Genomic DNA, 115,343 nt, shown 5'->3' on the forward strand with positions numbered 1-115,343 from the left:
TTTTTTAAAAAAACCGGGGGTATCCCAAGGTCATCTTTTGATGACTTTTGGGACACCCCCTTTTGTATACGGCGATAGGGTGGAGGCGCGACAAGAAGGCATGATCCGCCTCGGATCATGCCTTTTATCTGCTGGTTCTCATATTGTGAAATTCGCAATTGGCTTCTTCAGCTGCTCGGCATTCGCCTGCATATCGCCGCCAGAGTATAGCACGTTGTTCGAGCTTTGCAACGCCTCAATCGTGGCGACTTTATCGCGAGGTAGGTTGCGAGACGCCAGAGACGGCGAGTTCCGCCTCGTCCTTGGAATGCTCGTCAAGCGCCAAATCCGCCATCGAGACGATGCCGACCAGCTTATCGTTCTCCAGGACCGGCAGGCGGCGAATTTGCTCGTCCGCCATCAGCTTGGCCGCTTCCTTGATGCTTGTATCCGGCTTGACGCTGATGATCCGTTTGCTGAGCACGTCCTCGACGGTAAACGATTGTTTGTGTTTGTTCTCGGCGATGCCGCGGACGACGATATCCCGGTCGGTCACGAGACCAACGCACCGGTCGCCTTCCACGACGGGGATAACGCCGACGTCGCTGTCGCGCATGAGAGCCGCTACGGTACGAATATCTTCCTTCAGGCCGACCGTCTTCACGTCCGACGTCATGATTTCGCGAATGTTGTGTGCCATTTTGGAAATCTCCTCCTTAGGGTGTTCTCATGTCCTATATACCCACGAGGGAGGACGGGCAATCGGATCTCCTAGGCAAGTACCGGATGGGATGGTCCAGACGTTGGCAGAATAAAGGCATTCGGCGCGAGAAGCCATCAATCGTGGAGGGAGGCGCATGCATGAGGGAGCTCGTACTTGGCCTGCTGGCTGGCGTCATCGTCGGCATCGTATTCAAGCTCATCCGGCTGCCGATTCCGGCGCCGCCCGTCTTATCCGGGGTAATCGGAATTGTCGGCGTATATCTTGGGGGGCTGGCTGGTCAGTGGATCATTCAGCATTGGCGTTGAAGCAAGCCAAGGTGTGTATGGGTGGTACAAAGCGACAAAAAGGCGGTTGCTCTCGTACCGAGAACTTCCGCCTTTTTCACTAATGGGTGGTCTTGACGCCGCACACTGACAATGGCCGGGTGCGAACGCGGCTTATGAAGCCGCGCGTTTCATCCCGGAAGAAGCCGGTTCTTCGACCGCTTGCGGGACGCGTTTGATGAAGAACGACAGGGCCAGGCCGAGCACGGCGATGCCGACGATGACGAGGTAGGAATCGTTGATGCCCATAATCGAAGCCTCGGTAACCATCTGCGCCTGCGTAGCGCCTTCTGTGCCTCCAGACGCCATCATGTCCTTCATGTGCGTCGTCGTCCGGTTGGTCATGACCGTGACGAGCAGCGAGGTGCCGACCGCGCCGGCTACTTGGCGGATTGTGTTGGAGATCGCCGTCCCATGCGCGTTCAAACGGTTCGGCAGCTGGTTCAAGCCGGCGGTCTGAATCGGCATCAGCAGCAGCGCCATCCCGATGCGTCGCGCGGTCGACATGAGCAGCAGGTAAGTGTAGCTTGTCGAATCCGTCAGGTTGATGAAACCGAGCGTCGTGACAATCGTCACGATCATGCCGATGACGGACAGCCATTTGGCGCCGAAGCGGTCGAACAGCTTGCCGGCGACCGGCATCATGAAGCCCATTACTAGCGCGCCCGGAAGCATAAGCAGACCGGATTCCAGCGCCGTGTAACCGCGCGCGTTCTGCAGGTAGAGCGGCAGCAGCATCATGTCCGCGTACATGACCATCGTGACCGCAATGTTGATGATGGTTGTCAAGGAGAACATACTGTACTTGAATGCCCGCAGATCAAGGAGCGGTTCGCGGGTGCTCAGCTGACGCCACGTGAACAGCGCCAGCGACACGATGCCCGCTGCGATTGTCAGCAGCACCTCCGCGCTCGACCAGCCCAGGCTGCCCGCCCGGCTGAAGCCGAACAGCAGGGAGCCGAATCCGATCGTGGACAAAATGACGCTTAACACATCAAGATGCGTGTGGACGCGTTCCGATACATTTCGCAAATAGATGAAACCGCAAGCAATAACGATGAGTGCAAGCGGAATCATGCCGTAGAACATCGTCTCCCACGCGTAATTCTCCAGAATGTAACCGGCCAGCGTAGGTCCGATCGCCGGGGCGAAAATGATCGCAAGTCCCATCATCCCCATCGCGGCGCCGCGTTTCTCGGGCGGGAACAGCACAAGGATAACATTGGTCAGCAGCGGCATGATAATCCCGGCGCCGGCAGCTTGAATCATTCGTCCGGTTAGCAGGACGGGGAAGTCCGATGCCAAGGCGGATACGACGGTGCCGACCAGGAAGATCATCATCGAAGCCTGGAAGAGCTGCCTCGTGCTGAAACGCTGCATGAAATACGCCGTAATCGGGATCAGCACCCCATTGACCAGCAGGTAGCCCGTCGTCAGCCATTGGGCGGTTGCGGCGGTAATATCCAAGTCTTTCATAAGCTCAGGGGTCGCCACGCTCATGATCGTCTGGTTCAGCGTCGCGAGAAAGGCGCCGATGATCATGACGAACAAGATCGGCCCTCGCTTTATTGAGCCCTGGTTTGCTTCCGTACTTTTACTCACTTTCTCCATCCTCTCCGCATTCTCTATGGACTTAATTTACAATGTGTTAGATAATTAACACGTTATAAATTAGATTATAAGCAGAAAGCCGCATCTTACAAGCGACGCAATGGGGCAGAACTGTAAAGTAATCATCGTTCCCCTTCAATGTTGTTGCTTAGTAGGCATTTATAAGACAGAGTACGATGAAAGTGTAAATTAGATTGCGGAAAGGAACTTCGCCTAATGAATCATGACAAGCCTCGCACAGATCCAAGGATTGTTCGAACCCGCCAATTGTTGAAAGACGCCTTCGTCGACTTGCTGCAGGAGATGGATATCGAGAAGATATCGGTGAACAAGATCGCCGAGCGCGCGACGATTAACCGGGTTACCTTCTATCTACATTATCGCGATATTCCCGATATGCTGGAGAAGATGGCCGATGAGATGATCGAGGACATTCAGCAGGCGGTTAACCGCAGGCCCGTTCATCCGAATTCGGCAGTTGACGAGGACGAACTAGCAATGCTCAGTCTGCTCGAGCATATTGCCGAGCATGCGAAATTTTTCAAAGTTGTCTTGGCCTCGAGAAGAACGCCAATCTTTACGGAACGATTGCTTCGCATGCTATCCGAGACCGTTCGGCAACGACTCGAGAGTGGACGTCCTTCCTTCGTCAATACGGCCGGCGTTCAGAAGGATATCGCGATCTGGTACAGTTCCGCCGCCTTGATCGGCACGATCGTCTCCTGGGTGCGCAACGACATGCCGTATACGCCGCATTTTCTGGCGCAGCAGTTCTCGCTGCTGCGTACTCATCATCAGTAGGCGGCGGAACAGCAGGGCAGTCGCCTGCTAGCGGACGGCTGCTCTTTCCTTCATCTGCTCGGGTCAACGGGCGAAGAAGATTGCGGACTGGAGAGGGTTGACAGATCATCGTGCGAACGGTATGCTTTTCATATTCGTAATAATTACAAATTAATATTCCGCTCATCCTGGTTCGCCTGGACGCGATTATTCATAGCCATCAGGGTAGCGTGCGTTTGCTTGCGGAGTCGCTCGAGGAATATCGGCCGCATGCCAAACTGGAGGAATGGAAGGGCGAAAGGCAGCTGCATGTTATAATATCGTAATAATTACGACTATGAAAGAGGTGGTGCGTTAAGAAATCCACATTTGTTCGCTATATAGAGGGATTCCCCCGCATGTCGTCATGTTGTCAATTCGTAATAATTACATATCGCATCATCGGGAAACTTACCTGCAATTGAAGGTCCAATGGGCATGTCAATCAAACGCGTAAAGGGTAGTGGCGATGAAACAAGAAATCGAATTTATCAAGTTCAGTCCGACGCAGAACATGACGGTTCTCGTGAAGACGGATCATCCGGCCGCGCAATGGCCGCGAATCGCCTCGCAGGTGATGTCCTATGACAGCGTCTATGCGGAACAGGTCGGGTTCATCGGGCGGGCCGCCCGAACCGGTGCCGACGCGCGGTTGACGATGGCTGGCGGCGAGTTTTGCGGTAATGCATGCATGTCGCTCGCCGTCTACCATGCGGCGGAACGAGGGCTGGCGGCGGATGATATCGCGCATGTCCAACTGGAAGCCTCGGGCACGGAGCAGCTTGTCTCCTGCCATGTGACAAGGGGTTCGGATGCCTATATATGCCGGATCGATATGCCTTCGCCAAGACAGATCGAACAGCGGACGATATCATTCGATGGCTCCGAACTCGACATCGCGATCGTGCGCTATCCGGGATTTATCCATCTTGTCGTTGAACGTGAACGGTTCGATGATGAAGCGCGAGAGAAGGTGCAGGCACTGGCCAAGCTGCTCGGTGTCGCGACCGGGGCTCCGCTGATCGGCGTCATGCTGTACAACCCTGCGATCAGCGAGATGGCCCCGCTGATCTATGTGCCTTACCTCGAGAGCTTAGTCTGGGAACGGGGCTGCGGCTCCGGTACAGCTTCGGTCGGGGCTTACTTAGCTTGGCAGCATAAGCGCGACATTGCCCAGGATATCCGTCAGCCCGGCGGGATCATCCGCGTCTTCGCCGTTCATCATCCCGAATCGCCAGGCAGCGTCGCGATCGAGGGGGCTGTTCATATCGTCGCGCACGGCAAGGCATATATCGATATCTAGGACGATTGTCTATTCATTCGGGGAGGGGAAGGAATGAAGACCATACATAAGCTTCATGCGGATCTCGGTGACTTTGCTCATCAGTTCGCCGATTTATCATGCGATTATAACCGGGCACTTCACCACAGTAATGAGCTGGAGCGGTTGATCGACTGGTATTCCGCATGGATTACGGACGCCGATAATCAATCGGCTTGGGAGCGCCTTACGGAACAGGAACCGGGCGAGCTTGACCGATTAGCGACGGCGGTTCGGCGTGATTCGGCTCGCTGCGTGGCGATGCTGGAGAAGGTGAGGGCGGTCAGACTGCTGCAAGGCGAGACGACGGCTGCTGCCTACTTCTCGGACATCGAGGCGCGGATCGAGGAGGAGTTCGGCCGCTTCCGGGTGACCTCGGCGTCCAAGGTGCTGCTGGTCGGCTCGGGCGCGTTCCCGATGACCCCGCTCTACATTGCCAGGCAGACCGGTGCGCAGGTGGTCGGAATCGACATCGATGAGGAGGCGATCGAGCTGGGACGAAGCGTGATCGCGAAGCTGGGGGCAGCACTGCCAATTCTGCTGGAACGCGCATCCCTAGAAGAACTGGACTTCACGGCCGAGGCGACCCACGTGATCTTCAGTTCCACCGTAGGGCTGAAATACGAGCTGCTCGATCGTCTCCACGCGCTGACGAAAGACGCAGTCGTCGTGGCGATGCGTTACGGCGATGGGTTCAAGTCGTTGTTTAACTACCCGATGGAGAACGTCGATACCGGGAGATGGAGACTTGCCGAGTGTCTGAAGCGCCCGGATCGCGTGTTCGATATTGCATTATATTTGAAAGCTTCGGCTTATGGGCGGGAGGACAAGGAGACATGAGCGAGTTCGACCGGATTTTGCTGCTAGGCACAGGGCCGGCTTCCATCCAGCTTGCCGTCGCGTGCCGACGGATGTGGCAATCTCGCGTAGCCATCGCCGGACGCGAGTCCGTGCGGTCGGCGGCTTTCTTCGAGGCGATGCATGCGGGCCATTCGCTTGCCTCCGCGAGCGTGCAGAATGACCAGCACTACGCCATGGCGGGCGAATGTGTCTTCGATGGCGTATTCCGAGGCTACGAGACGGTCCAGGGACAATGGGATACGCTCATTCTCGCCGTCACGGCGGATGCTTATCTCGAGGTGCTGAAGCGGCTGCCGCCGGGCGTGCTTCGCGAGGCCAAGTGTCTCGTGCTCGTCTCGCCGACCTTCGGCTCGAACCGGCTGGTCCACAGCTATATGCGGAGCATCAGGCCGGATGCCGAAGTCATTAGCTGCTCGACCTACTTCGGCGATACGCGGTGGCTGAACGGCGATCCGACCAATCGGGTAATCACGGCCGCGGTGAAGCGCAAAATCAACCTTGGGTCGACGGAAGCGCGATCGGTGAATGTCCGCCGCCTGCAAGCGGGCTTCGCGCGGCTGGGCATCGCCGCGGACATACTGAATTCGCCGCTTGCGGCCGAGACGCGCAATATTTCGCTGTACGTCCATCCGCCGCTGTTCATGAATACGTTCGCCCTGCAGGCGATATTCGAGCCGGGAGACATCCCGAAATACGTATACAAAATGTTCCCGGAAGGGCCGATCACGCCATCGCTCATCGGCGACATGCTGGCGCAGTGGAACGAGATGATGGGCATCGTGGACCGCCTGCGCATCCCGCGCCTGAATTTGCTGCAATTCATGACAGACGACAATTATCCGGTACGGCCGGAGAGCTTGCCTCGCGCGGAGATCGAGCGGTTCGAGCAGCTGGAGCCGATCCACCAGGCGTATCTGCTGTACGTCCGGTATGCGTCGCTTCTAATTGATCCATTCTCGGAGCCTGACAAGGAGGGGCGTTATTACGATTTCTCCGCGGTCCCGATCCGGCCGGTCTTCGTGAACAAGGAGGGCTGCCTGGACATCCCGCGCATGCCGAAGGAAGACTATTACCGCATCAAAATCATCCAGGGCATCGCCCGTCACCTTGGCGCGGAATGCCCGACGATCGATCGATTTATCGATAAGTATGAAGAGACGATTCGTCGAGCAGCGGCTGCGAGCTATGTCGTGCCGTTATCGGAGGCGTTCGCCGTGCAGACATTCGAGGAAGACGTGAAGAGGATTTGCGACAATTGGGAGGTATAGACGTGAAAGTTAGACATCGTGCCGCCATCATCGGCATCGTGGCGTCTGTCATGATTTTGCTGGCAGGCTGCAGTGCGGGCGAGAAGGCGACGACGGCCGCGGATACGGCGCCCGCGAACGTGCCGTCGGAACTAATTTACGCGACGGCGAAAGATATCCAAGATATGAATCCGCACATATACTCCGGCTCGATGCCGGCGCAAGGCATGGTGTACGAATCGCTCGTCGAGAACGCGAAGGAGGGCATTCAGCCTATGTTGGCTGAATCTTGGGAAATCTCGGTTGACGGCAAGATGTATACGTTTCATCTGCGCAAGGATGTGAAATTCCACGACGGCGAACCGTTCAATGCGGAAGCCGTCAAGCTCAATTTCGAAGCGGTATTGCAAAACGCGGAGAAGCATTCGTGGATCAAACTGACGACCAAGTTGACAGACATCCGCGTCGTAGATGAGTTCACGGTCGAGTTGACGCTATCCGAGCCGTATTATCCGGCATTGATGGAGCTATCCATGACGAGGCCGTTCGTGTTCTTGTCCCCGAAGGATTTCAAGAATGGCGGCACCAAGGATGGCGTGAATGGCTTCCACGGCACGGGGCCGTATGTGCTCGCCGAGCACCGAATCGACCAGTATGCCGTCTTTGAGGCGAACGACTCGTACTGGGGCGGCGCGCCGGCCATCAAGAAGGTGACGGCCAAGGTGCTGCCTGCCGGGGAGACGACCTATCTGGCTCTGCTGAAGGGCGAGGTGAACTTCGTCTTCACGGACGACCGCGGTGCGGATAGCATCGACGTCGAAGCAATGAAGCAGTTGGAGAAGACCGGAGACTATCAGGTCGTACGCAGCGAAGCCATGAATACGAAGATGATCGTGGCCAATACCAGCCAAACGGCAAGCCCCGTCAGCGAGACGGTTGTTCGCGAAGCGATCTGGCATGCGATCGACCGGGAGACGATCAGCCGCGACATCTTCGGCGGCGTGGAGACGCCGGCGAAGAAGCTGTTCTCGGATAACGTACCGTACGCCAATCCCGACTTGAAGCCGCGCGGCTATGATTTGAACGCGGCGTCCGGGCTGTTGGAGAAGGCGGGCTGGTCCCTGACGGAGGGGGAGCAGATTCGCGTCAAGAACGGCAAGCCGCTTGCGGCGAGCTTGTATTACGACAGCAATTCCGCTTCCCAGAAGACGCAGGCAGAATTCATACAGAGCGAGCTAAAATCGATCGGGATGGAGCTTACGGTCATCGGCGAAGAATCCTCATCGATCGCCAGCCGTCGTTCGAGCGGCGACTATGACCTGCTGTTCAATCAGACGTGGGGATTGGCTTATGACCCGCAGAGCACGATCGCCGCCTTCACATCAGCCTCTTCCTATCTGCATGCGACGAGCGGAATCGCCGAGGCAGATGAGCTCTACCGGAAGATCGAGGACGTCATGGTATCCACGGACGAGACGGCGCGAACGTCGCTGTATGCCGACATTATGGCCATCGTTCATGACGAGGCGGTCTTCATCCCGATCACGAGCGGCGGCGTGACCGTCGTGGCGCCGAGCCAATTGCAGGGGATCGCGTTCAAGCAAACCCAGTTCGAGCTGCCGTTCGAACATATGCATTTTGAATAGCGAGGCGGGGGCCGAATGGGCGCGTATTTGATCAGAAGGTTATTGGTCGCCATCCCGATGCTCGTCGTCGTGTCGTTCCTGACGTTCCTCCTGATTCATCTGTCCCCGATGGATCCGGCCGAAGTCGTCTTGCACGCGCAGGGCGTGCCAGTGCCGACAGATTCCTTGATCGCCCAGACCCGGGTGGAGCTGGGCCTGAACGATCCGCTATGGGTCCGGTATGCAAAGTGGGCGGCGGACTGCCTGCGCCTGGACTTCGGCCGTTCTTATGTGACGGGAGAGGCGGTCTGGACGCTGGTTGGACCGGCGTTCCTTCATACGCTGCAGCTGACGCTGGCTTCATCGGCCGCCATCATCGCGGCGTCGATCCTGCTCGGCGTCGCGTGTGCGGTGCAGGCGGGGAAGCTGCTCGATCGATCGTCGAGAGGCATCGCCTTCGTCTTGACCGCGATGCCCTCGTATTGGCTCGCGTCTCTGCTTATCTGGCTGGTGGCCGTGAAGCTGGATCTGCTGCCGACGAGCGGCATGGATTCCTGGGCGAGCTTTATTTTGCCGGTGTTGGTCATGACGCTTGGCTATGCGGGTATCTACTTCCGCACTGTCCGCAGCTCGATGCTCAGTCAGCTTCATGAGGGCTACGCGCTGTACGGCAGGGCAAGCGGGCTGAGTGAAGCCGTAGTGACGAGGCATATCGCGCGGAACTCGCTGCAGGTGGCGATCGCGGTGTTCGGCATGGCGGTCCCGACAATCTTGGGCAGCACGGTCGTCATCGAGAATGTATTTGCATGGCCGGGACTTGGGAGGCTGGGCGTCAAAGCGATATTAAGCCGGGATTTGCCGATTATTCAAGCCTATGTATTCATCGTCGCCGTGTCGTTCGTGATGTTCAATGCCATGGCAGACCTGCTGCAAGCCGCCTTGAACCCCCGGCTTAGGAAGGAACTCTGATGCGCGTATTACGAAACCTATGGAACGATAAACTCGGCATGACGGCGCTGCTCGTCGCCGCCGCTACGCAATTGGCCGGGATTTGCGCACCCTGGCTGGCGCCGCATGATCCGCTGGCCGTCAATATGAAGCTTCGCTATGCGTCGCCGTCCTGGTCGCATTGGCTCGGTAACGATCAGCTGGGCAGATGCCTGTTGTCCCGGCTGCTCTATGGCATCCGTCCGAGCGTACTGTGGGTAATGCTTGCCTTGATCGTATCGGTCGCGATTGGCGCGCTCGTCGGCTTCGCGGCCGGCTTCTTCAGAGGGTGGGTAGATGCGGCTCTGATGCGGATTTGCGATGTAATGCTCGCTTTCCCCGGCTACGTGATGACGCTTGCGATTGTCGGGATGCTCGGCCCGGGGCTGGACAATATTCTGATCGCGTTCGCCGCGATGAAGTGGCCGTGGTTCGCTCGCGTCATCCGTACGTCCGTCCTGCAATACTCGGATTCGGACTACATCAAGTTCGCCCGCTTATCCGGCAGCGGACCGCTGCGCATTATCCGCAAGCATCTGTTTCCGGTCGCGTTCGCGGATGTGGCCGTTCTCTCCAGCAGCTCGCTCGGCTCGATGATTCTGCAAGTGTCCGGATTGTCTTTCCTTGGGCTTGGCATTCAAGCGCCTCATGCGGAGTGGGGCATGATGCTGAGCGAAGCGAGCGAAGTCATGTTCACGCGGCCCGAGCCGATGCTCGCTCCAGGCCTCGCCGTCATCGTCGTCGTGTCGGCGTTCAATTTTCTGGCCGATACGCTGCAGACGGCGCTTGATCCGAAGCTGATCTCCTCCGGGAAGAAGCAGCGCCAGCGGGAGGTGGAGGCGGTCGCCTATGAATATACTCGAGGTTAATCAGCTGAATATCCGGGATTCGAAAGGAGACCGCGTCCTCGTACAAGACAGCTCCTTCCACGTTAGAGAGGGGAGCTGTCTGGCGATTGTCGGCGAGAGCGGGAGCGGGAAGTCGCTCATGTGCAGGGCGATCATGCGGCTGCTTCCGTCCGGGATTCGCCAAACCGGAGAGATCGCGTTCCGAGGCGAGCGTCTGGACGGGCTATCCGAACGCGAGATGAGCGCCCTGCGGGGGCGGAGGATTTGTCTCATTCCGCAGAACGGCATGCGCGCATTCGATCCGTCCTATCCGGTCGGCGTTCATGCACGGGAGACGCTTCGCCGGCATTACGGCTGGGGTAGAGGCGTCGCCGATGCGAAGATGACGGCAGCCATGGAGAGCATCATGCTTTCGGATGCGGCCGAACTGCTTGGCAAGTATCCGCATGAGTTGTCGGGCGGCATGCTGCAGCGAATCATGATCGCGCTGTCGATCGTGCTGGAACCGGATCTTATTATTGCGGACGAACCGACGACGGCGCTCGATATGATCACTCAATTCGAGGTTGTGCAGCAGCTGATCGCGGTACGCGAGCGGATCGGGAGCGGGAGTTCGATGCTGCTCGTCTCTCATGATCTCGGCGTCGTGGAGCAGCTTGCGGACGAAGTCGCGGTGATAAAAGACGGTAGTATCATCGAGCGCGGAGCAGCGCGCGTGATTCTCTCGGACGCCCGGCACGCCTATAGCCGGCAGCTTGCTACGGCCAGGCAAGCGCTTCGGGGCACATTCCGGAGCATGATGGGGGAGGAGATTTGATGCTGGTCGTAGATAGCGTGGACAAAAGCTACCGCAGACAAGGATGGCTTATGAAAGAGCGTCATCAAGTGCTGCGCGGCATCTCCTTTGAATGCAAAGAGGGGAGCTGTCTAGGCATCATCGGAGAGAGCGGCAGCGGCAAATCTACGCTTGGCCGACTGCTATTGGGCTTGGAGAAGGCCGACCGAGGTATGGTCTTACTGGACGGGGTTCCCACTGCGGATCGCCGTTCAAGAGGGAGCATCAGCGCCGTCTTTCAAGATTACGCCTCTTCGATCAATCCTTTCTTTACGGTGGAGGATGCGATCCTCGAACCGCTATGGATGACGAAGGTGCCGCGACACGAGCTGCGCCGCAAGGTCGACGAACTCCTGCTGCAAGTCGGCTTGCCGAATTCCTATCGGGCCAAGTTCCCGCATGAGCTGTCTGGCGGGGAAGCCCAGCGGGTATGCATCGCCAGAGCGATCGCGACGGAACCGAGATGGATCGTCTTCGACGAAGCGGTCAACGCGCTGGACGCTTCCGTTCAGCTCCAGGTGCTGGAGCTCTTGAAGGTGCTGCGAAACGAGCATGGGACGGGATATATCTTCATCACGCATGACATCCAGGCGGCGACGTATTTGTGCGATGACGTGATGATTGTCAGGGCAGGCCGAATCGAGGAGCGGCTTCCGGTTAGCCGGCTTGCGCACGCGCAATCGGAATATGCGAAGAAGCTGCTCCGGATGGTGATCTGAACCTGCCCGCGCCGCAGACGGCAATAATAGAAATGTTAAATCTCTTGGATCGTGTAGGAGGAAACGGTGGTGAGCGGAGCTTTAACATGGCCTTTCGTGCGGCTGTATCTATTGGCGCTATTGTTCTTCAGCGCGAACGCGATATTGAATGTCATTATTCCGCTGCGAGGCGGCCAATTGGGGGCCAGCAACGCTGCGATCGGCGTCATCATGGGCGCCTATATGCTGACTGCCATGGTCTTGCGGCCGTGGGCGGGTCAAATCATCCAGAAGCACGGTCCTCTGAAGGTACTGCGCCTCATTCTAACTATTAACGGATGCGCGCTGCTCCTCTATACGTTTACCGGCTTGGGCGGCTATTTCGTCGCCCGCGTGATGCAAGGCGCGTCGACGGCGTTCTTCTCGATGGCGCTGCAGATCGGTATTCTCGACGCGCTGCCGGAGAAGGAACGCTCGCAGGGCATTTCGCTCTATTCGTTGTTTACGTACATGCCGGGCATCGTCGGGCCGATCATTGCATTGAGCTTGTGGCAGACAGGCGGTATGGCCGATTTGACGTGGATGCTGATCGGAATCGCTGTCTTCACGGGGCTCTTCGGATTCCGGGCGACGCGCGGAGACGGGAAGCTGCGGTCGGCAGCCGATCCGGATAAAGAGGGCGTCCGCGTTGCCCAATCATGGGGACAGCTCATTCGCAATCCGGTCTTGTTCAAATGCAGTCTGTTGATGTGCGGCGCTTCCGTCGTGTTCGGGGCCGTCACGGCATTCATGCCGTTGTACGCGGAAGAGCTTGCCAGCGGCAGCGCCGGCATCTATCTGATGATTCAGGCGGCGACGGTGGTGCTTGCGCGGTTCGCGCTGCGCCGCCATATTCCATCGGACGGCAAGTGGCATTCCGCGTTCATGATGGGCACGATGCTTCTCGTGACAATCGCTGCGATGTGCGTCAGCCTTGCGGCGAACGGCGGCGCGCTGCTGCTGTATGGCGGCGCGCTTCTCATGGGTATCGCGCAGGCGCTCCTGTATCCGACGCTGACTACGTATCTTTCGTTCGCGCTGCCGCAGGCGAGCCGTAACGTGCTCATCGGGTTGTTCATTGCGACCGCGGACCTGGGCGTCTCGCTGGGCGGCGTGGCGATGGGGCCGGTCGCGGATGCGACCTCGTATTCGACGATGTATGCGATATGTGCCGTGCTGGGCGCGGTTCAAGCGATCTTCGCCTTCGGTAGGCGGCAGCGCCGGGTGGACGAGAGGCGGGATCTGGAAGGCGAAGGCAGGCAAGCGGGCAACTAACGCATCGAACGAAAACAACCGGATCTTCCCGTGAGGGAAGGCCGTTTGTTTCCGTTCCCGGGATGGAACGCGCGTCGCCTGCGCAAGACCGCCTAGAAATCATAGTTCGGATATACGTACGGATCGTCGGCTGGCGCGATTTTCTCGGTATTGGTCGCTTCCAGCAGCATAGTAACTCATTGCGCGTTTTAGCAGCCGCTTCCCAGGGCGTCCGAGTCGTGTCATTTTGATGAAGTGGATGGGTCGAATCGTCGGGCAATTGGCTCGTTTCATCGCGAACCAAACCGATTACAATAGAATCAAGATGAATAATGAAGCGATAAGGTGGGGATTGTACATGACATATATTGTGCTTTTAAGCGTGATCATGGTGGTAGGCGTTGCGCTTGTGTACTTAGGCGGCTCGGGCTTGATCCGCGATGACGACAAGCTGTTCGATCAAGGACACTAATCGTTTCATCGCCATTCTCATATGCAGGAGGTGCCGTTACGATGGGCATCGGTTATATTTTGGTTTTGGCGGTCATCGTGATCGCGCTGGTCGCAACGTTGGCTGTCGGATTCTCGAAGGAGAACAAAGCGGAAGATCCTGATTACGACCGCAAGCACGGGAGCAAGTGGAAGCGACTGTCGATGCTCTATGCTGTTGTGACCGTGTTGAGTTTGATTGGGCTTATCCTATATATCACTTAAAATTAAGATATAAGAAGCGCGCTTGAACAAGAAGGTCCCTTTCGAATCCGATTCGAAAGGGGCCTTCTTATGTTATGTAGCCGATGTTCTGCAGAGCGCCTGCGCTAATTTGTCGATCCCCATCTCGATTTCCTCTAACGGCAGTCGGGCGTATGAGAGACGGATGAATCCGGCTTCCGCGCCGAAGACGCTGCCCGGCATGAACACGACGCCGTTCTTGATTCCACTCTCCAAGAGGGAGGAATCGTTCACGTCCCCGTTGATTCTGCACCACAGATTCAACCCTCCTCGAGGCAATTCGAAGGATATCTCGCCCGGCAGCTTGCGATGCAAGGCCGCCGCCATGCTGTCGCGGCGAGTGCGAAGGGCCGCTCTTAATCGCGCCAGATGCGGCGCGAACGATGAGGATTCCAGCAGCCTGGACGCAATCCACTGCGGGAAGATGCTCAAGCCGAAATCCATCTGCTGCCGCGCGTCCGCCAGCCGGCGAATGACGGTGTGGGGCGCGACCATCCAGCCAATCCGTAGACCGGAGGCCGCCACCTTGGACAAGGAGCCGATGTAGAGCACGGTTCCGTTCCGGTCGAGCGATTTGAGCGACGGTGGGGGGGCATCTTCCATAGCGGTCAGGCTGAATGGATCGTCCTCGACAATTGGAATGCCGAGCTCCTCGCAGCAGGCGAGCACTTCGATTCTGCGTTCGGCGCCCATGACCGTTCCGGTTGGGTTCTGATAATTCGGATTCAAGAAGACCATGCGAATACGGTGCTGCTTGTGCAGCGCGCGGATTCCGTCGGGATGAACGCCGTCTTCGTCCACAGGGAGTCCGAACAGGCGAATGCCCGCGGATTGAAACATCTGAAGCGAATAGCCATATGAAGGCTGCTCGATCGCGACGGCATCACCGGGATTCAGGAGGCATTGCGTGATCAGGTACAACGATTGCTGCGAACCCGAGGTGACCAGAATGGATTCGTCGGTCGCTTGAATATGGCGCTGCTCCAAGAGGAAGGAGGTCAGCGCGACGCGCAGCGGGACGAACCCTTGCGGGTCCCCGTAGCTAAGTGTTTCGCGGAATGGATGCTCCCTCATGATGTCCGCGATGGCGTCGCTTGGCGCAAGCTCCGGCGCCAGTTCCCCGCCTGCGAAATTAACAAGCGGCACGCCGCTTTGGAGCGCCTCTCGAATACGTCGCAATAAGGGCAGGTTCGGCAGGAACGTGCCGCTCTCTACGTAGCGGTTCCAGTTAGGCGTCTGCTTGGGCGCTACCCCCGATTCGCCCCGGCAGACGCGGGTGCCGCTGCCCGTCAAGCTCTCGATCATCCCCGCCGCGCGAAGATTCTCGTAGGCTTGCATGACGGTGCTCCGATTGACGCCCAGCTGCTGCGCAAGCTTGCGCTCGGAAGGAAGGGAACTGCCGGGCGGCATCTCGCCGAATGAGATGCGCTGTTCGATATATGAAGCGATTTGCTGGTATAAAGGACGATTACTCGTTCGATCCGGTTTCCACATCTTGCTGCACCTCTTCTTGTAGACTACCCATCTAGATGCTCTTCATGCTCTTCGCTACGCTCGCGAACCCCGACAGCCATACCGTTCGCATGGAGGAACTGCTTGCGAAATTGAAGCGGCGGAAGTCCGGTCTGCTGCTTGAAGCAGACGGAGAAATAAGGCGTCTGGTTGAAGCCGACGGCTTCCGCGACCGCCGAGACGGGCAGCTCGGTCTTGAGCAGCAGCAGCTTCGCGCGTTCGATGCGATAATAGAGCAAATAGTCCATCGGCGTGCAGCGATAGGTCTCCTTCATGCAGCGCACGATGTATCCGGGATGAAAATGCAGCGCTTCGCCCAGTCGGGCATTCGAGATCGGCTCGCGATAATGCTGCTTGATATAGGCTTCCGTTCGCTCCGCGACATGCAGCGCCGGGGACGCGGATGATTGTTTCTGGCTTTCGTCGTACATGCGCAGCAGCTGCTGGAAGAGCGTCTGCTGCTCCCAGAACGACTCCGATCGTCGCGCTTGATGGAGACGCAGCAGCCTCTCGAGCTGCAAATACGTCTGCTTGGGCGAGACGAGCGCGGCGAATTTCGGCATGTCGATCGTATAGGGGCTGGAGGGCGAATATGCCGCTTCTTGAGCGGACGCAGCCGAATCGGGCCATGCAGGCGGAGGAGGCGCGATCCCATCCGTCTCCCGCCATGCGCCGGCAGCATGGAAGTGAAGCCAGAAGAAGGACGTGTGCGCCTCGCACGGCTGTACCGCATAATGATAGCGGTCCGGCAGCAAGAGCAGCGACTGGCCGGCCGCAACCGACCACTTCCTGTCCTCTTCGCCGATATGCAGCGTGCCCGTCTCGACGATAAGCAGATCGAACATGCCAAGATTACGCCGGTTCGGATGCTGCTCGCCAGGCGTATAGAAGGACTTGCCGCATTCCGAGTAATAAGGCATGGCCGGCATGCCAAAGGATACGATTCGCTCTGCAGATGGATGCATATGCAGCCGGAGCTCCTTTACGCTTAAGGTTCATATTCTGAAAAAACGGGGTCAGTTTCTACCTAGTTAAGCCTTACTATAAGCGATAAAATGGCATCTGAGAAGGATGAAAATTTGAATGCGGAGGGTGATTCTCGGATGATCCAGACGAATGTGAGCGTAAGCCGGCCTGTTTCGCTCAAACAGGTACGAATTGAAGATAAGTATTGGTCGGTCTATACCCGGCTTGTCCGGGATACGGTCATTCCGTATCAGTGGGATGCGCTGAACGATCGCGTAGAGGATGCGGAGCCAAGCTACGCGATCCGTAACTTTCGCATCGCCGCGGGCCATGAAGAGGGCGAGTTCGGCGGATTCGTCTTCCAGGATTCGGATTTGGCGAAATGGCTGGAGGCCGTCGGCTACAGCTTGAGCGTTCAACCCGATCCGGAGCTTGAGGCGATTGCCGACGGCGCGATCGATCTGATCGTGGAAGCGCAGCAGCCGGACGGATATTTGAACACCTATTTCACGATCAAGGCGCCGGAGCAAAGATGGACGAATCTGTTCGACTGCCATGAGCTGTACTGTGCGGGGCATATGATCGAGGCGGCCGTGGCCTATTACGAAGCGACGGGCAAACGCAAGCTGCTGGACGCGATGTGCCGGTTCGCCGACTACATCGATACCGTATTCGGGCCGGAACCGGGCAAGCTTCGGGGATATGACGGCCATCAGGAGATCGAGCTGGCGCTCGTGAAACTGTACAAAGCGACCGGCGAAGCGAAATATGCCAAGCTGGCCGCATACTTCATCAACGAGCGGGGGCTGGAGCCGAATTTCTTGCTGGCGGAGTGGGAGAAGCGGGGAAGAACCAGCCACTGGCAGGCGGGCGTTACGCGCAAGCCGGACCCGGCGTACAATCAGGCGCATAAGCCGGTGCGCGAGCAAGAGGTTGCAGTCGGCCACTCGGTCCGCGCGGTCTATATGTATACGGCCATGGCGGATTTGGCAGCGCTTACGGGCGACGATCAGCTGCTTGCGGCATGCCGCAAGCTGTGGAACAACATGGTCAATAAGCAAATGTACATTACGGGCGGCATCGGCTCGACGCATCACGGCGAGGCGTTCTCGTTCGATTACGATCTGCCGAACGATACCGTATATGCGGAGACATGCGCCTCGATCGGCCTCATCTTTTTCGCCCACCGCATGCTTCAACTCGAAGCGGATTCGACGTATGCCGACGTGCTGGAGCGGGCGTTGTACAACAACGTCGCGGGCAGCATGCAGCGGGACGGCAAACACTTCTTCTACGTGAACCCGCTTGAAGTATGGCCGGAGGCGAGCGAGAAGAATCCGGGCCGCCACCACGTGAAGCCTGTTCGCCAGAAGTGGTTCGGCTGCGCATGCTGCCCGCCGAACGTCTCGCGGCTGCTCTCCTCGCTCGGCGAGTATATTTATACGACGGACGATCACACGGTGTATACGCATCTCTACATCGGCAGCGAGGCGGAAGCGGCTCTCCCCGGAGGCGCACCGATCAAGCTGAAGCAAGAGACGGATTACCCGTGGAATGGGAATGTCCGCTTGTCGGTTACGCTCAAGGAACCGAGAACGTTCTCGCTGGCGCTGCGAATCCCGGCCTGGGCGGATAGCTTCTCCGTCAAGATTAACGGACAGCCGCTGCAGCCTGGAGATGATGACGTCCGCAAAGGTTATCTCTACGTGACGCGCGCATGGAGCGACGGGGATAGGGTCGAGCTCGAGCTGCCGATGGAAGCGCGTCTCATCGAAGCGAATCCGAGCGTCCGGGCCAATGCCGGCAAGGCGGCGATCACGCGCGGCCCGCTCGTGTACTGCTTGGAGGAGACGGATAACGGCAGCCACTTGTCCGCCATTGCCGTTCAGCCAGCGGCGAAGATCGAAGCCGTGATGGAACCGGACGTCCTCGGCGGCACGGTCGTGCTGAAGGGAGAAGGCTTCCGCGACGGACGCGCGGATTGGAGCGGCGAGCTGTATCGCCCGGTCAACCGGCAGGCGGAGTCCGTGCAGCTGCAATGGGTGCCTTACAGTGCATGGGGCAACCGGGGCGCCGGCGAGATGAGCGTCTGGTTCAGACTCAAGGAATAACAAGACAAAGCTGCACGGGTAGAGGCGCGTTCTTCGCATGAGGAGCGCGTCTTTCGCCGTTCTCCGGCGATCTTGCGATTTTGCTATGCGATCTTGCAAGGTTGCTATAGAGCGCGCCTCCCGGCGGCGATACAATGAAATCGCCGAGAATGAAAACGTTTTAATTGTGGAGAAGGGAGGTGTGCGGCTGCTGCCTTTATGCGGCGATTTTTCATTTTCAGGCGAATCCATTGGAGGTGTAATGATGAAAAAGAAGTCCTTGTTAGCCTCGGCCGCTGCGGCCCTCACGACCGTCATGCTCGTAACGAACGCCTACGGAGCCTCCGTCTTCTGGGAGCCGCTGACTTACTTTAACCCGAATACATGGCAGAAGGCGGACGGCTATTCGAACGGCGGCATGTTCAACTGCACGTGGCGTGCGAACAACGTCGGCTTCACGAGCGATGGCAAGCTGCGTCTGGGACTGACGAGCTCGGCCTACAATCAATTCGACTGCGGCGAATATCGTACGACGTTCAAGCAGGGCTATGGGCTGTACGAGGTCAGCATGAAGCCGGCCAAGAACGTGGGTATCGTCTCGTCCTTCTTCACCTACACCGGTCCGGCCGATGGCACGCCATGGGACGAGATCGACATCGAATTTCTAGGCAAAGACACGACCAAGGTGCAATTCAATTACTTTACGAACGGCGTGGGCGGGCATGAGAAAGTAGTCAATCTCGGCTTCGACGCGGCCGCCGGATTCCATACGTATGCCTTCGACTGGCAGCCCGGCTACATCAAGTGGTACGTCGACGGGGTCCTGAAGCACACGGCCACGACCAATATCCCGAGTCACCCGGGCAAAATCATGATGAACATCTGGAACGGGACCGGCGTGGACAGCTGGCTGGGCGCGTATAACGGGGCGAACCCGCTGTATGCGGAGTACGATTGGGTGAAGTATACGAGCAACTGATCAACGCGGCTTAAGTCGCGAAGATGAGCAGCTTAAGGCAGCCTTGGTGGCTGCCTTTTCGTATAGGCGTGCCCAGAAGCACACATGCGCTATCTCTCTAGTAGCGGGTCGGCGCTTGCGAGTTCCGGCCGTCAATATCCATGGCCGCAAGAGGAAGATTGAACTTTTGCAAGAACTATATTCAATATGCAACATCCTAAAGAAGTGCAATCGATGTTGCAATCTTTGTATAGGCGGACCAATCGGCGTTTCTTTACTATAGGCGTTGTACACAAACTATGATTTGGGGGAAACGACGTTGGACAAACGAAACAAGACACGCCTGAGCGCGATGCTGCTGACCGGCATCGTCTCGCTGACCGCGATTACGAGCGGCTGCGGCAACAATGCGGCGGAGAACGCGAATACGGGCACGAATGAGAAGGCGGCGGACGCGGCGGGGAATACGGATACGGCTTCCGGAATGAAAGATGGCAAATACGATCCGCCGATCACGGTAACTTATCTCCGCCCATGGGGACCGGATGTCAAGTTCAAGGACGGAGAGACCCAGGACAATAACGTGCATACGAAGTGGGCGCGCGAGAAACTGGGCATCGAGCTGAAGAACCAGTGGATCTCCCCGTCGACCAACAACGCATTCGAGACGAAGCTTCGTTTGTCGCTCGCGACGAACGAGAAGATGCCGGATATTATTTCGTACCGCGGCGACTTTAACCTTGTGCGGGAGCTGATCGATTCCGGCCGGTTCGTCGATGCGGGCGAGCTGTTCGACAAGTACGCGAGCGACACATGGAAGAAGGCGATGGACGAGGATCCGTCGGTCTGGTACCCGTATATGGAAGATGGGAAGCGGATCGGCGTCCCGATTCTCGATTACGCGTACAACGGCGACCCGGTCATGTGGATTCGCGAGGACTGGATGCAGAAGCTGGGCTTGTCCGCGCCCAAGACGCTGGACGATCTGGAGAAGGTCATGGACGCGTTCACGAACCAGGATCCGGACGGCAATGGCAAGAAAGATACATACGGTCTTGCGATCGGCTTCAAAAATTGGATCAACACGTGGATGTCCGATGCCGGCTGGATCTTCGGCGCGTTCGGCACGATGTCGAACCAGTGGAACTTGACCGCGGACGGCAAGCTGGAGTACGGGTCCGTAACGCCGGGGGCGAAGCAGGCGCTTGCGAAGCTGCAGGATTGGATGGGCAAAGGGTATCTGCCGACCGAAGCGGGTCTCTACGACGAGACGAAGGCGGCGGAGGACTTCACGGCCGGCAAGGCGGGTATCGTCGTCGGGCCGCACTGGATGCCGGCTTGGCCGCTTGAGGACGTGAAGAAGAACAACAAGGACGCGCAGTACAAGGCGTATCCGATTCCCGCTGGTCCGAGCGGACAAGCCGGCCGTCACGGCACGTCCAACGCGAACGGCGTCGTGCTGATCAACAAGGACATGGCGCATCCGGAAGCCTTCTTCACGTACCAGAATTATCTGTTCGATCAGTTCGCCAATCCGCCGATCGGCGGGGAGTTCGAGAACGGTCTGGCGGAAGGCTATGACTGGGTCATGGTCGATGGCAAGCCGACGACCGACGCCGCGCATACCGGCGGCTTCGCGCCGGAGAAATACACGATTACTTTCGACGGCGCCCGAATTCCGAGCCTGAACATGGAGACGCTGGCGAAGCTGGCGGACGGGGGCGAGCCTGCGACGCCGTTCGAGAAGAAGCTCAAGCTCAGCACGCCGCAATCGATGCTGGACGCTGCGAAGATCGTGCTGGAACAGAAGGCGATCACGATGCCGCAAATGTTCACGGGCGCGCCGACGGCGACGATGCAGATGAGTAACGATATTCTCGCGAAGATGGAGAAGGATACGTTCTCGCAGATCATCTATGGCAAAGCGCCGGTCGATTCGTTCGACGCCTACGTCGAGAAATGGAAGGCGGCTGGCGGCGACCAAATTACGCAGGAAGTCAACGAGTGGTACCAGTCCGTTAGCAGCGGGCAGTAACATTCGCAGCAGGTGGGGGTATGCGGCGGTGCAGGGGAATCCCCGAACTGCCGGAACCCAACACGAAGAGCGCCACGGGGCTAGATGCCCGCGGCGCTCTTCGTGCTGCGCTGCTTCCGGTTAACCTTGGCGCTGCCAGTCGTCTCGGTATTCCTGGGGCGTCACGTCGAAAAACTTCTTGAATACCCGTATGAAGTAGGCGGTATTGTTGTAGCCGACCATCTCCGCGATCTCGAACACCTTCGAGGCCGTCGTGCGCAGATAGAAGGCTGCTTTCTCCATCCGCAGCCGGTAGACGTATTCCGTCAGCGCCTCGCCCGTCTCGGTCTTGTACACCTTGGACAAATAGACCGGATGCAGGTGCACGTGCCCGGCGATCGCGGGGAGCGACACGTCTTGGGAGAGATGGCGGTCCACGAAGCTGCGCACGCTCCGGACGATCGTGCTGTGGTTATCCTTCAGCTCCTGCTCGGCATCTTCCCGGATGCGCCGCAGCGTCCGCACGGACCAATCAAGCAGTTGACCCGCCGTCGAATACGCGGGGCTACGGAAATAGCGGAGCGCGTCGTCCGGCAGGACGGCGTGCAGCTGCTTCCCGTTCTTGTGGATTATATAGGCGAATGCCCCGGCTAGCGCATGATAGGCTTCGATCAGCTGTTCCGATACGTCCGGGTTGTCGTCCGCCTGAAGCAGCTCCTCGAAGATGCGGCGGATCTTGCGTTCGACGTCGTCGAAACGGCCAGCCTCCAGCAGATGAATGAGCGTCGGCGGCTCGTACAGCGCCCAGACCGCGCTCACGGCGGCATCGGAAGGCTCCGCATCCTGCTGCGTCGTTACGAACAGCCCTTGACCTTGGCCCATCTTCTGACGCATCGCCCGGACCGCCTGCTCGTACATGTCGCGCGCTTGGGAAGGAAACCGCCCCCAGCCGCCGACGAGGATCGAGACCGCGCCTTTCAAGTAGATATGGACGTTCGCTTGGATCTGCTCGGCATACCGCTCGGTCAGGGACCGCGGTTCGGCGGCGCCTTCGGCTATAAGCGAATCCTTCTTTCTTTTCACTAAGATGACGATATAATCGTGCGCGTCTCTCGCGGGCCAGATATGGAAATGCTCCTGCATCACTTCGCTCACGATATTACTGATGGCATACTCCATCAATGCCTGCTCGCGGTCGGGGAGATCGGCGAACCGGTCCTCCATCCGGATGAGCAGCAGGCCGATCTCGTCGTGGACCGCATAGGGGAGCTCGAGCAGCTCGAGCTTGTCCGCAAGCGCCGTCTCGGCGTACGTTTTGCCGGACAACAGCTCGTTTAGCATCGTCGAACGCAGCAGCGGCAGATTCTCGTTCAAGGCGTACATCGCCTTCTGGACGGAGGCCGCCTCTTCCCACTTCGCCTTGATCTGGCCGACGACGCGCGTCACCGAATCGATCAAATCCTCGTCGCTGACCGGCTTCAGCAAATAATCGAACGATTGCCGCGCGATCGCCTGCTTGGCGTATTCGAAGTCCGCGTACCCCGACAACAGGATGGTTTTGATATGCGGCCATCGCTCTTGGATGCGCGTGATCAGCTCGATGCCCGACATGCCCGGCATGCGAATGTCCGTAATGACGATATCGATCGCATTCTGCTCCAGCACCTCCAGCGCCATCGCGCCCGACAGCGCCTCATGAACGGCGCCGATGCCGCATTCCGCCCAAGGAATCGTCTCGGCGAGCGTCTCCACGACCGAGCGTTCGTCATCGACTAATAAAAGTTGCAGCATATGCGTATCCCCTAACTGTTTGTGTTGTCTAACCAAGTAAGCGTCACCTTGACGCCGCCCGACCCCGAACGGGCGTAGCGGAGGCCGGCCTCTTCGCCGAAGAGGAAGATCATGCGCTGATGCACATTCCAGGTGCCGCACCCCATATGTTCATCGAGCGGCTTCTCCAATTTCCGCTGGAGCAAGTCGATCGCCTCGTCGGACATGCCGATTCCGCTGTCTTCCACCGTGATCATGCATCGCCCTCCCTCATAGACGCCGGTCACGACGATCTCGCCGTCCTCCGCTTGCGGCTCCAAGCCGTGCAAGATGGCGTTCTCGATGATCGGCTGCAGCGTCAGACGCGGCACGGTCAGCTCGAGCATCGACTCGGGGATGTCGACCGTAAATCGCATTCGCTCAAGCCGCAGCGCTTGAATATTCAAGTAGTTGGTCACCATGCGGACTTCTTCGCGGAGCGTGGCCAGATCGTTCTCGCTGCGCGTGATATACCGGTAATACTCGCCCAAATTCAAGGACATCGCGACGACGGCCTTCTCGTTCTTCATTCGCGCCATGTTCTTGATATAGAACAGGCAGTTGTAGAGGAAGTGAGGATTGATTTGCGACTGCAGCTGCTTCAAGGTCGCCTCGCGCCTGCGCAGCTGCTCCTCGTACACGTTCTCGATCAGCTCCTGGATGCGCTGCGCCATAATGTTGAACCGTCCGAACAGCACGCTGAACTCGTTGCGCTCCGCGTGCGGAAGCCGGACGGAGAAGTCCCCGGCGGCCAATCGCTTCGTGCCTCGAACGAGCTGCAGGAGCGGGAGCTGCACGCTGCGGTATAGCGCGAAGACAACGGCGACGCCCATGACGAGCAGGACGGCGATCGACATGTAGAACAAGTTCCGGCTGCTTGTAATCGGACTTAATATTTGCTGCATCGGCACGTAGTCGACATAGTACCATCCGAGGCTCTTGGACCGGATATACGAGACGAAATACTCGGTGTCGTCCAGATTAGCGCGGAAGGCGCCGCTCTCCGCAAGCGCTGTATGCCTCAACTGCTTCGTCAGGAGCGCGATTCGCGATTCGTTCGCGCTTCCGTTGCGGATCGCGCCGTGCGCCGGGTCGAAGAGGAACGGATCTCCGCTGTTGTTGATTTTGTTCTGGTCGAGCAGCGCAGCCAAGTGCTCCACGGGGAAGCTGATTTTCGTAATGAGCCGCGCCGTCTTGGGATGAGCCATCGCCGAGACCGGGTCCGTCGCATGCCAGGTGAACTGTTTGCCTTCATAACTCCACGCTTGGGGAAAAGGAGACTCGAACTCCTTCTCGTCGTAAGTCATCGTGGCGTAGTAGTCGGTCGAGAGCACTTGAAGGGTGCGGGGGAAATAGAGCGTGATCTCTGAATGCCACTTGCTTGCGGCATTGTATAGATTCATCTTCTCCAGAATGGAGACGCTCAGCTTCACGCGCTCGTATGGCTGCTCCGCGAAGTCGGGCCGCTGGTATTCCTGAATGCTGGAATCTTGGCCGATCGAGACGCCGTATAACGACAGCTGGTAGATCGTCGACTCGACTTGGGAGGCGAAGAAGGAGAGCCGGTTCGTCGTGCCGCTCTGAATCTCGTGCTCGATGACCTTCACGCTTTCCCGGTTGGAATACGTGTACAAGGAGATGACCGGGATGAGCAGGAGGAGAATCAGCAGCGTGATTTTGGTGAAAACGTTAAAGCGCGATAGCACATCGGGGCCTCCTTCGTGTGGATAAGTTGAACTATAGCTTGATACTCAAAAGCTGCGCAAGCGTGATGATCTCCATTCCACCCATCTAGTTAAAATATCAATACCGTTCTTGCAATATTAGGATATAGAACCAAAATGGCCGTTGCTATAATCGTTATATTACAAGGTCCGCCGGACCTAGCAAAGCAAAATATTTGTCGGAAATCGGAGGATGCAATGGTGAAAGATATGGCTTTACAAGCGGGCAAGCAAGCTGACAACCCGCGATCCGAGCGGGTATCCGCGAAGGGCAAATGGAACATGAGACGGAATTGGCCGCTGCATCTGATGCTCGTGCCGGCGGTGCTGCTGACGCTGCTGTTTCAGTACGTCCCGATGGGCGGGCTGGTCATCGCCTTCCAGGATTTCAAGCCGTGGCTGGGGCTTGACGGGTCAAAATGGGTCGGGCTCGACAACTTCCGCTTCTTGTTCCGTTACCCCGGCGTCGATCAGGTCATCTGGAATACGCTGATCATCGCCTTCTTCAAAATCGTCGCCGGACTGATCGCGCCGTTCCTGTTCGCGGTGCTGCTGAACGAGGTGCGGTCGATGGCGTTCAAGCGCGTATCGCAAACGCTCGTCTATTTGCCTCACTTCATGTCGTGGGTCATTCTGGGCGGCATCTTGCTCGACATCTTGTCCCCGGACGGCGGCATGGTGAACAAGCTGGTCGTCGCGCTGGGCGGCCAGCCGGTGTTCTTCCTCGGGGACGGGGACTGGTTCCGGGTGACGCTCATCGTCAGCGACGTCTGGAAGGAGTTCGGTTTCGGCACGATCGTGTTCTTGGCTTCGCTGGCAGGCATCAATCCTGCGCTCTACGAGGCGGCGGAGGTCGATGGGGCGAACCGGCTGAAGCAGACGCTGCACATTACGCTGCCTGCGCTTATGCCGATCGCCATCGTGCTGCTGACGCTCTCGATCGGCAACATCCTGAACGCCGGCTTCGATCAGGTGTTCAACTTGTATAATCCGCTCGTGTACGAGAAGGGGGATATCATCGACACCTTCGTCTACCGGCTCGGCATTCTGAACGGCAAAATGAGCTTCGCGACGACGGTCGGGTTGTTCAAATCGGTCGTCGGCACGGTGCTCATCGTGATCTCGTATTGGCTGGCCTATCGACTCGCCAACTACCGCGTATTTTGAGGAAGTTCAAAAAGTCGCCAATTGATCACGAAGCAGATCAGGGCGTAACTCGACATCGAATCTGGCGTTCAGGCTCGAAGTCCGGTGCTCATTTAGGCGGGCCTAAACTCCGCGCCTCCTTCTTCGCCTTCACGCCACCTTCTCGGTGCTGCGTAACACGGCATCGAATCTGGCGTTCAGGCTTGAAGTCCGGTGCTCATTTAGGTTGGCCTAAACTCCGCGCCTCCTTCTTCGCCTTCACGCCACCTTCTCGGTGCTAAATGGTCGACTTTTTGAACACGCACATATTTAGAAGGAGGACGTTCTTTTGTATCACAAGACAACAGGCTATCGATTATTCAGCATCGCGAATTATGCGTTCCTCGGCGTGCTGTCGCTGCTGTGCATCCTGCCGATCATCCACATTCTGGCGGTATCGTTCAGCAGCATGGCGCCAGCTTCGTCCAATCTGGTCGGCTTCTGGCCGATCGGCTTCACGACCGATGCGTACGTCAAGACGTTCGGCAACTCGAACTTCCTGAACTCCCTCTGGATTTCGGCGGAGCGGACGGTGCTGGCGACCGTGATCGGGATGGCGCTCGTCACGCTGACGGCGTTTCCGCTGGCGAAGGAGGAGCTGCATTTCAAGGGCAGGGCGATGTACACGTGGTTTTTCGTCTTCACGATTTTGTTCAGCGGCGGTCTCATTCCAAGCTATATTCTCGTACAGAAGCTGGGGCTAATGAATTCGATCTGGGCGCTTATTCTGCCTGGGGCGGTCTCGGTCTGGAACATCATCTTGATGATGAATTTCTTCCGCGGACTGCCAAGAGAGCTCGAGGAGGCTGCCTATCTCGACGGGGCAGGTCAGCTGAAGACGCTCGCGCTCGTCTACATCCCGCTCTCCATGCCGGCGATCGCAACGCTGTCGTTGTTCACGATGGTGTATCAGTGGAATGCCTGGTTCGACGGCATGATCTACATGTCGGATATCCAAAACTACCCGCTCGCCTCGCTGCTCCAGACGATCATCGTGCAGCAGGATTTCTCCAAGATTAACGTCGATCCGAGCCAGTTGGAGAATATCTCGCAGCGAACGGTTCGGGCGGCGCAAATTTTCATCGGCGCGCTGCCGATTCTGCTCGTGTATCCGTTCCTGCAGCGGTTCTTCGTCAAAGGGATGGTCATCGGCGCGGTGAAGGAATAGACGCTGAACCGATTGGAAGGGGCTGCCGCGGCAGCTCTCTCTAATCGCTTCAACATATACATTTAGGAGGGGATAAACATGAGGAAGACATCATGGCTGTCAGCGATGCTCGCATGCGGTTTGCTATTGTCGGCGATCAGTCCAGCGGCACATGCAAGCGAAGAGGTAGGGAATAGGGCTGCTGCCGGGTTTCCCGACCTGAGCGGCGGACATTGGGCGAAGTCTGCAGCCGAGCGACTGCAAGCGATGGGGATCATGACCGGAGATGCGCAAGGACGCTTCCAGCCGAATCGGCCGATGACGAGAGCGGAATTCATCGCCATGCTGGACCGGGCATTCGGCTTCAGCGGCCAAGCGGAGAAGTCGTTCGCGGATGTTCCGGCCGAGGCATGGTATTACCGTGCCGTTATGAGCGCAAGTGGATCGGGCATCGTTCAGGGGGGAGACGGAGACCGCTTCGCGCCGAACGCTTCGGTAACGAGGGAAGACGCGGCGGTGATGCTGGAGCGTGCCTTCCAGCTATCGACGGGCCAAGAGTCCGATACGGGGCTGCTGTCGTTTCGGGATGGCGGGGATGTCGCCGGCTATGCCAAGAAAGCGCTTACTTATTTGGTTGAGTCGAAAGTAATGAAGGGAGCAGGCGGACAGCTGCTGCCGAAGCAGCCGATTACCCGAGCGGAGGCGGCTTCTTTGTTAGCCGGAATGACAGCAGTCCTCATCGCGAAGCCGACCCTGTACGATACGGCTAACGTGAGAGGGAATGTGATTGTTCGGACTACCGGCGTGACCTTGAAAAATACCGTCATTGAAGGAAACCTGATTCTCGCGGAAGGGATCGGAGACGGCGAAATCGCGTTGGAGGGCGTTACGGTCACCGGCAGCACGATTATCATGGGCGGGGGCAGCCATTCGATCGTCTTCCAGAACGCGCAGCTGGGCAGCGTTGTTATCGATAAGCGGGGCGAACCGGTTCGAGTCGTGTTCCAAGGGAGCACGCAAGCTAAGTCGGTTACCGTGCGGCAGCCGGCCCAGGTCGAGTTGTCCCGGGAAAGTTCGATCGGCGAGCTTGCGTTCGGCGAGTCGGCAGGCGGTTCCAAGCTGACGGCCGAGGGGAAGATCGACCGTCTGCGCGTGGCGGCAGAAGGCGTTACGGTGAACGGACAAAAGGTGAATGCGGGCTATGAGGCAGCGCTGGCGCCGAAGTCGGATGCGTCCGTCCCATCGGTCTTGCCACCACCGACCAACCCCGGCTCGCCTGCGGACGACGGCGAGAAGCCGGTCGCGCCGACGACGATTCCGGAGCAGGACTGGAAGCTCGTCTGGAACGACGAGTTCAACGCATCCGCCATCGATACGTCGAAGTGGACCGTGCAGGATACCGGCGTCGTCTACAATAACGAGCTGGAGTATTACAGTCCGAACAACGCCAGTATCCAGAAGGAGGGCAGCCGAGGCGTCCTGAATCTGGCGGCGAAGAAAGAAGCCTATCGCGGCAGCGAATATACATCCGCTAAATTAACGACGCAATTCAAAGGCGACTGGACGTACGGGAAAGTCGTCGTGCGTGCGAAACTCCCTGTAGGCAAGGGGATGTGGCCTGCGATCTGGATGCTGCCGACGGACGAAGCGCATTACGGCGGCTGGCCGGCTTCGGGCGAGATCGACATCATGGAGCTGATCGGCGGCGAGCAGAACAAGCATCGCGTCTATGGCACATTGCATTACGACAGCGTGCAGCCGGACGGCTCCCATGGTCACGATCAAGGCATCTTCGAATTAGCGCAGGGACAGTCGTTCGCGGATGACTATCATGATTTCCAGGCGGAATGGCTGCCCGGCATCATCCGGTTCTATGTGGACGGCAAGCTGTATCACGAGGTTCGCGATTGGAAGACGAAAGGTCCCGGTCAGCCGGCGTACTATACGTATCCTGCTCCGTTCGACCGACCCTTTTATTTGATTTTGAATTTGGCCGTTGGCGGCGATTGGCCGGGCGCGCCATCGCCGGATTTCGTAACGGAAGATATGAAGGTCGATTTTGTGCGCGTCTATGCCTACGACAAGCTGAGCAGCTGGCCGGACGTGACGGGCCATCCGCCGGAACCTGCCGCTAAGCGCGAGCCGCAAGCGGACGGCAACCAGCTGTACAACGCTGATTTCCGAAGCACGACGGATGCGAGTGGCATTCCGCTAAGCTGGCAATTCCTGCTGAACGCAGGTGGAACGGGCAGCGTATCTGTCATCGACGATGCGGCGGAGGGGAAGGCGGCCAAGGTGTCGATCGCCAGCGCAGGCGAGCAGCTGTATTCGGTCCAGCTTACGCAGATGCCGATGTACATCCGCAGCGGCAAACGGTACAAGGTGACCTTCGATGCCAAAGCGGATGCGAGCCGCACGATCATGGCCAAGGTGAATCAATTCCAGAAGAGCTGGAAAAATTATTCCGGCGAGCAAACCTTTACGCTGACGACGAATTGGCAGCCGTATGAATATTCGTTCGATATGCGCGATAGCACGGATAACAATGCGAGATTCGAGTTCAATCTGGGGATGAATGCGGCAGCGGTCTATCTGGCGAATGTGAAGCTGGTCGAAGTCGGCGACGCGCCGCCGCTGCCAGACGAGACGATCGAGCGGGGCGCGCTGCCGGACGGCAACCTCATCTATAACGGCACGTTCGATCAAGGCATCGATCGACTGGCCTTTTGGAAGCCTACTATCGCTTCCGATGCGAAGGCGAGAATGAGCGTCAACAACTTCCTGAAGTTCCCGATCATGGAGCGTCAGCTGGTCGCGGAGGTCGAAGAAGGCGGGGATGCTGCGGGCAGCGTCGCCGTGAGCCAACCCGGCTTGAAGCTGGAGCCGAACGCGGCCTACGGTCTATATTTCCAGGCTAAGGCGGATGTGCCGAGAACGATGAGCGTGGATGTCGTGCGTTCGGGCGGCGGCAGCGTGCAATTCCCGCAGGGCGCTTCCGTTCAACTCGGCACCGAGCTTGCCTCTTATGCGAAGGAAATCGTCATTGGACCGGAAGCAGATGCGGAAGCGGAGCTGAAGCTGTTATTCGGGGGCGATTCGGGCACCGTATATGTGGACAACGTACGGCTCGTCAAACTGGGTCAGCCTGTCCATGTCGCAGGTTACGCCCACGCGTCAGCCGCGCAGGCATGGGAGATGCAGGGTCTCCAATTGGAAGAGGCAAGCGAAGGCGGGAAGAACGTTGGCTTCATGGATGAAGGCGATCTGCTTCAATATAAAATCAGCGCTGCCGTGGATGCGGAATACGTGCTCTCCGCCAGGGTCGCAAGCGGCGATGCGGATTCGACGATCCGACTGCGCGTGAAGAATGAAGCGGGCGATTCCGTAGCTAGCGAGGACGTGAAGCTGGGCAGCACAGGCGGCTGGCAGACGTACAAGACCCTTTATTTTGAGCCCGTTCGACTCGCGAGCGGCCAGCACTATTACATCAACTTCGAGGGTTACGACTACAACTCGCTCTGGCTGGATCTCTCGGCGAATACAGTCCAAAACGGCAGCTTCGATGAAGGCACGGCTGCGTGGACGATCGCGACGACGGACGCGGCGAAACTGGAGACATCCGAAGACGGCGAGCTGCAGGTCCGGCTGCCGGGAACGGGGACGCAATGGTGGGATCATCAGGTGCAGCAGTTGGGCTTGCATGTCGAGCATGGGAAAACGTACCGGCTTGAGCTGGATGCCCGGTCGTCGGTGCCAAGACCGATGCAAGTCGTCGTCTCGCAAAGCAGCGGCGAATATGCGAAGTATTTAATAGAAGAAACACAGCTGACGGAGGAGAAAACAAGGCTCTCTTACACCTTCGCGATGGATGCGCCGACAGATGCCGCAGCCGTGCTCGCCCTCGGTCTCGGTCAGCCCGCGACTGCGGACGGCTCGCATACCGTATCGATCGATAACGTGAAGCTGTACGAGGTAAATCCATCGGCGGATGCGGGCGGACAGCCGGTGAACGTGAACCTGCTGCACAATGGCGACTTCGCCAGCGGTACGGAAGGCTGGATCGCGTATGCCGCCGGAGATGCCAGCCAGCTTGCGATCGTCGCGGAAGACGGCAAGCTGCAGGCGTCAATCGCAACCGTCGGCGACAACCCATGGGACCGTCAAGTCATCAACGAAGGATTCGCCATTCAGCAAGGCGCCCGGTATAAGCTGACCTTCAAGGCGAAGGCCGGCACGGCGCGGAAGCTCGGGATCGGCATCGGCTGGGTAGACGTGGCGGCGAACTACGAGTGGCACGGCTATTTCGGCCAGCAGGCGGATCTGACGACCGAGGATCAGACGTTCTCCTACACGTTCGATGCGACGGCCGATAGCTACGGCAATGCGCGCCTCACGTTCGACATGGGGAATATCCCTGGCGGCAATGCTGGTCCGACGGCGATCACAATATCGGAAGTCAGCTTGGTTAATATGGGTCCGGCGAAGAACTAGCTCATCCGCTTGGATCAGGCCCATGCACACACGCGTGCAGGCAAACGGCCGGTCGGCGGACGAGAATTCGGCCTCGAAGCGAACGCCCGGCGGGTGATCGGGCTTAGGCAACACGAGTGGAAGGAATGCCGCACAAAAATATTACGCTTGACTTCCGGCACTGCTTACCCGGGCTATTGACAGCCATGTGCTATAGTGGAACTATAACGCACATGGGAGGCTTTCAATGTTTCAGCACAGTCATCAACATTACGAGAAGGTCGAGTTCGGCGCACGGGACTTGAGGTACGGCGAGTTGGTCGGCTGCACGTTCGATCGGTGTTCGTTCGCGAACGGGTCCCTGGAAGAGATCGTCACCAGCGGCTGCCGGTTCATGTCGTGCGATTTTCGCGGCGCGGCGTTGAACGGCTCGATACATAGAGAATCCGCCTTCGAGAACTGCAGTTTTGCCGGGGCTAATCTATTCGTGGCGAAATTCGAAGCGTGCAAAATGACGGGCTCCGATTTCTCCGGCGCCACGTTGGACGGCATCGCGATCGAGCAGGGCGACTGGTCGTATACGAATTTGAGACTGGCCCGGTTGGCCAGACAAGACCTGCGCGGCGTCCGGTTCGTCGAAGCCGACCTGTCCGGCGCGAACTTGGAGAAAGCAGATCTGAGATCTTGCGACCTGACGATGGCCGTGCTCGCGAAGGCGAAGCTGCAGGACACCGATATTAGAGGCGCCAAGCTGGACGGAGTAGACTTCAAAACCTTGACGTTGGCCGGCTTGAAAATGGATCGGGAGCAGGCGGTGCTAATGGCGCGCTCATATGGCGCTAAGATCGTGTGATCCTCAGGTACACATGCATATGCAGCGGCAAATAGCTGCATCTTTCACGATAAGGAGCCTTCTTCCGGTTGGTCCGACCGGTCAAGAGCGGCTCCTTTGCGCTGATATTTGGCAAGATCGCCCAGCGCATTTTGTTTTGTTATAGGATTCATCAGAATTCATTATCTTTAAGTCGACCATTTCGCTCGCGTTATATGGTATAGTTTTCAAAAGGTAAGTTAATCGGAGGGCGGAGATGTCCGTCTGCCCGCCTGCATGTTTTCGCAAGACAAACTTTTGTGGGGTGGATCGCGTTGCAATTGCAAGTAAACAACAGTCCGTTTAACCAAGAGCAGGTCGACCTTCTGAACCGGCTTCTTCCAGGCTTGACCGAAAGTCAGAAAATTTGGCTCAGCGGCTATCTCTCCGCGACGGCCTCCTTTCAGGCGGCATCCGGCGCTTCGGCGGCGACTCCGCAGGCGTTGAACGCCGCAGCTGCTCCGGCCGCTCCGGCAGCAAGCAAGGACGTGACGATTCTCTACGGCTCGCAGTCCGGCAATTCGGCGGGTTTTGCCAAGAAATCGGCCAAAGCGCTGCAAGAGAACGGCTTCAACGTTACCGTCTCATCCATGAGCGATTTCAAGACCAACCAACTTAAGAAAGTCCAGCAGCTGCTTATCGTAGCGAGCACGCACGGCGAAGGAGAGCCGCCGGATAACGCGATCTCCTTCCACGAGTTCCTGCTCGGCAAGCGCGCTCCGCGCTTGGAAGGGATGACCTTCTCGGTACTCGCGCTGGGCGATACCTCGTACGAGCTGTTTTGCCAGACCGGCAAAGAGTTCGACGCGCGATTAGAGGAGCTTGGCGCGACGCGTCTCTATGACCGCGTAGATTGCGACGTCGACTTCGACGAACCGGCAGCGGGATGGCTGAAAGGCGTTATCGAAGCTCTGAACGCAAGCGCGTCCGCTGGATCGGCGGTTGCCGAAGCCGCAGCGCCATCCACGGCATCCGGAATAGCCGTGGAATCGTCCTATTCCCGCACGAACCCGTTCCGTGCGGAAGTATTGGCGAACATGAACCTCAACGGCCGCGGCTCGAACAAGGAAACACGCCATCTGGAGCTTTCCCTTGAAGGGTCGGGAATTACGTATCAGCCAGGCGACGCCCTTGGTATCTATCCACAGAACGATCCAGCGCTCGTCGACGCGCTTCTGGAAGCGACGAAGTGGGATCCGCAGGCGCTGGTGACCGTGAACAAGAACGGCGAGACTCGCGCGCTGCGCGAAGCGTTGATCGATTACTTCGATATTACGACGTTGTCTAAGCCGCTGGTAGAGAAGCTCGCGCAAATCGCCGCGAACAAGGAAGCTTTCGAGCTGCTCGATGCTGCCAACCGGGAGAAGTTCAAGGCTTACGCGCATGGCCGCGATTTGCTTGATTTCATTCGGGATTACGGTCCGCTGCAAGCAAGCGCCCAGGACGTCGTGTCCCTGCTTCGCAAGATTCCTGCACGGTTGTATTCGATCGCCAGCGCCCAGTCGGCCAATCCGGACGAGGTGCACTTGACGATCGGCGCCGTTCGCTACGAAGCGCACGGCCGCGAGCGCAAGGGCGTATGCTCGATCTTCACCGCCGAACGGCTTCAGCCGGGCGATACGGTGCCGGTCTACATTCAACAGAACGCGAACTTCAAGCTTCCCGAAGATCCAAGCGCGCCGATCATCATGGTCGGACCGGGCACGGGCATCGCGCCGTTCCGCTCGTTCATGCAGGAGCGCGAAGAGATCGGGGCGGACGGACCGTCCTGGCTGTTCTTCGGCGATCAGCATTTCGTCACGGACTTCCTGTATCAGACGGAATGGCAGCGTTGGATCAAGGACGGCGTCTTGACTCGCATGGACGTGGCTTTCTCGCGTGATACGGAGGAGAAGGTATACGTGCAGCACCGGATGCGCCAGCATGGCAAGGAGCTGTACGCTTGGCTGGAGCAAGGGGCGTCGTTCTATATTTGCGGCGACGAGAAGAACATGGCCAAGGACGTGCACAGCGCGCTCTTGGACATTATCGAGACTGAAGGCGGCAAGAGCCGCGAGGAAGCGGAGAATTATTTGGCGTCGATGCAGCAGAGCAAGCGGTATCAGCGCGACGTATATTGATTTTGGATGAAGAGGAGCACGACTTAGCATGGCAAAGACGAAATTAACGGCCCCTGAGGGAACACCTAGTGATGTCGAACGCATCAAGCGCGAGAGCAACTATTTGCGCGGCACCTTGGCCGAATCGATGCTGGAACCGCTTAGCTCCGGCATCTCGGACGACGATAACCGGCTGATGAAATTCCACGGCAGCTATCTGCAGGACGACCGCGATCTGCGTAACGAACGCCAGAAGCAGAAGCTCGAGCCCGCATACCAATTCATGCTCCGCGTCCGCATGCCGGCTGGCGTCGCCCAGCCGGGGCAATGGCTCGTCATGGACGAGCTGGCCAACAAATACGGCAACGGCACGTTGAAGCTGACGACGCGTCAGACGTTTCAGATGCATGGCATACTGAAGTGGAACATGAAGAAGACGATTCAAACGATTCACACGGCGCTGCTCGATACGATCGCCGCATGCGGCGACGTCAACCGGAACGTCATGTGCAATCCGAATCCATACCAATCCGACGTTCACGCCGAGGTCTATGAATGGTCGAAGCGGCTTAGCGACGACCTGCTGCCGCGGACGAGGGCGTACCATGAGCTGTGGCTCGACGAGGAGAAAGTCGCCTCCACGCCGGAGGTCGACGAGGTCGAACCGATGTACGGCCCGCTCTACTTGCCGCGCAAATTCAAGATCGGCATCGCAGTGCCGCCTTCCAACGATATCGATGTCTACTCGCAGGATCTAGGTTTCATCGCGATCGTCGAGGACGGCAAGCTGACCGGCTTTAACGTAGCGATCGGCGGCGGGATGGGGATGGCGCACGGCGACAAGGAGACTTACCCGCAGCTCGCGAAAGTCATCGGTTATTGCAAGCCGGAGCAGATTTACGATGTTGCGGAGAAAATCATCACGATCCAGCGCGACTACGGCAACCGTGCGCACCGCAAGAACGCCCGGTTCAAGTACACCGTCGATCGGCTCGGTCTGAAGAACGTCAAATCCGAGCTGGAGCGCCGTCTCGGCTGGAAGCTAGCGGCCGCCAAGGAGTTCCACTTCAACGATAACGGCGACCGTTACGGCTGGGTGCAAGGCGTCGGCGATACGTGGCACTACACGATGTTCGTGGAAGGCGGCCGCGTCGCGGATTTCGACGGCTATCCGCTCATGACGGGGCTTCGCGAGATCGCGAAAGTTCATACCGGCGACATTCGCTTGACGGCGAACCAGAACTTGATTATTGCCAACGTATCGGCGCAGAAGAAAGCCGAGATTTCGGCGCTCATCGAACGGTATGGTTTGTCCGACGGCAAAAGGATCTCGGGGCTTCGCCGCAGCTCGATGGCTTGCGTGTCGCTGCCGACATGCGGACTTGCGATGGCGGAAGCGGAGCGTTACCTGCCGGTGCTCATCGACAAGATCGATGTTATGCTGGACGAGAACGGACTGCGCGAAGAAGAGATCACGATCCGGATGACAGGCTGCCCGAACGGCTGCGCGCGCCATTCGCTCGCCGAGATCGGCTTTATCGGCAAGGCGCCGGGCAAATACAATATGTATTTGGGCGCCGCGCACGACGGCAGCCGCTTGAGCAAGATGTACCGGGAGAATATCGGCGAAGACGAAATTCTTCGCGAGCTGTCGGCGCTCATCCCGCGCTATGCGCAGGAACGTAAGAGCGGCGAACACTTCGGCGACTTCGTCATCCGCGCGGGCGTCATTGCCGCGACGACGGACGGTACCAACTTCCATGCTTAATGGCCGCTTGCGAGCGGCTTGAATAAATGGAACGGGGCAGGCATGCGATTCCACGAATCGCATGCCTGTTGGCGTTTCATGGGGTTGGCAGACATCGGATCGTAGGAGGTTGGGCCGCCCACTGACCGAGCGTGACCGAGCAACGCGTGTCGCGATGGCACCGCGCGCCGCGGAGAGGAGAGATGAAGGTCTACATGTATAAGAGCTGGCGCACGATTCCGGATTCGCGGGTTCAATTGCGCTTTTAAGCTAATTTTCAGACTGCGCTAAGGTTCTTTTCATCTACGTCTGATAGTGTAAATGTAATTCGTTCGACCGCATGCACTACAGCATGTAGTGAAGAAGGGGTAGGTTGATTGCCGTCTTTTTTTTGTTCTTTTGCACTACGTAATGTAGTGTTAATTGGATGGCGACATACATAGGAGGAGGAATAGGAATGAAGAAGAAATGGGTACTGGCGGCAGGAGCGGCAATCGTGGTTTTGGCAGGCGGGGGGTATATCACATATGATTACTTCACAGGAAATCAGGTGGAGATCAAGGAAGTGATCGGCGAGGCGGATGCTGCCACAGCATCTGGGGCGATAGTAACGGGCGAGCAGCTGAACGGGGACTGGACGATCGCTGATGGCTCCGAGGTGTATATCTCAATGACGACGTCGAAGGAGACCGTCAACATGACAGCCGGCACGGTAACGGGCAAATGGACGATTGATACGGCGAATGCGGGACAAATGACAGCCGAAGGCACCGTCGACCTGGAAGGTCTGGATTCGGGCAATCCGATGCGCGACGGCCACATTAAAGGCGATCAATACTTGAACGCGGCTGCACATCCGCAAGCGACGTTCACGGCTGCGTCGATCGATGGCTTCCCGGAATCGTGGAGCGAGGGTGTCGCCGTGCCGCTGCAGCTCAAGGGCACGTTGAACGTGCGCGGCGTCGACAAGGAGGTCGTGTTCGACAGCCAGGCGGTCTATGATCAAGGACAGGTGAAGCTGGAAGGCAGCACGATTGTTACCTTCGCCGACTTCGGCATGAAGAACCCACACCAGGTGCTGGTGGAGACGGAGAACGACGTGAAAGTAGAGCTTCAGCTGCTGCTGGATAGGCCTGCCGTATAAGGAAATGCGAACAAGTCGGTCCATGATAGACCGGCTTGTTTCGACGATGTTTGGCTGATCAGCTGCAGACACCGCGATGCTATCCGGACCAGTGCTCTTCTCGTGCGTCTATGATACGTTCGCGCGAAGGGGCGCGGAATTCATGGTAGAATAGTGCTTATTGCGGGAACTAAACGAGAAAAGTCGGTGGAATGAATGCAGCGGAACGATCTGGAAGAGGCAAAGCAGCTGTTCATACGCAATTGCGGAAATATGATCCGGATGCATAAGGAAGGCGTGCTTCAAGTGTATAAGGCCTACGAGGTGCCGAAGGAAACGGAAGCGGCGTGGACAGCGGAACTAATCGATGAATTAGTCAAGGCGTTATCTATTCTCAACACGAATGCTCTGGAAGAGCTGGAGTCGATGTACAAAATCGGTCAGCAGCCGTCGATTTATGTAGGTATTCTCCAATTCGCGTCCAAACAGGTCATGAGCGCGGACAGCATCGTGAGACTCGCCTATGCCGAGTCGATTGTCCGGATGTTCAAGCTGATGCGGCAATCGCCGTCCAAAGACGTGCACTACAAGTCGCTCCAAGTGGCGTCCGAACTGCTCGAGGACGTCATCGCGAAGCCGCTTGTCTTGGATGTAGGCCGCGAGCTGCAAATTTACGGGCTGTCGGACAAGAAGGCGCTGAATACCCGGGCACGCCAAAGTTTGGACGAGGCACGGGAGGTATTCGGCCGGTTCAAGTAGAAGTGGTGGGGGAACCATTCCATCGCTGGAGGTGTCATGAAAATGAATAAAGAACGTCTAGAGCGTCTGCGTCCATTGCTGCGTCACTTTGTTGACCAAGGACCAGCCGGTTGTTCTTGCCTGGTCGTCCATGACGGTAACGTTGTATTCGAAGATTATGCCGGTCATGCCGATGAAGCAAGCGGGCAACCGATCGGGCCGGACACGATTTTTCGGATTTTCTCCAACACGAAGGTCGTGACGTGCGCTGCCGCGCTGATCTTGCATGAAAGAGGCTTGTTTTTGCTGAATGACCCGTTGGAAGAATACTTGCCGGCATTCAAGCAGCCGCTCGTCTACATCGAAGAGCAAGGAGAGCGGAGGGCGGTGCCTTCGACTCGCCCGATCCGGGTGAAGGATCTGTTCACGATGTCTTCCGGGATCACCTACCCAGGGGAGAACGGCGAGACGGAGCAGGCAACGAAGCGGCTTGAAGACGAGTTGAGACAAAGCGGGCGCTTCGACAACCGTTCGCTAGCCGAGGGACTTGCGGCGATCCCGCTTGCCTTCGAGCCGGGAACCAGATGGCAGTATGGCTATAGTCACGACGTGCTCGGCGCGTTGATCGAGGTGCTCTCCGGCAAGACGCTCGGACAGTTCATGCAAGACGAGCTGTTCAATCCACTCGGGATGCACGATACGTTCTTTCGAATCCCGGAGAACAAACGAGCACGACTAGCGACGATGTATATCCGGGACGAAGCGGGCATTCGGAATCCGAGTGACCTATTCGAGGCGAACTACCAGCCGGAAGCCACGTTCGAGAGCGGCGGGGCAGGCTTGTTGTCCACGTTGGCCGACTATGGCCGGTTCGCGAGCATGCTGGCGCAAGGAGGCAAGCTGGACGGCGTTCGCATACTCGGCGCCCGAACGGTTGAACTGATGGCGGCCAATCAGTTGTCCAGCCAACAATTAAAGGATTACAATTGGCCGTATTTGGCCGGCTATGGGTACGGTCTGGGCGTACGGACAATGATGGACCCAGCGGCCGCGGGCAGCGGCGCTTCCATCGGGGAGTTCGGCTGGAGCGGGCTGGCCGGGACATGGACGATGATCGATCCGAAGGAGAAGCTGGCGGCTGTATACATGCAGCAGATGCTGCCGAATTTGGAAGCGTATCATCAGCCGCGGCTGCGCAATGTGATTTACGGCGCGTTGGGTTGACGCTAACGCAACCAGCAAAGGCCGATTGCCGGTTCTCCGGCGATCGGCCTTTTGGCGTCCGTCGAGCGTGGACTGTGCATCCGCAGCCTGTAGGGGGCTATTTTTTACACCGATCATTGATTTCGTATTACTTTTCGTTGTTCCGCCCAATTAAGAAAAACGCTTTCATCGCCTATAATTTCACTTGTAAGCGTTACCACGCCGAATGTGAAAGGCCATAAGAAGGGGGAACTCGGAAGATGCTGAACAAACAAAGAACGGTTTTCATGGCGATCGTCCTTACGCTCGTCATGGTACTCGCCGCTTGCTCGGGCAACAATGCCGCGAACAACGGAGGCAGCGCTGCGCCTGCCAACGCGTCGGATAAGACGGAGACGGCTGCAGAGCCGGCTGCTGCGGGAGGCGAAGGCGGTGCCGACACGTCCGAGGAGGTCCAGCTGAAAATGATTTTCGTCGGACCGAAGCCCGCCGACTATGACGTCGTGTTCGCTGAATTGAATAAGAAGCTGAAGGAGAAAATCAACGCGACGCTGGAAGGCGAGTTCCTGGATTGGTCCGACTGGGCGCAGAAGTACCCGCTGAAATTCGCCGCGAACGAAGACTTCGATCTCGTCTACTCCGCGAACTGGGCCGGATACCACGATCAGGCGTTGAAGGGCGGCTTCCTGGAGATAACGGATGACATGATCGCCAAGTACTTGCCGAAGACGCAAGAAGCAATGCCGCAAGTGAGCTGGGATCAAGCGAAGGTGAACGGCAAGTTGTTCATGGTGCCGCAGAACCGTGGCGAGTCGGTGGAGAAGCTGATTCTGTACCGCGAAGATTTGCGCAAAAAGTACAACCTTCCCGCGATCGACAGCCCTGAGGCGTATGCGACGTACTTGAAGACGATCGCCGAGAACGAGAAAGGGATCACGCCATTCACGCCGGAGACGGGCGACTGGAAATATCACAACCTGGACCGCGTCCTGTTGAAACAGCAGTACGAGTGGAACATGTTCGATCTGGATATGCCGTTCGCATTTAAGCTGTCCGACGCGAAGGGACAAGTGTTCAACGTGTACCAAACGCAGGAATTTAAAGATTTGCTCGCATACTACAAGGATCTCGCCGATCATAACGCATGGGCGAAGAACGTGTTGAACAGCAAGGATGACCATCAACAGAAATTCAAGCAGGGCCTAACGGCGTCGATTACGCATAACAACGGCACGCTCGGCAATGTGATGACGCAGATGAAGCAGGAGAATTCGCCGTACGAGGTCGCGCTGGCGGACGTCACGCCGGACAAAGCGAAATCCATCGCGATCTCCACGCAGAACGGCACGTCGATTCATGCGACAAGCAAGCATCCGGAGCGCGCCTTGATGCTGATCGACCTGATGCAGAACGACAAGGAAATTCACGACCTGATCATGTACGGCGTGCAAGGCGTGCATTACGAGCCGGTCGGAGATACGGTATTCAAGGCGACGGACAAAAACGCGAACTTCACGAACTTCTCCAACTGGGGCTTCAACTCTCCGCTCAACCGGGACAACGAAGCATTCCCGAAAGAAGCGTCCGATCTCGTAGCCAAGTGGGAGAGCGGTGTCTACCACTATCCGCTGGAAACGTTCGTGTTCGATAACACCAAGGTGAAGACAGAGCTCGCCAACATCGGCAACGTCATGCTGCGTTATGCGCTTCCGCTCGAATACGGCGTCGTGAAAGACACGGACAAAGGGCTTGCGCAGCTGAACGAACAGCTGGATGCCGCGGGCATCGAGAAAGTAAGACAAGAGCTGCAGGCACAGATCGACGCATTCTTGGCGAATCAGCAATAAGCAGCGGTTAGGAATGCGCGGCGAACGGTCGCGCGTAATAGAGCAAGCAAACCCGAGTTCGCGGCGCGAATTCGGGTTTTTGCATGCCGCGTACAGGACGGGGTTAAACTTAATCCGGATAGGAGATCAACGTCGTCTCATGACCGAGCTCATGTCGGCCCAGGCGGACTTGCCGCGCTTTCGTGCTTGCGGGCGGTTCGCAGCAGGAATTCGTATCGCTCCTCCCGCCGCCTGCGGATTCAGGGCGCGAAACGGAGCAAGCACAGCAATTTGCGCAGCACGGATAGACGTTGTTGACAAAAGGGCAAACATGTAACTATAATGGTTACAGGTAAAGCGAAGTCAATTATGAGCGGAGGACGACAATATGAAATTACTAGTAACTGGAGCTACGGGCAAATTGGGTTCGAAGGTGGTTGAAGCGTTGCTGAAGAAGGTTCCGGCGAGCGAACTGGCGGTCAGCGTGCGCAACCCGGAGAAAGCGGCTGCATTGAAGGCGCAGGGCATCGACGTGCGGCAAGGCGATTTCGACCGTCCGGAGACGCTTGACGCTGCTTTCGCGGGCGTCGATCGGCTGCTCATCATCTCGGCTGACGGCGATAACGAGACTCGCATCCGGCAGCATACGGACGCTGTCGCGGCGGCGAAACGCGCGAATGTCGGCTTCATCGCCTATACAAGCGCGACGAATGCGCGCGAGAGCTCGCTGTTCCTGGCCGAGGTGCATCGGGTGACGGAAGAGGCGATTATCTCGACGGGCATCCCTTATGCCTTCCTGCGCAACAACTGGTACTTGGAGAACGAGATCGGCAGCATTCAAGCCGCGTTGGCCGGTCAGCCGTGGCTGACATCCGCAGGCAATGGCAAGGCAGGCTGGGCGCTGCGCCAGGAGTATGCGGAAGCTGCTGCTGCCGTGTTGGCCGGAGAAGGGCATGAGAACGCCGTCTACGAGCTGGGCGGTCCGCTCCGTACCCAAGAAGAGCTGGCTTCCGCGGTTGGTGCGGTTATCGGCCGAGACATTCCGGTTCATCAAGTCGACGATATCGAGTATGCGTCTATCATGGCGGGTGCCGGCGTGCCTGATTTCGTGGTCCCGATTCTTGTTAGCATTCAGAAGAGTATTCGCGACGGCGCGCTCGAGGTGGGAAGCGACGATCTGGAGAAGCTGCTCGGCCGTCCGCTGACGCCGCTCGATCAAGCGTTGGCCGCGCTCGTGAAGGAGCTGCCGTCCGCTTAAGTGCTCACGCCTCGCGAATCGGAGGCAGGGAGCCAGCTGAACGTAGCTTGCTAGGTTTCGCAGTAATACGTTGGATGTTATCATACTCATGCAGGGCCTCTTCTAATCATCTTTGGATGACGCGAAGAGGTCCTATTTATTTTGGACTGCATTTGGCTGCGTCGAGCAGTGAACCGCAACGAGGAAGCTCCCGCGTCACTCGAAACGCAATTTCATATCGATATGCGGGATGTCATCCTCCAAGTAAATTTCCGATACATTAACGAAGCCGAACGAATGATAGAAGTTCTCCAAATAAGACTGCGCTTGTATTTTGACCTCGGTTTCCCGCCACTCATCGCGAATATAGTCCAGTCCGCGCCGTACCAGCTCGGCGGCGACGCCTTGGCCCCGGTACGCTTGGTTGACCAGCACTCTACCGATGGAAGCCTCCGGGTAAGCCAGACCGGCTGGTAATATCCGAAGGTAAGCGATCACGTTCCCTTCGTCATCCAATCGATACAGATGCATCGATTGCAGATCTTTGCCGTCCACCTCAGGATAGGGGCACTGCTGCTCCACGACGAATACTTGCGTTCGCTCCTGCAATATCCGGTACAGCTCAAGCGTGGATAGTTGCTCGAATGTTTTCAATATCCAAGTCATGTTGGGATCTCTCCTTGATACGAAATCGCGCGATATGTTGTCAGTTTACACGAAAAGGGGCTGGACCGCATTGTTTCGTTGCAACACGCGCAACAACATACGCAGAAACTTAAGTAAAAATGAAAGGAGGTTTTTGTTTTCTTTTGTTTTATACGAAAGTTTCTGTTTTCAAAACAAAACAAACATGTTACTATCCGATTATAGAACTAATCCCATACATTCGGAGGTAAACAAAATGGTACAAAGCTTGTGGCAGGCTTCGGAAGCGTCCCAACATACGAACGGACTCGATCAGCTGGTGTATCGGTCCAATCTGATCGGCGCCGATCGCCGGGTGTGTAATATTTTTGGCGGCAATACGTCTTCCAAGACGACGGTGCAGGATTTTCGCGGTCGCGATATCGAAGTGATGTATGTGAAAGGAAGCGGCTCCGATCTCGGTTCGATGAAGGCGGGGAATTTCACCGGTCTTCGTATGGACGACATTCGCCCGCTTATTGAGCGCGAGTCGATGACCGATGAAGAGATGGTCGCGTACCTCGGCCACTGTATGATCGACGCCAAGCATCCGCGCGCGTCGATCGAGACGCTGCTGCATGCGTTCTTGCCGTTCAAGCATGTGGACCATACGCATCCGGATGCGATTATCAGCCTGTGCTGCGCGGACAACGGCAAGGAGCTGGCTCGCGAAATTTTCGGCGACCGTTTCGTCTGGGTGCCTTACGTGCGTCCCGGCTTCACGCTGTCGAAGATGATCGCCGAGGGCGTATTCGCGAACCCGAATGCCGAGCTTGTGCTGATGGAGAAGCACGGCCTGGTCACGTGGGGCGAGACGAGCGAAGCGTGCTACGCGCAGACGATCAAGATCATTAATGAGGCGGAAGCGTTCATCGAAGCTCGCGTGAACGAAGCGCGTCTGTTCGGCGGGCAGAAGCATGCCGCGCTGCCGGCGGATGTCCGCCGTCAGATCGCATCGCAAGTGATGCCGACGATCCGCGGCGCGGTATCGGACGGCAAGAAGATGATTCTCTCCTTCGACGATCAAGACGACGTGCTCGCGTTCGTGGGCGGCTTCGATGCGCCGCAGCTATCGCAGGTCGGCGCTGCTTGTCCCGACCATCTGGTGCACACGAAGGTCGTACCGCTGTTCATCGACTGGACGCCGGACGCTGATGACGTCGCAGGTTTGAAGGCGAAGCTCGCCGAGGGCATCGCAGCATACAAGGAGCAGTACCAAGCGTACTTCGAGCGCAACAAGAACGAAGGCGATGTCATGTTCGAAGCTGCGCCGCGCGTTATCTTGATCCCGGGCGTCGGCATGGTGAACACGGGCAAAAGCTGGGCGCTCTCGCAAGTCAGCGGCGCGCTGTATCACCGCGCGATCGCGGTCATGCGCGGCGCGACGGCGCTGGGCCAATTCGTCTCGCTGAGCGAGAACGAATCGTACAACGTGGAATATTGGCCGCTCGAGCTGTATAAGCTGTCGCTCGCGCCTGCTGAAGCCGAATTCTCCCGCAAGGTGGCGTTCATTACCGGCGGGGCCGGCGGCATTGGCAGCGAGACGGCGCGCCGCCTGGCTTCCGAAGGCGCGCACGTCGTGCTGGCGGACTTGAATCTCGAAGGCGCGCAGAAGGTCGAGCAGGAAATCAACGACAAGTATGGCGAGAATCGCGCATTCGCAGTGAAGATGGACGTAACCGACGAAGCAGCCGTCCAAGCTGCCTATGCGGAAGTCGCGCTCGTCTACGGCGGCGTCGACATTATCGTCAACAACGCGGGCTTAGCTACGTCCAGCCCGTTCGATGAGACGTCGCTCAAGGAATGGAACCTGAACATGAATGTGCTCGGCACGGGTTACTTCTTGGTGGCGCGCGAAGCGTTCAAATTGATGAAAGACCAGGGCATCGGCGGCAACATGGTGTTCATTGGCTCCAAAAACTCGGTCTACGCGGGCAAAAACGCGACGGCCTACAGCGCGGCCAAGGCGCTCGAAGCCCATCTGGCGCGCTGCATCGCGGCGGAAGGCGGCGAGTTCGGCATTCGCGTCAACACGATTTTGCCGGATGCGATTCTCCAAGGATCCGCGATCTGGAACGGCTCATGGCGGAACGAACGCGCGGCCGCTTACGGCATCGACCCGGATCAGCTGGAGGAGTACTACCGCAAACGCACGACGCTGCTCGTGAATATTTATCCGAAGGATATCGCCGAAGGCATCGCGTTCTTCGCTTCGTCGAAGTCCGACAAAACGACCGGCTGCATGCTGACGATCGACGGCGGGGTGCCGGCGGCGTTCACCCGCTAATATATAGAAGGAGGATACATCCGATGACGGAACCGGCTATTCAACAAGCTTACGAGGCGGCCAAGGCGCTGTACGCGCAGCATGGCATCGATACGGACGACGTGCTCAAGAAGCTGGCAGCAATCAAGATTTCGATGCACTGCTGGCAGGGCGACGACGTGCGGGGATTCCTGAACCGCGGTCAGGAGCTGACCGGCGGTATTTCGGTAACAGGCAACTATCCGGGCGCGGCCCGGACGCCTGAGGAACTTCGAGCGGATTTGGAGCAAGCCTTCGCGCTGATCCCGGGCAAGCATAAAGTAAATTTGCACGCGATCTACGCCGATACCGACGAGCATGTGGAACTTGACCAGCTCGAGCCGAAGCATTACGAGCGTTGGGTCGAGTGGGCGAAGGAGCAAGGGCTCGGCCTTGATTTCAATCCGACCTGCTTCTCGCACGAGAATTCCAAGGACGGCTTCACCCTCAGCCATCCGGATGAGAACATCCGCCGTTTCTGGATCGACCACTGCAAGGCCTCCCGGAAGATCGGCGCTTATTTCGGGGAGCAGCTCGGACAGACATGCGTGACGAACGTGTGGGTGCCGGACGGCTTCAAGGACAATCCGGTCGACCGGATGTCCCCGCGCAAGCGGCTGAAGGCTTCCTTGGACGAAGTGTTCGCCGAGCCGATCGATCCGCGATACAACCTGGATGCCGTCGAGAGCAAGCTGTTCGGTCTCGGCTCGGAAGCCTATGTCGTGGGCTCGCATGAATTCTACATGGGCTACGGCTTGCAGAACGACAAGCTGATCTGTCTGGACGCGGGCCACTTCCATCCGACGGAAGTGATCTCGAACAAGTTGTCCTCGCTTGCGCTGTTCACGAGCGGCATTCTGCTCCATGTCAGCCGTCCGATGCGTTGGGACAGCGACCACGTCGTCATCTTGGACGACGAGCTGCTTGAGATCGGCCGGGAGCTGGTCCGCCATGATCTGCTCGGCGTCACCCACATCGGTCTCGATTTCTTCGACGCGAGCATTAACCGCGTAGCGGCATGGGTCGTCGGGACGCGCAATACAATCAAGGCGCTGCTGCGCGCGATGCTGGAGCCGATCGAGGCGTTGAAGCAAGCGGAGCTGGAAGGCGACTACACGACGCGGCTCGCATTGACCGAAGAATTCAAATCGTATCCGTTCGGCGCCGTGTGGGATTATTATTGCGCGTCCCAGGACGTGCCGGTCCGCGAACAGTGGATTCAGCAGGTCAAAGCCTACGAGCGGGACGTGCTGCTGGCACGCGGTTAATCGACGCAAGGGAGGTACGCGCATGTCTTTCGCATTGGCATTCGATTTGGGCGCGAGCAGCGGCAGGGCGATTCTGGGCCGTCTACAGGACGGGAAGATCGTGACGGAGGAACTGCACCGCTTCCCGAACGATCCCGTTCAAGTCGGGGAGCGTCTCCAGTGGGACCTCCTTCGGCTGTATCATGAGATCAAGCAAGGCTTGCTGAAAGCGAAGCACTCGGGCGTAGAGCCGGCGAGCATCGGCATCGATTCGTGGGCGGTCGATTACGGTCTGCTTGCCCGCGACGGCAGTCTGCTCGGCAATCCGAATCATTACCGGGACCGCGCTTCGGAAGGCATAATGGAGAAGTTGAAAGAAGAGCTTGGGGAGGCGGAGATCTTCTCGCGTACGGGCATTCAGTTCCTGCCATTCAACACGATCTATCAATTAGCCGCTCAGAGCCGGGGCGGGTCGCCGCAATTAGAGGGAGCGTCCCATTTGCTCATGATCCCGGATTTGCTGCGCTACTTGCTGACCGGCGAGCGGTACCATGAGTTCTCCAACGCGACGACGACCCAGCTGTATAATCCGGTTGCAGGACAATGGGATGATACCTTGCTAGGACATCTTGGCGTGCCGCGGACGCTGTTCAGCCCCGTACTTCGGCCGGGGTCGCCGGCTGGCGTCGTGCAAGCCTCGGTCCGGGAAGAGCTTGGCGTCGGGCCGATTCCGGTCTACGCCGTCGCCGAACACGATACCGCGTCTGCCGTCGTGGCCGTACCCGCCTTGGAGCGGTCATTCGCCTACCTAAGCTGCGGCACGTGGTCGCTGCTTGGCACGGAGATCGAGGAGCCGGTCATTACAGACGAAGCGCGCGAGCTTAATTTCACGAACGAAGGCGGCTTCGGCGATACGTACCGGCTGCTGAAGAACATTATGGGACTTTGGATTTTGCAAGAAAGCCGCCGGGCATGGGAGCGCGAAGGCAGCACGTATTCGTTCCCCGAGCTCGTGCAGCTGGCCGGCGAAGCGCTGCCGTTCGCCGCTCTCATCGATCCGGACGACCCGAGCTTCATGGCGCCTGGCGATATGCCCGAGCGTATCCGTCAATATTGTGCGCGGACTAGGCAGGAAGCGCCGCAGACGCCGGGGGCCATCGTGCGCTGCATCTTGGAGAGTCTGGCGCTGAAGTACCGATACGTGCTGGAGCTGACGGAACGGTTGTCCGGCCAGCAGTTCAGCGGTCTGCACATGGTCGGAGGCGGTATTCACAATACGCTGCTGTGCCAGTGGACGGCAGACGCGATCGGCAAGCCGGTGTGGGCGGGACCTTCCGAAGGGAGCGCCATTGGCAATCTTGCGGTGCAGTGGATCGCCCGCGGGGACTTCAAGGATATATGGGAAGCGCGAAGCGTCATTCGGGAATCATTCCCGGTAACCACCTATGAACCCGGAGCAAGCCAAGCCTGGGAAGCGGCATACGAGCAATTCTCGCGCGTGACGGGGATTAATCGTTAACCCGATCTCCACGTTCGTCGCGGGATGGCAAATGACGTTATTAGGGGACGAAACATGGAATGCATCGAGATGGGCATCGCAGATCCGCGCAAGGTGCTCTTCATGGACGATATGGTCGGAACGGGAGACGTCATCTTCGCGGCGACTGGCGTAACGCCGGGGGAATTCCTCGGCGGCGTCCGCTATCTGTCCGATCAGCGCGCCGCGAGCGCAGGCCGAGAGCATCGGGCAGCATTGAAGCGATAAGCATAATGCAATGAGACCGCCTTCAGGTTCTGAGGCGGTCATTTGGCATCTGCGATCGTGGGCGGACGACGGGAGTAGACAACCCGGTGCGTGAGGTTGGCGTTGGCCGAGCTTCGTTTGCCATAAAGGGTGGGTGAACATGGATATTTATGCGAAGCTGCCAATCGGCATAGCGGACACAAGTCTGGGTCTCCCGTTTTTGTCGCATACACTTGTTAGGCTCGGCTCTCCAACAGCTGTTTTAACCGGCGCAAATCGTTGTTGTTCGCGCGGCGCATCATGAAAGACATAAGCGGTGAGAGGAACGCGGAGAAGCCGGTCGGCGTTCCGCGGTTGCGCAGCGTCATGCGCGTGGCGTCCTCGCCCGCGTCGGACCAGGTATACGTCGTTTCCATCGGAAAAGGACCGTCGGCCGTGCGCATAATGAGCAGCTTACCGGGTTCGTAAGCGGCAATTTCGTATACATAGGATAGATCCTTGCCGAGAAAACGAGCTTTGAAGGCTGCCTGCGCGCCGACCTCGACTCGGCTGCCGCGGACCCACGCCGCCGAGTCGATATTGACGTACCACTCGGGCGCATGTTCGGGATTGGCGGCATATTCGGCGGTTCGTTCGACCGACTTGTGGATCAAGATTTCAGTATGGACATCGACCATGGATGGGCAACCCTTTCCTTTACATTCTGCTGGAATAAGACAGCTGCTATGGAATTGAATTCATTTTGCCCGGATATCGCGGGCTTGATGTATGTTCCAAACTGCTGCCCGCAGCCAGTCGAACTCTCCTTTGCCATAAATTAATTAGGGCTCTTGTCCCGCATCCGTTATGATAGAGAAAAAGAGAAAGGCGGCGCGGCATCATGAGCATAAATCAAGCTATGGCGAATACGAGACTGGAAGGCGATACCATCATTCTGGAGCCGCTGGAGCCGGGGCACCGGAGCGCACTGGCTCAATTGTTAAACGACCCGGCGATTTGGCAATTTACATGGAGGACGGTAACGAACCTGGAAGAGGCCGAAGCGCTTGTCGATGAAGCGCTGCTCGCGCGGGCGGCCGGGAAGCAGCTGCCGTTCGCTATCATCGATAAACGAAGCGGCCGCATCGTCGGCACGTCGCGAATTGCAGACATGAGCCCGGTGCACCGGCATGCAGAAATCGGCTATTCGTGGCTGTCGCCAAGCGTCTGGCGCACGCCCGTGAATACCGAATGCAAGCGACTGCTGATCGCTTACTGCTTCGAGGAGCTGAATGCGCTTCGCGTGCAATTCTCGATCAGTCATCATAATGAACGGTCGCAGCGTGCGGTCGAGCGCATCGGCGCGGTACGGGAAGGCGTCTTGCGCCGGGCGAGGGTGAAGCCGGACGGCTCGATCCATGACGTCGTCATCTACGGCATCGTGGATGGCGAATGGCCGGATGTGCGGGAGCGGATCGACGGATTGCTAGGGAAGCAGTACGTATAATGAATACCATTCGAGCTTAGCCTTAATGATCTATAACGAACAAAAAACGAACTGCGAGGGGGCTATTCCCCCTACGACAGTTCGTTTTTCACTTCTCTGATCGTTAATCTAAATGCACGGTAAACGTCGTGAGTTCGTCCGGCACGCTCTTCGCCATAATTTTGCCCCGATGCTGCTCCACAATCGACTTGGCGATCGCAAGACCGAGCCCGTAGCCGCCATGCTGACGGGAGCGGGAAGCGTCCGCCCGGTAGAAGCGGTCGAAGATCCGGTCTAGATGCTCGGCCGCGATGCCGGGTCCGGTATTGGAGACCGACAGCTGAATGTGGCTGTGATGGCGCTTCAACGTCAATTTAATGGAACCGTGCGGGTTCGTATATTTGAGCGCGTTGTCGAGGAGGATCATGACGACCTGCTTCATCTGCTCGCTGCTCCCCGTCATCGTCAAGCCAGGTTCGATGTCATAGTCGAGCGTCAGTTCTTTCTCGTAGATCACCGCCTCCATCGTCAGGATAATGCCGTCAACCGCATCGCTCAGATCGAACGGGACGTGGATCATGCTTGCGCGGGCGTCGTCCATCTGGGTCAAATAGAGCAGATCGTTCGTGAGCGTCTTCATCCGCTCGGTCTCCGACTTGATGTGGTGGAGCCATTTGGCCTGATCGGTGATCGTGTCCTCGCCGTTAGCCAGCAATACGTCAGCGTTCGTATTGATGACGGCCAGAGGCGTCTTCAATTCGTGCGAGGCGTCGGCGATGAACCGCTTCTGCTTCTCGAACGCTTCCTTCACCGGCGCGATGGAGCGTCCGGCGAAGTAGCGGGAGGCGATATAGATGACACCGAGCATGACGAGCGCGACGGCGGAGAAGGTATAAGTTAAATTAGTCAAAATGTTCTGCTGCGGCGTGACATCCATGCAGAATATGCTGTAGCCCGTCGGGGTCGCCATCACGCTGTACGCCCAACGGGTCCCGTCGATCGTGAACTGGCCTTCGTCGTCGCTGCTTGCGGACGCGTGCTTCACCGCTTCCGCATACATGCTGTCGTCGAGCTCGAACCGCGAGCTCGTCTGCGTAATCGTCCAATTCGCGTCGGTCTTCACTTCGAAAGCGACGAAGCGGGGGCCTTGATTACCTTGAAAATCGCCGCCTTGGAAGCTGCCAGCTTGCTTTGGCGGTCCGCCTTGGCCTTGATTTTGTCCTGCTGCCGGCCCTTGGCCAGGGCCATCCATTTTGCGGGTGGTATCCGCCAGCCGGTGCAAATCCATGCGAATGTCGTTCTGCACGTTCCGATACGTGATCGTGTAGATCGTGGCGAAGGCCACGAACATGATGAACGTGATGATGATCATGTTCATCAGCAAGAACCGGTTGCGAAGTTGATTGAACATCAGCCGCTCACCTCTTCCAGCACGTAGCCGACCCCGCGGATCGTATGAATGCGAACCGATGATTGGAGGAACGTCAGCTTCTTCCGAAGGAACGAGATATACACCTCGACGTTATTGTGCTCGGCGTCCGAATCGAATCCCCACAGCTTCTCGATGATCTGCTCCTTGGAGGTGACCGCCTGCTTGCGCGTCATCATGAGTTCGAGCAGCTGGCTTTCCTTCAAAATGAGCTTCAGCTCCTTCCCCTTGCAAGTGACCTTCAAGTAAGCCGTGTTCAGCTCGATGTCTCCGAAGCGAAGCCCGTCCTCGGGCACGACCTCGCCTTTGCGCCTAAGCGCTGCTCGTATACGCGCCAGAAGCTCGCCGGTATTAAAGGGCTTGGCGATGTAATCGTCCGCGCCGTGATCGAGTCCCGCGATTTTGTCCGGAATCTCGCCCTTGGCTGTCAGCATGATGACCGGCGTGGCGATTCCTTTCGTACGCAGTCGCTTCAGGATCGAGATCCCGTCCATGCCCGGAAGCATGATATCGAGCAGCAGCAAATCGTAAATATCGCTCTGCGCGTAGTCCAATCCTTCTTCGCCGTCATGCACCATATCAACCGTGTAGTTGTCCTTCTTTAAGATCTGCGAGAGGGCCTCGGCAAGATTGACCTCGTCCTCTACGATTAATATTCTCATGGCTACAACCCCTTATTTCGTCCTGTCCATAGTGTAGGGCGGGAACCTTTAATGAACCTTAAGCCTTGTAGCGTTCCGCTTCATTATAATAGGTTGTTTTAAAAGTCGCCAATTTCGCATTTTCCCCACCTTCTGGGTGCGGAATCGCCGACTTTTTGAACCCCGCGCTACAATAGAACCGTCTGTCCACGACCAATTGCGGCTTTACGAGAAAAATTTACGAGTGCTTCACAATTTAAGATTCGCTAAAGGTTGGCGGCCTAAGATACAGGTATAGCAGGACGGCGCAGGCGCCGGCGAGCAAGTACGAAAGGGGCGCTGAAACATGGCGATCGAAGTATTCAACCGATACGAGAACAAATATTTGATGAACACGGAGGCTTTCCATAATCTGTACAACCGCTTGATGGATTACATGGAGCTGGACGCGTACAACAAGAACGACAAGTTCTACTCCATCAGCAACCTGTACTATGATACCGAGCATCATTCGCTGATTCGGACGAGTCTAGCGAAGCCGAAGTACAGAGAGAAGCTGCGGGTAAGGGCTTACGGGGTGCCGGAAGGGGACGCGAAAGTGTACCTGGAGCTGAAGAAAAAGGTGTTCGGCCTCGTCAACAAACGCCGGACGGCGCTGAAGCTGCATGAAGCGTACGAATTCGCGCGGACGGGGAAGCCGCCCGCGTTCCGGGAAGGGATGAACCGGCAGGTCATCGCGGAGATCGAATATTTCCTGTCGCGATACGAGCTGAGGCCAATGACGTATCTGGCTTACGACCGCATCGCGCTGTTCTGCAAGGGTAACCGGGACTTGCGGATCACCTTCGATACGAACATCCGGTCCAGACGGCACGATCTGGGGCTGGAGCTGGGCGATCACGGCGAACCGCTCATGGAGCGCGGACAGTGGCTGATGGAGGTCAAGGCGGAGAAGACGGTTCCGGTCTGGCTGGCCAAGCTGCTCGCGGAACACCAGATGTACCGGACGAGCTTCTCGAAATACGGCAACGAATACAAGAAATCCATCCGCTATGCTAACCGCGATATCGCGGGAATGGAGAGAGCAGCATCAGAAATTTACATGCCGGCCTTCCTGGCATCTGAAATTATTACACCATCCAACATGACAGCTGAAGAGGAGCGTATCGTACCATGTTAGAATCTATTTTCGCATCCAGCACGACCGTGACCGAAATGACGTTTACCCATGCATTATTAACCTTTGCCATCGCCATCCTGCTCGGAAGCGTCATCAGCTGGACTTACATGAAGACGCAGACGACGTATTCGCCAAGCTTCACGTTGACGATGATGGTGCTGCCGACGATCGTTGCGATCATCATCTTACTCATTGGCAGCAACATCGCCCGCGCCTTTAGTTTAGCCGGAGCGTTCTCGATTATCCGGTTCCGCAGCGCGCCTGGCGATTCGAAAGACATTTCGTACGTGCTATTCTCGATGGCGGCCGGACTCGCTTGCGGCGTTGGCGCCTTCGGCTACGCGGTGCTGTTCACGGTGCTGCTCTGCATGCTGATGCTGGTACTCAAGGCTATGAAATTCGGTGCCAATAAAGACACAGTTAAGACGCTGAAAGTGACGATTCCGGAAAGCCTGGGCTACGAAGAAGCGTTCGACGAAATCTTCCGCAAATTCGGCGTGGACTACGAGCTCAAGAAAGTGCGAACGACAGAGCTTGGCAGTTTGTACGAGGTCGTCTACGCGGTGAAGCTCAAACCCGATTTGAATCAAAAGGAACTGCTCGACGCCGTCCGCACCCGCAACGGCAACCTGGATATTACGCTGACAATGAGCCCTTCCACTGTGCAGGAATACTAAAAGGTCGCCAATTGGTCACAAAGTTGATCAAGGAGTGGCTCGTCACCTTCTCGGTGCTGGATCGTCGACTTTTTGGACTCAAATTTATTTAAGAAGAAATTATTAGAAGAGAGGCTGATGAATATGAAACGTTCCAATCAAATGAAAATGCTGTCCATTCTGCTCCTAAGCGCTATGCTGGCCGCAGGCTGCAGCTCCAACGCTGCAAATACGTCGAATACTGCAGCAACAACGACGACAGACGCCGCGACGACGGCTTCCGCGAATCAGACGTCGGATTCAGCATCCGACGCAGCGGTCGAACTGGCCAGCGCCAATGCCGCCGAACAAGCGGATTTCGATGAGAACGATTCGCTGACCGCGTGGAGCGCGGATAGCGCGACGACCATCGCGTTCAGCAGCGCAAGCGCAACCGTGACAGGCGGCGGTGCGAAGGCCGTAGGCGGCGTCGTGACGATCAGCACGGCCGGCACATATGTGGTCAGCGGTATGATTACGGACGGACAATTAGTGGTCGACGCGCCGGATGATGCCGATGTGCATATCGTTTTGAACGGTGTTCAAATTACGAATAACGACGGCGCAGCTATCTACGTGAAGGAAGCCGGCAAGGCGATCGTGACGCTTCAGGAAGGAACGGATAACCGTTTGATAGATGGCGCAACATATGCGGATACGTCCGAAGATGCGCCGACAGCAGCATTGTTTAGCAAAGGCGACCTCACGATCAACGGTACTGGCAAGCTCGCGGTTACAGGTAGCGCAAATGACGGCATCACGAGCAAAGACGATCTGAAGATCATGAGCGGCACGATAACGGTCAACGCAAGCGACGACGGCTTAGTGGGCAAGGATTTGGTCGCGGCGAAGGACGGTCTCGTAACGGTGAAAGCCGGCGGCGATGGCGTGAAGACGACGAACGACACCGACGCGGATAAAGGTTACGTCGCGATCACAGGCGGAACGTTCCATATCGCATCCGAGAAGGACGGGATTCAAGCCGCTACTTCGATTCTGATCGCCGATGGCATATTCGAGATCATCTCGGGCGGCGGCAATACGAAATCGACGAAAACGCACGAGGAACAATTCGGCGGCCGCGGCTTCCCGGGCCAAACGCAAGCGCAGACGGAGACGACTGCATCGACGGATGAGAGCGAGTCCTCCAGCGCCAAAGGTTTGAAAGGCGCGGCGAACGTGGCTATCGCAGGTGGCAGCTTCTCTATCGACGCGGCCGACGATGCCATCCACAGCAACGCGAATATCGCGATCACAGGCGGCCAATATCGTATTGCCTCAGGCGATGACGGGATTCATGCGGATACGGCACTAGCCATCTCCGACGGCACGATTGTCGTAACCACGAGCTATGAAGGCATTGAAAGCGCGAATATCGCCATCTCCGGCGGGGAAATCCACATCGCGGCAAGCGACGACGGCGTGAACGTCGGCGGCGGCAACGACAGCTCAGGCGCGGCAGGCGGGGATATGTTCGCCGCGACGGACGGCATGCTCAACATTAGCGGCGGCTACCTCTACGTGAATGCCGACGGCGACGGCCTCGATTCGAACGGCTCGGTCGTGATGAGCGGCGGCACGGCGATCGTGAACGGTCCGACGACGAACGGCAACGGGCCGCTTGACTACAACGGCACGTTCGAGCAATCCGGCGGCACGCTCGTGGCGGCAGGAAGCGCGGGCATGGCTCAAGCGCCTTCCGATACGTCGAAGCAGCTTGCCTTGATGATGACCTTCCCGAGCACGCTGGAAGCGGGCACGCTCGTATCGGTAACCGACAACAACGGCAAGACGATCGCGACTTTCCAGCCGGCGAAGTCGTTCAGCAGCTTCGTGTTCTCCTCGGCGTCGCTATCGAGCGGTGAACAATACACGATCGCAACCGGCGGTTCGGTCAGCGGCGGCGCGGCGACGGAGGGTTACGCCGAAGGCGGCACGGTGAGCGGCAGCACCAAAGTCTTGGCATTCGAGATGGGCGAGAAAGTGACGTACGTGAACGAATCTGGCGTGACGACCGCGCCGAGCGGTTTCGGCGGTGGCGGTGGACGAGGCATGGGCGGCGGCGGACGCGGCGGTATGCGAGGCACGCCTCCGACCGACATGCCAAACGGAGGTACGCCGCCGGCGGATATGCCAAGCGGCGGAACGCCATCGACCGACATGCCGGAAGGCGGGCAGACGAACGGGTAAAGGTCCCTCCCCCTCCGCCGAGGGGAACCAAAGGACTAAGCGTATGCTTCCGAAGCAGTTTTCCTCCGGAAAACTTTTACCTCTGGGCTCCCTCTTCGTGCAGGCAGGTAGGGTAGTGGATGGCGGGAGGAACGAGGAAGGCACGCTTTTGTCCTGGCGGACACAGCTTATGATTGTAGCAATAGAATCAACGAAAAATAAGTCCGACCGCTTCCTGAAAAATGGAAGCGGTCGGACTTTGTTCATGTGGGCAGTGGCAGATGTCTAAGGCAGCCGCTGGATCTTCGCCGCGATCGGCGTTCTTGGCTTCACCGCCGGCGTGTCGGCAGGATACCCAAGGCCGAAAATACCGATCACGTCGTAGCCTTCCTGGACACCGAGAATCTCTCGGTTGTGGGGCAGGGCGCCCATCGAAGCCCAGTAAGCGCCGACGCCCGCGTCATGGGCGGCGAGCAGGAAGTTCTGAGCGAAGCAGGAGACGGCCATGACATTCTCGTCACGCTCGAATGCGGTAGCGGCGGGCTTGGATAGAAGGACGAGCACGACCGGCGCGCCGCCGAAGTCCGTCTTGTGGCGAAGCTTCGCGCGCGTCTCGGGGCCAACTTCGAGTATCTCCCACGGTTCGTTCATCCGATGGTTCGGAGCATAACTGGCAGCTTCGAGCCAAGCGGTCCATTGTGCTTCGGCGATCGGCCTGGCGTCGAATTGTTTAATCGTTCTGCGGGTCTGTATGACTTCAAGGATTCGGTTCGTCATTTTCATGCGCCTCGCTTTCGGTTGTCTTCTCTATGCTATCCTCTTCGACATGTCCTTCGTGCAGTTCGAACGTATGAATGAACTCTTGAATAATGGCATCGACGGCCTTCAATTCGCCGCTGATGACCGGTTTGATCGATTTGAATTCCGGCTGCTGCAGCTGCAGTGCCAGCGTAGTACGCCGTAATTGAAGCTTCTCTAAGAATGAGATTGCCCGGCCGCGGCGGAACGTCTGGGCGCTCTTCATATGGCGGTGCTCGCCATGGCCGCGTCCGCCTCTGCCTTCGCCATGGCCATGATGACCGTGATCGCCTCGGTGGTGTCCGTGTCTTCCTTCCCGCATCTCGATCGTCCTCCTTGAGGGGTTGTATACAAATGTATACGTTGGTTTGTGTATACAAATGTATACGAAATAGTTGGTGATGTCAAGTTTGCTATGTTAGCGATGGTGCAGTAAGATGCGCAAGCAAACAAGGGGCAATTCCGCGTCATGTGATGACGGTTGGAATTGCCCCTTGCTCTAACGCGACGTTATACATGCTTCACGCGATCCATTGTGCCTGAACATGCCTTGACAGTCGCCTCTCTTGGCGCTGCGAACACGAATTTGCGCTGCGACCAATAGCTGAACAGGAAGAGCGTCCCTTCGGTTAACAGCTTCGCGATGACGAGCGGCACACTCCATTGCTCATGGAACAGATGCATCAAGCCGTAGTTGAGCACCATGATAAGCGCGACAAGCGCGAAATATTTCGGTATGGATGACACGACGGCAGCCTTCTTGGTCTTATCGAATACGAAACGGCGGTTCATGGAATAGTTGAAGATGGAGCTGACCGCACGCGCTCCGATCACCGCGAAGAGGAGCTTGCCGGTCAGCAGCTGCAGCAGCAGGAGCAGGCCGAAATCAAGCAGCGCCGACAGGACGGAGGACGAGCAGAATTTCAAGATGGGCGCGTACACTTTCGCGGAATCGGCGATCGGGCGGAAATGCGATGACTTGTTGTTCTCCAAATAGACGGTATCGATCGTCACCTCGCGCAGCGGGTAACCGTTCTCCTGCGCTTTCAGCAGCATATTCATTTCGTACTCGAACCGCTCGCCAGGCAGCTCGCACAGCCAATCCAGCATGGAAGCCGGGAAGCCGCGTAGGCCGGTCTGGGTGTCCTGGATGCGGTTGCCGGTCGTCATCGCATAAATCAGACGGGTCGCGACATTCCCGAAGCGGCTTCGCAGCGGTACCTTGCCTGTAAAATGGCGGCAGCCGAGCACGATGCCGCCGCGTTCGCTGGCAAGTACAGCGGCGATTCGCATAATATCGGAAGGGAGATGCTGCCCGTCGCTATCCGCGCAGATCACGCCTTCGCGCTCGCCGACGTCTTTCAAGTAACCGAAGCCGGTCTTCAGGGCGCGGCCTTTGCCCCGGTTAACTTCATGCGTCAACACGGTGCACCCGGCTTCGCGGGCTGCATCGAAAATATGGCGATAGGCTGGCCCGCTGCCGTCGTCCACGATGACGATCTTCGGCGCGCAAGCCTCCTTCAGATTGGCGACTAGCTGGATCAATCTGTGGTCGGGTTCGTAAGCGGGTATTAAGATCATCATGGCAATCTGCCTCCTTAGTTATCGTTGTCGATCATGCCGTGCGGATTATTCGGCGAGATAAATAATGTCGCTGACGCCGCGTTCTTGGCCTTTGCTGCCGGGGCTATTTACGACGCTTCCATTGAAATACATGGTGGACGAGCCGCCGCCGTCGAGGTTATAGGCTTCCGTCGCGCCAAGATCCTCGAACAGCTGCGCGAATTCGTTCAGCGTCATGCCCCGGCTGTAGTTCGCTTGACGGCCGTCGACGACGACGAAGACGTAATGGTTCGGCGCGATGATGCCAACGCCCGTGCGCGGATTCGCGCCGTCGATCGAGCGGTTGCCGAAATTGTTATCGATTCTCACATCATCCAGATCGGTAGCGACGCTGCCGTCCTTCACCAGCACGGGACCGAACGAGAAGGTGTTCGTCACGCCCTGCGCCAGCAGCTCCTCGGCCGAAATCTCTTCTTCGTTATAGGAAGCCATCGTCCCGTCGCTGTACATGGCCAATCCGGTGCGAGCAGGCTCGTTACGATATAAATTGCCGTTACGGATGATGACGCCGTTATCGCGGAACCCGTAATAGTCGCCATTGATGGCGAATATGGCGTTGTTCGACGAGGCGATGTCCGAAGTGTTAGCGATAATATTGCGACCGAAAGCGTTGTCCGCGAAGGCGGTCAGCAGATTGGCCGCGCTCTTCAACTGCACGTCGGTGGCGTAGTAGGTGATCTTGTCCGCGCCCGTACCCGTCTCGACCTTCTGGATGGCGATACTCATGGCGTCGCTTGTGTAGTTCCAATCGTCGGAGGCTGCTGCAGTGGCCGCGCTCGAGTCCGCTACCGCGGAGGGCTCGGCGTCAATCGTTGCCGAAGTAGTAGCTGCGGAAGCACCGGTATTGGCGGTTACGGTCGAACTGGCGGCTGCGACCGTCGGCTGGGCGACGACCACCTCCACATGTTCGATGAGATAGCGGTCCGCTAGTCCGTAAATTATGCCGCCGACCGCCAAGACGGAGACGGTCAGGCCGATCGCCAGTTTTCGTTTCGGTTTTCTATTTGACTGATTCATCGTAATCTCTCCTCGCAAATCTTCTTGTCGATAGGTACACAATAGGCGAGGTAACTTAAATACAGCTTAAATGAACAAGCCTCTTGAAGCCGTTCTCCAGGCGTGGCCGATTGGCCCGTAAAATTCGAGGTTGACACTGTTTCCGGCTGGGTGGTAATATCTGGTCAAAGCACAAACTGACGACCGGTTCAGTCTGTGCGACAATAGCCGAATTGACTGGACCTCCAGAGATTCGCCGCAGCCGAATTGGGGCAGCGCGGTAGAGTCTCTTTTTTACGACTCTGGGCCTTATCTCCTGTATTTAATCCGATTAAACCGGTGAGAGAAGAAACCAATCTCGAGGAGGATTACCATGTCAACGAAGCAAGCATTCCCAGCATTCCAAGGCGTCATTGGACGCACCGTTCAAGAGTCGGTGCCGGATTGGTCGAATCGGCCGAAGGCGCCTGAAGGCGCGCCGAACGTTGTCTTCATCGTGCTGGATGACACCGGCTTCGCCCATCTGGGCAGCTACGGCTCTACGATCGAGACGCCGAATTTGGATCGATTGGCCGAAGGCGGTCTCCGTTATACGAATTTCCATACGAATTCGATGTGCTCGCCTACCCGCGCATCTCTCTTGACAGGGCGAAATTCGCACGCGGCGGGCGTCGGCATGATTGCGGAATTTCACAACGGTTTCCCGAATACGCGCGGCGCAATGAGCAGGGAGACCGGGACGCTTGCGGAGATCTTGAAGGAGAAGGGGTACAATACGGCGGCAATCGGGAAGTGGCACCTCGTGCCGGGTGCGGAGCAATCGTACGCGGGACCGTTCGACAATTGGCCGACGGGGCGCGGCTTCGAGCATTACTATGGGTTCCTGAACGGGGAGACCGATCAATATTATCCGGACTTGGTCGCGTACAACCGCAAGACCGCGCCGCCGAAGAAGCCGGAAGAGGGCTATCATCTGACTGAGGATTTGACGGACCGCGCCATCGAATACGTACAGGAGCAGAAAGCGGCGGCGCCGGACAAGCCGTTCTTCCTCTATCTGGCCTATGGCGCGACGCATGCGCCGCATCAGGCGCCGAAGGCTTTCATCGAGAAGTACAAAGGCAAATTCGATCAAGGGTGGGACAACGTGCGCGAAGATTGGTTCCGGCGTCAACAGGAGCTCGGCATCGTGCCGCCCCATACAGAGCTTCCGCTGCGTAACCCTCTTGTGCAGCCATGGGATTCGCTGAGCGAGAACGAGAAAAAATTCTACGCCCGGCTTCAGGAGGCGTTCGCCGGCTTCCTGGATCATACGGATCATCATATAGGTCGACTGGTTAATACGCTCGATGAGTTGGGACAACTGGACGATACGATCATCGTGCTCATCTCCGACAACGGAGCAAGTCCGGAAGGCGGACCAAACGGCTCGTTGAATGAACACAAAGGGTTCTACGGCGTGCCGACTATCGTGGATGAAGAGATCAAGCGGATCGATGAGATCGGCGGACCGACCACGTACAACCACTACCCGCTCGGATGGGCAAGCGCGGGGAATACGCCGCTGAAGTGGTACAAAACCTGGGTGCACGCGGGCGGCATCAAAGACCCGCTGCTCATCCATTATCCGCGCCGCATTAAAGCCGAGAACGGTATTCGGGCCCAATACCATCACGTGGCCGATATCGTGCCGACGGTCCTTGAGCTGATCGGCGTGGAAGCGCCCACGGAACTCGGCGGCGTTCCGCAGCTGCCGCTGCATGGCGTCAGCTTAGCGTATACGTTCGATGACGCGGACGCACCAACCCGTAAGCAGACCCAGTATTACGAGATGCTTGGCCATAGGGCCATTTGGCATCAAGGGTGGAAAGCGGTCACCAATCACGTGCCGGGCGCGCCGTTCGAAGCCGATACGTGGGAGCTCTACCACGAAGCGGAGGATTTCGCGGAGACGCGCGATCTTGCTGCCGCGTATCCGGAGAAGGTGCGCGAGCTCGTCGAGCGCTGGTGGACGGAAGCGGGCAAATACGGCGTGCTGCCGATCGACGGGCGAGCGATGATGGAGCGCGCGTTCGACATCGTGAAGAGCAGACCGCTCGGCCCGCACGCCAAGAGAATAGAGGAAGGCGCGGTCGAATATCGGTTCGTCCCTTCTTCACTAGAGCTGCAGACGACGGATATTCCAATCTTGAACAACCGGCCGCATACGATCGAAGCGACGCTCGAACGCCTCGACGTGCTGGAGGAAGGCGTGCTGGTTGCGGACGGCAACCGGTTCGGAGGGTATGCGCTCTACATTCGGCATAATCAGCTCGTGTATCACTACAATTATTTCGGAGATCGGCACTATACGGTGGTCTCGAATCGAGAGCTTCCCGCAGGACGCGTGGTTTTGAAATACGAGTTCGTGCCGACGGGGGCGGGGCAGGGCATTGTCCGGTTGTTCCTGAACGGGGAGCCCATCGGCAGCGGCGAGGTCGTGACGTCGAACAGCTCCAACGGAGCCGGTTCGTTCGCGGTCGGCCATAACGCGCAGTCCGCGGTCGGTCTTGATTATGAAGCGCCGTTCCCGTATAGCGGCAAATTGCAGGAGGTCGTAATCCGCGTCCAGCCGTTCCCTGAGCAGCAGGCGCGGCAGTTGGTGGAGGGGATCGCAGCGGAATAAGCGAACGGGTGTTCAAAAGGGATATAGGCATAGCTGATAGACAAGGAGGGGCCGGAAGGTCCCTTTTTGGCGTAGCGTAGTGGGCAAACGTCGGATAGTACGACACGGCGTGTACGGTGACCGGCCCATGCGCCGAAGACGAACTACGAGTTGAAGATCGAAGCGCGAGACAAGGCGGGCAACTGGTCGACGAACGGGCCGACCGTCTGGATCCGCACGACGGGCGCAGCGGAAGTGCAGGCGCCGACGTGGCGGGAAGGCAGCGAAGCCTTGGCAGAGTCGGTGACCGCGACGAGCGCGTTGGTGAAATGGCCGGCGGCAATGAATAAGGTGGCGGTGGCGGGCTACCGGATCAAGCACAGGGAGACGGTACTGGCGGAGACGAACGGACCGGCGCTTTCGCGAACGTTGGAGAATTTGCAACCGAATACGGACTATTCGCTGACGATCGAAGCGGTCGACGCGACGGGTAACTGGTCGACGAACGGACCGTCGGTAACGGTGACGACGCAGCCTTAGGAAGTCAAAGGAGCACAGAGAAGAATTACGCTAGTACGGCAGATTCCACGGTTGGCCAGTAGGCCTCTCGTGGAATCTGCTTCTTTGCGTTTATGGGCGAAACCGATCATAAATTTAACACTAATGGAAGTGGATAGGAGGACTGAAATGTAGTAAGCTCTATTCGATACGAAATGTATCAAATAATAAAAGGAGGTTATGTTATTTTATGTTGACGAAACTACGCGCGCTGCTCGTCCTGATGCTAGTTCTGGCGATGGTCGTACCGACGGCGGCGTTCGCCAAAGAAGCGGGTGCGGCTCAGTCGGCGCCGATCGCGGACGCAAACGACTTGGTCGGGAGCACTGTATCCGTTGAGGATGAAGTCTCATCCCAGACGGGAAGCGAGCAAGCCCAAGACCCAGTCGAGCAAACGCTTGTCACTCCTGCGGCGGACAGCAGTTCGCCAGTCCAAATTTTCGCTTTCTCCACTGACAAAACAAGCACGGTGAATGGCACGCATGTCGTCCATGGTAATTTCAACGCCAGGGTCAATGTGAGTACCGCCTTAGTGATCGACAGCGTTAGCATCACCATCAACGGCAAGAAAACGAACATGGTGCAGGGCTCGACACAGTGCAATATATCACCATGCAAAACGTACGAAGCCGCCGTTAACATCGCTTCACAGCCGGGAGGCGCGAAGCAAGCTATCGTCACCGTAGCCACGGCATCCGGAACGTATGAACAGGCCTTCTCCATCATCCATCATAACAAAGCAACTATCAACATCGAAGCACCTTCGACCTATCTTGTGGCCGATCCTAGCCTGCATGTGAAAGCAAGCTGCACCGACGGCATGGGCTATGATTGCAAAGTCAAGCTCAGAGTCGCGTTCGGAAGCAGCGGCGGTGGCTTTCAGGTCACCGGGTATCAACCTTTGATCGATCAAGACATTCATTTGGACCGCTATTACGATCAATACATACGGGACGCGGCATCGCTCGTATTGGAAGTTACAGCGATTGATTCGTTAGGCCAAGTGACCTATCGGACGAAAACAGTAGGGGTGGAGAGTAATCCGAACGCGCACAAAGTATTCGATCTGCAAAACGATATGATAAGCGAGATCGATTTGGACGCCGGGAAACTGCTTTTGACTTCCGGTAAAGTCAAAGATTTGAAAACCGGAGAAATTGCGTCGCCTTCCAAGGACTTTGCTTCAACATCCGGTCATCTTCTTGATCAGGGCGTCGCTTATGTCTATATCGGCAAATTCAGCGTATGGAATTGGGCGGCCAACACGCTCACAGAACATAGTTTTATATACCAGGAATGTCAGAACTTCAAAGGCGATTACATCACGTTCTGCACACAGACCGCGACCACTCCGTACAAAACTGAACTTCGGGTGATGCGCGTTTCGACCGGGCAGATCGACCTGATTGAGACGTCGAGTTTCAAGACAGACTCCATTGCTTTATCGGAGACGGGAGCCGTTCTATATACCACCACAGACGGATCGCTCAGACAATACAAGAACGGGGCAAGAACGGTTGTCGCCGACGGCACCGCACAGCCCGGCGGAGCCGCCGCTTCGACGAACCTTGGGAAAATCGAAGGCGACACGATCGTCTACGAACGGAAGACAGCTTCGCGGACGGAGCTTTTCGCGGTCCAGCCGAACGGCAGTAAGACGAGACTCGAGAGCAGCACGGTCTTCGATACATTCGATTCGATCTTTATCCATAACGGTTGGATTTATTACAATGCGACTGACAACGAAGGGGCGGACTATACGTATGTGGTCGCGCCATCGGGGAACAAAGAGCAAATTTACCCGCAGCTGACCGGCATTAAAGCCGTATCGGACGATGGCCGTCTCGTAACGCTTCCGGGGTATACTTCGGGCAGCCATTACATGAGTTACGTGTTGAACGGCAAACGCGAACTCGTGCCGATCGTCTCTCACAGAGCGCAAGTCAGCTGGACGGGAGATGATTGGCATGCTTGGGAAGGCGGGGCATTGTTCAAGTTAGCGCCGCCGCAAGAGCTGAACGCGCCGATCTGGCCGGCCGGCAGCAAAATCGAGACCGTCAAAGAAGACAGCACATCAACCGAATTTGCATGGAATGCGGCTTATGACGACTCGGAAATCGCAGGCTACCAAATTTTTACGCAGCAAGGCTTAATCGACCGTGTGTCGGCTGAAACAAGACGGTATACGCTGGACAAACGGCTCTATAGCGGGTCGAGCACGTTCAAAATCAAGGTGGTCGACCCTTACGGCAATGCCGCTGAATTGGCAGGACCGACGTTGACCTGGACGCCGGATGCATCCAAGCCGGAGTGGCCGGCGGGGAGCGTGCTGAAAGCAAGTGATACGACGACCAGAACGACCGAACTATCCTGGCCGGCGGCGACAGACCTCGAGGGCGTGACGGCCTACCGCGTGTACAACGGACCCTATTTGGTTGCCGAGGTGCCAGCTTCCCAGCGTGCATACAACATCGACGATCTGAATCCGAATACATCGTATACATTCAGGGTCACGGCGGGAGATGGGAATAATTGGTCGACTGAATTGAAAACAACCCTGCGCACGCCGAACGAGGCGGACACTACCGCGCCGGCTTGGCCGTCCGGCAGCAAGCTGCAGGCGGCTGACATCGCGCCGAACGGCGCCAAACTGACCTGGAATTCCGCGACCGACAACGTTGCGGTCACCGGGTACCGGATTCTGAACGGCGCGACCGTCATCGCGACCGCGGCGGCGCCGAGCTTGACGACGACGCTGACATCGCTTGCGCCGGACACGACGTACACGCTCGCCGTCGCAGCGGGCGATGCGGCGGGCAACTGGACCAAAGGACCGTCGGTGACGTTCAAGACGACAAGCTTGCCGACGGATACCATGAAGCCGAATTGGCCGGCGGGCAGCCACGCGATCGTGACGGGGCTGACGGGAGGATCGGTCTCGCTGGAGTGGACGGCGGCGCTGGACAACGAAGCGGTAACGGGCTACCGGATTACGAGCGGCACGACCGTAGTTGGCGAGACGCCGGATGGCACGACACTGGCGTGGACGGTGACGGGGCTTACGCCGAAGACGGACTATGAGTTGAAGATCGAAGCGCGCGACGAGGCGGGCAACTGGTCGACGAACGGGCCGACCGTCTGGATCCGCACGACGGGCGAAGCGGATGCGCAGGCGCCGACTTGGCCGGAGGGCAGCGAAGCGTCGGCGGAGTCGGTGACCGCGACGAGCGCGGTGTTGAAGTGGACGGCGGCAATGGATAACGTGGCGGTGGCGGGCTACCGGATCAAGCGCGGCGATACGGTGCTGGCGTCGACGAACGGACCTGCGCTCTCGCGCCCTCTGGCGAATTTGCAGCCGGATACGGACTATGCGCTGTCGATCGAAGCGGTCGACGCGGCGGGTAATTGGTCGGCGAATGGCCTAACGATCGCGTTCAAGACGCAGGCTGCCGAACCGGAAGGCGATACGGCGCCGCCGACGTGGCCGTCTGGCAGCAAAGTCACCTCCGGCGGGACGACGCCATATATAGCGTTGATCAGCTGGACGCCGGCAACCGACAATGTCGGCGTGACAGGCTACCGGATTCTGAACGGCCCGACCGTCTTGGCGGAAGTCGACGGGACGACCCGGACGAGGGGAATCGAGGGGCTGACGCCGAACACGGAATATACACTGAAAGTGGAAGCGAGGGACGCGGCGGGGAACTGGTCGACGGACGGACCGGCGATCACGGTGAAGACGCTGCCGAAAGACGCAGCGGCCCCGGATACGGAAGCGCCGACGTGGTCGCCGGGCAGCAAGGTTACATCCGGCGGGACGACAACGCAAATCGCGCTAATCAGCTGGACGCCGGCAGCGGATAACGTTGGCGTGACCGGATACCGGATAATGAGCGGCGATACGGTGCTTGCTGAAGTGGATGGAACAACGCGGACGAGAGGCATTGAAGGACTTACACGCGGCACGACGTATACGTTGAAGGTGGAGGCGCGGGACGAGGCGGGGAACTGGTCGACGGGCGGACCGTCGGTGGTTGTTACGACGCTACCTTAGTTAGTCCAGGAGCGCGAAGGGATTAGAAAGCTAGAACACGGCAGATTCCGCGGTAGGCTAGAAGGCCTTCAAGCGGAATCTGCTTTTTTGGTGCTTTGAAAACATAAATTTAAATAAAATTTAACCTAATTATAACCATATATGAAAGTAGATAGGAGATTGGGTTGTGTGATATGATCTCAAAGATACGAAATGTATCATAAATATTAGAGGAGGTATGGTTATTTTATGTTGTCGAAACTACGCGCGCTGCTCGTCCTGATGCTTGTTCTTGCGTTGGCCGTGCCGCCGGCTGCGTTCGCCGAGGAAGCAGGCTCGGTCCAGTCGGCGCCGATAGGGGACGCAAACGACTTGAACGGGAGCGGCGTTTCCGATGAGAATGAAGTCTCGTCCGCGGCAGGAGCCGAGCAAACCCGAGCATCAGTCGAGCAAACACTTGTTACGAACGCGGCGAATGGTGATTCGCCAGTTCAAATTTTCACTTTTATCACCGATAAAACGAGCGTGGCGAACGGTATTCCCGTCGTCCATGGCAAATTCAAAGCCAAGATCAATGTGAACACCGCCTTATTGATCGACAGCGTCAGCATCATCATCAACGGCAAGAAAACAAACATGGTGCCAAGCGACCAGAATTGTACGTTCCCTTGCCAAACGTATGAAGCCGCCGTTGACATCGCTTCTCAACCGGGGGGCGAAAAGCAAGCCGTCATTGCCGTAGCCACGGCATCCGGAACGTATGAACAAGCCTTCCCCATCATCCATCACAATAAAGCCTACTTCAATATCGAGTCCCCATCGACTTACATTGTTGCCGATCCTAGCTTACATGTGAAAGCCAGCTGCCAAGACGGCAGGGGCTATGATTGCAAAATCAAGCTCAATATCGAGTTCGGCAGCAGAGGCGGAGGCTTTCAGGTCACCGACTATCAATCCTCGATTGATCAAGCTATCCATTTGGACCGTTATTACAACCAGTTCAAGGGAGACGAGGAGTTCCTCAACTTGGTGTTTACGGCGATCGATTCGTTGGGACAAGTGACTACGGAGAGTAGGACGATAGCAGTCGAAGCGAATCCGAACGCGGATAAAGTGTTTGACCTAAACGACGAGATGTTGAGAGGCGTCAATTTGGACACCGGAAAACTGCTTTTGGGTTCGGGTAAGATTAAAGATTTGAATACGGGACAAATCACGTCCCCACCAGAGAACATTAAATTTACGTCGAGATCTCTTCTTGATCATGGCGTTGCGTATTACTATTACGGAGAATTAAGCATATGGTCATGGGCGACCGACAAGGTTGCAAAATATGAATTGACTTATACGGATTGTCAGAACGCAAATGGCGACTACCTCACATTCTGCACGCGATCTACGACCACTCCGTACAAACAAGAACTCCGGGTCATGCGCGTTTCGACCGGACAAGTGGATCTGGTCGAAACGTCGGGTTTCGTCGCAACCTCCATTTCTGTATCGGAGAATGGTGCCGTTCTTTATACCACCACCGACGGCTCGCTCAGACAATACAAGAACGGGACGAGAACGGTTGTCGCCGACGGTACGGCCCAGCCCGGCGGGGCCGCCGCTTCGACGAACAAGGGTAGAATCGAAGGGGACACGATCGTGTATGAACGAAAAACGGCCGAAAGAACTGAACTTTTCGCCATTCAACCGAATGGCAGCAAGACGAGACTCGAAAGCAGCACGGTCTTCGATAAATTCGATTCGATCTTTATCCACAACGGCTGGATTTATTACAATGCGACCGACAACGAAGGGGCGGATTACACGTACGTGATCGCGCCATCGGGGGATAAGGAACAAATTTACCCGCAGCTGGCCGGCATCGAAGCCGTATCGGACAATGGACAGCTAATGACGAAGCCAGGGTATCCGATGGCGGGCAGCCATTACTTGAGCTACGTGTTGAACGGCAAGCGCGAGCTCGTGCCGGTCGTCTCTCACAGAGCTCAAGTCCGCTGGACGGGCGGCGACTGGCATGCTTGGGAAGGCGGGGCTTTGTTCAAGTTAGCGCCGCCGCAAGAGCTGAACGCGCCGGTATGGCCGGCCGGCAGCAAAATCGAGATCGTCAAAGAAGACAGCACGTCAATCGAACTGGCGTGGAATGCGGCTTATGACGATTCGGAAATCGCAGGCTACCAAATTGTTACGCAGCAAGGCTTAATCGACCGCGTGCCGGCGGCAACGAGACGCTATTCGCTGGACAAAAGGCTCTATTTCAATTCGAGCACATTCAAGATCATAGCGATCGACCCATACGGCAATACGGCGGAGCTGGCGGGGCCTGATCTGAGTTGGACGCGTGATATTACCAGACCAAAGTGGCCGGCGGGAAGCGCGCTGAAGGCAAGTGAAACGACGACCCGATCGACCGAGCTGTCTTGGCCGACGGCCACGGACCCCGAGGGCGTGACGGCCTTCCGCGTGTATAATGGTCCTTATTTGGTTGCCGAAGTGCCGGCATCCCGGCATACGTATACCATCGACGATTTGAACCCGAATACGTCGTATACATTCCGGGTTACGGCTGGCGATAAGAAGAACAACTGGTCGGACGAATTGAAAACAACCATAAGCACGCCTAACGAGGCGGACGCGACCGCGCCGGCATGGCCGTCCGGCAGCAAGCTGCAGGCGTCAGACATCGCGCCGAACGGCGCCAAGCTAACGTGGAATTCCGCGACCGACAACAGAGCGGTTACTGCCTATCGGATCATGAACGGCGCGAACGTGGTCGCAACCGTAGCGGCACCGAACTTGACAACAACGCTGATGTCGCTAGCGCCGAACACGACGTATACGCTCGACATCGCCGCGGGCGACGCGGCGGGCAACTGGACCAAAGGGCCTTCGGTGACATTCAAGACGACAAGCTTGCCGACGGATACCATGAAGCCGAATTGGCCGGCGGGCAGCCACGCGATCGTGACGGGGCTGACGGGAGGATCGGTCTCGTTGGAGTGGACGGCGGCGTTGGACAACGAAGCAGTGACGGGCTACCGGATCACGAGCGGCATGACCGTAGTGGGCGAGACGCCGGATGGCACGACACTGGCGTGGACGGTGACAGGGCTTACGCCGAAGATGGACTACGAGCTGAAGATCGAAGCGCGGGACGAAGCGGGCAACTGGTCGACGAACGGGCCAACCGTCTGGATTCGCACGACGGGCGAAGCGGACGCGCAGGCGCCGACTTGGCCGGAGGGCAGCGAAGCGTCGGCGGAGTCGGTGACCGCGACGAGCGCGGTGTTGAAGTGGACGGCGGCAATGGATAATGTGGCGGTGGCAGGCTACCGAATCAAGCGCGGAGATACGGTGCTGGCGTCGACGAACGGACCTGCGCTCTCGCGTACGCTGGCGAATTTGCAGCCGGACAAGGACTATGCGCTGACGATCGAAGCGGTCGACGCGGCGGGTAATTGGTCGGCGAATGGCCTGACGGTCGCGTTCAAGACGCTCGCTGCCGAACCGGAAGGCGACACGGCACCGCCGACGTGGCCGTCGGGAAGCAAGGTAACCTCCGGCGGGACGACGCCATACATCGCGTTGATCAGCTGGACGCCGGCAGCGGACAACGTCGGCGTGACGGGCTACCGGATTCTGAACGGCCCGACCGTATTGGCGGAAGTCGACGGGACGACCCGGACGAGGGGAATCGAAGGGCTAACGCCGAACACGGAATATACACTGAAAGTGGAAGCGAGGGACGCGGCGGGGAATTGGTCGACGGACGGACCGGCGATCACGGTGAAGACGCTGCCGAAGGACGCGCCGGCCCCGGATACGGAAGCGCCGACTTGGGCGCCAGGCAGCAAAGTTACATCCGGTGGAACGACGCCGCATATCGCGCTGATCAGCTGGACGCCGGCATCCGATAATATCGGCGTGACCGGATACCGGATAATGAGCGGCGATACGGTGCTTGCTGAAGTGGACGGAACAACGCGGACCAAAGGCATTGAAGGGCTTAAATCGAATACCGAGTATGCATTGAAGATCGAGGCGAGGGATGCAGCCGACAACTGGTCGACGGGCGGCCCCACCGTTACGGTGAAGACGCTCCCGATATCGAGTTGATCCGGTAACCAAAGATAGCGCAATTGAGAAGGGGTGTCCCAACGTCATCATGGTGATGACTTTTGGGACACCTCTATTTATGATAGCCGCTTGTTCAGTCTGTCGGGTTCCATGATAGAATAGTGGGGCAAACGATAACCTTGAACGGCAAATCGGTTGACAAGAATGAATGGCGGGGCATTAAGCGTGTTGGACACCAAGACAATCTACTGGATCATGAATATCGTTTTTCTGGTGACGATCGTCTCGGATTACCGTGAAGACCGGAACCAGACGACATGGAGACGATTCTTGCCGCTCGGTCTGCCGCTGCTGATCGTGATCGGCCTGCTGTTTCAATATGCGGCGCCGTTCTGGTACTGGTTCGTGGCCCAATGGCTGGACGGCGGTCATCTCTGGCATTGGGACGACGTGTTCCGGGAGATTCCGTTCAACGACGGCGCGATCTTCCGGATCGTGCAGCCTGAGAGCTTCACCTGGTTCATGCGGTGGATCTACGACTACGGCTTCATTATGGCTTGGGGCGCCGCGCTGCTGCGCAGCTTTCTGGCGAAGGACGCACGTAAGATGATCCGGTACACGCTCTCGAGCCATATGCTGCAGCTGCCTTTCATCGTGCCGTTCTATATGACGATTCTGTTGAATGAGGTCTGGTTTGTCCTTGGCGAACCAGACGGCATGGCGCGGAATTTGGCGGGCAACGAGCTGATGAGCACTGTGCGCAACTGCTTCCCGAGCATGCACACTTCCGTATCGTTCGCCGTGCTGTTGCTTGCGCTTCGCGAGCGGGGCAGGTTGTATAAGTGGATCATGGTCACGTATTGCTCACTAGTGATCTACTCGACCTTATATCTCACGATCCATTGGGTACTGGATGTGTTCGGGGGATTGGCCTTAGGCGCGTTCACGGTTATGGCGGTGGACAAATTGCTGGCCTGGTACGAGAGGGTGGGAACGAAGCGGCGAGTGGCGGGGAAGACGGCAAGGAACATAGGACAATGACGATGCCAGTAGCGGAATAGGCGAAAGAAGGCCATTTCGGAGTCACTCCGAAGTGGCCTTCTTTTCGTTGAAATACAGGGAGTTATAAGCTTCATATTTCTAACTCGTCCTGTATTTCTTTATCGCAGAATGCTGCTTACCCAATCTCCCGATTGTGAACGCAAACCAATCAGCTTATCCGGTATGAAACTTGCTGCGCGTCAACGACGGCGTTGGCTGTTTCATCTTGAAACAGCGGAAATGATGATAAACTTTTAATCTTTGGGACCCCCTCGAACCGGGAAAGTTGTCCGAACCTCCTAACCGAGGGGAGCGATTGAGATGGAAACAAAACGTTGTTTATTTTGCGAGCAAATCGTGCCGGCGCGGCAGGTAGGCGAGGAGCTGCTGTTCGAGGGGTGTTATTGCGCACCAGGCGGACAGTACCGGCTTAAGCACGATTATTACGCAGTCGGACAGGATGCCGGGTTTCGGGCGAAGTCGGAATTATTCCCGCTCGTCTCGGGCTATATCCGCGAACGGACGGAATATGACGAGGCCGTCGCGTTGTCGGAAGAGACGATTGCGTCCATCCGGACATCGGCGGACGTGCCGGGTACGATCGAAGAGAAGGCGCTCCGTCTCCTTCGGTATTTGTATCGGAATGCGCAAGGCCCGGACGTTCCGGTATTCATTCATCGATTGACGGAGCGTTATAATTTGACTTATTCGCCCAATTTGCAGGAGTTCATTTATATTATCGATTGCTTGAAACAAGATGGCTTGATCGAGCGAAGCGGATCGTCGCTCAAGCTGACTGTGGAAGGGTGGGCGAGGGCGGCGGAGTCCGAAGGGCGACAGGGTGCCAAACGCTGCGCGGTGCTGCTGCCTCGCGATGAGCAGCTGCGCCAAGCGTGGATCGAGGACATTATCCCGGGGCTGGAGCGGATCGGCTTTCAACCCAAACTGGAGGACGAGGCGGATCGGCGGGATGGTCAAGCGGATGCGGCTGCGCTCCTTGCCGGCTGCAAATTCGCCATCGCGGACGCAACCGGCCGCTCGCCGTCCGTGTTCTATGCGGCTGGTTATGCGCATGGAAGCCGGATTCCGGTCATCTGGACGGTGCGGAAGGATGAAGCGGAGGGAATCAGCGTACCTGCCGGGCAAGCGCACCCGATCCGTTGGTCGGACACGGAAGAGCTCGCTGCCAAGCTGAAGCTTCAATTCAACAAGGGAGATTAGCGAGGGCGTATAAGGGCAATCGGAATGCGTCGCAGGTCAATGGCTTGCGGCGTATTTGGCATCCAGAGCGAAGGGAAGCAGTTTGAGCGGATTAGAGCTGCATGGCGAGCGATAAGCCGGGGTTGTTGATCAGCCGTCGTTTCAGCATCATATGCAGCTTTGGCTTGGCGGTTTTGATGGCGAGGACGGTCTCGACGACGGGGCCGTGGCTGCGCTGGAGCGTGCAGAGCAGCTCCACGCAGCATTCGAGGTCGCGCGTGCTTTCGCTGAGGGAAGCAAGCTGTTTGTGGATATGTTCGGTTGTCAAAACGTGTCACTCCATTTCGGGGGTTTTGTTGCGAGGTGTTTGCATCATACCATGGCCCCGAAAGGAATTTCTGTAGCGAATGATACAAAATTGATCGTTAATGCGTTCTTTAGCAAAGCTTTAAGTAATGAATCTAATCGCCTCTCCAGCTAGTCGATGGTTGTCTTCCCGGGCGAGGGGGCATTCGCCGTTTCGGGCGCGTATCTCCTGCGCATAATCTGCCGCAAAGACTGTAAGCGACCGATGTGTAGGGAGGGTTGAAGATGAAGCTGTCGCAATTGGTGCGCGTACTGACGTTCATGTCGGAGAATAAGGGCATGAAGAAGATGGTAGCGGATCTTAAGGTGATGTCGAAGCAGGTGGGTCCAGCTCTGCAGATGCGGGACGAATTGAAGAAGAAATGGAAGTAAAGAAGGAGAACCATCGCAGCGTGGCGGTGGTTCTTCTTCCTTAATAGCGACAGTCTAACGCGTCGCGCGATCGTCTGAAGCCGCTTGACCGCGCCGATACGACGAAGGTGTCGCGTCCGTCAGCGCCTTGAACACCCGGTGGAAGTGGGGGATGCTCGCGAACCCGCACTGTTCCGCGATGTCCGCAATCGTGCCGTCAGATTCGGACAGCAGCTCCTTGGCACGGATGATACGCTTGGCATTGACGTAATCCGTCACGTTCATGCCGGTGAATTGCTTGAATGTCCGCGAGAAATGCGACGCCGAGACCGCAGCCGCGTCAGCGAACGCGGTCAAGCTGTGCGGCAGCTCCGGCGCGGCGTCGATGGCATGCAGCGCGCTGCGAATCCAGGTAGGGCCGCGCTGGCCGTCAGCCGGACGGTCCGCGTATTGCTGATTCAAGTATCGGCTAAGCCGCAGCAGCAGCCTTCCAAGCTCTAGCCGGATTGCTGAACGATACCCGGCTTCGCGGTGTTCATGCTCTAATTGGATCGTATCCAGGGCGTGTTCTGCCGCTTCCCGAAGGTGTTCCGGCAGCACAACGCGATGACTTCCCTTACGTCTGGCGATGTCGAAGGCTTGCAGCAGCGACCGACCTTCGTCATAGAGTCCGCCTTCCATCAGCGCAGGCGCGAAGAAGACGGCCGTAGAGACGATCGGATCGGCGGCCTCCGGGAACGCCCGATGAACCGTGTTGCCCGGAATGAGGAAGAGGTCGCCCTGCTTCTTATCGTAGAGTGTCTTGTCGATGAAGAACGTGCCGCTGCCCTGATGTACGTAGACGAGTTCGTAGCGGTCGTGCAGATGATCGGGCAGCTCGTGCTGCGGATGTTTCACGGCGCGGTGGTTGATATGGAAAGGGAATAGCGGATCGCCGAAGAACGGTCTGCGGAATGGTTCCAGCGCGCTCATCTCCTTCATTTCCGTATGCTGTCTCTACCATATCAAAATACAGTACAATGTTGCAATTAGACGCAATATGATTCTGATTTTTGATTATTTATAATGGAGATAGCAAATGAACGAAAGCGATTGCAAAGGGGATTGGCGAGATGAACACGTTAAGCGAACAGGCGCTGGGCATGACGGACCGCGATACGCTTGAAGCGCTGCGAAGCGCCCCGGTGACGATTCTTCAGATCGGCGAAGGGAATTTCCTGCGCGGCTTCGTGGATTGGATGATCCAGACATGCCGCGCGCAAGGCCTATACGAAGGCAGCATCGCGGTGACGCAGCCTAGGCCGGCAGGCAAGGCGAAGATCGAGCAGCTGGCGCAGCAGGACGGGTTATATACGTTAATCACGCAAGGGCTTGAGAACGGCGCGCCGGTGACGCGCAAGGAGACGATCCAAGTGTTCTCCCATGTCTTCGACCCATACTCGGAGTGGGAGCGGCTGCGGACGATCGCAATTAGCGAGCACCTGCAAGTCGTTGTATCGAACACGACCGAGGCGGGGCTCGTCTATCGGCCGGAAGCGTTAACCGACGGACCGATCCTCTCGTATCCAGGCAAACTCGCCTATCTCCTGCATGAACGATACGTCGCGTTTCAAGGGGATCCCGGCAAAGGACTTGTCCTGCTTCCCTGCGAGCTTCTGGAGCGCAACGGAGATGCTCTGAAGGAGGCTGTACTGCGTTACGCCGAGGATTGGGGATTCCCGGAAGCGTTCAAGACGTGGGTGTTGGCGCATAACCGGTTCCTGAATTCGCTCGTCGACCGCATCGTGACCGGGTACCCGGCAGAGGCGCAGGCGGAAGCCTGGTTCGAGGAGTGGGGCTACCGGGATGCGATGCTGTGCACGGCCGAGCCGTACCATCTGTGGGCGATCGAAGCCGAGCCGGAGCTTGAGTCGCTGCTGCCGCTGCGTAAGGCGGGACTGAACGTCCATTGGACTGACGATCTGAAGCCTTATCAGCAGCGGAAAGTACGCATTCTGAATGGCGCGCATACGTGGATGGCGCCGATCGGGCTGCTGCATGGCGTGGAGCATGTACGGGAGCTGCTCGAGCATGCTTGGCTTGGCGCGGAGGTAAAGCGGACGGTGCTGGAGGAGATTATGCCCTCGCTACCTTACGATGCCGATGAGCTGCGCGCATATGCAGCCGCCGTGTTCGACCGCTTCGGCAATCCGTATATCCGGCACCGGCTGACGGATATCGCGATGAATTCGATCAGCAAGTTCCAGACGCGACTGCTGCCTACGATCCGCCACTACGGAGAGTCCGGCGGACCGATCCCGAGCGGACTTGCGTTAAGCTTGGCCGGGCTGATCCGCTATTACCGGGTCGAGAAGCAGGCGGACGGTTCCTACGCGGGAAGGACGCTTGGCGGCGTCCCGTATGCGGTTCGCGACGATGCGAGGCTGCTGGACCGGATGGCGAGCCATTGGCAGCAGCCGGATTCGAAGCAGCTGGAGCTTGGGGAGATCGTGCGCGGGCTGCTTGCGGACGCCGAGCTATGGGGAACGGATATGTCTGCTTGGCAAGGCTTAAGCGAAGCAGTCGCAGGCGAGATCGAACGCATGGAGAGAGGTGGCCGCGATGTCTGATTGGGTGCGTTTGTCCGAACGGGACCAGGTGATTATTGCACTGCGGCCGCTCGCGGCTGGCGAGCGGATTCAGCTGGAGAATGGCGACATCCTTGCCGTCAAGGAGGAGATTCCCAAGGGGCATAAGGTGTTAACCGAGCCTGTAGCCGCCGGCGCCGACGTCTTCAAATTCGGTTATTCCATCGGCAAGGCCAAGACGGATATCGAACCCGGGGCGTGGATTCATACCCACAACCTAGGAACGGGGCTAGGCGCTATCCTCGAATATAGCTACGAACCCGTGCCTGCCGAGGAACCGTTCCGGGCGGAGAAGGACGCGACCTTCCAAGGGTATGTTCGACCGAACGGCGAGGTTGGCATACGCAACGAGATTTGGATTATCAACACGGTGGGCTGCATCAACAAGACCTGCGAAATTCTCGCCAAGCGCGGCAATGACCGCGCCGGCGAGCGGGTGGACGGCGTGTTTCATTTCGCCCATCCGTTCGGCTGTTCTCAGCTTGGCGACGATCTGAAATATACGCAGCGGCTGCTCGCCTCGCTCGTGAATCATCCCAATGCGGCGGGCGTGCTCGTCGTCGGGCTTGGCTGCGAGAACAACGGGATCGCCTTATTCAAGGATGCGATCGGCGAATACGATCCGCGCCGCGTGAAATTCATGAGCGCGCAGGAGGAAGAAGACGAGCTTGCGCAAGGACTTGCGCTGATCGAAGAGCTCACGGTGTACGCTAGCACGTTCGAACGGGAGCCGGTGCCAGTATCGAAGTTGAAATTGGGCCTCAAGTGCGGCGGCTCTGACGGTTTCTCCGGCATTACGGCGAATCCGCTCGTCGGCACGATCGCGGACCGGCTGACGGCAGCGGGGGGGACGGCGATTCTGACCGAGGTGCCGGAGATGTTCGGGGCGGAGACCATTCTGATGAACCGCGCGGCAAATGAGGCGGTATTCCATGAAATCGTGACGCTGATCAATGACTTCAAGCAATATTTCATCCGGCACGGTCAGGAAATCTACGAGAATCCGTCGCCGGGCAATAAGGCGGGCGGCATCAGCACGTTGGAGGAGAAGTCGCTCGGCTGCACGCAGAAAGGCGGCCGCGCCATCGTTCAGGGCGTCGTTCCTTACGGCGAGCGGACGCGCGGGAGCGGTCTCCAGCTGCTAGAAGCGCCGGGGAACGATCTCGTCTCCGTCACCGCGCTGGCGGCATCGGGCGCGCATGCTGTCCTGTTCACGACAGGTCGGGGCACGCCGTTCGGCGGACCGGTGCCGACCGTTAAGATCGCGACCAATTCCGATCTGGCTCGCCACAAGAAGAATTGGATCGACTACAATGCGGGTCGGCTTCTGGAAGACAAGGCCATGGCCGAGATGACAGATGAGCTGTGGAATCAGCTCCTGGATCTCGCATCGGGCACCTATAAGACGCATAACGAGCGCAACGACTTTCGGGAAATCGCGATTTTCAAGGATGGCGTCATTCTATAATCGAACCAGGCAGGCATGTTCCCTCATCCCGGGAGCGTGCCTGTTTCACGTATTGTTGATTTTGGGTCCGCTTTGAACGTACGTACCGTCCGTGATCATCGACAAGTTATAGTCCTCGGTCCAAGCGGGATAAAGGAGGGGCGCTTCGGTCAAAATAGGGGAATCCTTCCTGCCAGCAGGAGACAGACGTGGAGAGAGCATCGATGGACGATATTACATTCAAAGCCATGGTCATCGCGAATGAAATCGACTTGAACCAGTTTGCGATACACTTCGGCATACGCAAGAAATACACATGGGAGCAGCCGCTCATCATTCGCAATAACGTGCTCAAGAAGCTGTATGACCGCGGCGTGGACAGCTTGCAGCAGGTGTTGATTTTCTCGTTCGGCAGTATTGTCTTCGTCAATCATGAGAGCAAGGAGGAGATGCATACCTTCCTGAAATTCCTCCAAACGCTCGACGAGAACTTGAGACTGAAGCAGGTTTACCGGTACACCGACGATTACAGTTTGCACGTGGGCGAGATCGAGCGCATGGAGTTAACGGACGAGCATGTCATCGTGTCGGAATTCGAGTATTTTCTACCGGAGCTCATTGCGACGGTACTGGCCAAATCGGTCGCCTTGGAGAAAATCGAGGAGCAGCTCGGACAAATCCAGGATCGGCTGGAGGAGATGATCGATCGGCTGGAGAAGGGGCGTATGCGCGTGGGCAACAAGCAGCTGGCGCAAATGACCGCGAGAATCGTCCGCCACGAATATAACACGCTGGCCTACATCATGATCCTCGACAAGCCGGAGATGACGTGGAATCACAGCTCGGCGGGGACGTTCTACGAGGCCATGATGGATTTCTTCGAATTGAACGATCGCTACAAAATTCTAAAGAGCAAGACGGACTCGCTCTATCATATTCTGGAGGGCTTCACGAATATCAGCCATTCGATTCGCGGGCTGTTCGTGGAATGGATCGTCGTCATTCTGATCGTCATCGAAGTCGTGATTACACTGCTGCAAATCGCGGGATGGGTGCCTTCGCATTAGCTCGATCGGCATGCAAGCGTCCTTCGATAGACGCGCCTTCGGAAGCGGGGCGCGTCTTTGTCGTTCTCTATCGCTTGGCGTGCTCGCGCCGGTATACGCGGGGACTAACGCCCGTCTTAGCTTGGAACAAGCGGTTGAAGAATTTCAGGTCCGCATAGCCGACGGAAGCAGCGACGTCCGCAACGCGCTCAGAAGTACTCGCAAGCAGCCGGCAGGCCGCGGTCATACGCAGATGCTGCAGATATTCCGTGAAGCTCATGCCGGTATGCCTTCGCAGGAGGCGGCCCAGTTGACGTTCGCTCAACTTCGAAAGAGCTGCAAGCTCGCCAAGCTTAAGCGGGGAGGCGTAGTGCTCCGTCATATGTGCGATCGCTTCTGCGATGGACAAGGCGGGCTTCGCATCTCTTGTCTCGGGAGCGAGCTGACGCTGCCGGTAGATGGCCGTCAGCAGCTGGACAGTGAGCGCCGACAAGACGGCCGCGAAGCCCGGCGGACGCCCGTAATACTCCCGGTACAGCTCTTGGAACAACGTATCGTGGACGCTGCCGGCATCCTTCACCTCGAACCAGCGCAGACAGGGATCTGCGAAGAAATCACCCACTTCTCGAAAGGCGGGGAAAGCGGCGCGCAGTTCGCCAAGAAAGGCGGACGTGAACGTGCAATTGTAGACGACGAGCGGCTTGTTCTTGTCCGTCGTGTGTGGACGGAAGACGTGGCTGTGCCCTTCCGGAATGACGAAGATGGAACCTTGACGGGCAGGGACCGCTTCGCCCGCGATATAATGCGTACCAGCACCTTGACTAATATAGGTGATCTCGGCGAACTCATGCGAATGCTCGCGCAGCTCGAACGATTCTTGCGCCCGATTGATATATAATGGCAGTCCTTCCTCGAACAATTCCCTGCCGGTCATGACGTCCGCCGCGCGACGGCTGGTCATCTGGATCTCTCCTTCCGCCTATGCTATCCCCACCATACGAAATCGCTTGCAAAATGTCCAGATCCCCCTGAGAAAATGTCCGGATCAGCCGCTTAATTACGCCCGATCTCCTTATACAATGGAGGTGAAGGAGCGCAATCACGGGCTCCGCCATGATCTTAGCGGGGGGTACGAAGCAATGGGGACGACTACGCTGCAAATCAAGCAAATTCGCTGCGAATATCGCGATAATCCGATCGGCGTCGGAAGCCGTAAGCCAAGATTCAGCTGGCAGCTGGCATCGGCCGAGCCTGGGACGATGCAGACCGCCTATCACATTCAAGCCGCCGATTCGTCGGAAGCCCTATTAACCGGCCCATATATGTGGGATACGGGCAAGGTGGCGTCGGAGCAATCTGTCTTGATCGAATATGATGGGGCCGAATTGCATGCCGAACGACGTTACTTTTATCGGATTCGGGTGTGGGACAATCATGGCCGGGATTCCGGTTGGAGCGACGCTCGATTCTGGCAAATGGGGCTGCTCGCGCCGGAAGACTGGGAGGCGGCGTGGATTACGCCCGACCCGACCGCGCTCGGCTCCGAGTCGGAAGAGGCGTTCCTGCTTCGCCGGGCTTTCACGGTAGGGGAAGAGCCGAAGCGCGCGACGTTGTACGCGACCAGCCTGGGCTTCTACGAGCTGGAGCTGAACGGCCGCCGGGTCGGCGATTGGCAGTATACGCCGGGCTGGACGAGTTACCGGCATCGTCTGCAGGCGCAAGCGTACGACGTAACCGATCAGCTGGCAAACGGCGGACCCAACGTCATCGGCGCGACGCTTACCAACGGATGGTATAGCGGCGATCTGGGATGGGGCGGAGCCAAGAAGCATTACGGCGCAACGCGCGCGCTGCTGTTCCAGCTGAGGATCGAATACGCGGACGGGTCGGTGGATACCGTCGTCAGCGACGCGAATTGGCGGGCATCGACGGGGCCGGTGCGAATGGCGGAGATTTACCATGGAGTGACGTACGATGCGCGACTGGAGCAGGAAGGATGGAGTCGTCCGGGTTTCGTGGACGAAGGGTGGTCGCCGGTCGTCGCGATCGATCATGCGAAGGATATTCTGGTCATGCAGGAGAACGAACCTTCGCGAGTGACCGAGAGGCTGAAGCCGCTGACGCTGCTGACGACGCCGGCCGGCGAGACCGTGCTCGACATGGGGCAAAATATGGTCGGACGGCTCTATATGTGTCTGAACCTGCCGGCCGGCACGGAACTTACGCTCACGCATGCCGAGGTGCTGGACCGCGAGGGTAATTTCTACGTCGCCAATCTGCGCAATGCGAAGCAGCAAGTACGGTACTTATGCAAAGGCGGCGAAGAAGAATACGAATCTCGCTTCTCCTTCCAAGGCTTCCGTTACGTCAAAATCGAAGGATGGCCGTCGGATGTGCCGATTGACGCGGAGCGCTTCGCGGGACATGTCGTCCATACCGACATGGCGCCTGCGGGTTCGTTCGAGTGCTCGCATCCGCTGCTCAACAAGCTCCAGCGCAACATCGTGTGGGGGCAGCGGGGCAACTTCCTCGACGTGCCGACGGATTGCCCGCAGCGCGACGAGCGGCTCGGCTGGACCGGCGATGCGCAGGTGTTCGTCCGGACAGCGGCGTTCAACTACGGCGTGGCGCCGTTCTTTGCCAAGTGGCTGCGGGATTTGAAGGCCGACCAGCGCGCAGACGGCGGCGTTCCGTTCGTCGTGCCGCATATCTTGGATGACAAGTCGTTCTCCTCCGCTGCTTGGGGCGATGCGGCGGTCATCTGCCCGTGGACGATCTACCAATGCTACGGCGACAAGAGAGTGCTGGAAGAGCAATATGAGAGCATGCGCGGATGGGTCGACTATATCCACGCCCAGGGCGAGAACGAGCACTTATGGAATACCGGCTTCCACTTCGGCGATTGGCTCGGCTTGGATGCCAAGGAAGGCAGCTATGTCGGCGCGACGCCGACAGACTTGATCGCAACAAGCTTCTATGCCTATTCGACTGCTTTGTTCGTGCAAGCTGCCGAAGTGCTCGGTAGAGAAGAAGATGTTCGCACGTACGGTGCGCTGCACGAACGGATCTTGGAAGCGTTCCTGCGGGAGTTCGTCACCCCGAGCGGGCGGCTGGCCGCCCACACGCAGACCGGCCACGTGCTGCCGCTCATGTTCGGGCTCGTCGGCGGGGAAGCGCGGGAACGGTTGGCTCGGACGCTCGCATCCTACGTTGAAGAACAGAAGCATCATTTGACGACCGGGTTCGTCGGCACGCCGTATTTGTGCCACGTGCTGACCGACAACGGCTACCATGACTTGGCCGTGAAGCTCGTCCAGCAGGAAGCGTACCCCTCCTGGCTCTATTCGGTGAACCAAGGGGCCACGACGATATGGGAGCATTGGGACGGCCTCAAGCCGGACGGCACGTTCTGGAGCGAAGATATGAACTCGTTCAACCATTACGCGTACGGAGCCGTCGGCGACTGGCTGTACCGGGCGGTCGCAGGGCTGGACATGGAAGAATCCGAACCCGGTTACAAGCGGATTCTATTCCGGCCGCGTCCGGATTCTGCCCTGGAGTATGCCAAGGCGGCCTATGAATCGGCTTATGGCACGATCCGCAGCGAATGGCGACTTGAGCCGGACGGAGCTGTGCATTATGAGTTCGAAATTCCGGCGAATGCGACGGCCGTCGCTTTGCTGCGCGGAGCGGCAGCACATTCAGCAGAAGTGAACGGAAGTCAGTTGGATGAGAACAACGCTCAGCTGCCTGGATTAGTGCGAGCGACTTCGGAGAATGGCGATCTCCGGCTCGAGCTGGGATCCGGGCAGTACCGGATTCGAGCGGCCAGCGGAAGCGACGCAGTCTCGGATGTTGTACGTACAAGTTAACGGAATATCACTGACAATTGGCAGTCCTGATAGGCACCGGCGATAACGCCGGTGCCTTTTATTTATTAGCGTAGTTAATGATCCCAAGCCATTGAATGACCCTTATTTTTCCATCCAACTATAGGCCTAATTGAGTGTTCACCTGTACGAACAACGGGTGTAGAATGTGATGTAACCGCTATCATGAGAGAGCTGCGAACGGCGGTTTTGCTGGGATGAAGGAGGGCTTTCGAATGAGAGAGCAAGGGAACCGATGAAAGGGACGCGCTGGTATGTTTACGGTGGCGTCCTGCTTGTCGCGATGGCGCTCGCGACGGTTCAGCTGATCGGCATGCTGCGCGAAGCCGGCGAAGGCGCGGCGGTCGGCGCCGCGGATACAAGCGGACGGATCCAGCTGCTTTGGCTGCATCATTTCGACGAGCCGGGGAGTCAGGCATGGATCGATTCGGGCATCCGTCAATTTCAGGAGAAGCATCCGAACGTGACTGTCACGGCGATGCCCCTGGATGGCGGCGACTACATGTCGCTGCTGCGCATGCGTATTGCAAGCGGCGAGATGCCGGATCTGTACATGCTGGATCATCTATTCGGCGCTCAGGACATCATCGAAGCGGGATTCGCCGCGGATCTAACCGGCCGCGCCTCCTTGAAGCAGGTAGAACCTCGTTATTTGAAGGGCGGGAGCTCGGAGGACGGGCGCACCTGGATGCTGCCGATCGATGCGAACGGACTCGGGGTTACCTATAACAAGGAGGTATTCGCGAAGGCGGGCATCAAGCGGCTGCCGGAGACATGGAACGAGTTCCTGACGCTCTGCCAGCGGCTGGAGCAAAGCGGCGTGACGCCGATTGCAGCCGGCTATAAGGACACCTGGACGTTATTCTGGGACTTGGCTACGGATCTGGTGCCCTCTACGTTGTTGAATGACCCGCTCCTCGTGGAGAAGCTCAGCGACGGGACGAGGACATTCGAAGCGAGCGCGGATTCGTTGGCGCAGCCGCTTCACCGGTTGGCCGAGCGGTTCGCGTACGTCAATTCGCATCCATTCGAGACGTCCTGGGATGAAGCGCGGACGATGGTCGCCGAAGGGAAGGCGGCCATGATCGTCGGCGGCACGTGGAGCGTGGACGGCGTCCGCTCCGTCAATCCAGACGTCTCCCTTGGCCTATTCCCGCTGCCGTATTCCGACGATCCAGCCGATTCGCTGTTCCCTATGAAGGCAACGGGCGGAATTGTCGTCAATCCGCTCTCGCCGCATGCCGATCTGGCGCTGGAGCTGCTTGATTGGTTCGCCCGGCCGGAGATGGGGGACTCCTTGCAGCGGAATAAACGGAGCGTCTCCGTGCTCAAAGGCGTGGAGCAGGGGTTCGATCCGGCCATCGCGGAATTGAACCGCGGTTATATCGAGACGAACCGAACCGTCGATTGGTCTGGCGTCCAGACAGGCTTCACCAATCAGCAGCTGGCACGCGCCTTCTCGGTCGCGGTCGCCGATTATCTGATCGATCCCGGCCGAGGCGTAGATGCCTTGCTCCGGGGGCTTGACGAAGTGGTGGTGCAATCGGGCAAGCGGGAAGGAGACGAGGGCCGATGAGCAAGCCTTTGATCCGGCAGCGATTCCGTTTCTTCCGCAGCACGCATATCCGATCCAAAATATTGATCTCCAATCTGCTCCTGATCTCGCTTATGGCCGTATCGATCGGCAGCTTGGCCATCTACGCGACACGGTATTATACGGAAGTGCAAACCAAGGATTTGACGCTGCAGCTCGTCCACCAAGCGTCGGACAAGATCGAATACCGGGCGAAGGCGTTCGTCGGGACGAGCGTGGAGCTGCTCATGCACGAGGAGCTGCGCCAGATGGTCGCGGGCGGCTCGGGCGAAGCGGCATCGAATGATGCGCGGAACCGCATGCGGATTAACGCGCTGTTGTCCGAATTCGCGCATAACAACCCGTTTCTTAACGCTGTTCTCGTCCGATCGACGGATGGCGTCGTGTACTGGTGGTCCGGCGCGAATGGCGCCGCCGGACAACTGTCGGAACGGGAAGCCGCCGATTTGGCTTCAGTCGCGGCATCGCTGCTGGCGAAGGCCGCTCCCAATCTGATGTGGGCCGACTCGCCCCGGGGCGGCGACGAAATGATGTTCGTTCGGGACTATATCGACGTCGATGCGGTCAATCGGAGCTCCGGCACGCTCGTATTTCTGCTCGACTCCGAATATTTCTGGGACCTTGACCGGCAGCAGTCTCTCATTCAACAAACGAACATGGCGATCCTGAACGATGCGGGAGCTTTCATTACCGGCGGCACGTCGCCCCATCTGCGGGAGGCGGCCGATCGTTCGTCGCGTCTTCGCGAGGGCGGATTGGCCTTCGCCGACAGCCGAGTGCGCGAGCTTGGCGGGGAGAGCTATCTCGTGACGCAAGAGCGAAGGTCGGACGGGGGCTGGACGGTCGTCTGTCTCATTCCCACCTCCATGCTCTTCGGCAAGATCCGTATTCTGCAGCTGGTCATTGCGATCGTCGCGCTCGGCGCGATTCTCCTCTCGGCACTGGTGGCGGTGTATTTGTCGGATTCGACGACGCGCGGCATCAAGCTGCTCGAGCGGACGATGCGCCGTGTGGAGGACGGCGATTTCGGCATTCGCATCCAGCCGCTCGGCACCGACGAAGCGGGAATTCTAGCGATTCGGTTCAACGCGATGCTGGAGCGGATCGAAGAGCTGATCACGACCGTGTACAAGGTTCGGCTGGAGAAGCAGCAAGCGGAATTCTCCGTGCTGCTGGCGCAGATCAATCCTCATTTCCTCTATAACACGCTGGGCACGATCCGCTGGTATGCGCGAATGAAGCAGCAGCCGGAGTTGGAACGAATGCTGGCTTCACTCATCGGATTGCTCAAGTCGTCGGTCAGGCGCACGAGCGAGACGCGCACCCTCGGAGAGGAGCTGGCAGATATTCGAAGCTACATCGAGCTGCAGAAAATCGGCTACGGCGACGCTTTCGAAGTGCGCTACGATATCGGGGACGAGCTGCAGACCTGCGGAGTCCTTTATCTGACGCTGCAGCCTCTTGTCGAGAATGCGATTTTGCACGGGCTCGAAATATCCAAGGGGGGCGGCTGCATCACGATCGCCGGAAGAGCGGATGGCGACGATGTCGTGCTGACGGTGTCGGATAACGGAATTGGAATTCCGCTAGAGAAACTGGCGTCCTTGCTCGAAGGACCCGAGAGCCGAGGCGGTTATCCCGGATTGCACAGCATCGGCGTCCGCGGCGTACATGAGCGGCTCCGTTTATATTATGGCGAGCCGTACGGATTAAGCTTCCGGAGCGCGCCCGGCCACGGGACCGAGGCGTTCGTGAGGATGCCGCGCATACAAGTGACGGAAGGGGCGATGACGGTTGCTGCGAGCGATGATCGTGGAAGATAACGCCGTATACAGGTATGCAATCCGGACCATTATCGATTGGGGTCAGTGCGGGTTCGAGCCGCCCGCCGAGGCGGTGAATGGCAAGCAAGCGCTATCCTGCCTTCGGGAAGCGCCGGTGGATCTTATCGTCACCGATATTAGCATGCCCGAGATGAACGGCATCGAGCTGATTCAGCAGGTGAAGCAGCTCTCGCCAGGCACCGAGATTATCGTACTCAGCTCGTACGATGATTTTCCGTTCGTGAAGAATGCGTTGAAGCTTGGCGCTGCGGATTATTTGCTCAAGCATGATTTGGAACCGGAGAACCTTGTCCAATCCGTCATGCAGGCCAAGGAGAAGATAGCGGACCGCAAACAGGCTTCCGCGAGTGAGCCGGAGCCGGAACCGGAGAACGCGATCCGACTCATTCATCGGCTATTGACGCGACCCGTCTCGCCTGAGGAAGCGGAGCGGCTGGCGGAAGCGGCACAGCTGCCGCAGCGCCGCAGCGCCTTCGTTATGCTGTCGGCGGCCGTGAATGAACCGGATTTGGATTCGGAACATGCGGCGACGGGGGCGTCTATATTCGGCCCGCTCGAACCGGCTTGGTTCGTCATTCCGCTCGGGCGCGGACGTTATGCGTTCTATGTGGATTTCAAGGATGAGAAGAGCGAAGCCCGGATGCTGACGGCCGCATACGAGATAGCCGAATGCATTAGCCGGATTGCCGGGCAGCGTGGAATGGAATGCCGAATCGGCATTAGCCGCTCTGGCTTCGGCGTCAAGACGATCGATGGGCTGCACAAGCAGGCGGAAGCAGCCGTATTTCGGAGTTTATACGAAGAAGGGGATGCCGGGCGGGTATATTCGGCTTCGGGCGACCGTCCATACCGGGACACGGTGCTGGCCGGCACCTATCAGTCGTTGTTGAAGGCGCTCAAGAGCGGGGAGACCGAGGCGTGCGAGGCGCTGACGGAGCGGTTGTTCCGGGATATGCGGATCGCCAAGCCGCCGGAAGCGGAGCTGCGCAAGCTGCTGCTCGACTTGTTCGCTTTATTGGTCGTGACGTCTTCGGATCGCGGCGCGGAGATCGAGCCGATGGACCATTGGCAGAGTTGGGTGACGGATTCGCTAGCGCGGCTGACGGCCCTTGACCGGATTCGGTTAGCCGTGCTGGAGCGGGTACGCCGCGTCTGCGGCGGCAGCGCCCGAGAACGGCCGGAGATCCGCCAAGCGAAGGCCTATATCATCAAGCATTTGGACGAGGAGCTGAACGTGGCGGACCTGTCCCGGCGGCTCGACTTGAGTCCGAACTACTTATCGATCTTGTTCCGACAGCAGACGGGGCAGCGGCTCTCCGAGTTTATCCAGCACTGCCGGATGGAAGAGGCGAAGCGGCTGCTGCGGGAGACGACGCTAAAGGTGTACGAGACGGCGGCCAAGGTCGGGTACAAAGATACGTCCTACTTCTGCAAGGTGTTCAAGGAGTACGCCGGCATGACCGTATCGGATTATCGCGGCAGCACGCAGCCGGTTAGCGGATTTCAGACAGATACCCAGTACATGCTCATTAATCGAAATAGCGGGATGGCGCTCGACGTGGACAGCGATTCGACGGCGGAAGGCGCGGAGATCATTCAGTGGCATCAGCACGGAGAAGCGAATCAATGCTGGCTGCTCGTCCCGGCGGGCGGCGATGCTTACAAGCTCGTGAACCGGCGCAGCGGCCTGCTGCTCGGGGTGGACGGCGGATCGGCGGAAGGCGGCGCGGGTCTCGTACAGGAGACGGATGGCGGCAGAACGAGCCAGCGCTGGCGGATCATGAAGTCCGGCAGCTATTACAAGCTGGTGAACGCCGGCAGCGGACTGCTTGCGGACGTGAACGGAAGCGCGAAGGCTCCGAATGCCCGAATTATTCAATGGAAAGATACGATGGGCGCCAATCAGCAGTGGGATATCGTGAAAGTGCGTTAGCGAGGCGGGCGGGTGGGTCGTCCCGATGACCGTTTCGTAGTTTTATCATACTTATCGGAGAATTCTTCAACTTCGCAAGCCGGCGATGCCGCCTTTCCCTGCGCAATGCGCGCAGCGGGGAGGCGGTTTCGTTGTTTATTGCCATATTTCTAAGATTATTCGAATGAGCCACGACTTCGGGACCGCTAAAATTAATCTTGTAATCGCTTACAACGTAAGGAGCTGATCCGTTGATGAGTCTGACCACCGAACAACCCGTCGTCCTGCAGCCGGATGCGATCCGGATCGACGGCCGCAGCGAAATATTGCTCTGTGCGTCGCTGTTCTATTTCCGGATACCGCGGGCGCTGTGGCAAACGCGCATGGAGCAGTTGAAATCATGCGGCTACAACTGCATTGACGTCTACTTTCCGTGGAACTATCACGAAGCCTCGGAAGGACAATGGGACTTCAGCGGGGAGCGGGACGCCGCGGCGTTCCTTCAGTTGGCGCAGGAGGCGGGGTTATACGTCATAGCCCGGCCGGGCCCGTATATTTGCTCGGAGTGGGATGGCGGCGGGCTGCCTGCATACTTGTTCGCGCAAGACGATATCCGGCTGCGGGACAACGACCCGGCGTTCCTGCGCCAGACGGCGCGCTGGTTCGAACGCATCATGCCGCTGCTGGCGCGCTTCGAGTATGGCCAAGGCGGAAGCGTCATCGCCGTTCAGTTGGATAACGAGCTCGACTTCTACGGATGCGAAGACCCGGCGGGTTACATGGCTGCGCTGCGGGATATGGCCAGAAGCAGCGGCATCCGCTCGCCGCTGCTCGCCTGCGCGGGGCAAGGCGGACTGTTCGAAGCTTCGGGGTATGCGAAGGGCGTCGTGCAGACGTGCAACTTCTATCCGCATAACCGCGATCCCGAGTTCGAGTCGAAAGTATTAGCCTATCAGACGGAGCTGGCGGCAGGCGGCGTGCCGCTGCTGGTGACGGAGACGAACCGCTCCCACTTTCTGCTGCGGCGGCTGCTTGCTTGCGGCGCGAAGCTGCTCGGCCCTTATTTGCAAGCGTCGGGCACCAACTTCGGCTTTACGAATGCGACGAACAATTGGGGCGAACCGCTCGCTTTCTTGACGTCGGATTACGACTTCGGCGGCATGATAGCCTCGGATGGCACGCTGCGCCCGGAAGCCCTCGAAGGTCGGCTGCTCGGCAGCTTGATCGCCGCTTACGGGACGTCGCTGGCGGAAGCCGTTCCCTTGGGCGACGCTTCAACGTCAGTAGACGTCCGAGCACGGCAAGGCGAGGTGGCTGGCCCATACGCACTGCAGCTTAAAGGCGGCGGGCGGCTTCTGTTCCTCACGAATACAGGCGTCGGAGATGCCGAGCTAAAGCTCGCGCCGACCGGCGGCAAGACGCAGAACGCCGCATCGCTGCTCTTGCATCCGGACCGATGCATCGCGCTGCCGTGTGACATGCCGCTGTCGCATTGGGGCTTGCCAGGCAGGTTGGCATTCGCGACAGCCGAGCTGTTCAGCATCCGGCACGCGAGCGGCGTTGTGCGGATGATGTTCCATACAGAGCGCGCTTCGCAGTTGGCGTTCGAAGTGGGCGAAGCACAGGCGCGTGACGCATCCGGGGTGATGATTAGCCAATCGGACGGCGTGTGCACGCTGGAATTCGGCAAGGAGGAGATTGGCCGATGCCGGTTCGATTGGCCGAGCGGCGAGAAGTTGGAGATCGTGACGATGGACCGGGAGATGGCGCTGCGGCTTGATCCTTCGAAGGAGGACGACGTCGAGAACATTCGAACCGCGGCATCCGGGGGAGGGGAAGTGACGCAGTCCGTACGGCAGCTTGAGGCCAAGTGGGAGCTGTCGTCGATCGATCCGACTCAGCCGCTGACGGTAGTACAGTCTAAGCCGATCCGACATGCCGATAACTTGGAGAAGCACGGGATTTATCGGGGGTATGGCTGGTACCAGGCGCAGCTGCCCGACGCATCCGATTCGAGTCCGCCGCTGGGGCTGTTCCTGCACAAAGGTAGCGACGTGCTGTCGTTGTACGCGGGAGATCGGTACTTGGGAACGGTCGTCCCCGGAGGCGCAAGCCGGTTCGTCCCGCTCGATGACGATGTTGCTTTAGGTTCAATTACGGCGCGAGCCGAAATCTGGGGCCACTCCAATTTCGACGATCCACGGCTGCCGGGGCTTCGATTGAACGCGATGAAAGGGATGCGCGGTCTGTCGGCGATCACCGGGATCAGGGAGCTTACCTCCAACTGGCGCTACATGTTGGCGGAATCGGACGAAGCGTTCGCCACATCGCCGGAGGTTCTGTTCCAGACGGCGGCCTCCAAGCCGATCGTCGCGTTCGGCGGCTGGCTGTCCGGCCACTCGTTCAGGCGTGAATGGTTCGCCCGTACAGTTGTCACCACCCCGGACGCGACGGCGCGCGTTCTTCGCTTCGAGGGACTCGAGGGCACGGCCGAGGTATTCGTGAACGGACTTGCCGCCGGGACCGCGCAACCGCTGGAACCGTTCGTCGATATAACTCCGTATTCATCGCCGGACGAAGAAATCGAGCTGGCCGTACTCCTCGAGCGAAACCTGGGTCAACAGGGCGGGCGCGTTCAGCTCATGGAAGGATGCGAAGCGACGCATTGGCAGCTGTCCAGCTGCGACGAGGAGGCGCTGCGCGACTATGCGCGAAGCGCGCGTCAAGCCGCAGCGGCAGCTAATCTTCCGCTCTCGCTTGCGCCAGGCGCGGTAGCGCTGCTTTATGGCGAACCGTCCCGTTCCGGACAAGACGCCGACGCGTGCGAAGGTTGGCGCGTAACCGTGCAGGGCCATGGCCTGAAGACGACGGTCTACTGGAATGGCCGGCTTATCTCGCGGCTATGGCTGCCAGGCGGGGAAGCCAGGCCGACGATGACAGGCGGCAGTCCAGATTCCTTCTATGTGCCGGGTACATGGTTCCGCAAGCCTGAAGAAGGGGCCGACGAGCTGATCGTGCTGCTGGAAGCGGTCGATGACGGTAAGCCGGCCGAGCTGCTCGGCTTCGAGGTATCGCCCATCTAAATTGCCGCGCCAAGCGCGGCGTGAAAGGAGGAGATGACGATGGCGCAATTGAGCCAAGCGAATCCGGCTCCCGGAGCCGCGGTCCAAGCCAGCCCCCGGAACCGATTGAGGCGGCTTCGGAATAACAAGACGCTGCTGCTCATGTGCTTGCCGGCCATCCTGTTTTTCCTGGTGTTCGCTTACCTGCCAATGCCGGGCCTCTACTTGGCCTTCGTCAAATACAACTACACGGACGGCATCTTCAAAAGTCCGTTCGTCGCCTTCGATAACTTCCGCTTCCTCGTCATGACAGGCGATCTGTGGAGGCTGACATTCAACACCGTCGTCTACAATCTGGCGTTCATCCTGCTTGGCAACGTGCTGCAGATCGTCGTAGCCGTGTTCCTGAACGAGCTGCGCCTCAAGTGGTTCAAGAAAGTGTCGCAGACGCTCATGTTTCTGCCGCATTTCATCTCGGCGGTGCTCATCGGTCTGATCGCCTATAACGTGCTCAGCTACGACTACGGTCTGCTGAACAGCATTCTGACTTCGCTCGGGGTCGATCCGGTCAAGACGTATTCCAATGGCAGCATCTGGCCATTCATTATCGTGCTAACGTACCTGTGGCAGTCGACGGGCTACGGCTCTATCGTCTACTTCGCCGCTATCATGGGGCTGGACAACGAAATCATCGAAGCGGCGGAGATCGACGGGGCGAACGCGTTCCAGCGCATCCGCTACATCGTGCTCCCGTGGCTGAAGCCGACGTTCATCATCCTGCTGCTGTTCTCGCTCGGCGGCATTCTACGCGGCAACTTCGGCTTGTTCTTCAACCTCGTCGGGGCGAACAACACGGCGCTGTACGCGACGACGGACATTATCGAGACGTACGTGTTCCGCGCGCTCATGACGAACTTCAACTTCTCGATCGGCAGCGCGGTGAGCCTGTACCAGTCCGTGTTCGGCTTCGTCGTCGTTCTGACCGCCAACTGGCTGGTCAAGAAATTCTCGCCCGACAATTCTCTCTTCTAGGAGGCGGCTCGCTTGGAGGAATCGAACGAAATACGCAGCATCCGGACCGATCTGAGCGGCGCGTTCGTGAAGATCGTCGGCTATTTGTTCATCGGCGCATTCTCGCTGGCGTGCTTGCTGCCGTTCCTGCTCGTGCTCGGCACGTCGTTTACGGCGGAGGCGTCGATCAAGAAATACGGCTTCAATTTTTGGCCGCGCGACTTCAGCTTTCTCTCGTACAAAATCGTCTTCGAGAATCCGAATCTCATCATCGGCTCTTATCTCGTGACGCTCGGCATTACGCTCGTCGGTACCGTGGTTGGGCTGTTCCTCGTCGCCATGACGGGCTATGCGCTGCAGCGGCCGGATTTTCAATACCGCAACGGCATCTCGTTCTTCATCTACTTCACGACGCTGTTCACCGGCGGGCTGGTGCCGTTCTATCTGCTCATTACGCAGTATTTGAGCTTGAAGGACAACTATTTGGCGGTGCTTCTGCCGGGGCTGCTTAGCCCGTTCCTGATCATTATGATGAAAAGCTTCGTCCGCTCGATTCCGCACGCGATTACGGAATCGGCCAAAATCGACGGCGCCGGCGACTTCACGATATTCGTTCGGCTGATTCTGCCGATGACAACCCCGGCACTGGCGACGATCGGGCTGTTCATCGCCCTCGGCTATTGGAACGAATGGTACAACTCGATGCTGTTCCTCTCGCCGGATGTGAAATACCGGCCGCTGCAGCTATTCCTCTACAACGTCATCACGAGCGCCGATTTCATTCGCAATTCCGCCGCCTCCTCGAACGTGACGCCGAGGGACGTGCCGCTGGAATCGATGAAGATGGCGACCGCGGTGGTGGCGACAGGGCCGGTCATTCTGTTTTATCCGTTCGTGCAGCGGTACTTTATTAAGGGCATTACGGTTGGCGCGGTGAAAGGCTAGGCGGATGTGCCGGGCATGCGAGCCATGCCCCTCACATAGATGCAAATGACAAAGGGGAGGCGTAAGACGATGAGAACGAAACGAAAACCGATCCTGCTGGCGCTCTTGGCGATCATGGTCGCGATGTTGGCGGCGTGCAGCGGCAATAATGGCAACGGCGGCAGCGCGAATGCCGGGAAGGACGGCGAGGTGCAGTCCGGCGAGCAAAGCAACCAAGGCGGCGAGAAGGCGGGCGACGGCGCGATCGATACGTCCAAATTCGTTAAGATCAGCTACTTGGTACTCGGCGACAAGCCGAAGAACGGTCAGTTCGAGCAGGTGCTCGACAAGGTCAACGCCATCATGAAGGAGAAAATCAACGCCGAGCTGGAATGGAAATGGATTGAATGGGCCGACTGGCAAACGAAATACAACCTGGCGCTCGCGTCCGGCGAATCGATCGATCTCATCACGATCGGCACCGACTGGCTGGACACATGGGGCAACGCGCAGCGCGGCGCGTTCATGAACCTGGACGACCTGCTGCCGACGTACGCGCCGGAGACGTGGAAGTCGATCCCGGCCGAAGATTGGGACCAGAGCAAGTACGGCGGCAAAATCGTGCTCATTCCCGAGAATGACTACACGCAGTGGGTCAACCATGGCTTCTTCTATCGCGGCGACTGGGCGAAGGAAGCGGGCATTACGGAGCCGATCAAGGATTGGGAAGGCATCGGCAAGTATTTGCAGTACGTGAAGGACAACAAGCCCGACGTCATCCCTTGGGACGCGGCATCGGGCGTACAGACTTGGGGCGGCTACGTCTCGTCGTACACGGATGAGCTGGAGCTGCCGATCTCGACCGGCTTCCTGCCGATCTTCACGGCGAAGTCGTTCGATGAGAAGTTCACGGTGGCAGGGCCGGTGTTTGAGGACGTCTTCCTGGATTACGCGAAGCTGATGAAAGAATGGGGAGACAAAGGCTTCTGGCGCGAGGACGCGCTCAACAACAAGAACAACAACCGCGACGCGCTCAAGGCGGGCCTCTCCGGCCTCGATCAGCATCATACGCAGACGTTCGGCGGCCTTCGCGTCGAGATGGACAAAGCGCAGCCGGGCTCCGAGCTCCAAATGTTTCCGTTCAGCCGCACGCGCGGCACGAACCTGATGGAGCTGTCGATTACGCACGGCGGCACGTCCGTCGGCGCCCACAGCAAAAATCCGGAGCGCGCGCTGATGGCTTACGAGCTGATCCGCAATAATGAAGAAATCTATCATCTGCTGAACTACGGCATGGAAGGCGTGCAGTACGAAATCAAGGACGGCAAGCGCGCGCGTCCGGCTGGCTACGACGAGACGAAGGACGGCTTCTACTCCGACTTCTGGGGCGGCCGCGTCGACAAGTTCGAAATTCCGAGCGAGACGACGTACGACCAGCTGGAAGAGACGCTGTACGCGGAATACGACAAAATCAAAAAGCCTTACGTCTACGGCCAGTTCGTCTTCGATAAGACGCCGGTCGAGGCGGAGTTGACGGCGATCTCGCAGGTGACGGGCGAGCTGGGACCGGCGATCGTCGTCGGCAAAGCAGGCGACCCGGTCGAAGCGGTCGAGGCGTTCCGCGCGAAGCTGAAGACGGCGGGCTACGACAAGGTGCAAGCCGAGCTGCAAAAGCAGTTGGACGCGTACAAGGCGCAGTTGGGCGAATAAATACGAAGGTTGTTCGAAGAGCAGACGTAACGGCGGGGAGTTCCGATGAAGACGGACGGATTCCCCGCCTTCCCTATTTACGCATCCCATTTGCGATATGCCTTTTGCGAAAGCCCGATTGCGAATCGCGAAATCCCGTATTGTGAAAGGGGGGATTGTTATGTAACGCGGTACGGCTTGGGGCAACCGAGTCAGTCACACAATCATCGTGGCTGTCATGACAGTCGTTGATAAGTCCTCTTCAATTCGCAAACAACGCAAAGGAGCGGATCGGGATGCGATTCGAAAGGAAGGTGATTGCCGGCATGCTTGCGCTTCCACTCATCATGAGCGCCGGCTTCGGTTCGGGAAGCTTCGGCGGCGGCGAGACCGCCATCGCGGCAGCTTATACAGCCGTGGTCAATCCGAGCGTTCAGTATCAAACGTGGGAAGGATGGGGCACCTCGCTCGCCTAGTGGGCGAATGTCATCGGCGGCGCGCCGGAGGCGGTGCGGACCGATTACGCGAACCGGCTGTTCAGCCAGACGTCGGGGCTTGGCTTCAACATCGTCCGGTACAATATAGGCGGCGGCGAGAACCCCGCTTATCCGAACCATATGGAGTACCGGGCTCGCGTGCCGGGATTCAAGACATCCGAGACCGCGGCATACGACTGGACCCGCGACGCGAATCAGCGCTGGGTGCTGAATGCCGCCAAGTCACGGATTCCGGCGAGCGAATTCATCGCCGAAGCGTTCGCCAACTCGCCGCCGTGGTGGATGACCAAGAGCGGGAGCGTGACGGGCGGCGTAGATGCCGCGGAGAATTTGAAGGACGATATGTACGACGAGTTCGCCGATTATTTGACGACGGTGACGCAGCATTTTCGCGACAGCTGGGGCATTACGTTCCGCACGCTCTCGCCGGCCAACGAGCCGAGCTCGAACTACTGGTATTTCGGCAACCGCCAGGAGGGCAACCGGATGTATCCGGCCAATCAGGAGAAGATGGTCGGTTATCTGTACGATTCGCTGATTCAGAAAGGGCTGGCTGCGCGGATTAGCGCGCCGGAGGAGACGTCGATCGACCTGGCCCGCAACACGATCAACAGTTATGCGCCGGCAACCAAGTCCAAGCTCGTTCAATATAACACGCACACGTACGGCGGCAGCGATCGCGTCGGCTTGAATACGGCGGCGGGCGGCAAGCGGATCTGGAACTCGGAGCACGGCGACGGCGACGGCACGGGCATCACGATGGCGCGCAGCATCCAGTGGGACATCAAGTACATGAAGAACGCGGCGTGGGTATACTGGCAGGCGGTCGAGACGCCCGGAGGCTGGGGGATGCTCGAGACCGATCTGAACAACGCGACCGGCGACCGATCGGTCTATACGGTGACGAAGAAATACTACGTCATGTCGCAGTGGACCAAATACATCCGTCCGGGTTACAAGATCATCGATATTTCGAACAACGACTCTATCGCGGCATACGACAGCGCCGGCAAGAAACTCGTCATCGTGACGGTGAATGATTCGGCTAGCGCGAACAGCTACACGTACGACCTGTCGGCATTCAACATGACGTCCAGCACCGTGTCCGGCACGCGCACGAGCGGAACGGAGAACGCGGCGGCGATTACCGGACTCACGCTATTGGGCAAAAGCTTCACGCAGACGCAGCCGTCGAAGTCGGTCAGCTCATTCGTCGTCACCGGCGTGGAGTTGGCGGCGGGCACGATCGATACGACGGGGTACTACGTGTTGACCAACGCGAATAGCGGCAAGGCGCTTGACGTCGCCGGGGGCTCGACGGCCGACGGCGCGGACGTCGTCCAGCAAGCGGCGAGCGGCGCGGCCAGCCAGCAGTGGCAGTTCGTCAGCGCGAGCAGCGGATACTATAAGCTCGTGAACCGCCAGAGCGGCAAGCTACTCGACGTGAGCGGCGCGTCTTCGGCCGACGGGGCCGACGTCATTCAGTGGACTGACAATGGAGGAACCAACCAGCAGTGGCAGGCCGTGGCGGCAAGCGGCGGGTATAAGCTCGTGAACCGCGCCAGTGGCAAGGCGCTCGACGTCTCGCAGGCGTCGACAGCTGATGGCGCGGACGTCATCCAATGGACAGACAACGGCGGCGCGAATCAGCGCTGGCAGCTGACGAAGGTGAATTAACGGTCGTAAGGGCCGTCTATTGATCGCGCGAAGCGTTCATTAGGCGGCTTCTTCGCATTCGCGACAGCGATGTACCTTCTCGGTGGGGATTTCCGATAACCTCAAACTTGATGCAAGACACCCGCTTTCGCGCGAAAGCGGGTTTTTGCCGTGCCTGCGATTGAATTCGTTAATTCCGCTATTCAAATGATCTATGATGGAAGCAATTGACGGTTATTTCCCGATAATGGTAGATTGGCTGTAACCAAAAGACGACCATTCGGATGGAGTAAATAGGAATTTGAGGCGAAGGTCAAATCCGGTCCGAATCGGAGGCGTTCATGAAGCACGTACTCGAAATCGAAAGTTTAACGGTGACCTTCCGCACCGAGAACGGGGAGGTCACGCCGGTAGAGGATGTCGGATTTGCCGTTCAACCAGGCGAAATCGTGTGCATCGTCGGCGAATCGGGCAGCGGCAAGAGCGTTACCTCGCTCGCGATTCTGAACCTGCTCGGCAGGAGCGGGCGCATCGGCCAAGGGCAGATCCGGCTGGACGGCCGTTCGTTGACGGAGCTGACGGAGGCGGAGCTTCGGAAGGCGCGCGGCAAGGAAGCCGCGATGATTTTCCAGGAGCCGATGACGGCATTGAATCCCGTGCTCACGATCGGGGATCAACTGCGGGAGGCAATCCGCCTTCACGTCGGATTGCGGGGGAAAGCGGCGAACGACTATGCCGCCGGCTTGCTCCGCGATGCGGGGATCGCGCGTCCGGAGTCGGTGTTGAAACAATATCCGCATGCACTGTCGGGCGGCATGCGGCAGCGAGTCGTCATCGCGATGGCGATCGCGGGCAAGCCGAAGCTGCTTATCGCGGACGAACCGACGACCGCTCTGGATGTGACCGTCCAAGCGCAAATTTTGGCGCTTCTGAAGCGGCTGCGAGCGCAGCACGACACCGCTATCCTGCTCATTACGCACGATCTTGGCGTTGTGGCGGAGATGGCCGACCGCGTGCTCGTCATGTACGCGGGACAAATCGTCGAGGAGACCGACGTCTTCTCGCTGTTCGAGCGCCCGCTCCATCCTTACACGAAGGGTCTCATGGCCGCGGTCCCTGCAATTGCGGATGAGCTGGAGCATCGTCTCGAAGCGATTCCCGGCAGCGTCCCGGATCTAGCCCGCCTGCCTGCCGGCTGCCGGTTCCATCCGCGCTGCCCGGCCGCGACGGATCGATGCCGAAGCGAGACGCCGCCGCTGACTCAGTCCGGCTCCGGCCATCTCGTACGCTGCTGGCTTACCGGGCACAACCCGGCTTCGTGAATTCGAATGGACGGAGGGGAAGAACATGTCGGCACGAAGCCGAGAAGAGGTGCCGCTGCTGCGCGCGGACAATTTGAGCACGTATTACCCGATTCGCCAAGGCGCTTGGAATCGGACCAAGGGATACATCCGCGCGGTCGATGGCGTTACCTTCGACGTATATGCCGGCGAGACGCTCGGACTTGTCGGCGAATCCGGGTGCGGGAAGTCGACGCTCGGCAGGACATTGCTCCGGCTCGAACAGCCGCATGCGGGGCGTATTTATTACGAAGGCGACGATGTTACCGCGCTGCCGGAACGCCGTCTTCGATCGTACCGGACGAAATTCCAGATGATCTTCCAGGATCCGTATGCGTCGCTGAACCCGCGCATGACGATTCTCGAACTGCTGACCGAGCCGCTCTTAGCCCATCGTCTCGCGGGGAGAGCGGAAGCCGGGCGCAGCGCTCTGCGCTTGCTGGAGATGGTCGGGCTGCCGCGCGCGAGCGCCGGCCGCTACCCGCATCAATTCTCCGGCGGACAGCGCCAGCGTATCGGCATCGCGAGAGCGCTTGCGCTTGCGCCGAAGCTCATCGTCTGCGATGAGCCGGTGTCGGCGCTCGACGTCTCGGTCCAGGCGCAAATCCTGCATTTGCTGCAGGACTTGCAGCGAGAGCTAGGTCTGACCTATCTGTTCATCGCGCACGGCTTGGGGGCGGTGCATTACGTCAGCACGCGTGTTGCGGTCATGTATTTGGGGACGATCGTCGAGATCGCGGACAAACGTTCGTTGTTCGCTTCGCCCAAGCACCCGTACACGCGCATGCTGCTGAACGCGAACCCGGTGCCGGATCCGAGGCTGCGCGGCAGGGAAGATCTCGTGCCGGAGGGGGAAGTGCCAAGCGCCTCGAATCCGCCGTCGGGCTGCAGATTCCATACGCGCTGCCCGTTCGCTCTTCCAAGGTGCAAATCGGAGGCACCGGCGCTAATCGGCGGGTCGCATGCGGTCGCCTGCCATTATCCGCTTGGCGGTGCGGGAGAGGAGGGTGCGCATGCTTTCGTTCATCGCGAGAAGGTTGCTCATTAGTCTCCCCGTGCTGCTAGGCATTACCGTCATCAATTTCGTCATCATCAAGCTGGCGCCAGGCAATCCAGTGGAGATGTTCATTAATCCGAACACGCCGCCGGCGCTAATCGAGGCGAAGAAGGAAATGCTCGGTCTGAACAGTCCGTTCATCGTTCAGTATTGGCAGTGGCTCCTGCAGCTTCTGCAAGGAGAGCTGGGGTATTCGTTCAGCTCGTATGCGCCGGTCGCCGGGCTCATTCAGGAGCGGATCGGACCGACGCTGCTGTTGGCTTTCTCCGCGCTGCTCGCGGGTCTGCTTATCGCGCTGCCGATCGGCATCTTCAGCGCCGTCCGGCACAACACGAAGTGGGATTATATGCTGACCGGACTATCCTTCGTGGGCACATCGCTTCCATCGTTCTTCCTGGCGCTCGGCCTGCTCTATCTGTTCGCGCTGAAGCTCCGGATTCTGCCCGCCGGCGGTATGCAGACGCTGAACGGCGGCGGGGGCGTCCTGGATACGCTGCTTCATCTGATTCTGCCCGTCGCCGTTCTGTCCGTCGTCATCATCGGCCGCAAAATCCGCTATGTCAGAGCGAGCATGCTGGACGTGCTCAAGCAGGATTATTTGCGGACCGCCAGAGCGAAAGGCGTGCGCGAATTCGCGGTGACCCACAAGCACGCGCTGCGTAATGCGCTGCTGCCGATCATCGCGGTGTTCGGCATGGAAATTCCGGCGCTGCTTGGCGGAAGCATTATTATTGAACAAATTTTTCAGTGGCCGGGCATCGGGCAGCTGACGATGCAGTCCATACTGTCGCGGGATTACCCGACGCTCATGGCGCTCAATCTCGTGGCGGCCGTCGTCGTACTGACGACGAACCTGCTGGTCGACGTGCTGTATGCCCTTGCCGATCCGCGCATTAAATACAGATAAGCCAAGGAGGTGCGTACGCGTGAGCCATACCGAACTTCCCATGAATGCCGCCGTGCTGCCCGCCTCGGATGCGCAGCTTTTGCCGGAGGCGGAGCAGGAGAGCGGCATTCGGCTGGCCGCCCGCAGGTTCGCCAAGCACAAGCTGGCCGTCTTGGGCTTGACGGTGACGGTCGCGCTTGCGTTGATCGCGCTGCTGGCGACTTGGCTGATGCCGCATTCGCCGTATGAAGTGACCGCGCAATTCTCCTCACCGCCTTCAGCGGCACATTGGCTCGGGACGGATCAAGTCGGCCGAGACGTGCTTAGCCGGCTCATCATCGCCGCCCGCGTGTCGCTGATCGTCGGGTTCGCCACCGTGGCAATCTACGTTGCCATCGGCACGCTCATCGGCCTGGTCTCGGCCTACTTCGGCGGCCGGACCGATGCGGTGATCATGCGGCTGACCGACATGTTCCTGGCGTTCCCGTTCATGATGGTCATTCTTGTTATCGTCAGCGCCATCGGGGCAAGCTTGCCGACGATTATCGCCGTCATCGCCTTGTTCTCGTGGCCGTCGGTCGCGCTGCTCGTCCGCAGCGCCGTGCTGTCGCTCAAGGCGCAAGACTTCGTGTCGGCCGGGCGGGCGCTAGGTTATAGCACGCCGCGCCTCCTATTCCGGCATATTCTGCCGAATGCGATCGGACCGATCATCGTGAATGCGACGTTCGGCGTTGCCAGCGCGATTCTGAGCGAAGCCGGGCTTAGCTTTCTGGGCATGGGCGTCCAGCCGCCGACCGCCAGTTGGGGGAATATGCTGTCCGAGGCGCAGTCGCTGACCGTATTGACGGAGCAGCCGTGGCTGTGGGTTCCGGCCGGATCGATGCTGCTCGTTACGGTGCTTGCGATCAACTTCGTCGGCGACGGGCTTCGCGATGCATTCGATCCGAAGGCATAAGCAGGCATCGTTCGGCTAGTTCGGCTAGTTTGGCAGTAGACAGCGAATCATTACCTAAGGGGGAAGTCCAATTGAAATCAACGCTTCGCACGATAGCCGTCATTATGCTGGCTTGCTCACTGCTTTTGCTCGCCGCATGCAGCTCGAATGGTAATAACGCCGGAGGCGCGAATAGCGGTGAGAAGCCCGAAGATTCGCGACAGACTACCGCGCCGGCGGAGGAGAAAGCCGATTCGCCTGCTCCGAAGGAGAAGGTCGTCACGATCGGCATCGTCAACTCGCCGATTACGCTGAACCAAATCAACGACCAAGGCGATTCGGCGTCCAAAACGCTTCAGGCGCTGCTCAATGATTCGCTGCTCGATATCAATACGTCGTTCGAATTTCTGCCCAAGCTCGCCGACTCCGTCGAGACGACGGACAATCAGACATTCGTCGTGAAGCTGAACGCCGCCGCGAAATGGAACGATGGCCAGCCATTCACGACCGCGGACGTCAAATTTACGCTGCTGACCGCGCTGCATCCGAAGGTCGAGAGTTCTTTCCGGCTGAACTTCGTCGAAGGCACAGACGATGCCGGGAAGCTTCCGGAAGGTCAGAGCGAGCTGGCGGGGCTTACGATCGTGGATGATCATACGTTCGAGATCAAGACAAAGACGCCGATCGACCCGAATGTGTTCAAAGAAACGTTCGCCACGAAAGTTTACTTCCTGCCCGAACATGTGCTGAAGGACGTACCGGTCGATCAACTGAACACGCATCCGTATTTCCAGAAGCCGGAGGTGACGATCGGGCCGTTCAAATACGCGGATTTCCGCAAGGACCAATATACCGAGGTGTCACGGAATGACAACTACTACCGCCCGGTGGCGAAGTTGGACAAAATCTTCGTCAAAGTGCTGCCGGCCACCAATCTCGTCGCCCAACTGCAAACCGGGGATATCCAGCTGAACTCCTTGCCGGTCGGCCTCATTCCGATTACCGAATACGAGAAAGTGAAGGCGCTGGACAACGTGAACGTCGATTCCAGCGGTCCGTCGGAGCCGGCGGAAATTTTCTTCAATACGAAGGCGCTGCCGAACGTGAAGGTCCGTCAAGCGATCGCTTACGCGCTGAACCGCCAGCTGATCGTCGACCAGCTGTTCAAAGGACAAGCGGAAGTCATCGACGGCAGCGTGCCGAGCGACAACCCGTACTATAACGGCAAGCTGACGCCTTATACCTACGATCCGGACAAAGCGAAAGCGCTGCTTGCGGAGTCCGGCTGGGATGCGAAGAAGCCGATCCGCTTCTTGATCCCGGTCGGCAACAAGGTGCGCGAGCAGGCGGCCGATATACTCGTGCAGAACTTAACGGACGTCGGCTTCAAGATCGACGTGCAGAAATACGATTTTGGCACGTTGATCGACAAAGTGGACAATCAGCAGTACGAGCTGACGATTTTCAACCGCGATTATTACATCGAGCCAAGCAACTACTTCTCGCTGTTCGAGAGCGGCAACGGGAACAACTTCATTCTATACAGCAATCCACGGGTCGACGAGCTGATCCGCCAAGGCGCGGCCGAGCCGGATTCGGCCAAGCGGCACATCATCTACGACGAGCTGCAGCAGATTCTGCACGACGAGCTGCCGACGATCAGCGTCTACTCCGAGAAACGGCTGCAGGCGGTGGCGAAGGACGTGCTTGTCGGCAAGCCGCTCAATTTGGGCATGTTCAATCAGGTGAACGAGTGGGATTTGGCGGAATAAATGTGAGGCAGCGCAAGGATGAGGGTGGCCGGTCGTATCGACGGGCCGCCTTTTTGCTGTTCCCCGTAACTGGCGGGGTTGTTATAATGGGGGTCGATAGAAGCGAGTCCATGAATGAATAGAAGTACAAATAAACAAAGGCTGCTCCGAGTCAGTCGGCTGCAGCCTTCGCATATCCATGTCCCGTTCTTAATGCTTACACAAATTCAAGCCTTTCAAGCTTAGCAGCTCGATGACATTCATCTGACCGGCGATGACGCCGAAGGTTCGTTTCCGGTCGAACATATCTTGAAGGGTATAGACCCACATTTTTTTCATCTCGTCAAAACCGAGGTAATGAACTGTCCCGTTCTTCTTTCTAAGATCCGTAATGGTCAATGCAATCGCGCTCCCTTATCATGATGTGCGTGCGGCTTGGCCGTTCTATTGCTTATAAGGTTCGGGGCGTGCGTGCGTTTGGGTGGGTAGCGCGACAAAAAAATAATTTCCTATTGTTGGAAAGTAATTCTCTCGTTAAAATGAAGGAGCAATGGCCATGCGCACCATCATCTTAAGTCTGAAGCCCGCGCCGTTCGAGCAGATGATCGCAGGCATCAAGAAGCATGAGTTCCGCCGTAAATTTATGGACGAACCGGTTCAGGCGTTCATCTACGTCAGTTCGCCGGTCAAAGCGATTCGCGCATATGCCGAATTCGGCATTCCGATCGCGGATACGCCGGAACGGCTTGGGCATATCGCCGAGCAGGAGGGCACCGGTACAGCCGGCGGCATCGCGGATTATTTGGACGGACTTGAACACGGTTATGCGCTGCCCGTCCGATTGATTCGCGAGATCGAGCCGATCTCGCTGGACGAGCTCCGAACCGCGTTTCAATTCACGCCTCCGCAATCGTATTGCCGTATATCTGCGTATCCCGGGTTAAGCGATACATTATTCGAACGACTGCGCAGGGCGCAATCGGAAGGATTATCGTCTATTTCTGACTAGGAGGTGTACCTATGACAGTAAAGCCAACCACCATTTACTTGGTCCGTCATGGCGAGACGGAATGGAATGTGACGAAGCGGTTTCAAGGCCATCTGGATTCGGAGCTGACGGCGCTTGGCCGCAATCAGGCGCTTTGGCTCGGAGAGTCGCTGGCCGGCACGCCCATCGACGCCGTCTACGCCAGCTCGAGCGCGCGAACGATGGCGACGGCTGCGCTTATCGCGCAGGGAAGCGGACGACACATGCACGTCGAGCCTTGCGATGAGTTCAAGGAAATCAATCTCGGCCTATGGGAAGGGATGGAGATCGAGGAGGCGAAAGGCCAAGATCCCGTTCAGTTTCAGCGATTCTGGGAGGAGCCGGACGCCTTCCGCGTGGAGGGAAGCGAGACGTTCCGGGAAGTGGCGGAGCGGGCGAGCGCCAAGTTAAGCGAGCTGCTCACGCGCCATGCCGGCCAGTCCGTGTTGATTGTCACCCATACGGTCGTCGTGAAGGTGCTGATGGCATTTTTCGAAGGACGCGAGATGAACGACATTTGGCAGCCGCCATACATACACCCGACTTGTCTGAGTCACATCGAGATTGTCGAAGATTATCCGAATATCATTTTACACGGGGATACGAGCCATTTTCGGGAGGAGTCGGAAGAAGCGAGTTAACGCAGGCGATATGCCGCGGCAATGAAGATCCAGCTTTCTTGCGGAGCTGGATTTTTTTGCGCGGGCGTGCATCGTCGAATTATGCAGGTGACGGAGATGGTTATGGAACAATTCGGCCTGCCTCAGCACTGGAACCCGAATGGCGACAATGGACCGGAACGTTATATCGAAGCGCAAATTTGGAATGAATGCGTCATCCGCGAATTTTGGCAGTCGCCCTCCTAAATCCCATTCATGGAACGTGTCTTGACTTCATAAACTCTACTAAACTAGCTGCAATACCAGTTTGGTGGAGGAGGGAACGACATGTTCGATGAGTATTTATTTACGGTGGACGAAGCAGCGTTAATTCTCAAGCAGGATGTGGGGACGGTCTATCGATGGCTTGCGGTAGGCAAGCTGCGCGGCAATCGGCGGGGCAAGCGGGGTAGCTGGGAGATTCCGGCCACCGAGCTGCAGTATTGGGTGAGCGAGAAGCTGACGGAAGCGGAGAAAACAATATTGGATATCGCGCGCGAGATTTGGTCCATGCAGCGGAATGCAGGGTTAGCCGAGCGCAAATCGTACGAAGAGGCGCTGGACGAGCTGCTGCTCGCCCTGTCGCGCCGGTTCGACGCGGCTAGGGTGACGAAAGAAGCGAGCAAGCCTCCAGCGCGCGCTGCGGGGATCGATGGAGCCGAAGTGAATGATGCGCCCGAAGCGGAAGCGACTGAGGCGGAGCCGACGCTTGAGAGCTTGAGGCAGCTGGCGGCGCTGCGAAGACGCGGGAAGATTAGCGATGAGGAGCTCCGCGATATTCTGGTAGAGCGCGATTGGGTGGAAGTCTATGAACGGCTGACGGACGAAATGATTCTGGTTTACGAGAGCGGAGCGATTCATTCCATCTGACGGTACGGCTGTGGTACACTAGTAGGCAGATAGATTCGCTTGTATCCTATCATCCTAGACTACCGGAATGGGGCCTTATCGTTGAAAGCATTCAAGAAAGTATATATAGAAATTACGAGCGTCTGCAATCTGGCCTGCACGTTCTGTCCTCCGACGGAACGCGCCAAGGGGTTCATCAAGCCGGAAGACTTCGCTAAGCGGTTGGATGACATCAAGCCGTTCACCAACTATGTCTACCTGCATGTCAAAGGCGAACCGCTGCTGCATCCGAAGATCGACCTGCTGCTCGACATCGCGCACGAGAAAGGTTTCAAGGTCAACATCACGACGAATGGAACGTTGATCGCGAAGAACCGGCACAAGCTGCTTGGGAAGCCGGCAATTCGACAAATGAATTTCTCGCTGCACAGCTTCGACGGCCATCTTGGCTCGACCGATCGCGAAGGATATTTGCGGGACATTCTATCGTTCGTACGCGAGGAGGAGGCCGGCCGGATCATCTTCTCGTTCCGGCTGTGGAACCTGACCGAGGACAATATCACGAACGCGCAGCGTCAGCGCAACCGTCAGACGCTCGCGATTCTAGAGGAGACGTTCGGGCTGGATTACCGAATTGAAGAGAAGGTCGTGCCGGGCAGCGGGGTGCGGATAGCCGAACGTGTCTATCTGAACCAGGATCATGAATTCCAATGGCCAAGTCTGAGCGCGCCTGAGGATGACGGCAAGGGGTTCTGCTATGCGCTGCGCAGCCAAGCGGCGATTCTCTCTAATGGCACGGTCGTGCCATGCTGTCTCGACGGCGAAGGCGTGATCGACTTGGGCAACGTGAACGAGACGTCCTTCGCGGACATCGTGAACGGCGAGCGGGCGAACAAGCTGGTAGACGGGTTCTCGCGGCGCGAAGCCGTCGAGGAGCTGTGCCGCCGATGCGGGTATAGACAGCGGTTCGGCGCGTGAAGCGCCGTTGTTATTTGAATGAAGCGCAAGGCATTCCGTCGACGGGGCGGAATGCTTTTTTTTTGTTCTCGATTCGAATGCGATCGTTCGAATCCAGCCGCCGCAACCACAGGTTGCAGGCGGCTTTTTTGCGTGGTGTTCGTCGAAATCTCGCGGCAGCCGAATAAAAAAATGCAATAAATGAATAAGAGAAACTATTCCAACCTTATTGTAAGCGCTTTATAGTTGATACGTAACGTATCAATGCTAATTGATTTGCATTTATGTTAAGGATGCAGCGTTCAGCTAGGCTAATTGGTTTGCATTCGCGATAGCGAAAGCAGCATTTAGCTAGGCTAATTGGTTTGCATTCGCGTTAGCGAAAGCAGCATTTAGCAAAACTTACACCGTCGAGGAGGAACAGGAATTGAAGCAGGGTTGGAAAAGAAAGTTCGCCAGATCGGCCGCGGTATGCGGCACGCTGGCCGCGTTGTGCGGCACGCTCGTGCCGCCAGCATTCGCGGACGTAACAGTCGCCGGCGGAGGAACATCCTCGCCCGCGCAGGCCGCATCCGAGGATTTGCTGCTGCACTATACGTTCGACGGCGAAGGGGATGTCGCATGGAAGGATGTCTCCGGACACGGCTATGACGGCACGCTGCATGGCGGCGCGGCCAAGAGCGCATCCGGCAAGACGGGCGGCGCGCTCGATTTGAACGGCACGGACGGCTATCTGCAGCTGCCGGACGGACTGCTGGCCGATCAACATAACGTGACGGTCGCGGCTTGGGTGAATGCGGATACGCTCGGCGCTTGGAGCCGCGTGTTCGATTTTGGCACGAGCGATACGAATTACATGTTCCTGTCGCTGCGGGACCACGAAGGGAATTCGCGGTTCGGCGTCAGACCGGAAGGCAGCGGCGAGTCGACGTTGATCGGACCGGCGTACCCGAATTCGAAATCGTGGCAGCATGTCGCGGCCGTCATCGATGGCAACACCTATACGCTCTTCATTAACGGCATCCAGGTGGCCAGCGTTAGCAACGTGCAGGTTGATCCTTCGGAGCTCGGCTCGACGAACCGGAACTACCTCGGCAAGTCCCAATTCAGCGCAGATCCTTATTTCGACGGGCGAATTGACGACTTCCGCATCTATAGCCGCGCGCTGTCCGGGTCGGAGCTTGCCGGCATCGCGACGAGCGGAATGAGCGATACAGAGATGCTCGCCTATGACAAGAACTGGCTCAATCTAGGCGATACGTCCGAGCAGACCAAAGATTTGACGCTCCCGCAGACGGGCATCGCGGGCTCGTCCATAACGTGGGCGTCCACCAACCCGGAGATCGTCAGCACGCAGGGCAAAGTGACGCGTCCGCAGCCCGGACAGGGGGATAAAACCGTCACGTTGACGGCAACGCTGACCAAAGGCGCCGCGCAGGATACGAAGACGTTCACGGTCGTTGTCACGGAAGCGGGCTCAGCGGCGTATTCGCTCGAGATTGACGGCAAGAACGCCGCGCACGCGGTTAGTCCGACGTTGTACGGCATCTTCTATGAAGATATCAATTACGCCGCGGACGGCGGGTTGTACGGCGATCTTATCCAGAATCGCTCCTTCGAATTCGGCTCGCCGCTCTATGCTTGGACGAAGATGTCGCTAGGCGGCGGTGACGGCCAAGTGACGACGGCGACGGAAGCGCCGCTGAATGCGAACAATCCCCGTTATGCCCGAATCGCGGTCACGGAGCCCGGCACGGGCGTCGGGTTGTCGAATGGCGGCTACAGCGGCGGCATCGCGGTGAAGGCGGGTGAGAAGTACGACTTCACGGTCTATGCGAGAAGCGCGGATGAAGTCAAGAAACCGCTCGTTGCCACGCTGCGCGGCGCGGATAACGCGGTTCTCGGCAGCTGTGAAGCTGGCGGCATCGGATCTGACTGGAGGAAGATCGGCTGTGCGATCACGGCAACCGCGGCTTCGGCGAACGCTAGCTTCGACGTGATGGCGGCTGAGAAGGCGACGATCGACGTGGATATGATCTCGCTGTTCCCGGAGACGACGTGGCATAACCGGGCCAACGGGCTCCGCTACGATCTGTCGGAGATGCTGGACGACCTAACTCCAGGCTTCCTGCGCTTCCCGGGCGGCTGCATCGTCGAAGGCGGCTCGCTAGAGAACCGGTACCGGTGGAAGAACACGATCGGCGATGTGGCGCAGCGTTCAGTACAGCCGAACCAATGGGCGGCCAACTATTATCAGTCCTTCGGCCTTGGCTTTCATGAATATTTCCAGTTGGCCGAGGATATCGGCGCGGAGCCGCTGCCGATCATCTTCATCGGGCAAGTCTCCTGCCATTCGAATCCGCCGAAAGTACCGATGGATCAACTGGGCCCATACATTCAGGACGCGCTTGATCTGATCGAATATGCCAACGGCGACGTGACGACGGAGTGGGGCGCCAAGCGCGCGGCGAACGGCCATCCCGAGCCGTTCAACATGAAATATCTCGGCGTCGGCAACGAGCTGTGGGGGCAGGATTATCTCGACCGTTACGAAGCGTTCTACGACGCGATCAAAGCGAAATATCCCGACATGCAGCTGGTTCTGAGCGCAGGCTATTCGCCTAGCGACGAGAATTTCAGGAAAGCCTACGAATGGCTGGCGAATAAGGGCAATAAAGCCGATCTGGTCGACGAGCACATGTACCAGTCGCCGGATTGGTTCTATAACAATGTCTCGCGCTACGACAACTACAGCCGCACCGGTCCGAAGGTATTCGTAGGCGAATACGCGGCACATGGCGTTGGCAAGAAGAACAATATGGAGAGCGCGCTTGCGGAAGCGGCCTTCATGACGGGCTTGGAGCGGAATTCCGACGTTGTCGGCATGGCGTCGTTCGCGCCGCTGTTCGCCCGTCAGAGCAATACGCAATGGACGACGGACCTTATTTGGTTCAATAATGCGGAAGCGTATGCGACACCGAATTACTATGTCCAACAGCTGTTCAGCAATCACGTCGGCCAGGAAGTGATGCCGGCGAAGCTGACGAGGAAGAAGGCTTCCGCGAACGATATCGCGGGCTCGATCGTGCTCGGCTCGTGGAATACAGCCGTCGAGTATGACGATGTGAAAGTGACGAAGGCGGACGGTACGGCATTGTACGAAGAAGCGTTCGGCGAAGCGAGCGCGTTGGATCAATGGACGCCGCTTCAAGGCAATTGGTCCGTGAGCGGAGGGGCGGTGAAGCAATCCTCCCAGACGACGACGGACGCGAGATTGGCGCTTACGGCGGGATCGGACTGGACGAATTACACCGTCACGATGAAAGCGCGCAAGACGGGCGGCTCCGAAGGGTTCCTCGTCGGGTTCGGCGCCAAGGATACGAATAACTACTACTGGTGGAACCTCGGAGGCTGGAATAACACGCAGACCGTCGTTGAGAAGGCGACGAATGGGCAGAAGGCGATCGTCGGCAACACGTCCGCGGGCGGCGTCGAGACGAACCGCTGGTACGAAGTCCGCATCGAGGTGCAGGGCAGCGGCATCCGCTGCTACCTGGACGGCAAGCTGGTGAATGAAGTACAGCCGGCGCAAGGACCGCTCTACAACGTGACGACGAAGGACGCGGCGACGGGCGATCTGATCGTGAAGACGGTCAATGCCTCGGGCAACGCGCAGTCCGCGAACGTTACGGTCGATGCGGATTATATCCATTCGAAGGCGACCGTTATCGAACTGAAGGCGGATGCGTTAACGGCCGAGAACTCCTTCAGTCAGCCGGATGCGGTGCATCCGCAGTCGCGGGTGGCGGATGGCTTCGGTAAGTCGTTCACTTACGAATTCCCGGCATATTCGGTCACGGTGCTGCGTCTGAAAACAACATCTTCGTCGCTCATCGAATCGGTTGAACCGATCGAGCTGACGACAACGAAAGGCAAACTTCCGCAGCTGCCTGCAACCGTTGGCGTGACCGTGAACGGCGCTGCCGGAGCGGCGAACGTCGCGTGGAACCCGGTTGACGCGGAGCAGGTCGCCAAGACCGGCATGTTCCGGGTACGCGGGACAGTTGAAGGCACCTATATGCAGGCTGTAGCATGGATTCGGGTTACCGATGCGCCGGCTGCACATGACGGAGCGAGCTTGACCGGACCCGCCTCCGCCAAGGAAGGGGAAATCGTAGAGGTGGTCTACAATCTCGCGGGATTGAAGGATGCGGTGTACGCGAGCGATGTGACGATCGGCTACAATCCCGATCAATTGGAATTCCGCTCCGCGGAGTCCATGACGGAAGACGCGAAGGTAGTTGGCCAGACCGAACCCGGCGCATCGGGGCAAATCCGACTGCTGCTGGCCTCGGTCGCTCCGGACGGCATCGACGCGAGCGGGAAGCGTGCGCTGATCAAACTGAAGTTCGCCGTTCGCGATCTAACCGAGGCCTCGGTCGCTGCGATATCGCTTCTCGATGCCGCCACGGCGGATTCGGAAGGCGCGGAGACCCGTCAAGCGCTGGCGGAGCCGCTGCGAATCCAACTCGATAGCGCAGGCGAACCGGTGGATAAGACGGAACTGAACAACTTGATCGCTAACAGTCAGTCGCAGCATGACGCGGCAGTCGAAGGTACCAAGCCTGGCGAATACCGCGTCGGCGCGAAGGCAGCCCTTCAGCAGGCAATAGCGGCTGCGCGAACGGTTGCGGCGAACGGTTCGGCCACAGCGCAGCAGGTGAAGGAAGCGACGGAACGTCTGCGCGCGGCGCTTCAAACGTTCAAGAACGCGGTTGTCCCGGTTCAACAAGGCGACATCAACGAGGATGGCAAATACAGCATCGGCGATCTGTCGATCGCGGCGGCTCATTACGGCCAATCCTCGGACGATCCGAATTGGAACGCGATCAAGAAGTCCGATGTGACGGGCGACGGCAAGATCGACATTGAAGATTTGGCGCGCATCGCCAGATGGATTCTCGGTTAATCCGTCAGATAGACAAAGGCGAAGGAAGGCTTAAGTACCTAGGTGCTTAAGCCTTTTTTCATACCTGTTGCGGTCTGATAAAAATGTAAATTGGAGGTATTTTCGATCAGGAATTATATGTTAGTATAAAAGATGTTAAAAACCACTGTGAAAGGGGGTGAGATAATGATTATAAGATTTCTTCGCGAAAACGTTTTTGCTGCGGGGTTGTTGCTGCTGCTCCGGCTGTATGTCGGCTGGAAGTGGTTGGACGGCGGATTCCACAAACTGAAAGACGGCTTCGACGCCTCTGGCTTTCTTAAAGGCGCCGTCGCCAATCCGGTCGTCGAACGGGGAACGAATGAACTGATTTACCCGACGTACACCGGCTTCATCAAGCATTTTGCGCTGCCGAACGCCGGCCTGTTCAATTGGTTAATCCCGTTTGGGGAGACGTTGGTCGGACTGGGGCTTATTCTTGGCGGTCTGACTGCGGTAGCTGCATTCTTCGGCGTATTCATGAACTTCATGTTCGCTTTCGCCGGCTCGGTTAGTTCGAACCCGTGGATGATTCTACTTGGGGCGATCATCGCCATCTCCGGCTCGAATGCCGGAAGATTAGGCCTGGACTACTATTTGCTCCCGGCGCTACGCAAGCTTAGAGGCAAGAGGGAAGCGCAGCAAGAACTCGCCGCTTGAGGCCGTTAGCATGGGTTCAAACAAAGACAAAATCACCCGGATTGCAATCGCTCCGGGTGATTTATGTTTTGCAGCTTAACTGCGATTAAGCGATGGGCGTACCATTAGGCACATGCTCATCGGGGCGCAGTAACACGACGTCCCCTTCAACGGGCACTCCGCCTAGAACGAGCACCTCCGATACGAACCCGGCGATTCGCCTGGGCGGGAAGTTGACGACGGCGGCTACCTGTCGACCGACGAGCTCTTCCGGCGCGTACCGCTTTGTGATCTGCGCGGATGAGCGTTTGACGCCAAGGTCGCCGAAATCTATCGTCAGCTTGATGGCGGGCTTGCGCGCTTCCGGGAAAGGCATCGCCTCAACAATCGTCCCGATACGAATATCCAGCTTCAAGAAATCCTCGATTTCCGCCATGATGCGTTCCTCGCCTTCTTTCCCTCATTCAGGTAGGTTTCGTATATCGGCTTTGTTCATTGTAAACCGTTGCGCGATCCCTTTCCAGCCGAGATTCGAAAGGAAGCTCGCGTTTTCGCCCTGGCATGATTGGAATCTGCCGGAAATGTAAAGAATGAATGAGAACAAGCGTGATTGCGGACAGGTACAGCGCCCGGAGGAGATGTCTGAGGCATGGCGGAACTAATGGCTTATATTTTTTGCGACAACGCGCGCGAGCAAGCGGATTATTACGCGCGCATATTGAATGGCGAGATCGTCACGCTCCAAACCTATGGAGAACTCGCGGGCAGCGAGCATCACGACCCGGAACGGGTGGAACACATCGAATTGCACGCCGCGGGCGTCGTTTTATATATGGCCGATATGCAAGGCGCCGTGCGGGGGAATGCTTTGGAATTGGTATTGGAATTCGCTTCGATCGAAGAGGCAGGCCGGATATTCGAGTCGCTCGCGGAAGGCAGTTCGATACTGGTGCCGTTCACGCCCATGTATTGGGGAAGAATGCACGGCCGGCTCATCGATCGTTACGGCGTCGGCTGGCAGATTACGTCCAAGGTGCTGGAAGCCGGGCGGCAGGCGGACGGCTCATTACGTTTGCCGGAGGCGTAATCGATGGAAAGCATGTTATTCGCCAGCATCAAGCCGATGCTCGCCACGGTGGGCGACGAGCCCTTCGACGACGAGGATTTCCTATTCGAACCCAAGTGGGACGGCGCGCGAATGCTGCTGCACAAACAAGGTGAACGAATAGAAGCTTACACGAGGAGCGGGCGGCGCGTAACCGACAAGTTCCCCGAATTGAAAGAAGCGGCATTGGCGATTATAGCGGAACAAGCCGTGCTTGATTGCGAGGGTGTCTGCATGAACGGAGGCAGGGCGGTGTTCGATGATTTCGCATACCGCCTGCGGCTCGGCGATTCGAGGCGGATCGCCGCAGCCGCCCGGAGTCATCCTGCATCTTGGATCGCCTTCGACGTGCTTGCGACCACGAGGGAGCATCTTCGCGAACCGCTGCATGACCGCAAACGAATAGTAAACGAATGCATCGAACCGTCGGAGAGGCTCTCGCCGTGCGCTTTCTTGATGGGACGAGGGAAGGCGCTCTACGATTGGACGAAGGAACATCGGTTAGAGGGCATTGTGGCCAAGCGGCGGTATTCTGGCTACCAGGCGGGCGTTGTCTCCGCGGATTGGATCAAAGTCAAGCATCCGGTTGAAATCGATGCTATTATTCTTGGGTACCGAATGCTGCCGGTATTCGCGTTCGTGATCGGACTGCATTTTCGCACCGTGCGATTCAAGCCGGTCGGTCTCGTGGAAGCGGGCATTAGCGCGGAGCAAAGGGCGGCGTTCCTTGGCATCGTCGCAGGCGGGCTTCACGCGAAGCAAGAAGGGACAACGCAGTGGCTGAAGCCCGCGCTCTGCTGCCGGATCGAGTACCGGGATCGCAGCGATTGGCATGAGCTGAGCGGCACGACGTTCAAAGGCTTTCTTCCGGACAAACGGGTGGACGATTGCATGTGGACTTATTAGCCGCGTCAACAAAGGCGAGCGTGAAGCATGTAGTGATGGAGGAACAGGAAGAGCGGTCCCGGATGGGGGCGTTCTTTTTTTTTTTTTTGAAGGAGAAGCGTGCCGCTCCAAGCCCATAGGGGCACGAATCCGGAATCCGAAGCCAAGTTTTACATATATTTCGTGTTGTGCATTCGACAACAATCGACTATGGTTAATTAAAACACCATGGGAGGTTACCTGACGTGAAAATTAAGGGACTGCGGATGAATTGGACGGTAAAACGGAAATTGGTCCTGGCGCTCACGGGTCTCTTGATCATTCCCGCGCTTCTGATCGGCATCATGTCTTATCTGCAGGCCGAGAATGAGCTGGAAGCGAGGATCAAGGATAGCGCTCGGGATAGCGTTGGCATATTGAATCGGGCGATTACCGATGCGTTGGCGCCGAAGGTGCATGATGCGGGATATTTCGGCGCGATCGTGAACAAAAGGTTGGCTGGCGACGAAGCGACGGTGCTGCAGAAGCTTACGCAGTATGTTGACCTGCACCCCGAAGCGACGAACGCCTTTGTCGGGACGGAAGGCGGCGCGATGATCTTGGCGCCGGCGCAGGAGCTGCCCGCCGATTACGATCCCCGTACCCGGCCGTGGTATGAGGATGCCCTGAAGGCCGACGGGAAGACCGTCATCACCGATCCGTACTACGACGCTTCGACCGGCGATGCGACCGTAACGGTCGCAAAGGCGCTTGATGACGGCTCGGGCGTCTTCGGGATCGATATTAAACTGGAGAAGCTGAAGGAATTGACGCTGCTCATCAGCGTCGGCGACAACGGCTACGCGTTCATGTTGGACAAGTCGGGCCATTATATCGTCCATCCGTCGGAGAAACCCGGCGACGAGGCGAAGGACGCATTCGCGGCGAAATTCTACGATGAAGCGTCCGGCGTTCTCGAAGCCGGGCAAGGCAGCGACACCCAATTGATCTCGTACGAGACGAACGAGCTGACAGGCTGGAAAATCGCGGGTTCGATGCTGCGTTCGGAGGTGAGCGCGGCGACGCGCCCGATCTTGATCGTTATGGGTGCCGTCATCGCAGGCGCGCTGCTTGTGGGCAGCTGCGTCATTATTCTGCTCGTCAGGTCGATTACAAGACCGTTGAAGCGAATGAACGAACTTGCGGGAGCCA

87 protein-coding genes and 1 pseudogene (1 of these 88 running past the window's edge) are annotated in these 115,343 nt (G+C 58.0%); 69 read left to right on the forward strand and 19 right to left on the reverse strand.

Going from position 1 to position 115,343, the window contains the following annotated elements:
* Nucleotides 1-250 precede the first annotated feature (250 nt).
* Entirely contained in the window at nucleotides 251-679 is a 429-nt protein-coding gene (locus ACFFSY_RS06405; protein WP_377491623.1) for a CBS domain-containing protein, read from the reverse strand.
* A 161-nt stretch (nucleotides 680-840) separates the two neighbouring features.
* Here ACFFSY_RS06405 and ACFFSY_RS06410 point away from each other — a divergent pair, with 161 nt between their 5' ends.
* A complete protein-coding gene (locus tag ACFFSY_RS06410) occupies nucleotides 841-1,008 on the forward strand; it encodes a XapX domain-containing protein (RefSeq protein ID WP_377491626.1) in 168 nt (55 codons plus the stop codon).
* A gap of 132 nt (nucleotides 1,009-1,140) precedes the next feature.
* Here ACFFSY_RS06410 and ACFFSY_RS06415 read toward each other — a convergent pair whose 3' ends face one another.
* Nucleotides 1,141-2,568 carry a DHA2 family efflux MFS transporter permease subunit gene (locus tag ACFFSY_RS06415; RefSeq protein WP_377491881.1) on the reverse strand — a complete coding sequence of 476 codons (1,428 nt, stop codon included), beginning with the start codon at nucleotides 2,566-2,568 and terminating at the stop codon, nucleotides 1,141-1,143.
* Nucleotides 2,569-2,853: 285 nt separating this feature from the next.
* On the opposite strand from ACFFSY_RS06415, the gene ACFFSY_RS06420 reads away from it, so the two are divergent.
* From ACFFSY_RS06420 to ACFFSY_RS06470, 11 genes are all read left to right on the forward strand, one after another.
* On the forward strand, nucleotides 2,854-3,438 hold the full coding sequence (locus ACFFSY_RS06420) for a TetR/AcrR family transcriptional regulator (RefSeq protein WP_377491629.1): 585 nt from the start codon (nucleotides 2,854-2,856) through the stop codon (nucleotides 3,436-3,438).
* A gap of 487 nt (nucleotides 3,439-3,925) precedes the next feature.
* Nucleotides 3,926-4,759: a histidine racemase CntK family protein gene (locus ACFFSY_RS06425; RefSeq protein ID WP_377491632.1), complete on the forward strand. Its 834-nt coding sequence runs from the start codon at nucleotides 3,926-3,928 to the stop codon at nucleotides 4,757-4,759.
* A gap of 33 nt (nucleotides 4,760-4,792) precedes the next feature.
* Complete coding sequence (locus tag ACFFSY_RS06430; RefSeq protein WP_377491635.1) at nucleotides 4,793-5,617, forward strand: methyltransferase domain-containing protein; 825 nt, start codon at nucleotides 4,793-4,795, stop codon at nucleotides 5,615-5,617.
* Nucleotides 5,614-6,906 carry an opine metallophore biosynthesis dehydrogenase gene (locus ACFFSY_RS06435; RefSeq protein WP_377491638.1) on the forward strand — a complete coding sequence of 431 codons (1,293 nt, stop codon included), beginning with the start codon at nucleotides 5,614-5,616 and terminating at the stop codon, nucleotides 6,904-6,906. Before ACFFSY_RS06430 ends, ACFFSY_RS06435 begins: the two co-directional genes overlap by 4 nt.
* A gap of 2 nt (nucleotides 6,907-6,908) precedes the next feature.
* Nucleotides 6,909-8,531: a staphylopine-dependent metal ABC transporter substrate-binding lipoprotein gene (gene cntA, locus ACFFSY_RS06440; protein ID WP_446686127.1), complete on the forward strand. Its 1,623-nt coding sequence runs from the start codon at nucleotides 6,909-6,911 to the stop codon at nucleotides 8,529-8,531.
* Between the two features lie 15 nt (nucleotides 8,532-8,546).
* Nucleotides 8,547-9,479, forward strand: coding sequence for a nickel/cobalt ABC transporter permease (opp1B, locus tag ACFFSY_RS06445; protein WP_377491640.1), 933 nt, complete (start codon nucleotides 8,547-8,549; stop codon nucleotides 9,477-9,479).
* Nucleotides 9,479-10,366 carry a staphylopine uptake ABC transporter permease subunit CntC gene (gene cntC / locus ACFFSY_RS06450; RefSeq protein ID WP_377491643.1) on the forward strand — a complete coding sequence of 296 codons (888 nt, stop codon included), beginning with the start codon at nucleotides 9,479-9,481 and terminating at the stop codon, nucleotides 10,364-10,366. Before opp1B ends, cntC begins: the two co-directional genes overlap by 1 nt.
* Complete coding sequence (gene cntD, locus ACFFSY_RS06455; RefSeq protein ID WP_377491646.1) at nucleotides 10,347-11,162, forward strand: staphylopine uptake ABC transporter ATP-binding protein CntD; 816 nt, start codon at nucleotides 10,347-10,349, stop codon at nucleotides 11,160-11,162. Before cntC ends, cntD begins: the two co-directional genes overlap by 20 nt.
* Complete coding sequence (locus tag ACFFSY_RS06460) at nucleotides 11,162-11,899, forward strand: ABC transporter ATP-binding protein (RefSeq protein WP_377491650.1); 738 nt, start codon at nucleotides 11,162-11,164, stop codon at nucleotides 11,897-11,899. The genes cntD and ACFFSY_RS06460 overlap by 1 nt, the downstream gene beginning before the upstream one ends.
* Before the next feature lie 69 nt (nucleotides 11,900-11,968).
* The gene (gene cntE, locus ACFFSY_RS06465) at nucleotides 11,969-13,192 is read left to right on the forward strand and encodes a staphylopine family metallophore export MFS transporter CntE (RefSeq protein ID WP_377491653.1); all 1,224 of its coding nucleotides are present in this window, start codon (nucleotides 11,969-11,971) and stop codon (nucleotides 13,190-13,192) included.
* A 492-nt stretch (nucleotides 13,193-13,684) separates the two neighbouring features.
* Nucleotides 13,685-13,885: a hypothetical protein gene (locus ACFFSY_RS06470; protein WP_377491656.1), complete on the forward strand. Its 201-nt coding sequence runs from the start codon at nucleotides 13,685-13,687 to the stop codon at nucleotides 13,883-13,885.
* Between the two features lie 72 nt (nucleotides 13,886-13,957).
* Here the strand turns inward: ACFFSY_RS06470 and pdxR are convergent, their stop codons facing one another.
* Both pdxR and ACFFSY_RS06480 read right to left on the reverse strand, forming a co-directional pair.
* Nucleotides 13,958-15,397, reverse strand: a complete 1,440-nt coding sequence (pdxR, locus tag ACFFSY_RS06475) for a MocR-like pyridoxine biosynthesis transcription factor PdxR (RefSeq protein ID WP_377491659.1) — start codon at nucleotides 15,395-15,397, stop codon at nucleotides 13,958-13,960.
* A gap of 23 nt (nucleotides 15,398-15,420) precedes the next feature.
* On the reverse strand, nucleotides 15,421-16,380 hold the full coding sequence (locus ACFFSY_RS06480) for a helix-turn-helix transcriptional regulator (RefSeq protein ID WP_377491662.1): 960 nt from the start codon (nucleotides 16,378-16,380) through the stop codon (nucleotides 15,421-15,423).
* A gap of 138 nt (nucleotides 16,381-16,518) precedes the next feature.
* On the opposite strand from ACFFSY_RS06480, the gene ACFFSY_RS06485 reads away from it, so the two are divergent.
* The 3 genes from ACFFSY_RS06485 (at nucleotide 16,519) to ACFFSY_RS06495 (ending at nucleotide 21,464) form a co-directional block, all read left to right on the forward strand.
* Complete coding sequence (locus ACFFSY_RS06485) at nucleotides 16,519-18,492, forward strand: glycoside hydrolase family 127 protein (RefSeq protein ID WP_377491665.1); 1,974 nt, start codon at nucleotides 16,519-16,521, stop codon at nucleotides 18,490-18,492.
* A 244-nt stretch (nucleotides 18,493-18,736) separates the two neighbouring features.
* Nucleotides 18,737-19,450, forward strand: coding sequence for a beta-glucanase (gene bglS / locus ACFFSY_RS06490; RefSeq protein WP_446686128.1), 714 nt, complete (start codon nucleotides 18,737-18,739; stop codon nucleotides 19,448-19,450).
* A 331-nt stretch (nucleotides 19,451-19,781) separates the two neighbouring features.
* Nucleotides 19,782-21,464 (forward strand): extracellular solute-binding protein, encoded by a 1,683-nt coding sequence (locus tag ACFFSY_RS06495; RefSeq protein WP_377491890.1) that lies wholly within the window; start codon nucleotides 19,782-19,784, stop codon nucleotides 21,462-21,464.
* Nucleotides 21,465-21,584: 120 nt separating this feature from the next.
* Here ACFFSY_RS06495 and ACFFSY_RS06500 read toward each other — a convergent pair whose 3' ends face one another.
* Nucleotides 21,585-23,234 (reverse strand): response regulator, encoded by a 1,650-nt coding sequence (locus tag ACFFSY_RS06500; protein ID WP_377491668.1) that lies wholly within the window; start codon nucleotides 23,232-23,234, stop codon nucleotides 21,585-21,587.
* 11 nt (nucleotides 23,235-23,245) lie between these two features.
* Nucleotides 23,246-24,958 (reverse strand): sensor histidine kinase, encoded by a 1,713-nt coding sequence (locus ACFFSY_RS06505; RefSeq protein ID WP_377491671.1) that lies wholly within the window; start codon nucleotides 24,956-24,958, stop codon nucleotides 23,246-23,248.
* A 300-nt stretch (nucleotides 24,959-25,258) separates the two neighbouring features.
* Here ACFFSY_RS06505 and ACFFSY_RS06510 point away from each other — a divergent pair, with 300 nt between their 5' ends.
* The 11 genes from ACFFSY_RS06510 (at nucleotide 25,259) to ACFFSY_RS06560 (ending at nucleotide 42,643) form a co-directional block, all read left to right on the forward strand.
* Nucleotides 25,259-26,143: an ABC transporter permease gene (locus tag ACFFSY_RS06510; RefSeq protein ID WP_377491893.1), complete on the forward strand. Its 885-nt coding sequence runs from the start codon at nucleotides 25,259-25,261 to the stop codon at nucleotides 26,141-26,143.
* A 307-nt stretch (nucleotides 26,144-26,450) separates the two neighbouring features.
* Nucleotides 26,451-27,329 (forward strand): carbohydrate ABC transporter permease, encoded by an 879-nt coding sequence (locus ACFFSY_RS06515; protein WP_377491674.1) that lies wholly within the window; start codon nucleotides 26,451-26,453, stop codon nucleotides 27,327-27,329.
* Between the two features lie 78 nt (nucleotides 27,330-27,407).
* Complete coding sequence (locus ACFFSY_RS06520; protein ID WP_377491677.1) at nucleotides 27,408-31,799, forward strand: carbohydrate binding domain-containing protein; 4,392 nt, start codon at nucleotides 27,408-27,410, stop codon at nucleotides 31,797-31,799.
* A 226-nt stretch (nucleotides 31,800-32,025) separates the two neighbouring features.
* The gene (locus ACFFSY_RS06525; protein WP_377491680.1) at nucleotides 32,026-32,631 is read left to right on the forward strand and encodes a pentapeptide repeat-containing protein; all 606 of its coding nucleotides are present in this window, start codon (nucleotides 32,026-32,028) and stop codon (nucleotides 32,629-32,631) included.
* A gap of 293 nt (nucleotides 32,632-32,924) precedes the next feature.
* Nucleotides 32,925-34,769, forward strand: a complete 1,845-nt coding sequence (locus ACFFSY_RS06530) for an assimilatory sulfite reductase (NADPH) flavoprotein subunit (RefSeq protein WP_377491683.1) — start codon at nucleotides 32,925-32,927, stop codon at nucleotides 34,767-34,769.
* Between the two features lie 28 nt (nucleotides 34,770-34,797).
* Nucleotides 34,798-36,516, forward strand: a complete 1,719-nt coding sequence (gene cysI, locus ACFFSY_RS06535) for an assimilatory sulfite reductase (NADPH) hemoprotein subunit (RefSeq protein ID WP_377491686.1) — start codon at nucleotides 34,798-34,800, stop codon at nucleotides 36,514-36,516.
* Nucleotides 36,517-36,952: 436 nt separating this feature from the next.
* Nucleotides 36,953-37,639 (forward strand): YceI family protein, encoded by a 687-nt coding sequence (locus ACFFSY_RS06540; protein WP_377491689.1) that lies wholly within the window; start codon nucleotides 36,953-36,955, stop codon nucleotides 37,637-37,639.
* 195 nt (nucleotides 37,640-37,834) lie between these two features.
* Nucleotides 37,835-38,377 carry a hypothetical protein gene (locus ACFFSY_RS06545; RefSeq protein ID WP_377491692.1) on the forward strand — a complete coding sequence of 181 codons (543 nt, stop codon included), beginning with the start codon at nucleotides 37,835-37,837 and terminating at the stop codon, nucleotides 38,375-38,377.
* 42 nt (nucleotides 38,378-38,419) lie between these two features.
* Nucleotides 38,420-39,580 (forward strand): serine hydrolase domain-containing protein, encoded by a 1,161-nt coding sequence (locus tag ACFFSY_RS06550; RefSeq protein WP_377491695.1) that lies wholly within the window; start codon nucleotides 38,420-38,422, stop codon nucleotides 39,578-39,580.
* Between the two features lie 239 nt (nucleotides 39,581-39,819).
* Complete coding sequence (locus ACFFSY_RS06555; protein WP_377491697.1) at nucleotides 39,820-41,406, forward strand: ABC transporter substrate-binding protein; 1,587 nt, start codon at nucleotides 39,820-39,822, stop codon at nucleotides 41,404-41,406.
* Between the two features lie 367 nt (nucleotides 41,407-41,773).
* On the forward strand, nucleotides 41,774-42,643 hold the full coding sequence (locus tag ACFFSY_RS06560) for an SDR family oxidoreductase (RefSeq protein ID WP_377491700.1): 870 nt from the start codon (nucleotides 41,774-41,776) through the stop codon (nucleotides 42,641-42,643).
* A 195-nt stretch (nucleotides 42,644-42,838) separates the two neighbouring features.
* Here ACFFSY_RS06560 and ACFFSY_RS06565 read toward each other — a convergent pair whose 3' ends face one another.
* Nucleotides 42,839-43,288 (reverse strand): GNAT family N-acetyltransferase, encoded by a 450-nt coding sequence (locus ACFFSY_RS06565; protein WP_377491703.1) that lies wholly within the window; start codon nucleotides 43,286-43,288, stop codon nucleotides 42,839-42,841.
* A 235-nt stretch (nucleotides 43,289-43,523) separates the two neighbouring features.
* Here ACFFSY_RS06565 and ACFFSY_RS06570 point away from each other — a divergent pair, with 235 nt between their 5' ends.
* The 4 genes and pseudogenes from ACFFSY_RS06570 to ACFFSY_RS06585 all read left to right on the forward strand — a co-directional run.
* Complete coding sequence (locus tag ACFFSY_RS06570) at nucleotides 43,524-45,593, forward strand: bifunctional aldolase/short-chain dehydrogenase (RefSeq protein ID WP_377491706.1); 2,070 nt, start codon at nucleotides 43,524-43,526, stop codon at nucleotides 45,591-45,593.
* 23 nt (nucleotides 45,594-45,616) lie between these two features.
* A complete protein-coding gene (rhaA, locus tag ACFFSY_RS06575; RefSeq protein WP_377491709.1) occupies nucleotides 45,617-46,879 on the forward strand; it encodes an L-rhamnose isomerase in 1,263 nt (420 codons plus the stop codon).
* Between the two features lie 22 nt (nucleotides 46,880-46,901).
* Nucleotides 46,902-48,377 (forward strand): rhamnulokinase, encoded by a 1,476-nt coding sequence (locus ACFFSY_RS06580; RefSeq protein ID WP_377491712.1) that lies wholly within the window; start codon nucleotides 46,902-46,904, stop codon nucleotides 48,375-48,377.
* 60 nt (nucleotides 48,378-48,437) lie between these two features.
* Nucleotides 48,438-48,623, forward strand: a pseudogene (locus ACFFSY_RS06585) (fructose-bisphosphatase class II); the annotation flags it as partial.
* 215 nt (nucleotides 48,624-48,838) lie between these two features.
* Here ACFFSY_RS06585 and ACFFSY_RS06590 read toward each other — a convergent pair.
* On the reverse strand, nucleotides 48,839-49,279 hold the full coding sequence (locus ACFFSY_RS06590) for an SRPBCC family protein (protein ID WP_377491715.1): 441 nt from the start codon (nucleotides 49,277-49,279) through the stop codon (nucleotides 48,839-48,841).
* A gap of 203 nt (nucleotides 49,280-49,482) precedes the next feature.
* Here ACFFSY_RS06590 and ACFFSY_RS06595 point away from each other — a divergent pair, with 203 nt between their 5' ends.
* Nucleotides 49,483-50,088, forward strand: a complete 606-nt coding sequence (locus ACFFSY_RS06595) for a GNAT family N-acetyltransferase (protein ID WP_377491718.1) — start codon at nucleotides 49,483-49,485, stop codon at nucleotides 50,086-50,088.
* A 103-nt stretch (nucleotides 50,089-50,191) separates the two neighbouring features.
* On the opposite strand, the gene ACFFSY_RS06600 is transcribed toward ACFFSY_RS06595, so the two are convergent.
* Both ACFFSY_RS06600 and ACFFSY_RS06605 read right to left on the reverse strand, forming a co-directional pair.
* Nucleotides 50,192-51,478, reverse strand: coding sequence for a sensor histidine kinase (locus ACFFSY_RS06600; RefSeq protein WP_377491721.1), 1,287 nt, complete (start codon nucleotides 51,476-51,478; stop codon nucleotides 50,192-50,194).
* On the reverse strand, nucleotides 51,478-52,158 hold the full coding sequence (locus tag ACFFSY_RS06605; protein WP_377491724.1) for a response regulator transcription factor: 681 nt from the start codon (nucleotides 52,156-52,158) through the stop codon (nucleotides 51,478-51,480). Before ACFFSY_RS06605 ends, ACFFSY_RS06600 begins: the two co-directional genes overlap by 1 nt.
* Before the next feature lie 325 nt (nucleotides 52,159-52,483).
* Here ACFFSY_RS06605 and ACFFSY_RS06610 point away from each other — a divergent pair, with 325 nt between their 5' ends.
* From ACFFSY_RS06610 to ACFFSY_RS06620, 3 genes are all read left to right on the forward strand, one after another.
* On the forward strand, nucleotides 52,484-53,317 hold the full coding sequence (locus tag ACFFSY_RS06610) for a polyphosphate polymerase domain-containing protein (RefSeq protein WP_377491727.1): 834 nt from the start codon (nucleotides 52,484-52,486) through the stop codon (nucleotides 53,315-53,317).
* On the forward strand, nucleotides 53,311-53,994 hold the full coding sequence (locus tag ACFFSY_RS06615) for a DUF4956 domain-containing protein (RefSeq protein WP_377491730.1): 684 nt from the start codon (nucleotides 53,311-53,313) through the stop codon (nucleotides 53,992-53,994). The genes ACFFSY_RS06610 and ACFFSY_RS06615 overlap by 7 nt, the downstream gene beginning before the upstream one ends.
* Nucleotides 53,995-54,111: 117 nt before the next feature.
* The gene (locus ACFFSY_RS06620; RefSeq protein WP_377491733.1) at nucleotides 54,112-56,202 is read left to right on the forward strand and encodes a carbohydrate-binding domain-containing protein; all 2,091 of its coding nucleotides are present in this window, start codon (nucleotides 54,112-54,114) and stop codon (nucleotides 56,200-56,202) included.
* 264 nt (nucleotides 56,203-56,466) lie between these two features.
* On the opposite strand, the gene ACFFSY_RS06625 is transcribed toward ACFFSY_RS06620, so the two are convergent.
* From ACFFSY_RS06625 to ACFFSY_RS06640, 4 genes are all read right to left on the reverse strand, one after another.
* On the reverse strand, nucleotides 56,467-56,958 hold the full coding sequence (locus ACFFSY_RS06625) for a nitroreductase family protein (RefSeq protein WP_377491736.1): 492 nt from the start codon (nucleotides 56,956-56,958) through the stop codon (nucleotides 56,467-56,469).
* Nucleotides 56,939-57,301, reverse strand: coding sequence for a hypothetical protein (locus tag ACFFSY_RS06630; protein WP_377491739.1), 363 nt, complete (start codon nucleotides 57,299-57,301; stop codon nucleotides 56,939-56,941). Before ACFFSY_RS06630 ends, ACFFSY_RS06625 begins: the two co-directional genes overlap by 20 nt.
* Before the next feature lie 188 nt (nucleotides 57,302-57,489).
* Entirely contained in the window at nucleotides 57,490-58,563 is a 1,074-nt protein-coding gene (locus tag ACFFSY_RS06635; RefSeq protein ID WP_377491742.1) for a GtrA family protein, read from the reverse strand.
* Nucleotides 58,564-58,608: 45 nt separating this feature from the next.
* Nucleotides 58,609-59,619, reverse strand: a complete 1,011-nt coding sequence (locus ACFFSY_RS06640; RefSeq protein ID WP_377491745.1) for a phosphodiester glycosidase family protein — start codon at nucleotides 59,617-59,619, stop codon at nucleotides 58,609-58,611.
* 352 nt (nucleotides 59,620-59,971) lie between these two features.
* Here ACFFSY_RS06640 and ACFFSY_RS06645 point away from each other — a divergent pair, with 352 nt between their 5' ends.
* The 6 genes from ACFFSY_RS06645 to ACFFSY_RS06670 all read left to right on the forward strand — a co-directional run bounded on the left by ACFFSY_RS06645 (nucleotide 59,972) and on the right by ACFFSY_RS06670 (nucleotide 73,181).
* The gene (locus ACFFSY_RS06645; RefSeq protein ID WP_377491748.1) at nucleotides 59,972-62,263 is read left to right on the forward strand and encodes a sulfatase-like hydrolase/transferase; all 2,292 of its coding nucleotides are present in this window, start codon (nucleotides 59,972-59,974) and stop codon (nucleotides 62,261-62,263) included.
* A gap of 150 nt (nucleotides 62,264-62,413) precedes the next feature.
* A complete protein-coding gene (locus tag ACFFSY_RS06650) occupies nucleotides 62,414-62,782 on the forward strand; it encodes a fibronectin type III domain-containing protein (protein ID WP_377491751.1) in 369 nt (122 codons plus the stop codon).
* Nucleotides 62,783-62,990: 208 nt separating this feature from the next.
* Nucleotides 62,991-66,854 carry a fibronectin type III domain-containing protein gene (locus ACFFSY_RS06655; protein ID WP_377491754.1) on the forward strand — a complete coding sequence of 1,288 codons (3,864 nt, stop codon included), beginning with the start codon at nucleotides 62,991-62,993 and terminating at the stop codon, nucleotides 66,852-66,854.
* A gap of 228 nt (nucleotides 66,855-67,082) precedes the next feature.
* Nucleotides 67,083-70,958 carry a fibronectin type III domain-containing protein gene (locus ACFFSY_RS06660; RefSeq protein WP_377491757.1) on the forward strand — a complete coding sequence of 1,292 codons (3,876 nt, stop codon included), beginning with the start codon at nucleotides 67,083-67,085 and terminating at the stop codon, nucleotides 70,956-70,958.
* Nucleotides 70,959-71,144: 186 nt separating this feature from the next.
* Entirely contained in the window at nucleotides 71,145-71,960 is an 816-nt protein-coding gene (locus ACFFSY_RS06665) for a phosphatase PAP2 family protein (protein ID WP_377491760.1), read from the forward strand.
* A 321-nt stretch (nucleotides 71,961-72,281) separates the two neighbouring features.
* Nucleotides 72,282-73,181, forward strand: a complete 900-nt coding sequence (locus ACFFSY_RS06670) for a hypothetical protein (RefSeq protein WP_377491763.1) — start codon at nucleotides 72,282-72,284, stop codon at nucleotides 73,179-73,181.
* 91 nt (nucleotides 73,182-73,272) lie between these two features.
* Here the strand turns inward: ACFFSY_RS06670 and ACFFSY_RS06675 are convergent, their stop codons facing one another.
* Nucleotides 73,273-73,488 carry a hypothetical protein gene (locus ACFFSY_RS06675; protein ID WP_377491767.1) on the reverse strand — a complete coding sequence of 72 codons (216 nt, stop codon included), beginning with the start codon at nucleotides 73,486-73,488 and terminating at the stop codon, nucleotides 73,273-73,275.
* Between the two features lie 263 nt (nucleotides 73,489-73,751).
* Here ACFFSY_RS06675 and ACFFSY_RS06680 point away from each other — a divergent pair, with 263 nt between their 5' ends.
* Entirely contained in the window at nucleotides 73,752-73,898 is a 147-nt protein-coding gene (locus ACFFSY_RS06680; RefSeq protein ID WP_377491771.1) for a hypothetical protein, read from the forward strand.
* A gap of 54 nt (nucleotides 73,899-73,952) precedes the next feature.
* Here ACFFSY_RS06680 and ACFFSY_RS06685 read toward each other — a convergent pair whose 3' ends face one another.
* Nucleotides 73,953-74,849 carry a helix-turn-helix transcriptional regulator gene (locus ACFFSY_RS06685; RefSeq protein WP_377491774.1) on the reverse strand — a complete coding sequence of 299 codons (897 nt, stop codon included), beginning with the start codon at nucleotides 74,847-74,849 and terminating at the stop codon, nucleotides 73,953-73,955.
* A 140-nt stretch (nucleotides 74,850-74,989) separates the two neighbouring features.
* Here ACFFSY_RS06685 and ACFFSY_RS06690 point away from each other — a divergent pair, with 140 nt between their 5' ends.
* The 3 genes from ACFFSY_RS06690 (at nucleotide 74,990) to ACFFSY_RS06700 (ending at nucleotide 79,018) form a co-directional block, all read left to right on the forward strand.
* Nucleotides 74,990-76,486, forward strand: coding sequence for a tagaturonate reductase (locus ACFFSY_RS06690; RefSeq protein WP_377491777.1), 1,497 nt, complete (start codon nucleotides 74,990-74,992; stop codon nucleotides 76,484-76,486).
* On the forward strand, nucleotides 76,479-77,972 hold the full coding sequence (locus ACFFSY_RS06695) for a UxaA family hydrolase (protein WP_377491780.1): 1,494 nt from the start codon (nucleotides 76,479-76,481) through the stop codon (nucleotides 77,970-77,972). The genes ACFFSY_RS06690 and ACFFSY_RS06695 overlap by 8 nt, the downstream gene beginning before the upstream one ends.
* A 188-nt stretch (nucleotides 77,973-78,160) precedes the next feature.
* Nucleotides 78,161-79,018 carry an RMD1 family protein gene (locus ACFFSY_RS06700; protein ID WP_377491783.1) on the forward strand — a complete coding sequence of 286 codons (858 nt, stop codon included), beginning with the start codon at nucleotides 78,161-78,163 and terminating at the stop codon, nucleotides 79,016-79,018.
* A 67-nt stretch (nucleotides 79,019-79,085) separates the two neighbouring features.
* On the opposite strand, the gene ACFFSY_RS06705 is transcribed toward ACFFSY_RS06700, so the two are convergent.
* Nucleotides 79,086-79,958 carry an AraC family transcriptional regulator gene (locus ACFFSY_RS06705; protein ID WP_377491786.1) on the reverse strand — a complete coding sequence of 291 codons (873 nt, stop codon included), beginning with the start codon at nucleotides 79,956-79,958 and terminating at the stop codon, nucleotides 79,086-79,088.
* A 178-nt stretch (nucleotides 79,959-80,136) separates the two neighbouring features.
* Between ACFFSY_RS06705 and ACFFSY_RS06710 the strand changes: the two genes are divergently transcribed.
* From ACFFSY_RS06710 to ACFFSY_RS06780, 15 genes are all read left to right on the forward strand, one after another.
* Entirely contained in the window at nucleotides 80,137-82,869 is a 2,733-nt protein-coding gene (locus ACFFSY_RS06710) for an alpha-L-rhamnosidase (RefSeq protein ID WP_377491789.1), read from the forward strand.
* A gap of 253 nt (nucleotides 82,870-83,122) precedes the next feature.
* Complete coding sequence (locus ACFFSY_RS06715; RefSeq protein WP_377491792.1) at nucleotides 83,123-84,463, forward strand: ABC transporter substrate-binding protein; 1,341 nt, start codon at nucleotides 83,123-83,125, stop codon at nucleotides 84,461-84,463.
* Complete coding sequence (locus tag ACFFSY_RS06720) at nucleotides 84,460-86,304, forward strand: cache domain-containing sensor histidine kinase (protein WP_377491795.1); 1,845 nt, start codon at nucleotides 84,460-84,462, stop codon at nucleotides 86,302-86,304. The genes ACFFSY_RS06715 and ACFFSY_RS06720 overlap by 4 nt, the downstream gene beginning before the upstream one ends.
* Nucleotides 86,276-88,258: an RICIN domain-containing protein gene (locus ACFFSY_RS06725; RefSeq protein WP_377491798.1), complete on the forward strand. Its 1,983-nt coding sequence runs from the start codon at nucleotides 86,276-86,278 to the stop codon at nucleotides 88,256-88,258. Before ACFFSY_RS06720 ends, ACFFSY_RS06725 begins: the two co-directional genes overlap by 29 nt.
* A gap of 233 nt (nucleotides 88,259-88,491) precedes the next feature.
* Nucleotides 88,492-91,320, forward strand: coding sequence for a beta-galactosidase (locus tag ACFFSY_RS06730; RefSeq protein ID WP_377491801.1), 2,829 nt, complete (start codon nucleotides 88,492-88,494; stop codon nucleotides 91,318-91,320).
* Between the two features lie 141 nt (nucleotides 91,321-91,461).
* Nucleotides 91,462-92,331, forward strand: coding sequence for an ABC transporter permease (locus tag ACFFSY_RS06735; protein ID WP_377491896.1), 870 nt, complete (start codon nucleotides 91,462-91,464; stop codon nucleotides 92,329-92,331).
* Between the two features lie 12 nt (nucleotides 92,332-92,343).
* Complete coding sequence (locus ACFFSY_RS06740; RefSeq protein ID WP_377491804.1) at nucleotides 92,344-93,255, forward strand: carbohydrate ABC transporter permease; 912 nt, start codon at nucleotides 92,344-92,346, stop codon at nucleotides 93,253-93,255.
* Between the two features lie 69 nt (nucleotides 93,256-93,324).
* A complete protein-coding gene (locus ACFFSY_RS06745) occupies nucleotides 93,325-94,944 on the forward strand; it encodes a DUF3502 domain-containing protein (protein ID WP_377491807.1) in 1,620 nt (539 codons plus the stop codon).
* 275 nt (nucleotides 94,945-95,219) lie between these two features.
* Nucleotides 95,220-95,399 (forward strand): hypothetical protein, encoded by a 180-nt coding sequence (locus tag ACFFSY_RS06750; protein WP_377491810.1) that lies wholly within the window; start codon nucleotides 95,220-95,222, stop codon nucleotides 95,397-95,399.
* A gap of 33 nt (nucleotides 95,400-95,432) precedes the next feature.
* Nucleotides 95,433-97,097, forward strand: coding sequence for an RICIN domain-containing protein (locus tag ACFFSY_RS06755; RefSeq protein ID WP_377491813.1), 1,665 nt, complete (start codon nucleotides 95,433-95,435; stop codon nucleotides 97,095-97,097).
* Between the two features lie 320 nt (nucleotides 97,098-97,417).
* A complete protein-coding gene (locus ACFFSY_RS06760; RefSeq protein ID WP_377491816.1) occupies nucleotides 97,418-98,398 on the forward strand; it encodes an ABC transporter ATP-binding protein in 981 nt (326 codons plus the stop codon).
* A 25-nt stretch (nucleotides 98,399-98,423) separates the two neighbouring features.
* Nucleotides 98,424-99,464, forward strand: coding sequence for an ABC transporter ATP-binding protein (locus ACFFSY_RS06765; protein ID WP_377491820.1), 1,041 nt, complete (start codon nucleotides 98,424-98,426; stop codon nucleotides 99,462-99,464).
* Nucleotides 99,430-100,380, forward strand: a complete 951-nt coding sequence (locus ACFFSY_RS06770) for an ABC transporter permease (protein WP_377491823.1) — start codon at nucleotides 99,430-99,432, stop codon at nucleotides 100,378-100,380. The genes ACFFSY_RS06765 and ACFFSY_RS06770 overlap by 35 nt, the downstream gene beginning before the upstream one ends.
* Before the next feature lie 40 nt (nucleotides 100,381-100,420).
* Complete coding sequence (opp4C, locus tag ACFFSY_RS06775; RefSeq protein ID WP_377491899.1) at nucleotides 100,421-101,314, forward strand: oligopeptide ABC transporter permease; 894 nt, start codon at nucleotides 100,421-100,423, stop codon at nucleotides 101,312-101,314.
* Between the two features lie 71 nt (nucleotides 101,315-101,385).
* On the forward strand, nucleotides 101,386-103,065 hold the full coding sequence (locus tag ACFFSY_RS06780; RefSeq protein WP_377491825.1) for an ABC transporter substrate-binding protein: 1,680 nt from the start codon (nucleotides 101,386-101,388) through the stop codon (nucleotides 103,063-103,065).
* A 189-nt stretch (nucleotides 103,066-103,254) separates the two neighbouring features.
* Here the strand turns inward: ACFFSY_RS06780 and ACFFSY_RS06785 are convergent, their stop codons facing one another.
* Complete coding sequence (locus ACFFSY_RS06785) at nucleotides 103,255-103,443, reverse strand: hypothetical protein (protein WP_377491828.1); 189 nt, start codon at nucleotides 103,441-103,443, stop codon at nucleotides 103,255-103,257.
* A 157-nt stretch (nucleotides 103,444-103,600) separates the two neighbouring features.
* On the opposite strand from ACFFSY_RS06785, the gene ACFFSY_RS06790 reads away from it, so the two are divergent.
* The 7 genes from ACFFSY_RS06790 to ACFFSY_RS06820 all read left to right on the forward strand — a co-directional run bounded on the left by ACFFSY_RS06790 (nucleotide 103,601) and on the right by ACFFSY_RS06820 (nucleotide 112,183).
* Entirely contained in the window at nucleotides 103,601-104,053 is a 453-nt protein-coding gene (locus ACFFSY_RS06790; protein WP_377491831.1) for a hypothetical protein, read from the forward strand.
* 11 nt (nucleotides 104,054-104,064) lie between these two features.
* A complete protein-coding gene (locus ACFFSY_RS06795; RefSeq protein ID WP_377491834.1) occupies nucleotides 104,065-104,712 on the forward strand; it encodes a histidine phosphatase family protein in 648 nt (215 codons plus the stop codon).
* Nucleotides 104,713-104,733: 21 nt separating this feature from the next.
* Nucleotides 104,734-104,937 carry a hypothetical protein gene (locus tag ACFFSY_RS06800; RefSeq protein ID WP_377491837.1) on the forward strand — a complete coding sequence of 68 codons (204 nt, stop codon included), beginning with the start codon at nucleotides 104,734-104,736 and terminating at the stop codon, nucleotides 104,935-104,937.
* Between the two features lie 81 nt (nucleotides 104,938-105,018).
* A complete protein-coding gene (locus ACFFSY_RS06805) occupies nucleotides 105,019-105,600 on the forward strand; it encodes a helix-turn-helix domain-containing protein (protein ID WP_377491840.1) in 582 nt (193 codons plus the stop codon).
* An 81-nt stretch (nucleotides 105,601-105,681) separates the two neighbouring features.
* Entirely contained in the window at nucleotides 105,682-106,557 is an 876-nt protein-coding gene (locus tag ACFFSY_RS06810; RefSeq protein ID WP_377491843.1) for a radical SAM/SPASM domain-containing protein, read from the forward strand.
* Nucleotides 106,558-106,963: 406 nt separating this feature from the next.
* A complete protein-coding gene (locus tag ACFFSY_RS06815; protein ID WP_377491846.1) occupies nucleotides 106,964-111,505 on the forward strand; it encodes an alpha-L-arabinofuranosidase family protein in 4,542 nt (1,513 codons plus the stop codon).
* A 165-nt stretch (nucleotides 111,506-111,670) separates the two neighbouring features.
* Nucleotides 111,671-112,183, forward strand: a complete 513-nt coding sequence (locus ACFFSY_RS06820) for a DoxX family membrane protein (RefSeq protein ID WP_377491849.1) — start codon at nucleotides 111,671-111,673, stop codon at nucleotides 112,181-112,183.
* 85 nt (nucleotides 112,184-112,268) lie between these two features.
* Here the strand turns inward: ACFFSY_RS06820 and csaA are convergent, their stop codons facing one another.
* Nucleotides 112,269-112,598: a chaperone CsaA gene (gene csaA / locus ACFFSY_RS06825; RefSeq protein WP_377491852.1), complete on the reverse strand. Its 330-nt coding sequence runs from the start codon at nucleotides 112,596-112,598 to the stop codon at nucleotides 112,269-112,271.
* Nucleotides 112,599-112,811: 213 nt separating this feature from the next.
* On the opposite strand from csaA, the gene ACFFSY_RS06830 reads away from it, so the two are divergent.
* From ACFFSY_RS06830 to ACFFSY_RS06840, 3 genes are all read left to right on the forward strand, one after another.
* A complete protein-coding gene (locus ACFFSY_RS06830) occupies nucleotides 112,812-113,249 on the forward strand; it encodes a VOC family protein (protein ID WP_377491855.1) in 438 nt (145 codons plus the stop codon).
* 3 nt (nucleotides 113,250-113,252) lie between these two features.
* Nucleotides 113,253-114,173 (forward strand): ATP-dependent DNA ligase, encoded by a 921-nt coding sequence (locus ACFFSY_RS06835; protein WP_377491858.1) that lies wholly within the window; start codon nucleotides 113,253-113,255, stop codon nucleotides 114,171-114,173.
* 224 nt (nucleotides 114,174-114,397) lie between these two features.
* A protein-coding gene (locus tag ACFFSY_RS06840) for a methyl-accepting chemotaxis protein (RefSeq protein WP_377491861.1) crosses the window boundary here: on the forward strand, nucleotides 114,398-115,343 show its 5' end (the start). It continues 1,028 nt past the right edge of the window; only the first 946 of its 1,974 coding nucleotides appear in the window; it begins with the start codon at nucleotides 114,398-114,400; the stop codon falls past the right edge of the window.

Source organism: Paenibacillus aurantiacus (assembly GCF_042431225.1).
Taxonomy (GTDB): Bacteria; Bacillota; Bacilli; order Paenibacillales; family Paenibacillaceae; genus Paenibacillus_Z; species Paenibacillus_Z aurantiacus.

Excerpts from the sequence above, each read along its gene's own strand:
- ACFFSY_RS06425 (WP_377491632.1), top strand. The coding sequence starts at position 3,926 with ATGAAACAAGAAATCGAATTTATCAAGTTCAGTCCGACGCAGAACATG.
- bglS (WP_446686128.1), top strand. The coding sequence starts at position 18,737 with ATGAAAAAGAAGTCCTTGTTAGCCTCGGCCGCTGCGGCCCTCACGACC.
- ACFFSY_RS06615 (WP_377491730.1), top strand. The coding sequence starts at position 53,311 with ATGTTAGAATCTATTTTCGCATCCAGCACGACCGTGACCGAAATGACG.
- ACFFSY_RS06770 (WP_377491823.1), top strand. The coding sequence starts at position 99,430 with ATGCTTTCGTTCATCGCGAGAAGGTTGCTCATTAGTCTCCCCGTGCTG.
- ACFFSY_RS06510 (WP_377491893.1), top strand. The coding sequence starts at position 25,259 with ATGAGACGGAATTGGCCGCTGCATCTGATGCTCGTGCCGGCGGTGCTG.
- ACFFSY_RS06645 (WP_377491748.1), top strand. The coding sequence starts at position 59,972 with ATGTCAACGAAGCAAGCATTCCCAGCATTCCAAGGCGTCATTGGACGC.
- ACFFSY_RS06605 (WP_377491724.1), bottom strand. The coding sequence starts at position 52,158 with ATGAGAATATTAATCGTAGAGGACGAGGTCAATCTTGCCGAGGCCCTC.
- ACFFSY_RS06730 (WP_377491801.1), top strand. The coding sequence starts at position 88,492 with ATGAGTCTGACCACCGAACAACCCGTCGTCCTGCAGCCGGATGCGATC.
- ACFFSY_RS06820 (WP_377491849.1), top strand. The coding sequence starts at position 111,671 with ATGATTATAAGATTTCTTCGCGAAAACGTTTTTGCTGCGGGGTTGTTG.
- ACFFSY_RS06795 (WP_377491834.1), top strand. The coding sequence starts at position 104,065 with ATGACAGTAAAGCCAACCACCATTTACTTGGTCCGTCATGGCGAGACG.
- ACFFSY_RS06640 (WP_377491745.1), bottom strand. The coding sequence starts at position 59,619 with ATGAATCAGTCAAATAGAAAACCGAAACGAAAACTGGCGATCGGCCTG.
- ACFFSY_RS06405 (WP_377491623.1), bottom strand. The coding sequence starts at position 679 with ATGGCACACAACATTCGCGAAATCATGACGTCGGACGTGAAGACGGTC.
- ACFFSY_RS06625 (WP_377491736.1), bottom strand. The coding sequence starts at position 56,958 with ATGACGAACCGAATCCTTGAAGTCATACAGACCCGCAGAACGATTAAA.
- ACFFSY_RS06590 (WP_377491715.1), bottom strand. The coding sequence starts at position 49,279 with ATGGTCGATGTCCATACTGAAATCTTGATCCACAAGTCGGTCGAACGA.
- ACFFSY_RS06790 (WP_377491831.1), top strand. The coding sequence starts at position 103,601 with ATGCGCACCATCATCTTAAGTCTGAAGCCCGCGCCGTTCGAGCAGATG.
- csaA (WP_377491852.1), bottom strand. The coding sequence starts at position 112,598 with ATGGCGGAAATCGAGGATTTCTTGAAGCTGGATATTCGTATCGGGACG.
- ACFFSY_RS06735 (WP_377491896.1), top strand. The coding sequence starts at position 91,462 with ATGTGCTTGCCGGCCATCCTGTTTTTCCTGGTGTTCGCTTACCTGCCA.
- ACFFSY_RS06570 (WP_377491706.1), top strand. The coding sequence starts at position 43,524 with ATGGTACAAAGCTTGTGGCAGGCTTCGGAAGCGTCCCAACATACGAAC.
- cntD (WP_377491646.1), top strand. The coding sequence starts at position 10,347 with ATGAATATACTCGAGGTTAATCAGCTGAATATCCGGGATTCGAAAGGA.
- cntC (WP_377491643.1), top strand. The coding sequence starts at position 9,479 with ATGCGCGTATTACGAAACCTATGGAACGATAAACTCGGCATGACGGCG.
- ACFFSY_RS06830 (WP_377491855.1), top strand. The coding sequence starts at position 112,812 with ATGGCGGAACTAATGGCTTATATTTTTTGCGACAACGCGCGCGAGCAA.
- ACFFSY_RS06555 (WP_377491697.1), top strand. The coding sequence starts at position 39,820 with ATGCTGAACAAACAAAGAACGGTTTTCATGGCGATCGTCCTTACGCTC.
- ACFFSY_RS06760 (WP_377491816.1), top strand. The coding sequence starts at position 97,418 with ATGAAGCACGTACTCGAAATCGAAAGTTTAACGGTGACCTTCCGCACC.
- opp1B (WP_377491640.1), top strand. The coding sequence starts at position 8,547 with ATGGGCGCGTATTTGATCAGAAGGTTATTGGTCGCCATCCCGATGCTC.
- ACFFSY_RS06610 (WP_377491727.1), top strand. The coding sequence starts at position 52,484 with ATGGCGATCGAAGTATTCAACCGATACGAGAACAAATATTTGATGAAC.
- ACFFSY_RS06630 (WP_377491739.1), bottom strand. The coding sequence starts at position 57,301 with ATGCGGGAAGGAAGACACGGACACCACCGAGGCGATCACGGTCATCAT.
- opp4C (WP_377491899.1), top strand. The coding sequence starts at position 100,421 with ATGAATGCCGCCGTGCTGCCCGCCTCGGATGCGCAGCTTTTGCCGGAG.
- ACFFSY_RS06495 (WP_377491890.1), top strand. The coding sequence starts at position 19,782 with ATGCTGCTGACCGGCATCGTCTCGCTGACCGCGATTACGAGCGGCTGC.
- ACFFSY_RS06765 (WP_377491820.1), top strand. The coding sequence starts at position 98,424 with ATGTCGGCACGAAGCCGAGAAGAGGTGCCGCTGCTGCGCGCGGACAAT.
- ACFFSY_RS06745 (WP_377491807.1), top strand. The coding sequence starts at position 93,325 with ATGAGAACGAAACGAAAACCGATCCTGCTGGCGCTCTTGGCGATCATG.
- rhaA (WP_377491709.1), top strand. The coding sequence starts at position 45,617 with ATGACGGAACCGGCTATTCAACAAGCTTACGAGGCGGCCAAGGCGCTG.
- ACFFSY_RS06480 (WP_377491662.1), bottom strand. The coding sequence starts at position 16,380 with ATGCATCCATCTGCAGAGCGAATCGTATCCTTTGGCATGCCGGCCATG.
- pdxR (WP_377491659.1), bottom strand. The coding sequence starts at position 15,397 with ATGTGGAAACCGGATCGAACGAGTAATCGTCCTTTATACCAGCAAATC.
- ACFFSY_RS06655 (WP_377491754.1), top strand. The coding sequence starts at position 62,991 with ATGTTGACGAAACTACGCGCGCTGCTCGTCCTGATGCTAGTTCTGGCG.
- ACFFSY_RS06635 (WP_377491742.1), bottom strand. The coding sequence starts at position 58,563 with ATGATGATCTTAATACCCGCTTACGAACCCGACCACAGATTGATCCAG.
- ACFFSY_RS06545 (WP_377491692.1), top strand. The coding sequence starts at position 37,835 with ATGCAGCGGAACGATCTGGAAGAGGCAAAGCAGCTGTTCATACGCAAT.
- ACFFSY_RS06415 (WP_377491881.1), bottom strand. The coding sequence starts at position 2,568 with ATGATCATCGGCGCCTTTCTCGCGACGCTGAACCAGACGATCATGAGC.
- ACFFSY_RS06525 (WP_377491680.1), top strand. The coding sequence starts at position 32,026 with ATGTTTCAGCACAGTCATCAACATTACGAGAAGGTCGAGTTCGGCGCA.
- ACFFSY_RS06805 (WP_377491840.1), top strand. The coding sequence starts at position 105,019 with ATGTTCGATGAGTATTTATTTACGGTGGACGAAGCAGCGTTAATTCTC.
- ACFFSY_RS06430 (WP_377491635.1), top strand. The coding sequence starts at position 4,793 with ATGAAGACCATACATAAGCTTCATGCGGATCTCGGTGACTTTGCTCAT.
- ACFFSY_RS06470 (WP_377491656.1), top strand. The coding sequence starts at position 13,685 with ATGGGCATCGGTTATATTTTGGTTTTGGCGGTCATCGTGATCGCGCTG.
- ACFFSY_RS06660 (WP_377491757.1), top strand. The coding sequence starts at position 67,083 with ATGTTGTCGAAACTACGCGCGCTGCTCGTCCTGATGCTTGTTCTTGCG.
- ACFFSY_RS06520 (WP_377491677.1), top strand. The coding sequence starts at position 27,408 with ATGAGGAAGACATCATGGCTGTCAGCGATGCTCGCATGCGGTTTGCTA.
- ACFFSY_RS06835 (WP_377491858.1), top strand. The coding sequence starts at position 113,253 with ATGGAAAGCATGTTATTCGCCAGCATCAAGCCGATGCTCGCCACGGTG.
- ACFFSY_RS06560 (WP_377491700.1), top strand. The coding sequence starts at position 41,774 with ATGAAATTACTAGTAACTGGAGCTACGGGCAAATTGGGTTCGAAGGTG.
- ACFFSY_RS06680 (WP_377491771.1), top strand. The coding sequence starts at position 73,752 with ATGAAGCTGTCGCAATTGGTGCGCGTACTGACGTTCATGTCGGAGAAT.
- ACFFSY_RS06685 (WP_377491774.1), bottom strand. The coding sequence starts at position 74,849 with ATGAGCGCGCTGGAACCATTCCGCAGACCGTTCTTCGGCGATCCGCTA.
- ACFFSY_RS06670 (WP_377491763.1), top strand. The coding sequence starts at position 72,282 with ATGGAAACAAAACGTTGTTTATTTTGCGAGCAAATCGTGCCGGCGCGG.
- ACFFSY_RS06720 (WP_377491795.1), top strand. The coding sequence starts at position 84,460 with ATGAGCAAGCCTTTGATCCGGCAGCGATTCCGTTTCTTCCGCAGCACG.
- ACFFSY_RS06800 (WP_377491837.1), top strand. The coding sequence starts at position 104,734 with ATGAAGATCCAGCTTTCTTGCGGAGCTGGATTTTTTTGCGCGGGCGTG.
- ACFFSY_RS06595 (WP_377491718.1), top strand. The coding sequence starts at position 49,483 with ATGAGCATAAATCAAGCTATGGCGAATACGAGACTGGAAGGCGATACC.
- ACFFSY_RS06435 (WP_377491638.1), top strand. The coding sequence starts at position 5,614 with ATGAGCGAGTTCGACCGGATTTTGCTGCTAGGCACAGGGCCGGCTTCC.
- ACFFSY_RS06620 (WP_377491733.1), top strand. The coding sequence starts at position 54,112 with ATGAATATGAAACGTTCCAATCAAATGAAAATGCTGTCCATTCTGCTC.
- ACFFSY_RS06715 (WP_377491792.1), top strand. The coding sequence starts at position 83,123 with ATGAAAGGGACGCGCTGGTATGTTTACGGTGGCGTCCTGCTTGTCGCG.
- ACFFSY_RS06705 (WP_377491786.1), bottom strand. The coding sequence starts at position 79,958 with ATGACCAGCCGTCGCGCGGCGGACGTCATGACCGGCAGGGAATTGTTC.
- ACFFSY_RS06600 (WP_377491721.1), bottom strand. The coding sequence starts at position 51,478 with ATGTTCAATCAACTTCGCAACCGGTTCTTGCTGATGAACATGATCATC.
- ACFFSY_RS06500 (WP_377491668.1), bottom strand. The coding sequence starts at position 23,234 with ATGCTGCAACTTTTATTAGTCGATGACGAACGCTCGGTCGTGGAGACG.
- ACFFSY_RS06485 (WP_377491665.1), top strand. The coding sequence starts at position 16,519 with ATGATCCAGACGAATGTGAGCGTAAGCCGGCCTGTTTCGCTCAAACAG.
- ACFFSY_RS06460 (WP_377491650.1), top strand. The coding sequence starts at position 11,162 with ATGCTGGTCGTAGATAGCGTGGACAAAAGCTACCGCAGACAAGGATGG.
- ACFFSY_RS06540 (WP_377491689.1), top strand. The coding sequence starts at position 36,953 with ATGAAGAAGAAATGGGTACTGGCGGCAGGAGCGGCAATCGTGGTTTTG.
- ACFFSY_RS06565 (WP_377491703.1), bottom strand. The coding sequence starts at position 43,288 with ATGACTTGGATATTGAAAACATTCGAGCAACTATCCACGCTTGAGCTG.
- ACFFSY_RS06550 (WP_377491695.1), top strand. The coding sequence starts at position 38,420 with ATGAATAAAGAACGTCTAGAGCGTCTGCGTCCATTGCTGCGTCACTTT.
- ACFFSY_RS06750 (WP_377491810.1), top strand. The coding sequence starts at position 95,220 with ATGCGATTCGAAAGGAAGGTGATTGCCGGCATGCTTGCGCTTCCACTC.
- ACFFSY_RS06410 (WP_377491626.1), top strand. The coding sequence starts at position 841 with ATGAGGGAGCTCGTACTTGGCCTGCTGGCTGGCGTCATCGTCGGCATC.
- cysI (WP_377491686.1), top strand. The coding sequence starts at position 34,798 with ATGGCAAAGACGAAATTAACGGCCCCTGAGGGAACACCTAGTGATGTC.
- ACFFSY_RS06690 (WP_377491777.1), top strand. The coding sequence starts at position 74,990 with ATGAACACGTTAAGCGAACAGGCGCTGGGCATGACGGACCGCGATACG.
- ACFFSY_RS06695 (WP_377491780.1), top strand. The coding sequence starts at position 76,479 with ATGTCTGATTGGGTGCGTTTGTCCGAACGGGACCAGGTGATTATTGCA.
- ACFFSY_RS06420 (WP_377491629.1), top strand. The coding sequence starts at position 2,854 with ATGAATCATGACAAGCCTCGCACAGATCCAAGGATTGTTCGAACCCGC.
- ACFFSY_RS06710 (WP_377491789.1), top strand. The coding sequence starts at position 80,137 with ATGGGGACGACTACGCTGCAAATCAAGCAAATTCGCTGCGAATATCGC.
- ACFFSY_RS06580 (WP_377491712.1), top strand. The coding sequence starts at position 46,902 with ATGTCTTTCGCATTGGCATTCGATTTGGGCGCGAGCAGCGGCAGGGCG.